At 65.1% G+C, this 115,343-nt stretch carries 100 protein-coding genes and 1 riboswitch (2 of these 101 running past the window's edge); of the genes, 51 read left to right on the forward strand and 49 right to left on the reverse strand.

The features are described 5' to 3' along the window. Positions 1–1,475, reverse strand: partial view of an amidase gene (locus tag G7Y82_RS01960; protein WP_168146307.1) — the 5' portion only. 85 nt of this gene lie to the left of the window's left edge; 1,475 of the gene's 1,560 nt are visible here — the first part of the coding sequence; it begins with the start codon at positions 1,473–1,475; its stop codon lies off the left edge, out of view. A gap of 274 nt (positions 1,476–1,749) precedes the next feature. Between G7Y82_RS01960 and G7Y82_RS01965 the strand changes: the two genes are divergently transcribed. Continuing rightward, the gene (locus G7Y82_RS01965) at positions 1,750–3,744 is read left to right on the forward strand and encodes an alkaline phosphatase D family protein (RefSeq protein WP_168146308.1); all 1,995 of its coding nucleotides are present in this window, start codon (positions 1,750–1,752) and stop codon (positions 3,742–3,744) included. A 47-nt stretch (positions 3,745–3,791) separates the two neighbouring features. Beyond that, positions 3,792–4,550, forward strand: a complete 759-nt coding sequence (locus G7Y82_RS01970; protein ID WP_168146309.1) for a polysaccharide lyase family 7 protein — start codon at positions 3,792–3,794, stop codon at positions 4,548–4,550. A 225-nt stretch (positions 4,551–4,775) separates the two neighbouring features. On the opposite strand, the gene G7Y82_RS01975 is transcribed toward G7Y82_RS01970, so the two are convergent. From G7Y82_RS01975 to G7Y82_RS01990, 4 genes are all read right to left on the reverse strand, one after another. Then, positions 4,776–6,392, reverse strand: coding sequence for a POT-type proton-dependent oligopeptide transporter (locus G7Y82_RS01975; RefSeq protein ID WP_168146310.1), 1,617 nt, complete (start codon positions 6,390–6,392; stop codon positions 4,776–4,778). 37 nt (positions 6,393–6,429) lie between these two features. Continuing rightward, complete coding sequence (locus G7Y82_RS01980; protein ID WP_168146311.1) at positions 6,430–6,693, reverse strand: DUF167 domain-containing protein; 264 nt, start codon at positions 6,691–6,693, stop codon at positions 6,430–6,432. Further along, positions 6,693–8,153 carry a M20 family peptidase gene (locus G7Y82_RS01985; protein ID WP_168146312.1) on the reverse strand — a complete coding sequence of 487 codons (1,461 nt, stop codon included), beginning with the start codon at positions 8,151–8,153 and terminating at the stop codon, positions 6,693–6,695. The genes G7Y82_RS01980 and G7Y82_RS01985 overlap by 1 nt, the downstream gene beginning before the upstream one ends. An 87-nt stretch (positions 8,154–8,240) precedes the next feature. Further along, positions 8,241–8,555, reverse strand: coding sequence for a hypothetical protein (locus tag G7Y82_RS01990; RefSeq protein WP_168146313.1), 315 nt, complete (start codon positions 8,553–8,555; stop codon positions 8,241–8,243). A 246-nt stretch (positions 8,556–8,801) separates the two neighbouring features. Here G7Y82_RS01990 and G7Y82_RS01995 point away from each other — a divergent pair, with 246 nt between their 5' ends. After that, positions 8,802–9,284 carry an FKBP-type peptidyl-prolyl cis-trans isomerase gene (locus G7Y82_RS01995; RefSeq protein WP_168146314.1) on the forward strand — a complete coding sequence of 161 codons (483 nt, stop codon included), beginning with the start codon at positions 8,802–8,804 and terminating at the stop codon, positions 9,282–9,284. A 93-nt stretch (positions 9,285–9,377) separates the two neighbouring features. Here G7Y82_RS01995 and G7Y82_RS02000 read toward each other — a convergent pair whose 3' ends face one another. Together G7Y82_RS02000 and metH are read right to left on the reverse strand one after the other, a co-directional pair. Next, on the reverse strand, positions 9,378–10,049 hold the full coding sequence (locus G7Y82_RS02000; protein ID WP_168146315.1) for a hypothetical protein: 672 nt from the start codon (positions 10,047–10,049) through the stop codon (positions 9,378–9,380). A 176-nt stretch (positions 10,050–10,225) separates the two neighbouring features. Beyond that, positions 10,226–14,002, reverse strand: a complete 3,777-nt coding sequence (metH, locus tag G7Y82_RS02005; RefSeq protein ID WP_168146316.1) for a methionine synthase — start codon at positions 14,000–14,002, stop codon at positions 10,226–10,228. Between the two features lie 335 nt (positions 14,003–14,337). Between metH and G7Y82_RS02010 the strand changes: the two genes are divergently transcribed. From G7Y82_RS02010 to G7Y82_RS02030, 5 genes are all read left to right on the forward strand, one after another. Beyond that, positions 14,338–15,513, forward strand: coding sequence for an alkane 1-monooxygenase (locus G7Y82_RS02010; RefSeq protein WP_168146317.1), 1,176 nt, complete (start codon positions 14,338–14,340; stop codon positions 15,511–15,513). A 95-nt stretch (positions 15,514–15,608) separates the two neighbouring features. Continuing rightward, positions 15,609–15,782: a rubredoxin gene (locus tag G7Y82_RS02015; protein ID WP_168146318.1), complete on the forward strand. Its 174-nt coding sequence runs from the start codon at positions 15,609–15,611 to the stop codon at positions 15,780–15,782. Between the two features lie 9 nt (positions 15,783–15,791). Beyond that, positions 15,792–16,103 (forward strand): pyrimidine/purine nucleoside phosphorylase, encoded by a 312-nt coding sequence (gene ppnP / locus G7Y82_RS02020; RefSeq protein ID WP_168146319.1) that lies wholly within the window; start codon positions 15,792–15,794, stop codon positions 16,101–16,103. 27 nt (positions 16,104–16,130) lie between these two features. After that, positions 16,131–17,465: a chloride channel protein gene (locus G7Y82_RS02025; protein ID WP_168146320.1), complete on the forward strand. Its 1,335-nt coding sequence runs from the start codon at positions 16,131–16,133 to the stop codon at positions 17,463–17,465. A 91-nt stretch (positions 17,466–17,556) separates the two neighbouring features. Then, positions 17,557–17,916: a BON domain-containing protein gene (locus G7Y82_RS02030; RefSeq protein ID WP_168146321.1), complete on the forward strand. Its 360-nt coding sequence runs from the start codon at positions 17,557–17,559 to the stop codon at positions 17,914–17,916. A gap of 162 nt (positions 17,917–18,078) precedes the next feature. Here the strand turns inward: G7Y82_RS02030 and G7Y82_RS02035 are convergent, their stop codons facing one another. Further along, positions 18,079–21,123: a PKD domain-containing protein gene (locus G7Y82_RS02035; RefSeq protein ID WP_168146322.1), complete on the reverse strand. Its 3,045-nt coding sequence runs from the start codon at positions 21,121–21,123 to the stop codon at positions 18,079–18,081. Positions 21,124–21,516: 393 nt separating this feature from the next. Between G7Y82_RS02035 and G7Y82_RS02040 the strand changes: the two genes are divergently transcribed. After that, complete coding sequence (locus tag G7Y82_RS02040; RefSeq protein ID WP_168146323.1) at positions 21,517–22,284, forward strand: SDR family oxidoreductase; 768 nt, start codon at positions 21,517–21,519, stop codon at positions 22,282–22,284. Positions 22,285–22,341: 57 nt separating this feature from the next. Here G7Y82_RS02040 and G7Y82_RS02045 read toward each other — a convergent pair whose 3' ends face one another. Beyond that, positions 22,342–24,138 carry a DUF885 domain-containing protein gene (locus tag G7Y82_RS02045; protein WP_168146324.1) on the reverse strand — a complete coding sequence of 599 codons (1,797 nt, stop codon included), beginning with the start codon at positions 24,136–24,138 and terminating at the stop codon, positions 22,342–22,344. 285 nt (positions 24,139–24,423) lie between these two features. Here G7Y82_RS02045 and G7Y82_RS02050 point away from each other — a divergent pair, with 285 nt between their 5' ends. Beyond that, a complete protein-coding gene (locus tag G7Y82_RS02050; RefSeq protein WP_168146325.1) occupies positions 24,424–26,403 on the forward strand; it encodes a potassium transporter Kup in 1,980 nt (659 codons plus the stop codon). Here G7Y82_RS02050 and G7Y82_RS02055 read toward each other — a convergent pair. Beyond that, positions 26,400–26,939: a TetR/AcrR family transcriptional regulator gene (locus G7Y82_RS02055; protein ID WP_168146326.1), complete on the reverse strand. Its 540-nt coding sequence runs from the start codon at positions 26,937–26,939 to the stop codon at positions 26,400–26,402. The genes G7Y82_RS02050 and G7Y82_RS02055 overlap by 4 nt on opposite strands. A gap of 140 nt (positions 26,940–27,079) precedes the next feature. Between G7Y82_RS02055 and G7Y82_RS02060 the strand changes: the two genes are divergently transcribed. Then, a complete protein-coding gene (locus tag G7Y82_RS02060) occupies positions 27,080–28,243 on the forward strand; it encodes an MFS transporter (RefSeq protein ID WP_168146327.1) in 1,164 nt (387 codons plus the stop codon). 257 nt (positions 28,244–28,500) lie between these two features. On the opposite strand, the gene G7Y82_RS02065 is transcribed toward G7Y82_RS02060, so the two are convergent. After that, positions 28,501–29,250 (reverse strand): ribonucleoside-diphosphate reductase, encoded by a 750-nt coding sequence (locus G7Y82_RS02065; RefSeq protein ID WP_168146328.1) that lies wholly within the window; start codon positions 29,248–29,250, stop codon positions 28,501–28,503. A 95-nt stretch (positions 29,251–29,345) separates the two neighbouring features. Beyond that, complete coding sequence (locus G7Y82_RS02070) at positions 29,346–31,418, reverse strand: adenosylcobalamin-dependent ribonucleoside-diphosphate reductase (protein ID WP_366515592.1); 2,073 nt, start codon at positions 31,416–31,418, stop codon at positions 29,346–29,348. Between the two features lie 428 nt (positions 31,419–31,846). Between G7Y82_RS02070 and G7Y82_RS02075 the strand changes: the two genes are divergently transcribed. The 6 genes from G7Y82_RS02075 to G7Y82_RS02100 all read left to right on the forward strand — a co-directional run bounded on the left by G7Y82_RS02075 (position 31,847) and on the right by G7Y82_RS02100 (position 37,066). After that, on the forward strand, positions 31,847–32,974 hold the full coding sequence (locus G7Y82_RS02075) for an NAD(P) transhydrogenase subunit alpha (RefSeq protein WP_168146329.1): 1,128 nt from the start codon (positions 31,847–31,849) through the stop codon (positions 32,972–32,974). A gap of 14 nt (positions 32,975–32,988) precedes the next feature. Next, entirely contained in the window at positions 32,989–33,300 is a 312-nt protein-coding gene (locus tag G7Y82_RS02080; protein WP_206370226.1) for an NAD(P) transhydrogenase subunit alpha part 2, read from the forward strand. An 11-nt stretch (positions 33,301–33,311) separates the two neighbouring features. Further along, the gene (locus tag G7Y82_RS02085; protein WP_168146330.1) at positions 33,312–34,730 is read left to right on the forward strand and encodes an NAD(P)(+) transhydrogenase (Re/Si-specific) subunit beta; all 1,419 of its coding nucleotides are present in this window, start codon (positions 33,312–33,314) and stop codon (positions 34,728–34,730) included. Positions 34,731–34,881: 151 nt separating this feature from the next. Further along, positions 34,882–35,895, forward strand: a complete 1,014-nt coding sequence (locus G7Y82_RS02090) for a GlxA family transcriptional regulator (protein ID WP_168146331.1) — start codon at positions 34,882–34,884, stop codon at positions 35,893–35,895. Then, positions 35,895–36,500, forward strand: coding sequence for a cytochrome P460 family protein (locus G7Y82_RS02095; RefSeq protein WP_206370228.1), 606 nt, complete (start codon positions 35,895–35,897; stop codon positions 36,498–36,500). The genes G7Y82_RS02090 and G7Y82_RS02095 overlap by 1 nt, the downstream gene beginning before the upstream one ends. A 77-nt stretch (positions 36,501–36,577) precedes the next feature. Further along, positions 36,578–37,066: a GFA family protein gene (locus G7Y82_RS02100; RefSeq protein WP_168146332.1), complete on the forward strand. Its 489-nt coding sequence runs from the start codon at positions 36,578–36,580 to the stop codon at positions 37,064–37,066. Here G7Y82_RS02100 and G7Y82_RS02105 read toward each other — a convergent pair. Next, positions 37,057–38,904, reverse strand: coding sequence for a DUF7840 domain-containing protein (locus tag G7Y82_RS02105; RefSeq protein ID WP_168146333.1), 1,848 nt, complete (start codon positions 38,902–38,904; stop codon positions 37,057–37,059). The genes G7Y82_RS02100 and G7Y82_RS02105 overlap by 10 nt on opposite strands. Before the next feature lie 106 nt (positions 38,905–39,010). Beyond that, positions 39,011–39,490: a DUF3015 domain-containing protein gene (locus tag G7Y82_RS02110; RefSeq protein ID WP_366515593.1), complete on the reverse strand. Its 480-nt coding sequence runs from the start codon at positions 39,488–39,490 to the stop codon at positions 39,011–39,013. Positions 39,491–39,743: 253 nt separating this feature from the next. Here G7Y82_RS02110 and G7Y82_RS02115 point away from each other — a divergent pair, with 253 nt between their 5' ends. The 4 genes from G7Y82_RS02115 to G7Y82_RS02130 are packed head-to-tail and all read left to right on the forward strand — an operon-like array spanning position 39,744 to position 44,907. Then, the gene (locus G7Y82_RS02115; protein ID WP_168146334.1) at positions 39,744–40,271 is read left to right on the forward strand and encodes a MarR family winged helix-turn-helix transcriptional regulator; all 528 of its coding nucleotides are present in this window, start codon (positions 39,744–39,746) and stop codon (positions 40,269–40,271) included. Further along, positions 40,211–41,995 (forward strand): N-acetylglutaminylglutamine amidotransferase, encoded by a 1,785-nt coding sequence (locus tag G7Y82_RS02120; RefSeq protein ID WP_168146335.1) that lies wholly within the window; start codon positions 40,211–40,213, stop codon positions 41,993–41,995. The genes G7Y82_RS02115 and G7Y82_RS02120 overlap by 61 nt, the downstream gene beginning before the upstream one ends. A gap of 10 nt (positions 41,996–42,005) precedes the next feature. Then, entirely contained in the window at positions 42,006–43,748 is a 1,743-nt protein-coding gene (gene ngg / locus G7Y82_RS02125; RefSeq protein WP_168146336.1) for an N-acetylglutaminylglutamine synthetase, read from the forward strand. Continuing rightward, positions 43,729–44,907: an osmoprotectant NAGGN system M42 family peptidase gene (locus G7Y82_RS02130; protein ID WP_168146570.1), complete on the forward strand. Its 1,179-nt coding sequence runs from the start codon at positions 43,729–43,731 to the stop codon at positions 44,905–44,907. Before ngg ends, G7Y82_RS02130 begins: the two co-directional genes overlap by 20 nt. 42 nt (positions 44,908–44,949) lie before the next feature. Here G7Y82_RS02130 and gtfA read toward each other — a convergent pair whose 3' ends face one another. Next, positions 44,950–46,392 (reverse strand): sucrose phosphorylase, encoded by a 1,443-nt coding sequence (gene gtfA, locus G7Y82_RS02135; protein ID WP_168146337.1) that lies wholly within the window; start codon positions 46,390–46,392, stop codon positions 44,950–44,952. Between the two features lie 143 nt (positions 46,393–46,535). Between gtfA and G7Y82_RS02140 the strand changes: the two genes are divergently transcribed. The 3 genes from G7Y82_RS02140 (at position 46,536) to G7Y82_RS02150 (ending at position 48,739) form a co-directional block, all read left to right on the forward strand. Continuing rightward, a complete protein-coding gene (locus G7Y82_RS02140) occupies positions 46,536–47,294 on the forward strand; it encodes a queuosine precursor transporter (RefSeq protein WP_168146338.1) in 759 nt (252 codons plus the stop codon). Then, on the forward strand, positions 47,291–48,100 hold the full coding sequence (locus G7Y82_RS02145; protein ID WP_168146339.1) for a helix-turn-helix transcriptional regulator: 810 nt from the start codon (positions 47,291–47,293) through the stop codon (positions 48,098–48,100). The genes G7Y82_RS02140 and G7Y82_RS02145 overlap by 4 nt, the downstream gene beginning before the upstream one ends. A 90-nt stretch (positions 48,101–48,190) precedes the next feature. After that, on the forward strand, positions 48,191–48,739 hold the full coding sequence (locus G7Y82_RS02150) for a YbhB/YbcL family Raf kinase inhibitor-like protein (RefSeq protein WP_168146340.1): 549 nt from the start codon (positions 48,191–48,193) through the stop codon (positions 48,737–48,739). Positions 48,740–48,760: 21 nt separating this feature from the next. On the opposite strand, the gene G7Y82_RS02155 is transcribed toward G7Y82_RS02150, so the two are convergent. Beyond that, positions 48,761–49,990 (reverse strand): MFS transporter, encoded by a 1,230-nt coding sequence (locus G7Y82_RS02155; protein ID WP_366515594.1) that lies wholly within the window; start codon positions 49,988–49,990, stop codon positions 48,761–48,763. Between the two features lie 322 nt (positions 49,991–50,312). Here G7Y82_RS02155 and G7Y82_RS02160 point away from each other — a divergent pair, with 322 nt between their 5' ends. After that, positions 50,313–52,478: a primosomal protein N' gene (locus G7Y82_RS02160; RefSeq protein ID WP_168146341.1), complete on the forward strand. Its 2,166-nt coding sequence runs from the start codon at positions 50,313–50,315 to the stop codon at positions 52,476–52,478. 38 nt (positions 52,479–52,516) lie between these two features. Here the strand turns inward: G7Y82_RS02160 and G7Y82_RS02165 are convergent, their stop codons facing one another. Next, on the reverse strand, positions 52,517–53,092 hold the full coding sequence (locus G7Y82_RS02165; RefSeq protein ID WP_168146342.1) for a TMEM165/GDT1 family protein: 576 nt from the start codon (positions 53,090–53,092) through the stop codon (positions 52,517–52,519). A gap of 95 nt (positions 53,093–53,187) precedes the next feature. After that, positions 53,188–53,287: riboswitch (yybP-ykoY riboswitch) on the reverse strand. A gap of 133 nt (positions 53,288–53,420) precedes the next feature. Between G7Y82_RS02165 and argS the strand changes: the two genes are divergently transcribed. Both argS and G7Y82_RS02175 read left to right on the forward strand, forming a co-directional pair. Next, positions 53,421–55,196 carry an arginine--tRNA ligase gene (argS, locus tag G7Y82_RS02170; RefSeq protein ID WP_168146343.1) on the forward strand — a complete coding sequence of 592 codons (1,776 nt, stop codon included), beginning with the start codon at positions 53,421–53,423 and terminating at the stop codon, positions 55,194–55,196. 72 nt (positions 55,197–55,268) lie between these two features. Then, positions 55,269–55,934, forward strand: coding sequence for an SPOR domain-containing protein (locus tag G7Y82_RS02175; protein ID WP_168146344.1), 666 nt, complete (start codon positions 55,269–55,271; stop codon positions 55,932–55,934). 64 nt (positions 55,935–55,998) lie between these two features. Here the strand turns inward: G7Y82_RS02175 and G7Y82_RS02180 are convergent, their stop codons facing one another. From G7Y82_RS02180 to uvrD, 4 genes are all read right to left on the reverse strand, one after another. Continuing rightward, entirely contained in the window at positions 55,999–56,220 is a 222-nt protein-coding gene (locus G7Y82_RS02180) for a hypothetical protein (protein ID WP_168146345.1), read from the reverse strand. A 91-nt stretch (positions 56,221–56,311) separates the two neighbouring features. Then, positions 56,312–57,109, reverse strand: coding sequence for a M90 family metallopeptidase (locus G7Y82_RS02185; protein ID WP_168146346.1), 798 nt, complete (start codon positions 57,107–57,109; stop codon positions 56,312–56,314). A 16-nt stretch (positions 57,110–57,125) separates the two neighbouring features. Further along, positions 57,126–57,275 (reverse strand): hypothetical protein, encoded by a 150-nt coding sequence (locus G7Y82_RS02190; RefSeq protein ID WP_168146347.1) that lies wholly within the window; start codon positions 57,273–57,275, stop codon positions 57,126–57,128. Between the two features lie 15 nt (positions 57,276–57,290). Beyond that, positions 57,291–59,606 carry a DNA helicase II gene (gene uvrD, locus G7Y82_RS02195; RefSeq protein ID WP_168146348.1) on the reverse strand — a complete coding sequence of 772 codons (2,316 nt, stop codon included), beginning with the start codon at positions 59,604–59,606 and terminating at the stop codon, positions 57,291–57,293. Between the two features lie 107 nt (positions 59,607–59,713). On the opposite strand from uvrD, the gene G7Y82_RS02200 reads away from it, so the two are divergent. Continuing rightward, a complete protein-coding gene (locus tag G7Y82_RS02200) occupies positions 59,714–60,340 on the forward strand; it encodes a YjbF family lipoprotein (RefSeq protein ID WP_168146349.1) in 627 nt (208 codons plus the stop codon). A gap of 81 nt (positions 60,341–60,421) precedes the next feature. Here G7Y82_RS02200 and G7Y82_RS02205 read toward each other — a convergent pair whose 3' ends face one another. Next, the gene (locus tag G7Y82_RS02205) at positions 60,422–60,682 is read right to left on the reverse strand and encodes a hypothetical protein (RefSeq protein ID WP_168146350.1); all 261 of its coding nucleotides are present in this window, start codon (positions 60,680–60,682) and stop codon (positions 60,422–60,424) included. A 297-nt stretch (positions 60,683–60,979) separates the two neighbouring features. Here G7Y82_RS02205 and G7Y82_RS02210 point away from each other — a divergent pair, with 297 nt between their 5' ends. Next, positions 60,980–63,193, forward strand: coding sequence for a YjbH domain-containing protein (locus G7Y82_RS02210; RefSeq protein WP_168146351.1), 2,214 nt, complete (start codon positions 60,980–60,982; stop codon positions 63,191–63,193). 52 nt (positions 63,194–63,245) lie between these two features. On the opposite strand, the gene G7Y82_RS02215 is transcribed toward G7Y82_RS02210, so the two are convergent. From G7Y82_RS02215 to G7Y82_RS02225, 3 genes are all read right to left on the reverse strand, one after another. Further along, positions 63,246–65,171, reverse strand: a complete 1,926-nt coding sequence (locus tag G7Y82_RS02215; protein ID WP_168146352.1) for a M61 family metallopeptidase — start codon at positions 65,169–65,171, stop codon at positions 63,246–63,248. Positions 65,172–65,243: 72 nt separating this feature from the next. Further along, a complete protein-coding gene (locus tag G7Y82_RS02220) occupies positions 65,244–65,981 on the reverse strand; it encodes a TerC family protein (RefSeq protein ID WP_168146353.1) in 738 nt (245 codons plus the stop codon). A gap of 98 nt (positions 65,982–66,079) precedes the next feature. Further along, entirely contained in the window at positions 66,080–66,835 is a 756-nt protein-coding gene (locus tag G7Y82_RS02225) for a Bax inhibitor-1/YccA family protein (protein WP_168146354.1), read from the reverse strand. 167 nt (positions 66,836–67,002) lie between these two features. Here G7Y82_RS02225 and G7Y82_RS02230 point away from each other — a divergent pair, with 167 nt between their 5' ends. Beyond that, on the forward strand, positions 67,003–68,142 hold the full coding sequence (locus tag G7Y82_RS02230) for a glycosyltransferase family protein (protein WP_168146355.1): 1,140 nt from the start codon (positions 67,003–67,005) through the stop codon (positions 68,140–68,142). 21 nt (positions 68,143–68,163) lie between these two features. On the opposite strand, the gene G7Y82_RS02235 is transcribed toward G7Y82_RS02230, so the two are convergent. Further along, the gene (locus G7Y82_RS02235) at positions 68,164–68,862 is read right to left on the reverse strand and encodes a type 1 glutamine amidotransferase (protein WP_168146356.1); all 699 of its coding nucleotides are present in this window, start codon (positions 68,860–68,862) and stop codon (positions 68,164–68,166) included. 10 nt (positions 68,863–68,872) lie between these two features. After that, complete coding sequence (gene msrB, locus G7Y82_RS02240) at positions 68,873–69,268, reverse strand: peptide-methionine (R)-S-oxide reductase MsrB (RefSeq protein WP_168146357.1); 396 nt, start codon at positions 69,266–69,268, stop codon at positions 68,873–68,875. Positions 69,269–69,458: 190 nt separating this feature from the next. Here msrB and G7Y82_RS02245 point away from each other — a divergent pair, with 190 nt between their 5' ends. Further along, complete coding sequence (locus G7Y82_RS02245) at positions 69,459–70,103, forward strand: lysoplasmalogenase (RefSeq protein ID WP_168146358.1); 645 nt, start codon at positions 69,459–69,461, stop codon at positions 70,101–70,103. Positions 70,104–70,107: 4 nt separating this feature from the next. Here the strand turns inward: G7Y82_RS02245 and G7Y82_RS02250 are convergent, their stop codons facing one another. Further along, entirely contained in the window at positions 70,108–70,617 is a 510-nt protein-coding gene (locus G7Y82_RS02250; RefSeq protein ID WP_168146359.1) for a GAF domain-containing protein, read from the reverse strand. A gap of 125 nt (positions 70,618–70,742) precedes the next feature. Here G7Y82_RS02250 and G7Y82_RS02255 point away from each other — a divergent pair, with 125 nt between their 5' ends. From G7Y82_RS02255 to G7Y82_RS02270, 4 genes are all read left to right on the forward strand, one after another. Next, on the forward strand, positions 70,743–72,797 hold the full coding sequence (locus tag G7Y82_RS02255; protein WP_168146360.1) for a M13 family metallopeptidase: 2,055 nt from the start codon (positions 70,743–70,745) through the stop codon (positions 72,795–72,797). 194 nt (positions 72,798–72,991) lie between these two features. Further along, positions 72,992–74,314: a hemolysin family protein gene (locus G7Y82_RS02260; RefSeq protein WP_168146361.1), complete on the forward strand. Its 1,323-nt coding sequence runs from the start codon at positions 72,992–72,994 to the stop codon at positions 74,312–74,314. A gap of 78 nt (positions 74,315–74,392) precedes the next feature. Further along, positions 74,393–74,776, forward strand: coding sequence for an MliC family protein (locus G7Y82_RS02265; protein WP_206370233.1), 384 nt, complete (start codon positions 74,393–74,395; stop codon positions 74,774–74,776). A gap of 112 nt (positions 74,777–74,888) precedes the next feature. Continuing rightward, complete coding sequence (locus G7Y82_RS02270; protein ID WP_168146362.1) at positions 74,889–75,218, forward strand: hypothetical protein; 330 nt, start codon at positions 74,889–74,891, stop codon at positions 75,216–75,218. Between the two features lie 89 nt (positions 75,219–75,307). Here G7Y82_RS02270 and G7Y82_RS02275 read toward each other — a convergent pair whose 3' ends face one another. The 5 genes from G7Y82_RS02275 to G7Y82_RS02295 all read right to left on the reverse strand — a co-directional run bounded on the left by G7Y82_RS02275 (position 75,308) and on the right by G7Y82_RS02295 (position 77,961). Beyond that, entirely contained in the window at positions 75,308–75,643 is a 336-nt protein-coding gene (locus G7Y82_RS02275) for an MGMT family protein (RefSeq protein WP_168146363.1), read from the reverse strand. A 56-nt stretch (positions 75,644–75,699) separates the two neighbouring features. Next, the gene (locus tag G7Y82_RS02280; protein ID WP_168146364.1) at positions 75,700–76,050 is read right to left on the reverse strand and encodes a hypothetical protein; all 351 of its coding nucleotides are present in this window, start codon (positions 76,048–76,050) and stop codon (positions 75,700–75,702) included. A 116-nt stretch (positions 76,051–76,166) separates the two neighbouring features. After that, positions 76,167–77,063 (reverse strand): PhzF family phenazine biosynthesis protein, encoded by an 897-nt coding sequence (locus G7Y82_RS02285; RefSeq protein WP_168146365.1) that lies wholly within the window; start codon positions 77,061–77,063, stop codon positions 76,167–76,169. A 35-nt stretch (positions 77,064–77,098) separates the two neighbouring features. Beyond that, entirely contained in the window at positions 77,099–77,665 is a 567-nt protein-coding gene (locus G7Y82_RS02290) for a DNA-deoxyinosine glycosylase (protein WP_168146366.1), read from the reverse strand. Continuing rightward, positions 77,662–77,961 carry a hypothetical protein gene (locus tag G7Y82_RS02295; protein WP_168146367.1) on the reverse strand — a complete coding sequence of 100 codons (300 nt, stop codon included), beginning with the start codon at positions 77,959–77,961 and terminating at the stop codon, positions 77,662–77,664. Before G7Y82_RS02295 ends, G7Y82_RS02290 begins: the two co-directional genes overlap by 4 nt. A gap of 139 nt (positions 77,962–78,100) precedes the next feature. Between G7Y82_RS02295 and G7Y82_RS02300 the strand changes: the two genes are divergently transcribed. Then, the gene (locus G7Y82_RS02300) at positions 78,101–79,984 is read left to right on the forward strand and encodes a M1 family metallopeptidase (protein ID WP_168146368.1); all 1,884 of its coding nucleotides are present in this window, start codon (positions 78,101–78,103) and stop codon (positions 79,982–79,984) included. A gap of 77 nt (positions 79,985–80,061) precedes the next feature. Here the strand turns inward: G7Y82_RS02300 and G7Y82_RS02305 are convergent, their stop codons facing one another. From G7Y82_RS02305 to aceE, 5 genes are all read right to left on the reverse strand, one after another. Then, on the reverse strand, positions 80,062–80,997 hold the full coding sequence (locus G7Y82_RS02305; RefSeq protein ID WP_168146369.1) for an EamA family transporter: 936 nt from the start codon (positions 80,995–80,997) through the stop codon (positions 80,062–80,064). Between the two features lie 112 nt (positions 80,998–81,109). Then, positions 81,110–81,703: a TIGR04211 family SH3 domain-containing protein gene (locus G7Y82_RS02310; RefSeq protein ID WP_168146370.1), complete on the reverse strand. Its 594-nt coding sequence runs from the start codon at positions 81,701–81,703 to the stop codon at positions 81,110–81,112. Positions 81,704–81,759: 56 nt separating this feature from the next. Next, positions 81,760–82,203: an acyl-CoA thioesterase gene (locus G7Y82_RS02315; protein ID WP_168146371.1), complete on the reverse strand. Its 444-nt coding sequence runs from the start codon at positions 82,201–82,203 to the stop codon at positions 81,760–81,762. Positions 82,204–82,352: 149 nt separating this feature from the next. Then, on the reverse strand, positions 82,353–84,350 hold the full coding sequence (gene aceF / locus G7Y82_RS02320) for a dihydrolipoyllysine-residue acetyltransferase (RefSeq protein WP_168146372.1): 1,998 nt from the start codon (positions 84,348–84,350) through the stop codon (positions 82,353–82,355). Positions 84,351–84,363: 13 nt separating this feature from the next. Then, positions 84,364–87,036 (reverse strand): pyruvate dehydrogenase (acetyl-transferring), homodimeric type, encoded by a 2,673-nt coding sequence (aceE, locus tag G7Y82_RS02325; RefSeq protein WP_168146373.1) that lies wholly within the window; start codon positions 87,034–87,036, stop codon positions 84,364–84,366. Positions 87,037–87,153: 117 nt separating this feature from the next. Here aceE and G7Y82_RS02330 point away from each other — a divergent pair, with 117 nt between their 5' ends. The 3 genes from G7Y82_RS02330 (at position 87,154) to G7Y82_RS02340 (ending at position 90,879) form a co-directional block, all read left to right on the forward strand. Beyond that, positions 87,154–88,071, forward strand: a complete 918-nt coding sequence (locus G7Y82_RS02330; protein WP_168146374.1) for a LysR family transcriptional regulator — start codon at positions 87,154–87,156, stop codon at positions 88,069–88,071. A 30-nt stretch (positions 88,072–88,101) separates the two neighbouring features. After that, entirely contained in the window at positions 88,102–90,258 is a 2,157-nt protein-coding gene (locus tag G7Y82_RS02335; RefSeq protein ID WP_168146375.1) for an acetyl-CoA hydrolase/transferase C-terminal domain-containing protein, read from the forward strand. A 66-nt stretch (positions 90,259–90,324) separates the two neighbouring features. After that, entirely contained in the window at positions 90,325–90,879 is a 555-nt protein-coding gene (locus G7Y82_RS02340) for a hypothetical protein (RefSeq protein ID WP_168146376.1), read from the forward strand. Between the two features lie 22 nt (positions 90,880–90,901). On the opposite strand, the gene G7Y82_RS02345 is transcribed toward G7Y82_RS02340, so the two are convergent. The 9 genes from G7Y82_RS02345 to rpmH all read right to left on the reverse strand — a co-directional run bounded on the left by G7Y82_RS02345 (position 90,902) and on the right by rpmH (position 97,927). After that, entirely contained in the window at positions 90,902–91,432 is a 531-nt protein-coding gene (locus tag G7Y82_RS02345) for an NUDIX domain-containing protein (protein WP_168146377.1), read from the reverse strand. A gap of 67 nt (positions 91,433–91,499) precedes the next feature. Then, on the reverse strand, positions 91,500–92,987 hold the full coding sequence (locus G7Y82_RS02350; RefSeq protein ID WP_168146378.1) for a capsule assembly Wzi family protein: 1,488 nt from the start codon (positions 92,985–92,987) through the stop codon (positions 91,500–91,502). A 104-nt stretch (positions 92,988–93,091) separates the two neighbouring features. Then, complete coding sequence (locus tag G7Y82_RS02355) at positions 93,092–93,541, reverse strand: YiiD C-terminal domain-containing protein (protein WP_168146379.1); 450 nt, start codon at positions 93,539–93,541, stop codon at positions 93,092–93,094. 65 nt (positions 93,542–93,606) lie between these two features. After that, positions 93,607–93,975 (reverse strand): Rap1a family protein, encoded by a 369-nt coding sequence (locus G7Y82_RS02360; protein WP_168146380.1) that lies wholly within the window; start codon positions 93,973–93,975, stop codon positions 93,607–93,609. 107 nt (positions 93,976–94,082) lie between these two features. Then, positions 94,083–95,423 carry a tRNA uridine-5-carboxymethylaminomethyl(34) synthesis GTPase MnmE gene (mnmE, locus tag G7Y82_RS02365; protein WP_168146381.1) on the reverse strand — a complete coding sequence of 447 codons (1,341 nt, stop codon included), beginning with the start codon at positions 95,421–95,423 and terminating at the stop codon, positions 94,083–94,085. A gap of 46 nt (positions 95,424–95,469) precedes the next feature. Then, entirely contained in the window at positions 95,470–97,146 is a 1,677-nt protein-coding gene (gene yidC / locus G7Y82_RS02370) for a membrane protein insertase YidC (protein ID WP_168146382.1), read from the reverse strand. 4 nt (positions 97,147–97,150) lie between these two features. Beyond that, positions 97,151–97,450, reverse strand: a complete 300-nt coding sequence (yidD, locus tag G7Y82_RS02375) for a membrane protein insertion efficiency factor YidD (RefSeq protein ID WP_168146383.1) — start codon at positions 97,448–97,450, stop codon at positions 97,151–97,153. Beyond that, positions 97,372–97,776, reverse strand: a complete 405-nt coding sequence (rnpA, locus tag G7Y82_RS02380; protein WP_168146384.1) for a ribonuclease P protein component — start codon at positions 97,774–97,776, stop codon at positions 97,372–97,374. Before rnpA ends, yidD begins: the two co-directional genes overlap by 79 nt. Before the next feature lie 13 nt (positions 97,777–97,789). Beyond that, the gene (gene rpmH, locus G7Y82_RS02385) at positions 97,790–97,927 is read right to left on the reverse strand and encodes a 50S ribosomal protein L34 (protein WP_168146385.1); all 138 of its coding nucleotides are present in this window, start codon (positions 97,925–97,927) and stop codon (positions 97,790–97,792) included. Positions 97,928–98,127: 200 nt separating this feature from the next. Here rpmH and dnaA point away from each other — a divergent pair, with 200 nt between their 5' ends. The 4 genes from dnaA (at position 98,128) to gyrB (ending at position 104,448) form a co-directional block, all read left to right on the forward strand. Then, complete coding sequence (dnaA, locus tag G7Y82_RS02390; RefSeq protein ID WP_168146386.1) at positions 98,128–99,474, forward strand: chromosomal replication initiator protein DnaA; 1,347 nt, start codon at positions 98,128–98,130, stop codon at positions 99,472–99,474. A gap of 157 nt (positions 99,475–99,631) precedes the next feature. Then, on the forward strand, positions 99,632–100,813 hold the full coding sequence (gene dnaN / locus G7Y82_RS02395; RefSeq protein ID WP_240954009.1) for a DNA polymerase III subunit beta: 1,182 nt from the start codon (positions 99,632–99,634) through the stop codon (positions 100,811–100,813). 9 nt (positions 100,814–100,822) lie between these two features. Beyond that, positions 100,823–101,884: a DNA replication/repair protein RecF gene (recF, locus tag G7Y82_RS02400; RefSeq protein WP_168146387.1), complete on the forward strand. Its 1,062-nt coding sequence runs from the start codon at positions 100,823–100,825 to the stop codon at positions 101,882–101,884. Between the two features lie 92 nt (positions 101,885–101,976). After that, a complete protein-coding gene (gyrB, locus tag G7Y82_RS02405) occupies positions 101,977–104,448 on the forward strand; it encodes a DNA topoisomerase (ATP-hydrolyzing) subunit B (protein WP_168146388.1) in 2,472 nt (823 codons plus the stop codon). A gap of 62 nt (positions 104,449–104,510) precedes the next feature. On the opposite strand, the gene G7Y82_RS02410 is transcribed toward gyrB, so the two are convergent. Both G7Y82_RS02410 and G7Y82_RS02415 read right to left on the reverse strand, forming a co-directional pair. Then, the gene (locus G7Y82_RS02410; RefSeq protein ID WP_168146389.1) at positions 104,511–105,101 is read right to left on the reverse strand and encodes a hypothetical protein; all 591 of its coding nucleotides are present in this window, start codon (positions 105,099–105,101) and stop codon (positions 104,511–104,513) included. A gap of 10 nt (positions 105,102–105,111) precedes the next feature. Then, positions 105,112–107,547, reverse strand: coding sequence for a penicillin-binding protein 1A (locus G7Y82_RS02415; protein WP_168146390.1), 2,436 nt, complete (start codon positions 107,545–107,547; stop codon positions 105,112–105,114). A 184-nt stretch (positions 107,548–107,731) separates the two neighbouring features. On the opposite strand from G7Y82_RS02415, the gene G7Y82_RS02420 reads away from it, so the two are divergent. The 8 genes from G7Y82_RS02420 to G7Y82_RS02455 form a co-directional block, all read left to right on the forward strand. After that, a complete protein-coding gene (locus tag G7Y82_RS02420) occupies positions 107,732–108,820 on the forward strand; it encodes a pilus assembly protein PilM (protein ID WP_168146391.1) in 1,089 nt (362 codons plus the stop codon). Next, positions 108,817–109,401, forward strand: coding sequence for a PilN domain-containing protein (locus G7Y82_RS02425; protein ID WP_168146392.1), 585 nt, complete (start codon positions 108,817–108,819; stop codon positions 109,399–109,401). Before G7Y82_RS02420 ends, G7Y82_RS02425 begins: the two co-directional genes overlap by 4 nt. Next, complete coding sequence (locus G7Y82_RS02430) at positions 109,398–110,060, forward strand: type IV pilus inner membrane component PilO (protein WP_168146393.1); 663 nt, start codon at positions 109,398–109,400, stop codon at positions 110,058–110,060. The genes G7Y82_RS02425 and G7Y82_RS02430 overlap by 4 nt, the downstream gene beginning before the upstream one ends. Then, positions 110,057–110,566, forward strand: coding sequence for a pilus assembly protein PilP (locus G7Y82_RS02435; protein WP_168146394.1), 510 nt, complete (start codon positions 110,057–110,059; stop codon positions 110,564–110,566). Before G7Y82_RS02430 ends, G7Y82_RS02435 begins: the two co-directional genes overlap by 4 nt. Before the next feature lie 19 nt (positions 110,567–110,585). Next, entirely contained in the window at positions 110,586–112,670 is a 2,085-nt protein-coding gene (locus G7Y82_RS02440; RefSeq protein WP_168146395.1) for a type IV pilus secretin PilQ, read from the forward strand. Positions 112,671–112,734: 64 nt separating this feature from the next. Next, positions 112,735–113,226: a shikimate kinase AroK gene (gene aroK, locus G7Y82_RS02445; protein WP_277346227.1), complete on the forward strand. Its 492-nt coding sequence runs from the start codon at positions 112,735–112,737 to the stop codon at positions 113,224–113,226. A gap of 60 nt (positions 113,227–113,286) precedes the next feature. Beyond that, the gene (gene aroB / locus G7Y82_RS02450; RefSeq protein WP_168146397.1) at positions 113,287–114,378 is read left to right on the forward strand and encodes a 3-dehydroquinate synthase; all 1,092 of its coding nucleotides are present in this window, start codon (positions 113,287–113,289) and stop codon (positions 114,376–114,378) included. A gap of 2 nt (positions 114,379–114,380) precedes the next feature. Beyond that, a protein-coding gene (locus tag G7Y82_RS02455) for a deoxyguanosinetriphosphate triphosphohydrolase (protein WP_168146398.1) crosses the window boundary here: on the forward strand, positions 114,381–115,343 show its 5' portion. Its footprint extends 192 nt past the window's final position; 963 of the gene's 1,155 nt are visible here — the first part of the coding sequence; its start codon is at positions 114,381–114,383; the stop codon falls past the right edge of the window.

A 115,343-nucleotide genomic window follows, 5' to 3' on the forward strand; every position in this document is an offset into this window, starting at 1 on the left:
GTGCCGACCAGCGAGAAGCCAACCGGCAGACCGGACACCAAGCCCATCGGCACGGTGATGTGCGGATAGCCGGCAACGGCCGGACGCTGCGAGACGCCAGCGCCGACGAAGTGATCGCCGAGCACGGGGTCGATCGGCCAGGCCGGCGCCATGGTCGGCGCGATCAGCGCCGCGAGGTGGTGTTGCTGCAGGAGCGCGTCGATGCCGTCACGACCGGCGGCGCGTTTGGCGCGGCGCCTGGCGTCGAGGTAGGCCTTGTCCGTCAGCGGCCCGCGCGCTTCAGAGGCGATGAAGGTTTCCTGGCCGAACAGCGCCAGCTCGCGCGCCGCGTGCGCGTTGTCGAAGGCAATCAGCGCGGCCAGCGTCTTCGGCCCGCCGTTGCGCGTCGCCAGATAGCGACGGATGCCGTCCTTGAACTCGTATTGCAGCACCGTCGTTTCGTCGTCGCCGAGCGTCGGCGCCGCCGGCATGTCGACGTCGACCAGCACCGCACCGGCGGCACGCAAGCGCGCCAGCGTCGTGTCGAACAGGCGATTGACGCTGCGCAGATCGCCGGTCTGGTTGCGCACCACGCCCAGACGCACGCCGCGCAGATCGGCGGCGCCCGTGTTCAGTTGTGCCGGCAATGACGCCGGCAGCGGCTTGGTCGCCGCATCGTAGGGGTCGGCACCGGCCATCGCCTGCAGCAGCAGCGCCGCATCGGCGACGTCGTGCGCCATCGCGCCGGCGGTGTCCTGGCTGGTGCTGATCGGCACGATGCCGCTGCGGCTGACGAGGCCCAGCGTCGGCTTGATGCCGACGATGCCGTTGACGCTGCTCGGGCAGACGACCGAGCCGTCGGTCTCGGTGCCGACCGCAACGACGGCAAAGCCGGCCGCCACCGCGACGCCGGAACCGGCACTGGACCCGCAGGGGCTGCGCGTCGGTGCATAGGCGTTGCGCGTCTGCCCGCCACGCGCGCTCCAGCCGCTGATCGGATGCTTGCCGCGGAAATTGGCCCACTCGCTGAGATTGGTCTTGCCGAGAATCACCGCGCCGGCGGCACGCAAGCGCGAGACCAGCGTCGCATCGGCGCGCGGACGACTGTCGACCAGAGCCAGCGACCCGGCCGTGGTGTGCATCGCGTCGGCGGTGTCGATGTTGTCCTTGATCAACACCGGAATGCCGTAGAGCAGGCCGTGCGGTGCTTGTGCGTCGAGCTTGCGCGCGATCGTCAGTGCATCGGGATTGAGTTCGATGACGGCATTGAGCTCCGGCCCCTTGCGGTCATAGCGGGCGATGCGGTCGAGGAAGTATTGCGTCAGTTGCTCCGACGTCAGCGTGTGGCGGTCCATCGCCGCATGCAGTTCGGCGATCGTCCAGGTTTCGTAGGCCGGTGTGGCAGCAGGTTTGGCGCTGCCTGTGCTCGGCGCACAAACAAATACGAGGGCCGGCAACAAGACCAACAGCAGGCGGGCGAATCTGGCGACGGACATCTCAGCTCCCTTCGAAATGCCGGCCCATTCTGGCACGTCATGTCGGCAGGGCCGTCGCGATGCGTCATCGCCGTGACACAGGCACCCGCTAGGGTGCGCGGCCGTCGGCGCTGTGCAGGGCTGCGCCGATCCTCCCCCAAAAGCCTGTCGTCGCGGCTGATCATCGTCACCGATGGTGAGCCGCGTGCGATCTTGCTCTGCGAATTTCCTATTCGGGATCGGCGGCCGTCGACTTTAGGATCGGCAACGTCGACCTGTCATTGGCGAGGGGACCATGGCACCACCGATCGATCGTCGCGATTTTCTCAAGAGCGCCGCCGCGCTCGGCACGCTACCGCTGAGCCTCGGGCTCGCCGCCTGTGGCGGCAGCAGTCCGGATGGCGGCGGCGCGCCGTCCGGTGACGATGGCAGTGGCAGTGACGGCGACAGCGGCGCCGGCAACCTCGTCGAAACCGCCGACTTCGACTATCCGCTGGTACTGCCGTTGCCGTTCGCGCACGGCGTGGCCAGCGGCGATCCGCTGAAGGATCGCGTCATCATCTGGACGCGTATCACCGAGACGACGCCGTCGGCGAGTGCGGTCCCGGTGCGCTGGGACGTGTCGGCGACGCCCGACTTCTTGAGCGTGCTCCAGTCCGGCACGCAGACAACCAGCGCCGCGCGCGACTGGACGGTCAAGGTCGATGTCGTCGGCCTTGAGCCGGCGACGACCTACTACTACCGCTTCCACGCCTTCGGCCTGACGTCCATCGTCGGCCGCACACGCACCGCGCCGGACACGGCGGTCGATTCGATCCGCTTCGCGGTGCTGTCGTGTTCGAGCTACTGGTCGAGTTACTGGAGTGGCCTCGGTCTGATCGCCGACCGCAACGACCTCGATCTGGTCGTGCACTGCGGCGACTACGTCTACGACTTCGTCGACGAAGACGAAGCCGTCCGCGCGCGCAAGGACGAGAAGGACACGACGCTGCCGGATTATCGTGACTGGCTGAACATCGACGAGCTGCGGCGCCGCTACGCGCTGTGGCGCTCCGACCCGAACAACCTGCGCGCGCACCAGCAGCATCCGTGGTTCATCGTCTGGGACAACCACGATATCGACGAGGATTTCGGCAACGAACTGCCGACCACCGTCGACGGGCCGAGCACGACGACGCTGGAACAGACCACGCAGGTGTTCTGGGAGTGGACGCCGTCGCGGCCGGTGAAGGCCGACGGCTCCGGCGACTTCGTGCTCGTCGACGACGGCTCGTACCCCGAGGCGCCCGACACAAAGCTGGTCTGGCGGCGTCTGCCGTACGGGCCGATGCTCGACGTGTTCGGCGTCGATACGCAGATCGGCCTGCCGGGCCACGGCCTGACGATGGATGCCTCGCACCTGACGTCGGGCAACAGCCTGATGGGCCGCACCCAGTTCGAGTGGCTGACGTCGGCGATGCGCGACTCGGCGCAGGCCGGCGTCACCTGGCGCTTCGTCAACAACCAGACCTGGCTGGCGCCCTGCGACATTCCAGACATCGTCGACGGCCTGCCGTCGCTGCCGAAGATCGGCATCAGCCGCTGGACCGACTATCCCGAGGAGCGCGCCGCGCTGATGCAATACCTGCGCGGCGACAACGACGCCGGCTATCGCGTGCGCAACAACATCGTCGTATCCGGCGATGCGCACGGCAATTTCGGCTCCGACTTGATCGAAGACACCCACCTGATCAGCGACTACGTCTCGGCTGCACCGATTCCGAATCTGCGCCAGGGCTCGACGACGGCCAACTTCCCGGCCGGCTTCGGCCGTGCCGGCACCGCCAACGTCGGCCCGCTGAACCTGCGCGCGACGTCGGTCGGTGTCGAGTTCGCGCCGACGTCGATGGGCCGCGGCGGCGGCGACGAGCTGCTCGCCAATGCGCTGCAGCTCGAACCGGGCTCGGCGGCGACCATCGAAGGCACACGCCTGCTCGAAACGGCGCTGATCACGACCAACAAGAACATCCAGTTCATCGAGTGGGTCGATCACGGCTACGGCATCGTCGACCTGACAGCCGAGCGCGCCGTCTTCGAATACTGGTGGCAGGACAAGCTGACGCCGGACTCGCCCGACGTGCTCGGTCGGCAGATGATCGCCTGGGCAGCCGAGGACACGAGCGGCCTCGTCGCACACTTCCAGGATCAGCTCGACGACGTCACCGCGCATGGCATGGCGGTGACGGCGACTAGCGGCAGCCGCAGCGCCGAGCCGGCGCCGCTCGACAGCACCCAGTTGCAGCCACGCTGAGGCGATCGCGTAAGCTGACAAGCCTTGCCGCCGACCTGCACGCCCCCATGCAACGCCTGCCGCATCATCTGCTGCTCGCCGCCTCGCTCGCACTGACGTCGACCGTCACGCATGCCGCATCGTCGACGATCGCACTTTCACATTGGAAGCTGACCCTGCCGGTCGACGGCCAGGGCCGCAAACGTGGCGATGCGGCGGAAATCCCGCCGCAGGCCCTCAGCGGCGGCTATCAATCGATCTGGTTCCACCCGACACGGGACGGCAGTCTGCTGTTCTGGGCACCGGTCGACGGCGCGACGACGAGCGGCTCCGATTACCCGCGCTCGGAGCTGCGCGAATTGCTCGACCCGAACGACGACGACGTCAACTGGCACGTCGGCGGCTACGCACGCATGACCGCGAACTGCGAGGTGCTCGGCGTGCCGTCCTCGACCGGCAAGATCGTGATTGGTCAGATTCATGCCTTCGACGGGCCGCCGCTGGTCAAGCTGCGTTATCTCTACAAGCGCGACGAACGACGCGGCCGCCTGGATGCACTGGTGCATCTGACGCCGGACGGCGATTCGACCTCGTATCCGCTGGCCACCGATCTGCCGCTGAAACAGGCCTTCGACTACCGCATCGAAGTCAGCGGCGGCGCGCTGATCATGCAGGCCGGTGACGGTGCCGCTGTGCGCCTGCCGATCGACGCGAGCTGGAACGACTACGGCTTCTACTTCAAGGCCGGCGTCTACGTGCAGGCCAATGGCCGCAGCGCGCTCGACGGCGGGCGCGTGGAATTCCACGCCCTGCAGCTTGCACATTGAGCACGCATGACGGCCAAGGCCCCTGACCCGTCGGTTTCACAGATGACGCAGAGGGAAAAGCGCAAGGCCTGCAGGCTTCGCCAACGTCGACCGATTAAATCGACGCATGCGCTTTCTATCCAGGTTTCGGTCGCGGCTTGCGCCGCTCCTACAACAGCAAAGGTCAGCCTGTAGGAGCGGCGCAAGCCGCGACCGAAGCGCCGAGAAAGACGCTGAACCGCGAGTTCAATGCTCCTCGGCCGCGACTTCGTTGCCGCCGGCTTCGGCGGCGCGAACAAAGGTCTTTTCGCGATAGAAGATCGCGACGAAGATGAACAGCAGCGCGCCACCGGCCATCACTGCGGTGAAGAACAGGAAGTACATCGGCCCGACCAGCGCGTAAGTCGAAACCTGCGACGCGGCAGCATCGAACTGGCCTTCGCTGACCAGCGGCTGGCGGTGGATCGGGTCCATCAGGCGCACGCGGTGCGTGGCCTTGTCGATCTCGGCGACCATGAAGGTGCCGGCCAGCGGCTGGGTCTTGCCGTCGACGGAGACGGTGACACCGGTCTTGCCGCTGAAGTCGATCTTCTGGCCGACCACCATGTCGTCGGCGCCGGCCACGCTCACCCAGGTCTGCGCACCAGTTTCGACCGCACTGGCTTGCAGCGGCTCGACCATCACGTCGTTGACGATGGCGGTGAACAGGTTGCCGACGCTGGTCGACAGCAGGAACAGCGCCATGATGAAGCTCTTCATGCGCAGCGGCGCCTGCTTGTAGCTGAACTCCAGCGCGGTGATCGACACCAGCACCTCGGAGGCGGTGAGGATGGCGTAGGCGAGGATCTGCCACCAGATGCTGACGACGTGGCCGGCCTGGATGCGCGATTCGATCCAGGCGATGACAACGAACGACGACGCGCAGACGAACAGACCGGCGGCGATCTTGCGCAGCGGCGTGACCTTGGTGAAACGCGCGACGAACGGATAAACGCCGAAGCTGAACACCGGCACCAGCAGCAGGATGAAGATCGCATTGACCGACTGGATCTGCGCCGGCAGCACGTCGAACGAGAACAGGCCGAGCACGTTGATGTGCTTGTCCATCAGGTCGGACTGCGCCTGCAGCACCCAGGTCTGGCCGTTGGACTGTTCCCACAGCGACCAGAAGAACGCGACGAACAGATAAATCAGCAGCAGGCGCAGGATGATCGACAGACCTTCCTTCGAAAACACGTCCTTGAGCCAGGCCTTGCCGGCCGGCGGCACCACGGCGAAGCGCTTGCGGCCCAGCCAGAAGACGACCGTCGCCAGCGCCATCATCGCCGCCGGCAGGCCGAACGCGAACTTCGGACCGTAGTTGGGCAGCAGCCACGGGCAGGCGATGATCGAAATCAGCGAGCCGGCGTTGATCGACAGGTAGAACCACGAAAACGCGCGTTCGATCATGTGCTGGTTCGACGCCGTGAACTGGTCACCGACATTGGTCGACACGCAGGGCTTGATGCCGCCGGTGCCGAACGCGGTCATGCCCAGGCCGATGGCAATGCCGAGTGGCGAGCTGTTCAAGGCCAGCGTCGCGCAGCCAGCGACGTAGACGCACGAGAAGATCATGATCGTGCGGAACTTGCCGAGGAACACGTCGGAGACGATGGCGCCGACCAACGGGAAGAAATATGCGGCGGACTTGAACAGCGACTGCCAACTGGTCGCCTGCGCATCACCGAAGTGCAGGAAGTTGACGAGGTAGACCGACAGGATCGCGTTGATGCCGTAATAGCAGAAGCGCTCGGCGAACTCGTTGGCGACGATATACGGGATACCGGCCGGCATGCGGTCGGTGCGCGAGGACGATGGGTTCATGAAATCTCGGGTCGTCAGCTAATAATTCAGCGAAAGTCTAGGCAAGGTGGGCGGACAACCGCCTGAGTATTTCTCCGTCGGCGAGGCCGACGATCTCGAACTGCTTGCGGCTGTCGGTCTCGCCGCGCCGCAGCACAACGGCCGATTTCGGCACGTCCAGCACTTCGGCCAGCAAGGCCTGTACCGCCGCGTTGGCGCGGCCGCGCTCGGGGGCGGCCGTCACCGCCAGCTTCAGCGCCTCGCCGTGCCAGCCGAGCACGGCGTTGCGCGAGGCCTTGGGACTGACCTTGACCGCCAGCATCAGCCGCTGGTGGCGTTGCGCAGGAACTGCCGGTAGAAACGCACCACATTGGCGAACTGCGCCACCGCGATGCGCTCGTCGACGCCGTGGATGCGTTCCAGATCCTCGGCTTCGAGTTGGCCGGGCAGGAAGTTGTAGCGGGCACCGATCACGTCCTGGTAGTGGCGCAGGTCGGTGGCGCCGACCACCAAGCCGGGCGTGACAACAGCCTGCGGCGCGGTCTGCTCGATGCTGCGCTTGATCACCGCATAGCCGGGTCCGCGGGTATCGCCGGACGGCGAGGCCTCGTCGGCAAACTCCGCCTCGCTCTTGACCTCGACACCCGGGTCGTCGATGACGTCGACGATGTGCTGGCGCAAGGCGGCGATACTGTCGCCGGGCAGCAGGCGGAAATTGACGACGGCGCTGGCCTCACCGGGCAACACATTGTCCTTGACGCCGGCGTTGAACAGGGTCGGCGCCGTGGTCGTGCGGATCAACGCATTGGTGACCGGCGCCTTGGCGAATTCGCGCAGCAGCAACGGGCCGAACAGCCAGCGGTTGGCCACCGCCAGACGCTCGCCGAACGGCAGCTCCGGGGCGATGCTGTCGAGCATGCCGGCCACTTCCGGCGTGAATCGCGCTGGCATCTGATGCGCTTCGAGACGCGCGACGGCGCGCGCCAGCTGGCCGATCGCGGTCTGCGGCGGCGGCATCGAGGAATGTCCGCCGGCACCTTTCACGCGCAGGTCGAACGACACATAGCCCTTCTCGGCCGTCATGATCGACGCCACCGGCACGTCGACGCCGGCGATCACGCCGTGTGTGACGGCGCCGCCCTCGTCGAGTCCGTACAGCGCGTGGATGCCGCGCTGCTTGAGCAGGGCGGCAATCTTCACCGCGCCTTCGAGCCCGCCGATTTCCTCGTCGAAGCCGTAGGCGAAATAGACCGTGCGGCGCGGTTGATAGCCTTGCGCGAGCAGCGCTTCGACGGCTTCGAACTGACCGATCAGGCTGCCCTTGTCGTCGAGCGTGCCACGCCCCCAGATATAGCCGTCGGCAATGTCGCCGGAAAACGGCGCGTGGTGCCAGCGTGACAGCGCCGCCTGCTCGACCGGCACCACATCCTGATGCGCCAGCAGCAACACCGGCGGCAGCTTCGGATCGCTGCCGTCCCAGCGGTAGAGCAGACCGTGCTTGCCGACCGTCTCGTGTGCGAGCGTTGCATCGACCCGCGGGTACTGCGTCTTCAGTAGTGCGGCGAGATCGTCGAAGGCCTGGTCGTTCGGGTCCGCATCGGTCGGCGACACCGTGGCAATGCGCACCGCCGCGGCCAGATGCGCCGCCATCGCGTCCGCGTCGACCTCGATCGACACCGGCGCCGCGCGCGGCACGGCGTGGCCGACGCCCACAACCCGAACGCCCAACACCACGGCCAGCCCCAACGCGAGCACCAGCATGCCCAGCCCCAATTTACGCATCACAGCCCCCAGAACGGTTATGCCGCAAGCATACCGTTCATCGACCGCGGTGCCCGCCGCCGAAGCGGCAGGCGGGCGCTCCGTACGCTAGGCCAGCATCCCGCCAATCAAGGCGCCGACCACCAGCCCGCCGACCTGTACGCTGGCCAGCGTCAATCCGCCCATGGCGGCGACCAGCCCGATGACCGGCAAGGCTGTGAAGAGCCCGGCCAGATAGAACAACAGCAGACCGATCATGATGCCCGGCAGCAGCATGGCGATCGTGGCCTGGCTGAAGCCACTGGCGACACGCCCGCCGACGATGCCGGCGATCAAGGTGCCCAGGCCCGGAACCCAGCTCAGCAGAATGCTGAGCATGAGCATGACCGACATGCCGGCGGCAATGTCGTCGCGATATCCCACTCGTCCCATCCCAACCCCCGAATCGTGCGGGCCCGGTGTTCCGGGCTTCCTGCTCCGTCGTCCTGTCTACGGCGCCGCCCCCGCGACGCACGTTCCAACACCCCGATTCTCGACCAGATTGGCACCCCCGGCAATCCGAATCTGCCTACACGGGCACCAGGCTTGCAAGGTGGCGCCCGCCGCGCCTGCGGCCCGGGGAGCGTCTGTTACCATGAGACGCTCATTTCGCAGCCCCCGGCTTTTTTCATGGAAATCGCAGATCAACGCGTCGTCTCGATGCATTACACGCTCACCAACGACAAGGGCGAGGTGATCGACAGCTCCCAGGGCAATGAGCCGCTGGCCTATCTGCACGGTGCCGGCAACATCATCCCCGGCCTCGAGAAGGCGCTCGCCGGCAAGCAGGCTGGCGACAAGCTGACGGTCAAGATCGCCCCCGCCGATGGCTACGGCGAGCGCAACGACGCCCTGATCCAGCAGGTGCCGCGCCGCGCGTTCCAGGGCGTTGACGACATCAAGCCCGGCATGCGCTTCAACGCGCAGGGTCCGCAGGGACCGGTGCAGGTCACGGTGACCCGCGTCGCCGGCGACATGGTGACGATCGACGGCAATCATCCGCTGGCCGGCGAAGCGCTGAACTTCGATGTCGAAGTGACCGAAGTGCGCGCCGCCTCGGCCGAGGAAATGCAGCACGGTCACGTGCACGGCCCGGGTGGCCACCACCACTAAGCGCTCGCGCTGGCGTCACTGAACGCAGGACGGCCACGGTTTCCACCGTGGCCGTTTCTTCAATGCGTGCCAGGAAAACCCGGGCCGGGGCGCTCAGTGCACCGCCGCCTCGGCAAACTGCTGGTCCCAGTTGTCGCGCTGCTTGATCAGGCGCAGGTCCTGCCACATCACGAACGGCCGTGTGCGCAATGCCTGGCCGACTTGGCTGACCGCCAGATCGAGGCTGCTGGCGATGCGCAACGGCCCGTTGACGTATTCGCTGCGGCCGCTCTGCTCGCGATGCAGCTGCGTCCAGATTGCGCGGAATTTCTCGCGGTAGGCGTCGACATCTTCGTCGTCGGGCTCGAATTCGGCCTGATAGAGACGGTCGTTGAAGAACTGCAGTTCCAGCGTGCCCTTCTGATCGAGATGGCGGTAGTCGACTGTCGTCAGAATATCCATGTCGCTCGGCGGCACGCCTTGCGGCACTGGCTCGTCATGGCGGACCAGCTTGGGCTCGTAACCGGCCTGTTGCAGATGCGCTTCGACCTGATCGAGATGCGCATAGCTGCGGAACGGGCCAAAGAACGTCAGCCGCCGCGCTTCGGGCACCGACTCGGTGTAGGCCTTGACGACCTCTTCGACGCTGGCGACTTCCTCGACTTCGCCGTCGGCACCGGTGACCGTGATCGCCTTGGGCTTGGGCGCCCGCGGCCACAGCCAGCCAATCAGCGCGGCGAGCGCCAGCATCGCAACGAAGATCGCAATGCGCGATCGGCGGCGCATGGGCGGCGGCAATGCGTTTGGCGTCCCCCGAGATTCACTCATGCTGGCCCCCGCAGCATGCACTTACGATGTTCGGCATTCCCGCCCCTCGACGTCAGAACGGGCCGAGCATAGCAAGCCTGAAGCGGCGATCACGTCAGGGAAAACGGATGCCGATCGTAGCGGGCCGCCCGGCGTCAGTCTTCGGGTTCGTAGCCGAGGTTGGGGGCCAGCCATTTCTCCGCCTGCGCGAGCGTCCAGTCCTTGCGCCGAGCATAGTCGGCGACCTGCTCCTGGTTGATGCGGCCGGCGACGAAGTACTGCGCCTGCGGGTGCGAAAAATACCAGCCGGAAACAGCCGCGCCGGGCCACATCGCCATCGACTCGGTCAGCGTAATGCCGGTGTTGCGCTCGGCGTCGAGCAGCTGCCACAGCGTCTGCTTCTCGGTGTGCTCGGGGCAGGCCGGATAACCCGGTGCAGGCCGAATGCCGACATAGGACTCGTCGATCAGCGCCTTGTTGTCGAGGCGCTCATCGGCGGCATAGCCCCAGAATTCCTTGCGCACGCGCTCGTGGAGGCGCTCGGCGAATGCCTCGGCCAGACGGTCGGCCAGCGCTTCGAGCAGGATCGCACTGTAGTCGTCGTTGGCGCGGCGGAAGGCTTCGACGCGCTCGCTGGCGCCGAGGCCGGTGGTCACCGCAAAGCCGCCGACGTAGTCGTGCAGGCCGGTCGCAGCCGGCGCCACGTAGTCGGCCAGGCAGCGGTGCGGCACGCCGGGGCGATGTTCGCTCTGCTGGCGAATGTGGTGCAGGCGCGTGACCTCGTGCGTGTAGGTCTCGTCGCTGTAGACGGCGATGTCGTCATCGCCGACCTGGCGCGCCGGGAACAGACCGATGACGCCGTTGGCGCGCAACCACTTCTCGTCGATGATGCGGTCGAGCATCTGCTGCGCGTCTTCCCACAGCTTGCGCGCGGCCTCGGACGTCGCCGGGTTGTTGAGCAGGTCGGGGAAACGCCCCTTCAGTTCCCAGGCGATGAAGAACGGCTGCCAGTCGATGTACTCGCGCAGTTCGGCCAACGAGTAGTCGTGCAGGGTCTTCACGAACTGCGTCGCCATGTGATGGTGATGGTCGCAGGCGTCACCTTCGCAGACGTCGCGCGCCTGCTGCAACAGCATGCGCGGCCGCGGCGGGCGATAGCCGGACCAGTCGATCGGCGTGCGGTTATCGCGCGCCGCGGCCAGGCTGACGAACTTCTCCTGGCGGTCCTTGTTGGCGTGACGCTCGCGAATCTGGTCGTAGTCGGCCTTGGTATCGGCGAGCAGCTTGGGCTTGAGCTCGGCCGACAGCAGGCTGGCGGCGATCGGCACCGAGCGCGAGGCATCCTTCACCCAGATCACCGGCCCGTGGTAGGCCGGGTCGACCTTGACCGCGGTGTGCGCGCGCGAGGTCGTGGCGCCGCCGATCAACAGCGGGATGTCGAAGCCCTGACGCTGCATTTCCTTGGCCAGCGTCACCATCTCGTCGAGTGACGGCGTGATCAGGCCGGACAGGCCGATGATGTCGGCCTGGTGCTCGCGCGCAGCGTCGAGAATCTTCTGCGGCGGCACCATCACGCCGAGATCGAAGACCTCGTAGTTGTTGCACTGCAGGACCACGCCGACGATGTTCTTGCCGATGTCGTGCACGTCGCCCTTGACCGTCGCCATGACGATGCGGCCGTTCGATTTCTGCACTTCGTCCGGGTCTTTTTCCGCCTCGATAAAGGGGATCAGATAGGCGACCGCTTTCTTCATCACGCGCGCCGATTTGACCACCTGCGGCAGGAACATCTTGCCGGCGCCGAACAGATCGCCGACCACGTTCATGCCGTCCATCAGCGGCCCTTCGATGACCTCGATCGGTCGCTTGCCGTCGGCAGCGAGCTGCGCGCGCAACGCTTCGACGTCGGCTTCGACAAACGCGTCGATGCCCTTGACCAGCGCATGCGTGATGCGCTCGCGCAGCGGCATTTCGCGCCAGCCGTCGCTTTCCGCCTCCCGCCTCCCGCCTCCCGCCTCACGGAACCGCTCGGCGATTTCGAGCAGGCGCTCGGTGCCGTCGGCGCGGCGGTTGAGCACCACATCCTCGATGCGCTCGCGCAGCTCGGCGTCGATGTCCTCGTAGACCGGCAGCACGCCGGCATTGACGATGCCCATGTCCATGCCGGCGCGGATCGCGTGGTAGAGGAACACCGAGTGGATGGCCTCACGCACGAAGTTGTTGCCGCGGAACGAGAACGAGACGTTCGACACGCCACCGGAGACCTTGGCGTGCGGCAGGTTCTGCTTGATCCAGCGCGTCGCCTCGATGAAGTCGACGCCGTAGTTGTTGTGCGCCTCGATGCCGGTCGCCACGGCAAAGATGTTCGGGTCGAAGATGATGTCCTCGGCCGGAAAGCCGACCTGCTCGGTCAGCACCTTGTACGCACGCGCGCAAATTTCCTGGCGCCGCGCCAACGTATCAGCCTGGCCCTGTTCGTCGAAGGCCATCACCACCGCCGCGGCGCCGTACTGCATGCAGCGCCTGGCGTGCTCGATGAACGGCGCTTCACCTTCCTTCATCGAGATCGAGTTGACGATGGGCTTGCCCTGCACGCACTTGAGGCCGGCTTCGATGACCTCCCACTTCGACGAGTCGATCATGATCGGCACGCGCGAGATATCCGGCTCCGAGGCGATCAGGTTGAGGAAGGTGCGCATCGCCTCGACGCCGTCGAGCATGCCCTCGTCCATGTTGACGTCGATGATCTGCGCGCCGGCTTCGACCTGCTGACGCGCGATCGCCAGCGCTTCGGCGTAGTCGCCGGCCTTGATCAGGTTGCGGAACTTGGCCGAGCCGGTGACGTTGGTGCGCTCGCCGACGTTGCAGAAGTTGATCGCGCGCGTCAGGTTCAGCGGCTCGAGGCCCGCAAGACGCGCGATCGGTTCAGCCGGCGGCGGCGTACGCGGCGTGACGCCGGACACGGCGCCGGCGATCGCGGCGATGTGCGGCGGCGTCGTACCGCAGCAACCGCCGACGATGTTGACGAGGCCGGCTTGGGCGAATTCGCCGACGATGGCCGCCGTGTCTTCCGGGCGCTCGTCGTATTCGCCAAACGCGTTCGGCAGTCCGGCATTCGGATAGCAAGAAATGAAGGTATCGGCGAGACCGGACAGCTCGGCGATGTACGGCCGCATGTCCTTGCCGCCGAGCGCACAGTTGAAGCCGATCGCCAGCGGCTGCGCGTGACGCAGCGAGTTCCAGAACGCCTCGGTGACCTGACCGGACAGCGTGCGCCCGGACGCATCGGTGATGGTGCCGGAGATGACGATCGGCCAGCGCCGACCGCGCTCGTCGAACAGCTGCTGGCAGGCGAAGATCGCCGCCTTGGCGTTGAGCGTGTCGAAGATGGTCTCGATCAGCAGCAGATCGACACCGCCGTCGGCCAGGCCGCGCGCCTGTTCCAGATACGCGGCGACCAGCTCGTCGTAACTGACATTGCGCTTGCCGGGATCGTTGACGTCCGGCGAGATACTGGCGGTGCGGTTGGTCGGGCCCAGCGCACCGGCGACGAAGCGCGGCCGCTCCGGCGTCGTCGCCGCGTCGGCAGCCTGCCGCGCCAGCGTCGCCGCCGCCACATTCATTTCATAGCTCAGCGCCTCCATGCCGTAGTCGGCCATCGAGATGCGCTGCGCATTGAAGGTATTGGTCTCGATGATGTCGGCGCCGGCCGCGAGGTACTTGCCGTGAATCTCGCGAATGATGTCCGGCTGCGTCAGCACCAGCAGGTCGTTATTGCCCTTGAGATCGCTGGTCCAGTCGGCGAAGCGCTCACCGCGGTAGTGCGTCTCCTCGAGCTTGTAGCCCTGGATCATCGTGCCCATCGCACCATCGAGCACGAGGATGCGGCGGCGCAGTTCGGCGGCGAGACGGGCGGCGGAGTCGGCGGACATGGTCGGCGGCGGCGGGGAAAAGCGGGCGCAAAGTATATCTGCATATGCGGATTGACGGATTTTTGCCGTTCATCCGTTCGTCGCTGCCTCACGTCCCCCATTCGACCCGCGGCTGTCGGGGCAACGCTACCTTGTGCTCGTCGGCCAGCTTACCCAAGCGCACCGATTCCCCCAACTCGGAATCCCCAACCTTCCGGGTTTCTGAGGACCAGAGTTCTCTGGTCCTATTTTTTTGCCCGTTTGACCGTTCGTCGGTTGCCCGCTTGCGTTTAATTAAACGGTCGGATAATTTCATTGCACAATGTCATCCAGAACCGGATGCGGAGGAGAGTGCGATGAATACGACGGTCATGGCGCCGGCATGGCGCGACAACAAGCGATATCTGTGGCCGCTCGGAGGCCTGATCATGCTGCTGGTGCCGATCGCCGGCGTGATCTACGGCGCCACCGGCTGGGGCTGGGCCTGGTGGCTGGGCCCCATCGTCGTCTACGGCCTGATCCCGCTCGCCGATCTGCTGATCGGCACCGACACCAACAACCCGCCGGAAGAGCGCGTGCCGTCGCTGGAACAGGAGCGCTACTACCGCTGGGCCGTCTACTTCGCGGTCGCCTGTGAATACGTGTCGGTGATCTGGGGCGCGTGGATGGCGGCCGACGGCCACCTGCCGTGGTACGACGTGCTCGGTCTGGCGCTGACCATCGCGATGGTCACCGGCGTGTCGATCAATACCGGCCACGAGCTCGGCCACAAGACCGACAAGCTCGAACAATGGCTGGCGAAGATCGCACTGGCGCCGACCGCCTACGGCCACTTCTTCGTTGAACACAATCGCGGCCACCATGTGCGCGTGGCGACGCCGGAAGATCCAGCCAGCTCGCGTTTCGGCGAGAGCTTCTGGGCGTTCCTGCCGCGAACCATGATCGGCAGCCTGAAGTCGTCCTGGGAGATCGAGGCCGCCCGCCTGCGCCGCAATGGCAAGCCGGTCTGGTCCATCCACAACAACAACCTCAATGCCTGGGCGATGACGGTGGTGCTGTTCGGCGGCCTGGCGCTGTGGCTGGGCTGGCAGGTGCTGCCGTTCCTGCTGCTGCAGGCCTTCGTCGGTGCGTCGCTACTGGAAGTGGTCAACTATCTCGAGCACTACGGCCTGTGCCGCGAGAAGCGCGCCGACGGCAAGTACGAGCGCTGCCAGCCGCGCCATTCGTGGAACAGCAACCACATCGTCACCAATGTGTTCCTGTACCAACTGCAACGGCACTCGGACCATCACGCCAATCCGACGCGGTCTTATCAGTCGTTGCGCCACTTCGACGAAGCCCCGCAGCTGCCGACCGGCTACGCCGGCATGATCCTGCTCGCCTACATGACGCCGCTGTGGTTTAAAATCATGAATCCCCGGGTCGTCGCGCATTACGGCGGCGACATGAGCCGGGCCAATATCAAACCGTCGATCCGCAAGTCGGTGATCGAACGGTATGCGCCGCAGCGTCGCGGCGAGGCTGCGCAATAGCGCGCACTCCGGGCAAAACCCATCATCGATGGCGGCGCATCGGCTAAGATGCGCCGCTTTTTTTATTTGCGAACCGTTTGAGCAAGCGAGGATTTATGCCGTTCAAAAAATGGCGCTGCGTGATTTGCGACTGGGTCTACGACGAAGAACAGGGCGCCCCGGACGACGGCATTGCGCCCGGCACGCGCTGGGAAGATGTCCCGGCCGACTGGAGCTGCCCGGATTGCGGCGCTTCGAAGGCCGACTTCGACATGGTCGAGGCGGACTAAGACGCGCACATGTCCCAGTTCGATCAGGTTTCCGTCGTCAAGAAAGGCAACGTCTATTTCGACGGCAAGTGCGTCAGCCACACCGTGCTGATGGCCGATGGCACGCGCAAATCGCTTGGCGTGATCCTGCCGTCGACGCTGAACTTCGGCACCGGCGCGCCGGAGATGATGGAACTGCTGGAAGGCCGTTGCCGCGTACGCCTGAAAGGCGCCGATCACTGGACCGAATACCGGGGCGGCGAATCGTTCTCCGCACCCGGCGACTCATCGTTCGACATTGAAACGCTCGAAACCCTGCATTACGTCTGCCACTTCGGTTGATCGCCGGCCGGCAATGGAACCGCGGCCATGAATAAAGCGTGGCTGGCGGAACTGTCGGCAAAAATCCGGCTGCGGCGCTTCCAGATCGGGCGCCTGTGGCTGCGCTGGCGCCCGCGCGTCCGCTGGTGGACGGCGGCCGGCGGCATCGGCCTGGTTGCGGCGCTGTTCGCGCGCGGCGCCGAATGGGCCTACAGCCACGTCATCGCCTGGACCAGCGCGCTGCCGGAAATCTCCCTGCTGCTGGCGCCGGTCGGCATTACCGCCATCGTCTGGCTGACCCGCCGCTATGTGCCGATGGCCGCCGGCAGCGGCATTCCGCAGGTGCTGGTGGTGCTGCATCACGCCGACGACAAGATGCGCGAGCGCATGCTGGCACTGCACGTCGGCCTGCTCAAGCCGCTGCTGACCATCGTCGGCCTGATGTGCGGAGCATCGGTCGGCCGCGAGGGGCCGACCGTACAGATTGGCGCGGCGATCGCCAATTTCGTCGGCCGCCGCCATTCGGCACGCGTACAGCGCGCGCTGATCCTGTCCGGCGGCGCGGCCGGTATTGCCGCGGCGTTCAACACGCCGATCGCCGGCATTCTGTTCGCAATCGAGGAACTGTCGTCCAGCCTCGAGGAAAAATCGAGCGGCACGCTGTTGCTGCTGGTCATCATTGCCGCTGCAGCGGCAATCGCCGTGCTCGGTGACCGCGTCTATCTCGGCATCGTCGACACCAATCTCGAACACTTCACGCAGTGGCGTGCGGTGATCATCTGCGGCCTGGCCGGGGGTCTGGCCGGGGGTCTGTTCAGCCGCACGCTGCACGCCGGCACACGCACCGCGGCGTTCTATCTGCGCTCGCGCGGCGGCCTGCGCTGGCCGCTGGTCTGCGGCGTGCTGGTCGCGCTGATCGGCATCATCAGCCACGGCACGACCTACGGCAGCGGCTATGCCGAAACGCGCGCATTGCTCGATGACCATGACGCGATGACGATGTGGTTCCCGCTGCTGAAAGCGGGCGCCACGTGGCTGTCGTACGTCAGCGGCATTCCCGGCGGCATCTTCTCGCCGTCGCTGGCGATTGGTGCCGGCCTGGGCGCCGACATCGCGCATTTCATCGATTTCGCACCGGCCACCGCGGTGATCCTGCTGACGATGGGCGCCTACTTCGCCGGCGCCACGCAGGCACCGCTGACCGCGGCGGTGATCGTCGCCGAAATGACGCTCGGCCAGAAGATGATCCTGCCGCTGATGGGCGCCGCGCTGATCGGCGGTGGTACGGCGCGCCTGGTCTGGCGCGACTCGCTGTACCGTGCGCTGATGCGCGATCTGCTGCCGCCGCCGGCACCGGTGACAACGCCCGAAACCCCGCGCTGAGGCGCCGGGCGGCGCATCCGCAACGCGACGCCGTTCGTATCCAGTCTTACCCCTCATGCACGTCATTCGGCGTGCCACCCGGAGTAAGGCAATGAAATCGACTCAATACAAGCACCTGGCCCTCGGTGCCGGCATCGCCGGCGCCATGTTCATGGGCACTGCGGCGGCGGCGATGCCGGCCGCGCAAGCCGAAGTGATGGTCCATCCCGGCACCGTTTACACGCATCCCGCGCACGTCAGTGACGCAGACCTGGCGATCACCCGCCAATTGGTCAGCGTGCTCGCCCATGACCACCGTATCGGCATGGAAAACATCGGGGTCCGCACCGTCAACGGCGTCGTCCACCTGAGCGGCCGCGTCAGCCAACCGACGGCCATCTACCGCGCGGTGGAACTGGCGCGTCAGATCGTCGGGGTCCGCGCCGTCGACGATCACGGCCTCGACACCTGATCGGCTGAACGCCGCACACGCCGCCGAGGACGGTGCAAATAAAAAGGGTCGCCGAGCAACGGCGACCCTTACCCCCACGCCTACCGTCCCCCGACGGCAGCTCCCCCCATCACCGACCCGACCGCTCCCCCGATCGGGTCGGCGCCCCAATCCCGCGGCCGATCAGTTCGTGCGGCGACGACGGCGGAGCAGCGCGACGCCGAGCAGCGGCAGCAACTGCGCCCAGCTCAGCGCGCCGGCGTTACCGCCGTTGACACTGCTGCCGGTGCCGGCCGTGTCGCTGCCACCGTCGGCGCCGCTGCCACCGCCGGTGCCCGTGCCGCTGTCGCCGAGCACCTCGGCCTTGGCGGCGACCTTGGACGTGGTGCCGGCGCTGTCGGTCACCGTCAGCGACGGCTGATAGGTGCCCGGCGTGGTGTAGACATGCGTGACCACGGAGCGGCTGCCGCTGATCGGCGTCGATCCGTCGCCGAAGTCGAAGGTGTAGGTCGTGATGGACTCACCGTCAGCCGGCGTCGAGCGCGAGCCGTCCAGCGTCACCGTCAGCGGCGCCGGACCACGCGCGTTGTCGAGCACCAGCTGCGCGATCGCATGGTCGGAGCCGGTCACGGTCACGGTGGTGGTCGGCTGCATCTCGATCGGCGCCGAGACCGCCGAAGCGCCGCCATCGTCGGTGACGATGACATAGGCCTCGAAGCTGCCGGCCGCCTCGTAGGTGTACGACACCGTGGCCGCCGACTGCGCTGCCGATTGCGCGCCGTCGCCGTAGACGAAGGTGTAGCGGCACGCGCCGCTGCAGCCGCTGCTGGCGCCAGCGTCGAAGGTCACCGTCAGCGGAATGTCGCCGGTGGTGCGATCGACCGATAGCTGTGCGTCGATCGTGCCGGGCTCACCGCTGCCATCGGCGGTGACGCTGATGGTGCGCTGCGCGCTGTCGCTGCCGCCACGACCGTCGCTGACGCCGAGCGTCACCGTGTAGCTGCCGACGCTGTCGTAGACGTGTGACGCCGTAGCGCTGCTACCGCTGGTCGTGGTGCCGTCGCCGAAGTCGAAGACGTACTGCAGTGCGTCACCGTCGGGATCGGCCGACGCGCTCGCATCGAAGCTCGCCGCCGCACCGACCGCAATGCTGGCCGGGCCGTCGATGGCCGCCGACGGCGCACGATTGACCGAGGTTTCGCAGGCGTCGCCGATGCCGTTGTCGTCGGCGTCGCCCTGGCCCGGGTTGGCCACGTTCGGGCAGTTGTCGAGACCGTCGACGATGCCGTCGCCATCCGTGTCGGTCGGCTCGCCGCCCTCATCGTTGGCAGCCGGCGTACCGACGCTGTTGGCGCAGAACATGAACGGATCTTGGTCCGGCACCGTGCCGGTCTGATCGCCGCCGAACAGGTCCGGCAGGAACGGCGCGATTTGATCCCAGTACAGCTTGCGCTCTTCGATGATGAGCGTCTGGAAATCGCAGTACCCGGTGTCCTTGTCGTTGACGTTGAGCGCCAACTCGAGATGCGACAAGGCCTTTTCGACGACCGCCTTGCTGTCGGTCGCGGTCAGATCGCCCCAGCCAATCTGCAGCCACGGCGCCAGCGCGTTGATCGGCAGGCCGCCGAGGTCGAAAACGCCAGCGACCGGATCGTACTCGTCGGCACCCGGAATCCACGCGGCCTGTTCCAGCGCGCGGCGCAGGAACCAGTTGGTGATGTGATAACCCTTGCCGACCACCATCGTCGGCACGCCGTCGACCGTCTGCACGCCGCCCTGATGGCCGACCAAGCGGCGCGCCTTGAGCAACACCGCCGACGCGACGCCGGCCGAACGCGGCGTCGAGAAGCTGGTACCGGCGACACCGGTGTCGATCTCGGATTCGCAGTCCATGCAGTACGGAATGTCCTGCGTGAAGTCGGACACGAAGTCAGGGAACACGCCGGAGATCAGCGTGTCGCCTTCCGACGAGCCTTCTTCGATACCGCCGACACCGATGCTCCACCACGGGCCGGCACCGGCACGCAGCGGCGTCAGGCCCGGCGCGTTGCCGCCGGAGCTGAAGTGCAGCTTGCCCTGCTCGACAACGCCCTTGTAGGTGTCGTGAAACGCGCGCGTTTCCGGTAGCGGGAAGCCGGTGTACGGAATCGACACGCCGTAGCTGGTGGTGACGATGTCGACTTCCGGATTGAGGAACGCGGCGTCGTGGGCATCGTCGTTGCCGAGATTGCCTTCCGTTTCGAGGAAGAACAGCACGGCCTCGGGATTGGCGTTGATGACCGACGACGATGTGCCGACACCGTGCGAGCTTTTGGCGATATCCGGCACCAACGGCGCCAGGCCTTCGCCCGCGTAGGACGCGGCGATGATGTTGGTACCGACGAAGTGATACCGCTCGCCCGGCTGCACGCGGTCCCAGAACGCCTGGTCGGCAGCAATGTCGGCGGCGATGTCGCCGGTGCGCGTCAGCTTGACGACGTTCTCCGGCTTCACGCCGAACGCCGCCAGCACCTCCTTGGTCACCGCCGACGGATAACGATCGCCGTACAGCGGACCGCCGTGGTAGTAGTTGTCGTGATACGGGTTGATGCCGGAGTCGATGTCAGCCACGACCACCCGCGGCGCCCCCGGCGCCGACGGTACGTCGTCGTACGGATCGCCGCTGTCGCCACCGGTATCGCTGGTGCCGCCGGTCGTACCGCCGCCCGTATCACCGCCGGGCACCAGCAATTCGATCGTGCCGGTATAGCTGTTGAGGTAGGCGCTGACCGGCACCACGTGCACTTCGAGGCTGCCGGCCGCGGGCACCAGGTCGATGGTCTCGACGCCATTGCTGGTCGTACTCGAGCCGACCACCGAACCGCTGCTATCGACGACATACAGATCATAGTCGTCGGTCGTGTATTCCCAGTTGAGCTTGATGCGCAGCAGTACGTCCGGGTGGCTGGTCGCATAGTCCGCCGGCAGATCGACCGTCAGCGTGTAGCTGTCGCACTCGATCGTCGAGGTCGGGCACGGATCGTTGCCGGTCACGCCGAGCGGATTGAACGCCACCGTGGTCGTCCCCGAAAACGTCTGCAGCGTCTCGTCGGTCGACACCGTGCCGGATGCTGGCGTCGTCGCACTGGCCAGCGCCTGGCCGGCGCCGAGCAACAAGGCTGCGCCCAACACATGGCGCAAACCGCCCGTACGGCAGGCACGAAGGCCCGTCGCCTTGAAGATGAGCATTTTTGTCCCCCTGAGACAAAACATGGGAAGCGACAAAAGCGCTTCCAAATTTCACGATTTCGACGATCCCCCGAGGTCCGCCGACCGTGCATTCACTTTAGACATGAACGGATTTCGGGCGTTACGGGGCGAACCCCCAGCGCTTTGCGGCGATATTTCTTGTTCGGAAATGAGGAGTTTTCCCCACACAAACCGGCTTTCTGACCGAAAAATGACGTCTCAATATCGGCGTGCTTTCGGGTTTCGAAAAAACAGGCCAGAAAGCGGAAAAATAACGTCATTGCACGCTGCGTCCGCACGCCACGAGCGCCGATCCGAGCAGTAGGAAATCTGACCTAAAGGCGCAGCCGGCGAGCCTGCAGCGATGGATGCGTCCCGTTACGCTTCACGGATATGGACGTTTCCAGCTCCCCTTTTGCGCTGCGCGGTCGCGTGGCGCTGGTGACCGGCGCCAGCCGCGGCCTCGGCTTCGAGATGGCCAAAGGTCTCGCGCATGCCGGCGCCACCGTGCTCGTCCACGGCCGCGACCCGACGACCCTGGCGGCCGTGGTCGACGCGATCCGCGACGGCGGCGGCCAGGCTCACGCGCTGAGCTTCGATCTCGGCGATGGCGCGGCGATGGCGACAGCGATCGACGCCGCCGTACGGCAGTTCGAACGTATCGACATCCTCGTCAACAACGCCGGCACCCGCGATCGCCGCAGCCTCGCCGAACTCGACCGCGCCGCGGTCGCGCGCCTGTTGGAGATCGACTTGTTAGCCCCGTTCCAGCTCGCCCGGCATGTCGCGGCGCAGATGCCGGCCGGCGGCCGCATCATCAATATCTCGTCAATCGCCGGCCAGATCTCGCGCGCCGCCGACCCGGCCTACGGCACCGCCAAGGGCGGCCTCGAAGCGATGACGCGGGCGATGGCCGCCGAACTCGGCGCACGCGCGATCACCGTCAACGCCGTGGCGCCGGGCTTTTTCGCGACCGATGCCAACGGCCCGCTGGTCGACGATCCCGAGATCGGCGCCTGGCTCGCACAGCGCACGTCGCTGGGCCGCTGGGGGCAACCCGAGGAAATCGCCGGCGCCGTGGTGTTTCTCGCCTCGCCGGCAGCATCCTTCATCACCGGCCACACCCTGGTCGTCGACGGCGGCCACATTACGCATTTCTGAGTGCACGAAATGAAAAGCCCCGCTCGCGGCGGGGCTTTTTCGATACTGCGATGGCGCCTATTCGGCGAACAGTGCGCCGTCGTCCTGGTCGCCCAGCATCTGCTCGCGCACCAAGGGAATCGGCGGCCCGCCGTAAGACAGGAACTGGTCGTGGAACGCGCGCCAGGCGTCGCGACCGCCGCGTGACGCGGTCCAGTCGGCGCGCAGCTTCATGATCATCAGCTTGCCCATCGTGTAGTTCAGATAGGCCGGATCGTAGGTGCCGCGCGCCGCCTGCTGGCGCGCGTTGCCGGGATCCTGGAAGGCCTGTTCGCGGAACAGGGTCTCGCAAGTCTGCACGCTCATGCCCTGCGTGTGCATGCCGATCGCGCACAGGAAGCGCACATCGCGCAGCAGCGCATTGCTGAGCTGGCCGACGTGGGTCTCCGGATCGCCGTTACCGAGCCCCGCGTCCCACATCATCTGCTCGGCGTAGTGCGCCCAGCCCTCGGCGAAGGCATAGCCGACGAACAACTGTCCGAACTGGAACGGCGAGCGGTTCGAATGCAGGAACTGCAGAAAATGCCCCGGCCAGACTTCATGCACGGACGTGAACAACAGATCGGCCTTGCCGGGGATGTACGCTTCCTGATCGGCCTTCGACCAGCTCGGATCGGGCGGAGCGATGTAGTAGGTCGACGGCATCCCCTTGTCGAACGGTCCCGGCACGTCGATATACGCCGAGTTGGCGCTGTTGTACGGCGGCGCCTCATGCACCAGCGCGCGCTCGTCGCTGGGAATCGTCACGATCTGATGGTCGGCGACGAACTGCCGCAGCATCACCAACTGCTTGCGCGCCTCCTCGACCGGGCCGTCCTTGGGCTTGTCGTGGTTCATCTTCAGCACGCAGTCGTGCAGCGTCTTGCCCGGCGCGTACTGCGCGCAGGCCTGCTTCAGCGCGTCGAGATTGCGCTGCAGATCGGCGCGGCCGATCTTCTCCAGCTCCGGCAGCGGCGTGTCGACGCGTTCGGTGGCGTAGAGCATTTTCGCGAAGCGATCCGGCCCCAGCGCGAAGTCGTCGTTGGCGGACGCCTGCAGGGTCTTCATCCAGTCGGCGAGTCCCTGCATCGCATCAGCGGCCTGCGCGATCGACGCCGCCAGCGCCACCTGCAGGTCCGGATCCTTGATGTCGGCGAAGATCGCCGGCACGTCCTTGCGATAGAAGTCGGCATAGCCAGCGAACGCGGCGATGCCGTATTGCACGAAGGTCTTCGGCATCGGCGTCTGTAGATTGGCGCGAATTTCCGCGGCCGCCGCCGGCACTGCACGCGCATAGGCGATAAAGGCCTTCATCCGCGCTTCCAGCGGCGCGTACGGGCGCGACAGATAGACGCTGGGGTCGAGCGAGCCGGTGTAGAACGCCGGATTGTGGAACGGCTGCGCGGCGTCCTGGAGCCAGAACAGATCGCCGTCGATACGCGCCAGCAGATACTCGCGCTCGAAGCGCTGCTGCGGCGTCAGCATCGCATCGGTATAGGCCTGCGCTTGTTTGCGCTGCTGTTGCAGCCACTCGACCTGCTGCTGCAAGCCGGCCGCACTCCAATCCGGCAGATGGCCATCGAACTCGTGACGACCCTGGCTGACGGCAAACGTCGGATTGGCGACGAAATACGCCTCCTCATATTGCTTCAGATGATCCGCCCACGGCGGCAGATTCGTCACGGGCACGCTCGGTGCCGCCGCTGGCGTCGAGGCCGGCGCGGACGCGACGCTCTCGGTGGCAGGCTTGCTCGCGCAAGCGGCGACACCGAACAACAGCGCAGCCACGGCAACAGCGCCGAGCGCGCGGGAAGCGGGCTGGGGGATCAAAAGCATGGGTCTCTCTGCAAAAAGCGGTGCGGGCATCCTAAGCAAAACGCCCGCAGCGACCAATGCGGAAAGTCCTCAGCGCTACCGCGAGCCATGGCGAGATGGTCGGCGCAACGACGACGCTACGCCGATCGGCACCGCACACGATCAAAACGACAGGACGTCCACGTTCCCGACGGTTTCATGCTTTCATGCGCACCTGATTTTGAGCGGGATCGCGATCCATGCACCCGGCGCTGAGCCGTGCTGAGATTGCCCCCGTTTGTAAACACAACGAGCCAATATCGAGACATGGACTCCATCCGTCCCGAACCGACGACGCCCGAACGCGGCGCCACCGTCGTTCACGACGCCGGCACGCAGGCCGTCCCGACCAGCGCCACCAGCCGCTCGAATCTGCACAAATCCGGCATGGCCGCGTTGACGCTGGCGGCGCTCGGCGTCGTCTACGGCGACATCGGCACCAGCCCGCTGTACACATTCAAGGAAGTGTTCGGTCCGCTGACCGGCATTCCGCTGACCACCGCGAATATCGTCGGCGCGGTGTCGGTGATCTTCTGGGCGTTGCTGCTGGTGGTGACGCTGAAATACGTACTGCTGATCCTGCGCGCCGACCACAACGGCGAGGGCGGCATTCTGGCGCTGGCGTCGCTGGCGTCCCGCACCGCGGCCGGCCGACCGAAGCTGCGCGGTATGTTGTTGCTGATCGGCGTCGCCGGCGCAACGCTGTTCTACGGCGACGGCGTCATCACGCCCGCGATCTCCGTGGTTGGCGCGATGGAAGGCCTTGAAGTCGTCGCGCCCGCCGCGTCGCCGTTCATCGTCGAAATCTCGCTGGCGATTCTGATCGGTCTGTTCATGATTCAGCGTCATGGCACCGGCAAGGTCGGCCGCGCGTTCGGGCCGATTATCCTGTTGTGGTTCGCCACGCTCGCCGTCGCCGGCATCGCCCACATCGTCCAGCAGCCGCAGATTCTCGCCGCGCTCAATCCGCTGCACGCCTGGCAGTTCCTCACCTCGCGCGGCTGGCACTTGTTCGTGGTGATGGGCGCGATCGTGCTGGCGCTGACCGGCGCCGAAGCGCTATACGCCGACCTCGGCCACTTTGGCCGCAAACCGATACAGCTGGCGTGGGCGTCGGTCGTCCTGCCGGGGCTGGCGCTGAACTACATGGGTCAGGGCGCGCTGCTGCTCGGCAACCCCGAAGCGGTGGACAATCCGTTCTTCCGCATGTTTCCGACACTGCTTGCCTATCCAGTGCTGTTGCTGGCAACGCTGGCGGCGATCATCGCCTCACAAGCCGTCATCACCGGCGCCTACTCGATGACCAAGCAGGCCATCCAGCTTGGCTTCTTTCCGCGCATGGCGGTGCGCTACACCTCGGTACGCGAAGCCGGGCAGATCTACATGCCGGGCGTCAACTTCACGCTGATGGTCGGCGTCATCGTCGTCGTCACCGGTTTCGGCAGTTCGTCGGCACTGGCCGGCGCCTACGGCATCGCCGTGACGCTGACGATGATGATCACCTCGTTCCTGGCGTTCTTCGTCATGTCGAAGCGCTGGAAGCTCGGCGCGATTCCGAGCGCGGCGATCACCACGTTCTTCCTCGCACTCGACGTGCTGATGGTCGGCGGCTGCATTCTCAAGCTGCCTGACGGCGGCTGGCTGCCGTTGGTGCTCGGCGGCGCGCTGTTCGTGCTGATGAGCACCTGGCACCGTGGCCGCGAGCTGATCCTGGCCAACGCACCGGATCAGGATCGCTCGCTGAAGGCCTTCATTCTCGAACTGGCAGCCAAGGACTATCCGCGCGTCGACGGCACCGCGATCTACCTCGTCGCCACGCCCAACCGCGTGCCGCAGGCGCTGGCCAGCAATCTGCGCCACAACAAGGTACTGCACGAACGCAACATCGTCCTGCACCTGCAGTTCGTCGAGGAACCGTGGATCGGCATGTCACAGCGCACGACGCTGGAACCGCTCGGCAACAACTTCTGGCGCATTACCCTGAAGTTCGGCTTCATGAACGTACCGGACGTGCCGAAGGCCCTGCAGCTGTGCAACAAGCAGCAAGGCCTGCGCCTCGACGAAAAGCTGGAGGACACGACGTTTTTCCTCAGTCAGCTGCATGCGGTGCCGACGCCAGGGCAGGGCATGGCGCTATGGCGCGAGCGGCTGTTCGTGGCCATGAGCGCGCGCGCCGGCAACGCAGCGGCGTATTTCTGCCTGCCGGACAATGCAGTCGTGCGGCTCGGCACACGGGTTCCTATCTAACGTTGCAGCGTTTCCGGCTCGGCGCGCAGGCCCGCGCAGAGCAGCCTCAACAGTCGCTCGATAAAGACATCGTCGAGCGGCTGGCCGAGCAGCAGGCGGTACCAGAAGGCGCCGTGAAACATTGTCGTCGCGGTTTCGATGTCGGCCTCGGCTGGCAGCTCACCGGACGCAACCGCGCGACGCAGGATGGCCTTCACGATCTCGGCGCGGCGCAGTGCGAAGCGGGTGCGGAAGGTTTCGAGAAACGCCGCGTCGCGCTGGGCCGACGCGATCAGGCTGCGGATCGCGCCACCGTCGCGTCGCAGATTGCGGAACAGGTGCTGCAGGAAGCGCCGCAATTCCTCTTCGAACGGCTGATCGCCGACCGCCTCGTCCTGCATCACGCTTTGCAGGAAGGCATCGAGCACCAGCTCGGCCTTGCCGGGCCAGCGGCGATAAAGCGTCTGCCGTGCAACGCCGGCCGTGTCGGCAATCATCTGCGTGCTGACCGCTTCGTACCCGTGCTCGATGACGAGCGAGCGAGCCGCGTCCAGCAACGCCGGCGCGGCGCCGGCGTCTCGAGGCCGACCGGGTGACCGATTCGAGGCTGGCTGCTTGGGCATCGCCATATTATGGCATCGCCGTCTCTTATATATAGTAGACTGCTGTACCTTTATTAATTCGCGCCATCACGTCGATGCCCGCCACACCGCGCCTGCGCCCGCTCGGTTCACTCACGCTACTGTGCACCGCGACCCTGACGATCATGGTCGGATGCGTCGTCGTGCCGGGGCTGCCGATCATCGCGGCGGCGCTGGGCGTTCCGCGGGCATCGGGCTGGCTGGTGACGTTGCCGGCGCTGGGCGTCGTCATCGCCGGACCGCTGGTTGGCCCGTTGATTCGTCGCGTCGGCGCACGCCAGGCACTGTTGTCGGGTCTGATCCTGTACGGCTTGCTCGGCGCCGGCGGCGCGTGGCTGCGAGTGCCCGGCGTGCTGTTCGCAGATCGCGTGTTACTCGGCGGCGCGACCGCCATCGTCATGTCGTCCGGTACGTCGCTGATCGCAACCTTCTATGAAGGCCCGGCGCGTCTGGCGATGATCGCGCGCCAAGGCATGGCGATCGAGCTCGGCGGCGTGGTGTTCCTCGGACTGGCCGGCATGCTCGCGTCCTGGCATTGGCAGGCACCGTTCGCGATCTACCTGCTCGCCTGGCTGATCGCGGCGCTGGCCGCGCTGAGCCTGCCGCGACTGCCGGCAAGGTTCGCCACTGCGGCGGCACCATTATCCGCGCATGAAGACGCAGGCCACGGCGGCCTGCTTCCGGTCTATCTCGCGGCGCTGATGTCGATGGTGTTGTTCTTCACCGCCGTGATCATGCTGCCCGGACGACTTGGGCAGATCGGTCTGGACGCCGCACGGATCGGCTACTTTTTGTCGTTCGTCTCGCTGGTCGCGGTGGCCGTTGCGTCGACGCTTCCGCGCATCGTCCGCCGCTGCAGCGAGCCGGGCACGCTGGCGCTGGCCTTCGCGTTTTATGCCGTCGCGCACCTGATCTTCGCCACCGCTACCGCCACGTCACTGATGATCGCCGGCGGTATGCTGCTCGGCGCCGGCTTCGGTTGTTCAGTGCCGCTGGTCAATCACATGACCGTTGAGCGTAGCCGGACGGCGCGCCGCGATCACAATCTCGCCTATCTGGCCTCGATGTTGTTTCTCGGTCAGTTCCTGTCGTCGTTTCTCGATCTGCAGCCCGGCGGCGCAATCGCGGCGTTCCGCGCTGCCGCCGTCGTGGCCATCGGGCTTGGCATCGGCTTCGCCGGACTGCACCGGCGCGACAGTCTCGGTAAGGCGTCAGCCTGACGCGGCAGCGGCCGGACTCCCGGCGGCACGCGCTTGCTTCACGACCCGCAACACCTCATCTGCGGGCAATCCGAGCACCAGCAGCACGAGCTCGGCGAGACGTTCGCCCGTCGGCACCGACATCGGCGACGCGCTCGTCAATACACACCGCAAGCTGGAAAAGCAGTAAGCCGCCGAGCCACATGGGCGTCGGGGCTGAACTCAGCGCGCGGCAGATTCCATTGGCTAAACGTGCTCGACGTCGGGGGCTCGCACACTCATCCGCACTTGGACCAGCCGCAGTCCAGGCAGGTCGGACAGCCGTCCTTCATCGCCATCTCACCGCGGCACTGCGGGCAACGCTCGGCGAGCATGCCGGGCAGCGCCATAAACGGAGCTTCGACATCCGCAACGGGGTGCGCCTCACTCGGCGCTGACGCCGGCAGTTGCTGGCGCCGTTCGTAATTGGCGATCAGCGTATCGAGCGGCAGCGCTTCGCCGCGCTCATCGAGAAAGCCGCGCCGCTGCAGCTCCTGCTCGATCGCCCAGGCGATCGCCGCCACTTCCGAATCGTGCACCATGCCCTTGCCGCTGCGGCTGCGGCCGTACCAGACCGGACCCCGATCCCACGACACCTTGCGCAGGTCGGCCAGCGCCTTGACCAGAAAGCCGCCGCGCGCCGCCAGCGACAGCGTGCGCATCGTCGCCGACACCCATTGATGCTCGGCGGCGGTCTGGCCGGCCGGAATGAAGAATTCCAGCGGCCGCTCGATGCAGATGCGCTCGCCATGGCGGCGCCCGCAGACGGTGCCGAAGCCGATGACGAAATAGATCGTCTTGCTGCCGGTCGACGAGGTCAGATTGATCTTGGTCGTCGTCGACTCCCAACTGCCTTCTTCGCGGCGGTCAATGCGCAGCGTCAGCGGGTCGACGTCAGACGGCGCATCGTTGGCCGGCGACGCCGGCGCGACCGACCAGCCGACGATCTTCGCGTCGATCTTGACCGCCTTGGCGTCGTCGTCAGACATGGGCTCAGGTGCGCATCGCGCGCCGGCAACGGTGCGCGTGCCTCGATACACCGGGCCTACGGCCCGGCACTCGGCATGAACGGGTGGCGAATGGCTCAAAGCTTTCCATAGAAGCCCTCCTTGAGCGCATCGTAGAGATTGGCGGCGCTGTAGCGGCCGCCTTCGTACTCGACGGTCTCGTCGCCGCGCAGCTGCAGCACGCGACCGTCGTCGAGGCGAAATTCGTAGAGCGTCGCCGCCAGATCGCGGTCCTGCACGAGCACACCCTGATGGACCTTGGGGTTGAAGCGGAAGGTCGTGCAGCCCTTGAGGCCGCGCTCGACGGCGTAGAGGTAGACGTTCTTGAAATCGTCGAAGGCGATGTCGGTCGGCACATTGATCGTCTTCGAAATCGACGAGTCGACCCAGGCCTGGGCCGCCGCCTGCACATCGATATGCGCGCGCGGCGCGATGTCGCCGGCACCGATGAACAAGGGCGGCAGGGCGTCGGGATCGACGTCCTCGCCGGTCTCGGCGCGATACGCCAGCAACTCGTACGACTCCATGCGCACCGCGCGCTTGGCCTTCTCGCCGGGCACGATCATGTTGCGCACATAGCTGTGCGCGAACGACGGTTCGATGCCGTTGCTGGCGTTGTTGCCGACCGACGCCGCCATCGTGCCGGTCGGCGCGATCGACGTCGCGTGCGTATAGCGCGCACCGGTCTCGGCCAGCGCGTCGACCAGCGCGGCGTCGAGCGTGGCGATGCGTTGCAGGTGCCGCGAGTAGCGCGCGTGCAACACACTCGCCGGCAGCCGGTCGCCGGCCTTGTGGCCGTGTTCTGCGAGCACCGGACTCTGCAGCAGATGCCGCGGTGTCAGCGCTACGGTTTCCGTCAGTGCCGGCGCCGGGCCCTTTTCCTGCGCGAGTTCGAGCGCGGCGCGCCAGTTCTCCAGCGCCAGACGCTGCGTCACCGTCGCCGTGAAGGCGATCGACGGCGCGTCGCCGTAACGCTGGCCGAGCATCGTCAAGGCCGAGCCAAGTCCGAAATAGCCCATGCCGTGACGCCGCTTGCGCTCGATCTCGCGCACTTGCTGCGACAGCGGCAGGCCGTGCAGCTCACAAACGTTGTCGAGCATGCGCGCAAACACCCGCACCGCCTTGGCATAGGCGTCGAAATCGAAATGCGCATGCGCCGTGAACGCGCGGCGCACGAAGCTCGCCAGATTGATCGAGCCGAGCAGACAGGCCCCGTACGGCGGCAGCGGCTGTTCGCCGCAGGGATTGGTCGAACGAATTTCCTCGCTGAACCACAACGGGTTCATGCGATTGCATTCGTCGATGAGGATGAAGCCCGGGTCCGAATAGTCGTAGGTCGAGCGCATCACCAGATCCCACAGCGCGCGGGCGCGGACCTGGCGATAGATGCGGCAGCAGGTTTCGCCGCGTTCGTTGAGCAGATGGTTCTCGTCGCGTACCGGCCAGACGCGCCACAGGCACTCGGCAGGTTCCGGCTCGTGGCGCAGCCGCGGAAATACCAGCGGCCAGTCGGCATCGGCGCGCACCGCGTCGATGAAGGCGTCGGTGATCAACACCGACAGGTTGAATGCCCGCAGCCGGCCAGCCTCGCGCTTGGCGGTGATGAAGTCCTCGATGTCCGGATGGCTGATGTCGAGGCAGCCCATCTGCGCGCCGCGACGGCCGCCGGCACTGGAGACGGTGCGGCAGATCGCGTCGAACACGTCCATGAACGGCAGCGGCCCGGAGGTCGTCGCGCCGGCACCGGACACGTAGGCACCGGACGGGCGCAGCGTGGTGAAGTCGTAACCGATGCCGCAGCCGGCCTTGAGCGTCAGCGCCGCCTCGCTGGCGGCGGCCATGATGCCGTCCATCGAGTCGGCGATCGGCCGCGAGACGGTGCAGTTGATCGTCGACACGTTCGGTTTGAGATGGCCGGCACCGACGTTGGCCATGATGCGGCCGCCGGGCGCGGCATGCTGCAGCGTCCGATAGAACGTCTCTTCCCAACGCTGCGGCTGTGCTTCGACGGCGGCGAGCGCGCGGGCGATGCGCCGGCGCATGCCATCGAGATCCTCGCCGGGCAGGAAGTATTTAGCCTGTGCGATGGTCAGTGATGCCGCCTGCAACGGCAGCTCCGGCCACGCGTCGGGCGCTTCGCCTGCGTCCACGTTTCGACCTCCGAGCTTCGATCCTGCGCCTAAGCCGTGCCGCCGTCCAGCACGCGTGGCGACGCCCCGGAACGCCTGACATGCACGCCAGCCGTGTCGACCGTCAGCCATCGGCCATCAGCGGTCGCGACGCTTATATTGACCCGAGCCATGGCGTCGCATGATCCCCAGGGCCGCTGCAAGCGGCTGATTTCACGGGCCGATCTAACGAGCACAGTGGCCGCGGCAGCAGGCGAAGCCGGCTGTCGGATCAGTGTTTTGACGGATGGCTCAAGATATAAATCGAAATTCATGATTGGGTGTTATTACCTAGATCATCGGCTAGACTTGCGCCCGCCCGAACCGCTGGAGGCCCACACAAGAAGGGGTCGCGCGGGCCTCGTCACACCCTTATCTTTATTCGCTTTAGCGTTCTGGGAGCATCAGACATGCCGGTCAAAATCGCCGTGCTGAAGGAGACTCGCGCGAACGAACGCCGTGTTGCGCTCGTCCCCGCCGTCGCCGACAAACTCACCAAGCTGGGCTGCGAGATTCATATGCAGACCGGTGCCGGTGCCGCGAGCCGTATTCCGGATTCGGCGTACAAGAACGTCACGTTCGCCGCCAACCCCCAGGGGCTGGTCAGCGACGCCGACATCGTCGTCAGCGTACAGCCGCCGAGCATGGACGTGGCCGATGCGATGAAGGACGGCAGCGTCCTGATTTCGTTCGTCTACCCGCACAAGGAAGTCGAGCTGACCAAGCTGCTGCGCGACAAGAAGATCACGACCTTCGCGATGGAGCTGGTGCCGCGCATCTCGCGCGCACAGGCGATGGACGCGCTGTCGAGCCAGGCGGCGCTGTCCGGCTACTACGCGGCGCTGCTCGGCTCGACCAACCTTGCGCGCATCCTGCCGATGATGACGACCGCGGTCGGCTCGATCCGCCCGGCCAAGTGCCTGGTCATGGGCCTCGGCGTCGCCGGTCTGCAGGCCTTGGCGACGGCACGCCGTCTCGGCGCGATGACCGAAGGCTATGACGTGCGTCCGGAAACCAAGGAGCAGGCTGAGTCGCTGGGCGCCAAGTTCGTCGACACCGGTGTCGATGCGCGCGGCGAAGGCGGCTATGCACGCGAGCTGACGGCCGAGGAAAAGGACAAGATCGCGCAGGTCGTGACCAAGCACATCCAGCAGGCCGACCTGATCATCACCACGGCCGCGATTCCGGGCCGGCCGTCGCCGAAGCTGATCAGCAAGGCGCAGGTCGACGGCATGAAGAACGGCGCGGTGATCGTCGATCTGGCCGCCGAAGGTGGCGGCAACTGCGAGTACACCAAGCCGGGCGAGACCATCCAGGTCGGCCAGGTCACCATCGTCGCACCGCTGAACGTGCCGAGCCTGCTCGCCGAGCATGCGTCGGAGCTGTATGCGAAGAATCAGCTCAACCTGATCGAGCTGTTCGTCAAGGACGGCGTGATCGCGCTCGACTGGGAAGACGAGGTCATCGCCAAGACCGCGCTGACGCACGGCGGCGACATCCGTAACGAAGCGGCGAAGAAGGCCGTCGAGTCCGCGTAAGAGGGAGATCGAACATGGAATACACCACCACCGTGCTGACGGGCTTCGTCGCCCTCTACATCTTCATGCTCGCCGCGTTCACCGGCTTCGAGATCATCGGCCGCGTGCCGGCGATTCTGCATACGCCGCTGATGTCCGGCTCCAACTTCATTCACGGCATCGTCGTGGTCGGGGCGCTGTGGGCGCTGCTCAATGCATCGAGCACGCTGCAGCAGGTCGTCGGTTTCGTCGGCGTGCTGCTCGGCGCCGGCAACGCGGCCGGCGGCTATGTCGTCACCGAACGCATGCTCGAGATGTTCAAGCCTTCCGACAAGAAGAAGGGTTAAGGGGAGCGATCATGAATTCAGCCCTGATCATCGACGCGGCGTATTTTCTTGCCGCGTTCCTGTTCATCTTCGGCCTCAAGCGCATGTCGAGCCCGATCACGGCGCCGACCGGCATCCGCTGGGCCGGCCTCGGCATGGTCGTCGCCGTGCTCGCGAGCTTCCTCTACACGCTCGACGTGGAACCGGATGCGCGCCCGCACCTGACCACCAACGTGACGCTGGCGATCATCGCCCTGGTGCTCGGCTTCGGCTGGGCCTGGTGGTCCGGCAAGAAGGTCGCGATGACCGCGATGCCGCAGATGGTCGCGCTCTACAACGGCATGGGCGGCGGCGCCGCGGCGGCAATCGCCGCGATCGAGCTGTTTGGCCACAAGTCGCACGTCGGCGTCGGCCTGGCGCTGGCGGTGCTCGGCGGCCTGATCGGTTCGATCTCGTTGTCCGGCTCCCTGATCGCCTGGGGCAAGCTCGATGGCCGCATCAACAAGACGCTGCGCCTGACCGGCCTGCAGGCCATCAACGGCACGCTGCTGCTGGTGCTGGTCGCGCTCGGCGCCTACGTGGTCTATATGCACGGCGCGGTGCCAGCCGGCATTCTCGCGCTGTTCTTCGCGCTGGCGCTGTTCTACGGCGTGATGATGACGATGCCGATCGGCGGCGCCGACATGCCGGTGGTGATCTCGCTGTACAACGCGTTCACCGGTCTGGCGGTCGGCTTCGAAGGCTATGTGCTGAACAACCCGGCGCTGATGATCGCCGGCATGGTGGTCGGCTCGGCCGGCACGCTGCTGACGCTGCTGATGGCCAAGGCGATGAACCGCTCGGTGTCGAACGTGCTGTTCAGCAACTTCGGCGCTGCGGGCGGTGAGGGCGACAGCGAGATCGAAGGCAGCATGAAACCGGCCGACGCCGGCGATGCCGCGATCAACATGCGCTACGCGAGCAAGGTCATCATCGCGCCGGGCTACGGTCTGGCGGTCGCGCAGGCGCAGCACAAGCTCTACGAGTTCGTGAAGCTGCTGCAGGCCAACGACGTCGACGTCAAGTTCGCCATCCATCCGGTCGCCGGCCGCATGCCGGGCCATATGAACGTGCTGCTCGCCGAAGCCGGCGTGCCTTACGACATCATCTTCGACATGGAAGACATCAACGCCGAGTTCAAGGAAGCGGACGTGGCCGTCGTCATCGGCGCCAACGACACCGTCAACCCGGCGGCGCGCACCAACAAGTCGAGCCCGATCTACGGCATGCCGATTCTCAATGTCGACCAGGCCAAGCAGGTCTACGTCGTCAAGCGCGGCCAGGGCAAGGGCTACTCAGGCGTCGAGAACGAGCTGTTCTTCCGCGACAACTGCAACATGGTCTACGGCGACGCGCAGAAGGTCATGGTCGAAATGATCCAGGCCGTGAAGTCGCTCGAAGGCGGCCACTGAGTCGCTGAGCAAGGCTGTGAACAAAAGGCCGCCTCCAGGCGGCCTTTTGTTTGGGCGCCGACGGTCATCATGTCCGGAATCGTCGGCCCGGCGTCGTCGCCAGCGCCGGCGCCTGCCGTTAGCCTGTGCGCGTCATTGATGTGGGGCAACCATGCTCAAGCGCATTGCGGTACTCGGCTACGACGGCGCCAACGCGCTCGACATCTGCGGGCCGCTCGAGGCCTTCGCGTCGGCAAACACGCTGGCGCCCGAACACGATGCGGCGATCCGCTATGAGCTGATCGTGCTCGCCGACGGCGGGCGGCCGTTCACGACCGAATCCGGGCTGATGATGCAGCCGCACGCCGGACTCGACGACGACATCGCGACGATCGACACCGTCATCGTGCCGGGCGGTGCCGGCCTGCGCGAAGCCGCGGCCAATGCGCGCATTACCGGCTGGCTGCAAACACATGCCGCACAGATCCGCCGCATCGCCTCGGTCTGCACCGGCATCTACGGACTGGCGGCTACCGGCCTGCTCGACGGCCGCCGGGCCGCGACGCACTGGCGCTTCGCCGACGACGTCGCGCGGCGCTTCCCGAAACTGCGCGTCGACGGCGACGCGATCTTCGTTCGCGACGGCCGCTTCTATACCTCGGCCGGCATCACCGCCGGCATTGATCTGACGCTGGCGCTGATCGAAGAAGACGCCGGCGCCCCGCTGGCGCTGGGCGTGGCCCGCGATCTGGTCGTTTACCTGAAACGGCCCGGCGGCCAGGAACAGTTCTCCGAACCGCTGCGCCGGCAGATGCGCGGCGGCGATCCGTTCGACGAGCTGTTGGTGTGGATGGCTGCGCACCTGCAGCAAGACTTGTCGGTCGCCACGCTGGCGGCCCGCGTTTACCTGAGTCCACGCCAGTTCAGCCGGCGCTTCACGACACAACTCGGCAACACACCGGCCGATTACGTCACCGATCTGCGCCTGCGTGAAGCGCGGCGCCTGCTCGACGCCGGCGAACTCGGCATCGACGCCGTCGCGCAGACCGTCGGCTTTCGCAGCGCCGACGTCTTCCGCCGTGCGTTCGACCGTCGCTTCGGCCTCGCGCCGCAAGCCTATCGACGGCGCTTTCCGGCAACCGCCCGGCATGACGCCGACCCCTGTTCCTCACCGAGTCTGAACTGATGCTTCGCTTCCTCTTCGCCACCAGCATGCTCGCGCTATCGAGCAGCGCGGCAACGGCCGCGCCAGCCTCCGATACGACCGCGGCACCGCAGGCGCCGTCATACACCGGCGATGGCCGTCTGCAGCTGCCGGCCGACTATCGGCAATGGGTGTTTCTGACATCCGGCCTCGACATGAGTTACCGCGAAGACGGCGGGGCACCGGATCACTCGATGTTCGATAACGTGTTCGTCGATCCTGAGGCTTACCGAACATTCGTACAGACCGGTCACTGGCCGGACCGCACGGCGCTGGTGATGGAAGTACGCGGCGCGCAGACCAAGGGCTCGATCAATCGCCGCGGCTCATTCCAGAGCGGCGCGCCGATGGGCTACGAGGTCCATGTGCGCGACGACGCGCACGGCGGCTGGGCGTTCTACAGCTTCAACGGCGATCGCGCGCCGGCGCAGAAGATTCCGACCGATCGCGCGTGCTATACCTGCCACCAGGCGCACGGCGCCGTCGACACGACCTTCGTGCAGTTCTATCCGACCTTGCTGCCGATTGCCGAAGCGCGGAAGACGCTCAGCCCCGCCTTCCGCGCCGAGTCCGGCGCCGCGCACTGAGCAATCCGGCGGAATCCGCGTGCCGTCGGTCACGGATTCTGCTGAGATGCGGCCTGTCGTCCCGACGGAGCCGGACCATGCCGAATCGCAGCGATGCATCGCCCATCACCGGCGGCTGCCAATGCGGCGCCGTGCGCTACGCGGTGCACGCGACGCAGCTCGAACGCACACATTACTGCCATTGCCGCATGTGCCAGCGCGCGCTCGGCAATCTGTTCGCGGCGCTGGCCGGCACGCGCAAGACGCAGTTTGAATGGACCGGCGCGCAGACACCGCGCGTCTACGCCTCGTCGTCGGTCGCCACGCGCGGCTTTTGCCCGCAGTGCGGCACACCGCTGAGCTTCGCGTACGCCGAATCGGAGTGGATCTACGTCACGGTCGGCAGTCTCGATACGCCGGCCAACGCGGTGCCAGAACGTCATTTCGGCATCGAAAGTCAGTTGCCGTGGCTGCATCTCGACGATGCGCTACCCAAGGAGGCAACCGGCGACACGGACCTGTTGCGCACCATGAAGGTTTATCAGCACCCGCAGGTGCCGAACGGGCTGGCCGCGACTCAGAAGTAGTGCTGCACACTCAGGTCGGCGCGCAGGCGATCGCTGCCGCCCCAGCGCTCGTAGCGAAGCTCGCTGCGCAGCGCCAGATCGCGTGACAACGACCATTGTTGGCCGAAGCGCAGCATCGTTCGCGAGCCGCCGGCGTCGCCGATGGCCTGCAGGCGTTCGGCTTCCGCCTGTACTTGCCAACCCGCCAGTGGATTCGCCAGCACCCCGATCAACGGACCTGCGCCCAATCCCCAGCCGCGCGGCAGATCCGCATTGACATCGGCACGTGTCTGCAGGAACGCGTAGCCGACCAGTGCGTCGAAACGTCCGAAGCTCAAACCTGGGCCACCCTCCAGCACGCCGCCGAATGCCCCCCCGTCGAGCCGCGACGGCTCGCCGGCAAGGCGAACACGCCACGAAATCGGACGGAACAACGGGGTCCGCGGACTGACCGAGACGATGTCGATCAGATTCTCCGTCGCCGGGTGCAGATGACCGTCACGCAGATCGAGGCGGGCCGCAATATCGAGAAAGCTGATCTGCTGGCCCGGGCCATAGCCGGCCGGTGCATCGAGCAGGTCGTGATAGGCCGGCCGCCAACCCAGACTCAAGGCTCGCGTGTCACTGCCGAACGCGGCGCCGAGCGCAAGCCGCTGCGTATCGTGTGCCTGCAGTGGATCGTCGGTCGGCGGCGGGGTCGGCGCGAAACCAGCGTCGGTCGCCAGCGCTGCGCGCGCACGCAGCAATTGCTGCGAACGCGGCAGCGCCGCCTCGCGACTGCGCTCGCCGGACAAGAATCCGTAGTAGAGCAGGTCGTTGGCATGCGTCAGCGTACGCGCCTGCGCGTCGCGCGGCATCGCCATCAGCGCGGGATCATCGGCCGCGCGGCGGCCATCGGCCAGCGCCAGTGCCACGTGCCGCTCATTCGCGTCCAGCTGTGCGGCTTGATCGACGAGCTGCGTGGCCAGCGAGGGCCGAAAATGCGGCGCGCCCAGAAACGGCGACAGCGTGCGTAGCGTGTCGGTCGGAATCGCGCGCCAATCGTAGCGGTGCCCCCACTGCAGCTGCGGGCGCGCCACGCGCAGCAGCGTCAACAATTCGTACGAGCAGTTGCGCGTGAAAAAGTAGTAGCGAAATTCAGCGCCGCGCAGCTCCCAAAGGTGCAGCAGCAGCATGTGCTTTTCATCGTCGCTGAGTGCCAGCGGGTATTCCCAGAGATCGCGGCTTTCAAGGCGCGCGTACTCTTTCACTTTCTCGTAGTAGGGCAGCACGCTGAACTGGCCGCGATAGCCGCCCGTCAGGCCGCGAACCGCGAAGACCAGGCCGTTATGCTCCGTCGTCGCCGCCGCATAGTTGACGGCGTAAGCCAGCAGTGGCGTGCCCGCCTGCGTCTCGTCACCATCGAGACGCAGCAGCGTGTGCCCGAACATCGACGCCGGACTGTTCAGGTAGGCGGACGGAAAAACCACCCAGACCGCGTGCGGCGCCAGCGCTGCCATCCACTGCGCGCGACGTCCACAGGCCTGTTGCGGCAGGCGTCGCGCATCGAAGTGCAGTTGCTGCGACAGCCAGCGATAGCGCGCGCCGAAGATGCATTGCGCCGATTCGCCACGCGGGGCCCGAGGAGACGGATCGAAGAACGCGGCCAGCGTCGCATCCAGTTCGGCCTGCGGGTCATGTCGGCCGGTCGGCGCAACGAAAAACCAGTCGCTGATGATGCTGCTGCGCGTATCGCCCAGCCCCGCATCGTCGTGCAGCAGGTCACGCCATTCGGGGCGCGCAGCGAGCCCCATGCGCTGCGCATCGTGCTGCAGCTCGATCAGATAGTCATTGCCAGCCGCAGGCGCGGCGCGGACCACGCACAGCAGCCCGATCGCGAACAGCGCCGCGGCCTTTCGTGCTGCAGACGCGGGCGCCCAAACGCGAACGGCCCCTTGCGGGGCCGCCCTGGCGCTACTGGGTACTTCAGCCAACGTAATGCGACAGGCGCGCGTCCTTGGCCATGGCCGTATCGAGCGCGGCCAGCACATCGCCGGTGGTCGCATCGGGCTTGGCGAACAGCTGCGAATACTCGCGCTGCGTGAGCGCGTAGAACGCCGGACGGTCGGCCGGCGTGATCTTGTAGAGCGACGCAAGCGTCGTCAGCGTCTCGCCGTGCCCGGCCGCGACTTCGGCGGCGAGCTGATCGACGTTCGCGCTCGCGAACATCGAGCGACGGGCCTCGGCGGTGACGACACCATCGCTGCTGCAACCCAGCGTGCCGCTGGTGATGCCGAAGGTCTGATTGCCGAACGTGCCGTTGGTCGTCGCACCGAGCACTTTGAAAATCATGCCGTCCTTGCCCTGCATGATCTGCGTGCCAAGACCACAACCGATGTCATTGTCCGCAAGCGCAACACCGAACGGCGATGCGCAGAGCACCACCGCAACGAGCAGTTTTTTCACTATTGATCCCCTGTTCCGGATTGAATGCCGCGGCCTTGATGACCGGCGGCCCGACGACGCTAGCTCAAAGTTGCGCGCTCCGCCACTGCCGCACCGCCCGAAGCCGGGCGTCAGTGTGCGCTAAGTCTCAACAGGCCATGCTGCACGCTGGATGCGGGGTGCCGTAACCCGCTATCAGGATCGGAAATCCCGGGGGCGGTGGCCGAACGTGGCGCTTTCAGGCATAATATTTTGACGTCAAAGCATTTCAACCATGACAGACACCGTCCTGCCATTGCTGAGTGCCCTGCGACGCATTTCGCAGTCGTTGGACTCGTACTCAAAACTGATCGAAGCCCGCGCCGGCATGAGCTTGCCGCAGCGGCTGCTGCTCGAAGCGCTGCTGCAATCGGCGACGCCGGTCAGCGCCGGCGATCTCGCGCGCAAGCTGAGCCTGACGCAGGGCACGGTGACGATCATCCTCGACCGCTTGGTCACGCGTGGCCTGGTCGAACGCCGCCGCGCGGCCGACGACCGCCGCCGCGTGCTGGTCTCGCTGACCGCCGAGGGCCTGCGGCGCGCGCAACAGGCGCCGCCGCTGATGGCAGACACTTTCCTTAAATCTTTCAACCGACTGAGCGATTCGGAGCGGAACTTGCTGCTCGCTTCGGTGACGCAGCTTGCGGCACTGATGCGTGCCGACGACGCCCCGATCGCCTCTCAGGACCACAAGGAGGTCGCATGTGTGGCTTCGCCGGTGAGCGCCGATTCGATGGACAGCTCGCCGATATCTCAGCAGTAGCGCGAATGACCGATGCCCAGGCCCGTCGCGGACCCGACGGCGCCGGGCTGTTCCAGATCGGACCGCTGGCAGTCGGCCAGCGGCGCCTGAAGATCATGGATCTGTCCGAGCACGCGCAGCAGCCCATGGTCGACAACGAACTGGGGCTGGGCATCGTCTTCAACGGCGCCGTCTACAACCACCCGGAGCTGCGCGCCGAACTGCAGGCGCGCGGCTATCGCTTCTGGTCGGAAGGCGACACCGAAGTATTGATCAAGGCTTATCACTGCTGGGGTCTGGATTTCGTCCAGCACTTGCAGGGCATGTTCGCGTTCGCAATCTGGGAACGCGACAGCGGTCGCATCGTGCTTGGCCGCGACCGGCTCGGCATCAAGCCGCTGTACTGGTCGCGCCGGGGGCCGCGCCTGCGCTTTGCCTCGACGCTGCCGGCGCTGCTCAAGGGCGGCGATGTCGACACCGACATCGACCCAGTGGCGCTGCATCACTACCTGCATTTCCATGCCGTGGTGCCGGCGCCGTTCACGATCCTCAAGGGCGTACGCAAACTGGCGCCGGGTCATCTGATGATCGTCGAGCCGGATGGCGCGACGCGCGAGCAATCCTACTGGACGCTGCGCTTCGATCGCGATGCGGCCGACGAGTCACGCAGCTTCGAAGACTGGCGCGACGAGACCCTGGCCGCGCTGCGCCTGGCGGTGAAGCGGCGCCTGGTGTCGGACGAACCGGTCGGCGCACTGCTGTCCGGCGGCGTCGATTCGAGCCTGATCGTCGGCCTGATGAGCGAGGCCGGCTCGAACCTGCGCACGTACTCGATCGGCTTCGAGGACGTCGGCAAGGAGGAAGGCAACGAGTTCCGCTACTCGGACATCGTCGCCCAGCACTTCGGCACCGAGCACGAACAGATCTTCATCGACAGCCGCACGCTGCTGCCGCGCCTGCCCGAAGCGCTGGCGGCGATGAGCGAGCCAATGGTCTCGCACGACTGCGTGGCGTTCTATCTGTTGTCGGAAGCGGTGTCGAAGCGCAGCAAGGTCGTGCAGTCCGGCCAGGGTGCCGACGAGGTGTTCGGCGGCTATCACTGGTACCCGCCGATGATGGATACGCAGGACGCGTTCGCGGCCTATACACAGGCGTTCTGCGACCGCGATCAGGCCGAGTACGCGCGTGTCGTCGGTCCGCGTTTCGTCGGCGACGATCACGCGCGCGACTACGTGCGAGCGCACTTCGCGCAGTCCGGCGCGCCGCAGCCGCTCGACAAGGCGCTGCGCCTCGATTCGACGGTGATGCTGGTCGACGATCCGGTCAAGCGCGTCGACAACATGACCATGGCCTGGGGCCTGGAAGCGCGCGTACCGTTCCTCGACCACGAGTTGGTCGAACTCGCGGCGCGCATGCCAGGCCGTCACAAGGTCGCCCCGGAGCATCCGGAATATGGCGGCAAGTACGTGCTCAAGGAAGCCGCGCGACAGGTCATTCCGGCCGCCGTCATCGACCGCCCCAAGGGTTATTTCCCGGTGCCGGCGCTGAAGTATCTGCAGGGCGATTTTCTCGGCTATGCGCGTGGCCTGCTCGAAGCGCCGGCGGCGCGCGAGCGCGGGCTGTTCCGCGACGATTATCTGCAGACGCTGTACGCCGCGCCCGACGCGCACATCACGCCGCTCCGCGGCTCCAAGCTCTGGCAGTTGGCCGCACTCGAAGGCTGGCTGCAGGCCCACGGCATTTGAGGGGGATGCAATGAGCCAGGCTGAAGATCCGCGCCGCGAGACGGCGCCGGACGACGCGATCACCGAACCGAACCGCGACGACGTCGAACTCGAATGCGGCTGGGGCAAGCTGATCATCGCCAGCACCTTCCGCGATCCGCAGCGCGTCGCCGAGGCGGTCTGCGCCGAACGCGCCGGCGCGCGCAACATAGCGTTCTACGTGCGCGATCCGCACGTGGTCCTGGCACAGGCGCCGCATCGCTTGTTCCTCGATCCGTCGCACACCTTCCGGCTCAACCTCGCGAACTTCACGCCGCCGGAGATCGACTGCGCCGGCTATCGCGTGCGGTCGCTCGAAAGTCTGGAAGACGCCGAGGCGATCAACCGCATTTACCTGGCGCGCAACATGGTGCCGGCCGATCCGGGCTTTCTGTGGACGCAGCGCCACTCGCCGAACATCAGCTATCTGGTCGTCGAGGATGTCGCGACCGGCGCGGTGATCGGCACCGTCACCGGTGTCGATCACCAGCAGGCGTTCGGCGATCCGGAGCGCGGCTCCAGCCTCTGGTGTCTGGCGGTCGCACCGGAAGCGACGCTGCCCGGCATCGGCCAGGCGCTGGTCGTGGCGCTCGCGACAATGTTCCGCGAGCGCGGCCGCGCGTACATGGACCTGTCGGTGATGCACGACAACGAACAGGCCATCAGCCTCTACGAAAAGCTCGGCTTCGAGCGCGTCGCCGAGTTCGCGATCAAACGCAAGAACGCGATCAACGAGCGCCTGTTCACCACGTCTGCCGACAACGACAACGAGCTCAACGTCTATGCGCGCATCATCGTCAACGAAGCGCGACGCCGCGGCATCGACGTCGAACTGCTCGACGCGCCGGCCGGCTATTTCCGCCTGACGCTGGGCGGCCGCTCGGTGACCTGCCGCGAATCCCTCACCGAACTGACCAGCGCGATCGCCATGTCCCGCTGCCAGGACAAGCGCGTCACCAGCCGCCTGCTGCGCGAGAACGGACTCGACGTGCCGGAGCAGCGCGAAGCCGATGGCTCCGATGCCGACGCGGCGTTTCTCAAGCGCCACGGTGCGGTCGTCGTCAAGCCGGCCGACGGTGAACAGGGCCAGGGCATCAGCGTCGATCTGCGCGACGTCGACGAGATGCGCGACGCCATTCAGCGCGCCAAACAGTTCGATGAAACGGTGCTGATCGAGCGCTACTGCCCGGGTCAGGATTTGCGCATCGTCGTCATCGGCTACAAGGTCGTCGCCGCCGCGCTGCGCAAGCCGCCGGTGATCAGCGGCGACGGCCAGCACCGCGTGCGCGATCTGATCGTCAAGCTGTCGCGGCGTCGCGCCGCGGCGACCGGCGGTGAATCGACGATCCCGATGGACGCCGAAACCGAGCGCTGCGTGAAGCTGGCCGGCTACGCGATGGATGCAGTGTTGCCGGAAGGCGAGCAGATCGCCGTGCGCAAGACCGCCAATCTGCACACCGGTGGTACGCTGCACGACGTGACGCACGTGCTGCATCCGCGCCTCTGCGCCGCCGCCATCGAAGCGGCCAAGGTGCTCGAGATTCCGGTCACCGGCCTGGATTTCCTGGTGCCGTCACCGGCCAAGCCCGACTACGTCATCGTCGAGGCCAACGAACGCCCGGGTCTCGCCAATCACGAGCCGCAACCCACCGCCGAACGGTTTCTCGACTTCCTGTTCCCGTTCAGCACCAGCCGAGAGATGCCCCGTGCAGAAACTGCGCAAGCTGAACATTGATCAGGAATACCTGAAGAAGACCCTGCTGGAGCTGCTGGCGATTCCGAGCCCGGTGGGCCTCACCGACGAGGTCGTGCACTACACTTGCGGCCGTCTCGACGCGCTTGGTGTGCCTTACGAACTGACGCGCCGCGGCGCGATCCGCGCGACGATCCGCGGCGAGACCGACCGACCGGCCTGCGCCGTCGTCGCGCATCTCGACACGCTGGGCGCGACCGTGCGCCAGCTCAAGCCCAATGGCCGCCTGATGATGCTGCCGCTCGGCACCTGGTCGGCGCGCTTCGCCGAAGGTGCGCGCGTCACCGTATTCACCGACAAGGGCGCCTACCGCGGCACCATCCTGCCGCTGAAGGCCTCCGGCCACGCGTTCAACGACGCCGTCGATACCCAGCCCAGCGGCTGGGAATACATTGAGCTGCGCCTCGACGAGCAGTCCGAGCGCCCGGCCGACCTGCGCCGGCTCGGCGTCAACATCGGCGACTTCATCGCCATCGACCCGCAGCCGGAGATCCTCGCCAACGGCTATATCTCGTCGCGCCACCTCGACGACAAGGCCGGCGTCGCCGCGCTGTTGGCGGCGATCAAGGCGCTCGTCGAATCCGACATCACACTGCCGGTGCATTTCCATCCGATGTTCACCGTCACCGAGGAAGTCGGGTTCGGCGCATCGGCGATTCTCAACGAACGCATCAGCGAGATGGTCGGCATCGACATCGCGATTCCCGCCGAAGGCCAGAACTCGCGCGAGCACGGCGTGACGATCGCCATCTGCGATTCGTCCGGCCCGTTCGACTACCACCTGACGCGCGAGCTGATCGCGGTCTGCCAGCTGTTCGGCATCCCGCACCAGCGCGACGTGTTCCCGTACTACTTCTCCGATTCGGCGGCGGCGCTGCGCGCCGGCTTCGACATCCGCCACGCGCTGATCGGCTTCGGCGCCGACTCGTCGCACGGCTACGAACGGACGCACATCTCGGCGCTGGTGGCGATCGCCGAGCTGTTGGCGCTGTACGCGCAGAACGGCCCGGTGATCGCCCGCGACCGACGCGCGCTCGGCCCGCTCGAAGGCTTCCCGCACCAATGGAAGCCGGAGGACATCGAACCGATTGAGCCGCTGCCGATGCTCAGCGAGATCCTGCGCGGCGAAGAAGAGCCCTAAGCCGACAACATTTCGAGCTCGCCGCTGCCGATGGCGGCGAGCTCAAAGCCGCTGCGTCAGCCAGCGGCCCGACTTCTGATCGAGATAGCGCATCGTCGCCTTCTTGAAGATCAGATCGACGAACAGCTCGCAGGTATGCGTGCCGTCACGCCAGCACATCGCCACGCTGCTGTCGTTCGAATACTGCAGGTGGAAAACACCGTCGAAGGCCGGATAGCTGCCGCGGAATTCCATCAACTTGAACAGGCGCCGCACCACCGGCTGCTTGACCGCCTCGGCGACTTCTTCCTTCGTGTAGTAGTGGCGATTGATGTCGCGCAGCTCGCCGGTCGCTTCCATCAGCTCGTGGTCGTTCTGTCCGGCGAGCAGGCCGACGTAGTAGATCTGCGGAATGCCGGGCGCGAAGAACTGGATCGCGCGCGCACAGATGTAGGCATCGTCGTTGCGCTTGAGCGCGTCGTAGTACGTGCACGTCAGCTGGTAGATCGCGCCGACACTGTGCACATTGGCCGCCGAGCGGCGCAGGATGGGGTCGCCACTGCGCTGCGAAACGTTGTGGATCAGCGCCTGGATTTCGTTGTGCGGCAACACCCCTTCGACATCCGGAATGCAGATGCCGTCGTGCGTGTCGAGCACGCTGATCTGGTTGCGCGGGCACATGCGTAACCAGTTCTTCAGGTGCACGCTGTTGGCATCGAGCAGCGAATACAGCAGCAACGGCGCCATCGCAAAGCCGTACGGGTGCATGCCGTGCAGCGCCACCGCGTACTGATAGCTTGAATGGTCGTGAACCTCCGGCAGCGTCTCCGCGCCGTTTTCGCGAGCGACGTTGTCGACCCACTTGAGGATGTCGTAGACATCCGGCTCGACGAGAAAGCAGCTGGTACCGATCTTCTTGGTCGTGTAGCCGAAGGCATCGAGGCGGAACAGCTTGACGCCGCGCGCGGTGAGGAACTTGATGTAGTCCTCCATCAGCGCATAGGTTTTCGGCGAGTTGTAGTTCAGGTCGATCTGCTTTTCGGTGAACGTGCACCAGACGCGGCCGCGTGTGCCGTCACCGAAGGTGATCTCGCGAAACGGCTCCTTTTCCTTGCGGATATGGATCTTCGCCAGATCGTCCGGCGTGATGTCGCCGAGCTGATCGACATGCACGAACAGATCGGCGTGCTCGGACGCGTAGCCGTGCTTGAGGAAATCCTTGAACTCCTCGGACTCGTCCGACAGATGGTTGATCATCAGATCCATCGTCAGATCGAACTTCGACGAGATGCGCTCGACGTCCTTCCAGTCGCCGTACTTCGGATCGATTTCCTTGTGCGTCAGCGGCGAAAACCCGCCGTCGGCATTCGACGGATACGGCGGCAGGATGTGCACGCCACCGAGCCGGCCTTGTCCGTAGGTGTCGAGGAATTCGTGCAGGTCGGCAAGATTGTTGCCGATGCGGTCGGGATAGGCGATCAGCTGGACCTCGTTGCGCAGGGTCATTGCAGTTCCGGTGCGTGAATTTCATTGCCGCGCGTGCGGCACGTTATGCTGCCGTGGCAGCGACGAAACTCCGGTACAGACGACGGGTCCATGGTGGACCCGCGCGCCCCTTCTCGATGTTGCACATGTTCGGCGAGCCTCCGATGAATGACAACCAGGCGGTACCGGCGTCGGCGCCGGTCGCTTTTCGTTACTACGACTTCCTGCTGGGCGGCATGGTCGCCGTGCTGCTGTGCTCGAACCTGATCGGGCCCGGCAAGGTCTGCTCGATCGACCTGCCGTGGTTCGGCGCCGTCGATTTCGGTGCCGGCAACCTGTTCTTCCCGATCAGCTACATCTTCGGCGACGTGCTGACCGAGGTGTATGGCTACGCACGCGCGCGGCGCGCAATCTGGGCCGGCTTTGGCGCGATGATCTTCGCCACGGTGATGGCCGCCATCGTCGTCGGCATGCAACCCAGCGCCGATGAACCCTGGAACAAGACCTTGCAGCCGGCGCTGGAAGTCGTGTTCGGCAACACCTGGCGCATCGTCGCCGCCAGTATGCTCGCCTACTGGGCCGGCGATTTCGTCAACTCTTTCGTCATGGCGAAGATGAAGCTGCTGACCAAGGGCCGCCACCTGTGGACGCGCACCATCGGCTCGACGATCTGCGGCCAGGGTGTCGACTCGATGCTGTTCTATCCGGTCGCCTTCGCCGGCCTCTGGACCACGCATTCGTTGATCGCCGTGATCATTTTCAACTTCTCGATGAAGGTCGGCGTCGAGGTCGTGCTGACGCCGCTGACCTACTTCGTCGTCAATCGCCTGAAGCGCGCCGAGGGCGTCGACACTTACGACACCGACACGCATTTCACACCGTTTTCGCTGCGTGATGAGGGCGACGTTCGCCACCGCGGATGAATCACGAGGCACCGCGACTAACATCAGCCGTACGCGATGGCCTCGGCGGCTATCTGCAGATCAGCGCACGCGGCCGTCACCTGCTGCGCAGCCTGCGCTTTGCGAGTCCGGCACTGATTCACGTACAGCACGGCGAGAAGCGCCTGCGCCATGCCGGCCAGCACGCATCGTTCGCAAGCGGCACCTGGTTTGCGGTGCCAGCCGGCATGCAACTCGACGTCGAGAACGTCCCCACCACCGATTCGACGCCATATCGCGCACTGTGCATCGAGTTCGCGCCGACGCTGCTGCGCCCTCAAGCCGATGCGCGCCTCGCACTGCGTCCCTGGTATCCACTGCACGCCGATGCGGCGCTGACCCAGGCCGTCGAGCATCTGCGCGACGGCCTGGCCGAACCGTCGTTACCGGACCGGGTCCTGCAACACCGATTCGCCGAGGTCTGGCTGGCGCTGACCGAGCAAGGCTTCAGCGCCGGCATCCCCCGCCAACCGACCGCCGCAGAGCGCGTCCGCGAGCTGCTGATGCACAGCCCGAGCACGCACTGGCGCAGCCGCATCGTCGCGACCGGCCTCGCGATCAGTGAAGCGACCCTACGCCGACGGCTGGCCGCCGAGGGCACCAGTCTGCGGCAGATCGCCATCGATCTGCGGCTCGGCGCAGCGCTTGCGCAGTTGCAGAGCACGTCGCGACCGATCCAGCGCATTGCCGACGATGCCGGCTACCAATCGGCGTCGCGCTTCACCGCGGCGTTCCGGCGCCGCTACGGGCTGACGCCGTCGGCGATCCGGGGCAACGACGCTCGCTGAGCGAATCGGCACAGCATCTGCTCGCTTTTGGCGTCGTCAAAGCCGCCGTCGCCATCGAGACTGGCGGCTCGACATCACCGGAGAGCACCGATGCACCGCGCGACCTTGTTCTTTGCCGTGTGCTGCGCCGCTGCCGCCTCGAGCGCACATGCGGACGGCTTGACCCTGAGCAGTCCAACCCTGCACGACGGCGGCATGCTGCCGATCACACAGGTCTACGACGGTTTCGGTTGCCATGGCGGCAACCGGTCACCCGCGCTGCGTTGGACGGCCGGCCCGCAGGGCACAAAGGCCTATGCGTTGACCGTTTACGATCCGGACGCACCGACCGGCAGCGGCTGGTGGCATTGGGTGGTGATCGATTTGCCGGCGCCGGTCCGCGAGCTCCCCGCCGGGGCCGGGATCGCCGATACGCATCTACCAGCCGGCGCCCGCATGCTGCGCAACGACTTCGGCACCGCGGCGTTCGGCGGGGCCTGCCCGCCGGCCGGCGATCCGGCACATCGCTACCAGTTCACCCTCTACGCGCTGGACGCCGCGCTGTCCCTGCCGGCCGACGCGAGCCCGGCATTGGCCGGCTTCATGATCCATGCCCATACACTGACATCGGCACGGCTTACGGTTCGCTACGGCCGCTGATCTCCACACCGAGGGGCGCACCTAAGCACGCCGGGCACTGCGCTGCGCAAGCAGGCCGGCGAGCACGAACATCACCGCGGCGCTCGCCGCCAGCGACGCATGGATACCGATCTGCGCGCCGAACACGCCGACGGTGATGCCGCTGAACGTGCGCATGCCCATCGCAAACATGTTGTAGACGCCGATCGCCCGGCCGCGCATCTCGGCCGGCGCATCGAGCTGCACCAGGGTCTGCGCCATGGCGTTGAACGACAGCTCGACGAAGCCGGCGACGAACAGCAGCGGCAAGGCCAGCGCATACGAACCGATCAGCGCAAAGCCGCCGATCGCCAACGCCCAGATCATCGCCAGCAGACAGGCGGTGCGCGGACGCGGCGACAGCAGCCCCCGGCTTTCGAGCACGAACCCGGCGAGCAGGGCCCCGGCCGCGTCGGCAGCGAGCAGCGCGCTGTACGAAAAATCGACATGGGTGCGTCCGAGATCGTGCGCGAAACCGGGCATCTGCGCCTGATAGGCATTGCCGATGCACAGCGACGCCGCTCCGGCCAGCAGCGTCATCAGCAGAATGACCCGGTGCTCGGCGATTTCGCCGATTGCACGGGCGACATCCCCGACGCTGCGCACGGCCCGCTGCGCCACGGCCGCGCCGGCGGCGCGGAACTTCGGCCCGTACGGGGCCGTCGCCAGCCAGATGATGAACGGCAGATAGAGCAGGGCGTTGACCAGAATGCCGACCTTCGGCCCCAACGCCAGCAGCAGCATCCCGCCGACCGCCGGGCCACAGAGAATGCCGAGCTGGCGGGCGGTGGCATTGAGCCGCACGGCACTTTGCAGGTGCTCGCGGCCGACGATGTCATGCAACAGCACCTGCGACGGCGGCCCCCAGATCACGCCGGCACAGCCATGAATCACCAGCAGCAAGCAGGCGTGCCAGATCTGCAGGCGATCGGTCATGAACAACACGCCCCAGGCCGTCGACACGCCCATGAACAACAGCATGCCGAGCTGGATCATGCGCCGCGGATCAAGCCGATCGGCCAGCACCCCGGATGGCACCGAAAACAGCAGGAACGGCAGCCAGTGTGAAATGACGGCGAAGCCGCCCAGGGCCGGGGAGTGGAATTTCTGGAAAATGACCCAGTAACTGATGACGTGCTCGACGCTGTCACCCATCATCGCGAGAGCGGAGAGCACGAAATACTGGCGATAGCCGCGGTGGCGCAGCGCGGCAAACGAGATGTGAGACGACACGGGAACGGGCGACGCGGGTGGGCGCGTATTTTATGCAGGCTGGGGCTGCGCGCACGGATGAAAATTAGTCTGTGGCTATCATGAATGCTTTCCGGCGTCGACGCTTTGATGGATGAGAATTCCTTATTCACAAGCCGGGGCAACCAAAAAGCGTTGTCACAATCAAGAGACGCTTCATTCACATTCTGTTCATGCCTTCACAAGCAACTGTTTTTTAATAAAATTTAAACGCTACTTAAGTCATGTGCGGGCCCCTTCACGCCCTCAGTCATCCGCAAGGGGCATGGCCATCCCGCAGACATTCACATAGTTATCCACAGACTTGCCCGAATTCCTCGTTACCGTCGCCGTGCCTGTGCCGCTGTATCGCGGCTTCGATTACCTGCTGCCGGCCGCGCTCACCGACGGGGCCCGACCCGGAGTCCGGGTGCGGGTACCGTTCGGGCGCCGGCACCTGTGCGGCGTCATTGTTCGCGCGCCCTTCGAGCGCAGCGACCCGGTGCAGGACTACCGCCCGCTCGATGCCATCATTGACGACGAGCCGCTGCTCGGCACGGAACTGCTGACGCTCTGCGAATGGGCTGCCGAGTACTACCGCCACCCGCTCGGCGAGGTGGTTGCCGCCGCACTGCCTGGCGGCCTCAAACACGGCGATGCGGCCGAACGGCGGCGGCGCGAGCAATGGATGCTGACCGCGGCCGGGCACGACGCCTTGGCTGCGCTGCCGTCGCGCCATCGGGCGCAGCGCAGCGCACTCGAGGCGCTGGCGGCGGGGCCGCGCGACAGTGGCGAGTGGAATATCCCGGCAGCCGTGCGCAGCCGTTTGCTCGAACGCGGCTGGATCGAAAGCCGCATCGTCGAAGCAGCCAGCGGCGCGCCACTGGCCGGCGCGCCGACGCTGACCGCAGCGCAGCGCACGGCGCTGGACGCGCTCGAAGCCGGCGATGACGGCTTTCGCGTCAGCCTGCTCGAAGGCGTCACCGGCAGCGGCAAGACCGAACTCTATTTACGCCGCCTCGAAGCGACGCTGGCGGCCGGCCGACAGGCGCTGGTGCTGGTGCCGGAAATCAGCCTGACCCCGCAGCTCGCGCAGCGCCTGCGCGAACGGCTCGGCGACGGCGTGCGCAGCTTTCATTCCGGCATGACCGATACCGAGCGCGAGCAGACCTGGCTGGCGGCGCGCGATGGCTCGGCAGCGGTGATCGTCGGCACGCGCTCGGCGATCTTCGTGCCGTTCGCGCGGCTCGGCCTGATCGTCGTCGACGAGGAACACGATCCGTCGTACAAGCAGCAAGACGGCTTCCGCTATTCGGCGCGCGACCTGGCGGTGGTGCGCGCCCAGCGGTTCGGCGCCGAGCTGATCCTCGGCAGCGCGACGCCATCGCTGGAAAGCCTCTACAACGCGCGCGCCGGCCGCTATCGCCACGTGCGCCTGACGCAGCGCGTGCTGAGCCAGGCGCCACCGGAGATTCGCCTCATCGACATGCGCGGCCAGCCGCTTGCGCACGGCCTGTCGGCGCCGCTGCTCCAGGCGCTGGACCGCTGCATCGAAGCCGGCGATCAGGCGTTGCTGTTCATCAATCGCCGCGGCTATGCGCCGATCCTGCTCTGTCACGCCTGCGGCTGGCGCGCCGCCTGCACCCACTGCGACGCGCGCCTGACGCTGCATCGCGGCCGCCAGCGACTGATCTGCCATCACTGCGGCAATCAGCAGCCGGTGCCGCGCAGTTGCCCGTCCTGCGGTGCCGGCGAGTTGATGCCGCTGGGCCACGGCACCGAGCGCATCGAACAAGCGCTGGCCAATCGCTATCCGCGGCAGCGCATCGAACGTCTCGATTCGGACCGGCTCGGCCGCCGCCACGAACTCGAGCGCCTGCTCGACGACGTGCGGGCACGGCAGGTCGACGTGCTGGTCGGCACGCAGATTCTGGCCAAGGGCCACGACTTTCCGAATCTGTCGCTGGTCGGCATCGTGTCCGCCGATCAGGCGCTGTACGGCGCCGACTTTCGCGCGATCGAACGCATGGGCCAGTTGGTTACGCAGGTCGCCGGTCGTGCCGGCCGCGCCGGACAGCGCGGCGAGGTGCTGCTGCAAACGCATGAGCCGGATCATCCCTTGCTGAAGCTGCTCGTCGAACGCGGCTATGACGCGCTCAGCGAAGCCTTGCTCGCCGAGCGCCGCGACACACAGCTGCCGCCGTATGCCTATCTGGCGCTGCTGCGCGCCGAGGCGCGCGAACCGGCGCAGCCGCTGCCGTTCCTCCGTGCGGCACGCGAACTGCTGCTGCCGATGCCGGGCATCCAGGTCATGGAACCGATCCCGTCCGGCATGGAGCGTCGCGCCGGTTTCATCCGCGCGCAGCTGCTGATTCAGGCCGAGCGGCGCAGCACGCTGCAGCGCGCGCTGGCGGCAACCGTACCGCGCCTCGCCGAGCTGGCGCGCGGCGTGCGCTGGTCCATCGACGTCGACCCGGCCGACCTGTTCTGACGCGGCGGCCGGATCGACGATGCCCGCTCGGCGCCGACTCAGGCGCCCAGCGAATGGCGGAAGATCACGGTCGTCACGCCAAGTGCGATGAACAGTGTCGCGGCCGTGATACGGATCGCTTTCATCGGCAGTTTGGCGGCCAGCGCCATACCGATGAACACGACCGGCACATCGGCCAGCAGCATGCCAGTCGTGGTGCCGGCGACCACCGCCGGCAGCGAATCGAAGCGCGCCGCGAGCAGCGTGGTGACGATTTGCGTCTTGTCGCCCATCTCGGCGAGGAAAAACGCGACGACCGTGACCAGGAAGGCGCCGCCGTTACCACGCGGCTTGGCCTCGTCTTCATCGAGCTTGTCGGGCACCAGGGTCCAGAGGCCGACCGCGATGAACGACGCCGCAACCAACCACGGCAGATAGCCCGCCGGAATCACCGCGCGCAGCCAGCCGCCGACCAGACCGGCCAGCGCGTGATTGAACAGCGTCGCGACGAAGATACCGGCGATCACCGCCGCCGGCTTGCGAAACCGTGTCGCCAGCACCAGTGCCAGCAACATCGTCTTGTCGCCGATTTCGCCGAGCAGCACGGCGCCGGTCGAGACCAGAAAAGCTTCCATATTGAATATTCCAAGGGCCGGGCGCTGGACGAAACCGGGCATGCGCAACTCGCCCGGCGGCCGTCGCGCTTGCCCTGGTCTCGCCACACGGCCACGGCACGAAGGCCCTCGCTGCTGAACGCGCCACGGTCGCAAGCGACCAAGTCTGTTGACGCGTTCTCCCGCCTTGCGCGGGACGGCTACTCCCCAAAACGGCGTCGAGCTTAGCCGAAAATGCGGGCGCCGCGATAGCACGGTGCGCGCAATCCTTGCCCACGGGCCTTACAATCCGCGGCCCGGCGCCGGGTTTATCGCGCCGCCATCCCTTGATCGCCATCGTCGCTTCGCCATGAAAACGCATTTGCAGGACCTGCTCACCGCCGCCCTCGACCAGCTATTGGCCGGGACCGAGGTGACGCGACCGGCGATTGGCATCGACGCAACCAAGGACGCCAAGTTCGGCGACTTCCAGACCAATCTGGCGCTGCAACTGGCCAAGCCGCTCGGCAAACCGCCGCGCGCGGTCGCCGAGGCACTGGTCAAGGCGCTGCCGGCATCGAGCCATGTCGCCAAGGTCGAGATCGCCGGCCCCGGTTTCATCAATTTCTTCCTGCAGCAGGCGGCGTTCCAGACCATCGTCGCCGACGTGCTAGCACAGGGCGATCGCTACGGCCGCGACGACTCCGGCACGCAGGGCCGCATCATGGTCGAGTTCGTCTCGGCCAATCCGACCGGGCCGATGCACGTCGGCCACGGCCGCGGCGCCGCGTACGGCGACTCGATCGCCAAGCTGCTGGCGGCGACTGGCTGGACGGTCTGGCGCGAGTACTACATCAACGACGCCGGCCGCCAGGTCGACGTCCTGGCGGTCAGCGTCTGGCTGCGCTACCTGCAGGCCTGCGGCGAAACCCTGGACGTGCCACGCCGCGGCTACCCCGGTGAATACATCAAGAAGACCGCCGCGGCTGTGCGTGAAGCGCACGGTGACGCCTTCCTGCGTCCGGCCGCCGAGGTGCTGGCCGGCCTGCCGCCCGACGCCGTCGCTGCCGACGGCGCCAGCGATGCCGAGAAAGACGCCGCCAAGATCCAGCAGGAGCGCTATCTCGACGCGCTGATTGAACGCGCCAAATCGTTGCTTGGCGACGGCTATGCGGCGATCCAGCACACGGCGCTGAACGATCAGCTCGGCGTCATCAAGAAGACGCTGGCCGACTTCAACGTCGGCTTCGATCAGTGGAGCTCGGAAAAGGCGTTGGTCGATTCCGGCTTCGTGCAGAAGGCCTTGAAGCGCCTCGCCGACAAGGGCCTGACCTACGAACAGGACGGCGCGCTGTGGATGCGCACCGAAGCCTTCGGCGACGAAAAGGACCGCGTGCTGGTCAAGGCCGACGGCGCCGCCACCTATTTCTGCAACGACCTGGCCTACCACGTCGACAAGCTCGACCGGAACTGGCCGGTGCTGATGGACGTCTGGGGCGCCGATCATCACGGCTACATCGCGCGCGTGCGCGCCGCGATCGAGGCGCTGACCGAACGCAAGGACGCGCTGAACGTGCAGCTGATCCAGTTCGTGACGCTGTCGTCGGGCCGTATGGGCAAGCGCAGCGGCAACTTCGTGACCTTGCAGGATCTGATCGACGAGGCCGGCACCGACGCCACGCGCTTCTTCTACCTGACGCGTTCGCACGACCAGCACCTCGAGTTCGACATCGATCTCGCACGCTCGCAGTCCAACGACAATCCGGTCTACTACGTGCAGTACGCGCACGCGCGCATCTGCCGCGTGTTCGAGCAGCTCGCCGAAAAGGGCGGCCGCTGGAACACAGCCGACGCGACGGCGGCGCTGCACCGCCTCGACACCGAGCACGAGAAGGCGCTGCTGACGCTGATGGGCCGCTATCCGGAAATGCTGCGCAAGGCGGCCGGCGCCTACACGCCGCATACCGTGGTGTTCTATCTCAAGGACCTGGCTGAAGCACTGCACAGCTATTACAACGTGCACCGCTTCCTGGTCGACGACGACGTCGAACTGCAGAACGCGCGCCTGGCACTGGTTGCCGCGACCGGTCAGGTACTGCGCAATGGCCTGGCGATCCTCGGCGTCTCGGCGCCGGAGAAGATGTGACGCCTTCGACACGACCCGCCGGTGGCATGACACACTGCCGGCGGCAACGACGCCTCTCAACGCCGAACAACGATGTCTCGTGATTACGCCCCGCGCAGTGGTGGCCAGCGCCGCCACACGCGCAGCAATAGCAGCAGCAAGCGCCGCAGTGGCGGCGGAATCCCCGGCTGGATCTGGATGGTGGCCGGCCTGGCCATCGGTCTGGCGGTTGCCGCGATCGTCTACATCAACCGCCCGACGACCGCGCCCATTCCGTCGCAGGCGCGCGATGACGACTCCCGTGCCGCCGCGGCGCCCACGCCGTCCGGCAAGTCCAGCAGCGCACAGCCCGACCAACCGACCAAGCTGAAGCTGCCGCCGAAGGAAAAGGAGCGCTTCAGCTTCTACGAGTTGCTGAAGAATCAGGAAGTGGTGCTGCCGAACGAAGCGGCAAAGTCGACCAAGCCACCGGATACGCCGCCGCCACCGAACCCGAAGACCCCGGCACCGGCCGACGCACCGGATGGCAGCTACATCATTCAGGTCGCGTCCTATCGCTCGCAGAACGAAGCCGAAAAACAGAAAGCGAGCCTGGCATTGATGGGCGTCGAATCCCGCATCGAAAGCGTGACCATCGATGGCAAGGACACCTATTACCGCGTGCGCATCGGCCCGGACAGCAACTGGACGCGGGTGCAGAAAACGATGGCGCGGCTCGAGTCGAACGGCATTCAGGCGCTGCTCGTGAAGGTCAACTAGCCGCGATTCATCGCGCAGCAAAAAGGGGCGTGCGAGTGATCGCACGCCCCTTTTTCGCGAACCCTCAGCTCTTGCGCGACGGCACCACCAGCAACACGATGCCGAGCACGACAGCCGCACCGCCCAGCCAGGTCGGCACCGCAACATGCTGCTTTTCCTTCACGGCCAGATGCAGGTCGCCGATGTTGGCGTCATGCGTCTCCTTGGTGTACGAGAACTGCTTGTACGCCAACCCGGCCGCGCCCAGCACGATCAGCACGATGCCGATGATCTTCGTGACTCCCATTGATCACTCCTTGATATAGGCGAGATGCCTGTTCGTTTGTCCCGAGTCTAGTCTGTCGCGCCGGACAGAACCCGGCCTGAACGGCGCAGACTCATGCCGCGGGCAGCCACTGCGGAGGGTGCGTCGCCGGATCGAGCCGGTAGTAGTCCGACAGGAGTGCGTACAGCTCGGCGTGATGTCGGCGCAGTTCGACGGGCCGTTGGAAGAACGCTTCGCTGACGACACCGAAAAACTCCCCGGGACTTTCGGCGCCATACGGATCGAGCACCGGCGGTCGGCGATGCCGGCGCAGGCGCTCATATTCGCGCTGCATGACCGCCGACCAGCGCGTGTAGTCCGCCATTGCCGGCGCGCCGTCGCTCCACGGCTGCTCGTCGTCGAGCTGATGCGCCAGCTCGTGAATTGCCACGTTGACGGCGTCACCGGCCAGCGCCGCTTCGACATCTTCCCAGGACAGCACGATGCGATCGCCCTGCCAGGACTCGCCGATCTGCTCGACCGGCTCATCGTCGACCAGCCCGAATTCGTCCGGCTCGTCGTGGCGCACGAGAAACGCCGCCGGATACAGCAGCACGCTGCGCACCGCCGGAAAGTTCGTCGCCTCATCGCGCAGCGACAGCAAGGCGGCAAATCCGGCGACGGTCACGCGCATCTGGTCGCTGACGACCAGGCCGTTGCAGCCGACAAAGCGCTTGTCTCGCAGAAAGGCCTCGGCCCGCTGCTCGTAACGCGCTTGCAGCGTGTCCGGCACACAGCACGCCTGCGGCAGCGCACGCACCATGGCGCGCCACGCCTCCGGCAATGGCGGCGGGCGCGGGGAGCGCACGCAACGCGCCCAGGCGATCGCGCCGATCAACACCAAAGCGGCTGCCACCCAGACTGCCGTCATGGCGCGCGGCTGCGCTTCAATACCCGTCCGGCCCGTCGTTGTCGTAGGGCTGCGGCGGTGGCAGCTTCTCGCCCTTGCGGCGACGGAACGTCGAGATCAGATACAGCGTCGCGAACGGCGCCGCGATGATCGCGACGATGAACAGCACCACAAGCGCGACTTCCATCGGACGCTCCGGGCTCTACAGCGCCTGCAGATTGGCAAAGCTGAGCATCAACCACTTGGTGCCACTGCCCTTGAAGCGCACTTCGATACGCGTGCGTTCGCCGTCACCATCGAAGGACAGTATCGTTCCTTCGCCGAACTTTTCATGGCGCACCGCCTGACCGAGACGCAGACCGTTCGGCCCTTGTCCGCCACCCGCGGCGCGGGCGCTGATCTGTGGTCGCGTCAGCGGCGCCTCGTCGCGCGAGCCGTAGCGACCGCGGCGCTCGCCGAACTCGCCGTAACCGCCGCCACTGCCGCTGAATCCGGCCGAAGCCTCGCGGCCGTAGGCGCGAGAGGCGAACGCCGGCCGCGTGATCTGCGCGCGCGGTCGCGTCTCGACGATCAGGTCCGACGGAATTTCCTTGAGGAACATCGACGGCGCATGCATCTGCTCGACGCCGTGCAGGCGCCGCATTTCGGCGTAGCTCATGTACAGATGACGCCGCGCACGCGTGATGCCGACGTAGCACAGGCGCCGCTCTTCCTCGAGGTTGCCTTCGTCGGTCGAGCGCGCATGCGGGAACAGGCCGTTCTCCATGCCGACCATGAACACCACCGGGAACTCCAGCCCCTTCGCGGCATGCAGCGTCATCAGCTGGATGCAGTCCTCGCCGGGCCCGGCCTGCTGCTCGCCGGCTTCGAGTGCGGCATGCGTCAGAAACGCGGTCAGCGGATCTTCCGGCGGCGTTTCCCCCTCTTCAGGGGGGGCGGCCTGCACGCGCGGCTCGAATGCGCGCGTGGCGCTGATCAGCTCGTCGAGGTTTTCGAGCCGCGCCTCGGCCTGCTCGCCCTTTTCCTTGCGATACAGCTCACGCAGGCCGGTGCGTTCGATGACGCGCTCGGTCGCGCGCGACAGCGCCACCGCCTTGGTCTCGGCGGCCAGCGATTCGATCAGGCCGGTGAACTGCTGCAAAGCCGCGGCGGTGCGGCCCAGCGGGCCGCCGCCCTGCATCGCCGCCGTCCACAGCGAGACGCTGTTCTCGCGGGCGATGACGCGTAGTTTTTCGACGCTGGTGGCGCCGATACCGCGCGGCGGCGTGTTGACGGCGCGCTCGAAGCTGACGTCGTCATGCCGGTTGTGCAGCAGGCGCAGATAGGCCAGCGCATCCTTGATTTCCTGGCGCTCGAAGAAGCGCAGGCCACCGTAGATGCGGTACGGCAAGCGCGCGCGAATCAGCGTTTCTTCGAGCACGCGCGATTGCGCGCCCATCCGGTAGAGCACCGCGATGTCGGCATGCGCGCAGCGACCGTCGAGGTGCTCCTTGATGCGGTTGACGACGAATTCGGCCTCGTCGTACTCGTTGAACGCGGCGTAGAGCTGGATCGGCTCGCCGTCGTTGCCGTCGGTCCACAACTCCTTGCCGAGGCGGCCGAGATTGCGGGAAATCAGGCCATTGGCGGCGGCGAGGATGGTGCCGGTCGAGCGATAGTTCTGCTCGAGGCGGATGGTCTCGCAACCGGGGAAGTCGCGCGCCAGCTTGAGCATGTTGTCGACGCGCGCGCCACGCCAGGAGTAGATCGACTGATCGTCGTCGCCGACCGCGAACAGCAGGCCGGTGGGTCCGGCCAGCACGCGCAGCCAGTCGTACTGCAGCTTGTTGGTGTCCTGGAACTCGTCGACGAGGATGTGCCGGAAACGCGCCCGGTAGTGGCGCTGGATATCCGGGTTGTCGCGCGTCAGCTCGTAGGCGCGCAGCAGCAGTTCGGCGAAGTCGACGACGCCCTGACGGTCGCACTGCGCCTGGTAGGCGCTGTAGATGCGCACGAACTGGCGCTGCGTGTAATCGCCTTCGTCGTCGAGATCCTGCGGCCGCCGCGCCTGCTCCTTTTGTGCACCGATCCAGCCGGCGACGGTCTTCGCCGGCCATTGGTCGTCGGGCAGTTCGAGATTGCGGATGATGCGCTTGACCAGCCGTACCTGATCGTCGGCATCGAGAATCTGGAAGTTCTGCGGCAGGCCGGCTTCCTTGTAGTGCATGCGCAGCATGCGGTGCGCAATGCCGTGGAAAGTGCCGACCCACATCGCGCGGATCGGCACGTCAACCAGCTGCTCGATGCGCGAGCGCATTTCGGCGGCGGCCTTGTTGGTGAACGTGACCGCAAGAATCGACATCGGCGAGACGCCTTCGGCGGCGATCAGCCACGCCACGCGGTGCGTCAGCACACGGGTCTTGCCGGAACCGGCACCGGCCAGCACCAGTCGATGCTCGGGCGGCGCGGTCACCGCCTCGCGCTGTGCAGGATTGAGGGCGGAAACCAACGGCGTAAGATCGGGGGCATCGACAAGCATGCGACATTGTAGCCGCTACGCCCCGACTCCCTTAGTATGCGCACGATGGGGACCGACACCGACGCCACGTGAACCGCCGAATCTTTCTCGCCAGCCTCGCAGGCCTTGTGAGCACCGGCTGTTCCCCGGACTCCGGCGTCTCGCTGGCGATCCAGACGATACGCGGCGGCTACGAGCGCCGTGACCGCTATCCACTGACGAAGGCCGACATCGAGCGCATTCCGTACTCGACACTGGGCTTCTGGGTGGGCCGAGGCATGCGCATCATCGTTGTCATGAAGACGCTGACGCCGCCCTACACGGCAGTCTGGGAATCGACCGACCGTGCGCACCTGACGACACAGAACGGTGTGATCACCCAAACGTCCGGAATGCCGACGGACTTGATCGGCTACGAATTTCCCGAATTGCCGGTGATGACGCTGGACGCGCTATCGGCAATCGCGAAGCGACCGCTGTCCGGGACGATCAGAACGTCCGAGCGCACGAACGCGGTATCCGCGATCGAATCGACCTTCACGCTCGGCGCAGCGGAGCGAATCACCATCCTCGACGACGACTACGACGTCATTCCGGTCCGCGAACAACTCAAGGTGCCCAGCCGCCATTGGCAGGCCGAGAACCGCTACTGGATCCGGGAATCGGACGATTTGATCATCAAGGGCCAGCGCGCCTTCGCTCCACAGTTTCCAGCCATGAACTGGGAGCGCTTTCCAAACCCGAAGAAGAGCTGAGCGGGCGCGCGTCACGCACTAGACAGCCACTGCAAACAAAAAGGGCCGCTGAATGCGGCCCTTTTCGCGAGGACGAACCGTTCAGTTCGTCGACGTCGCCGTGGTGCCGGTCGACGGCGTGGTGTCCGGCGACGTGGTCGTCGCGGTGTTGTCGCCGAGATTATCGTCGTTAGCGACGATCGCCGTCACGCCACCCACGATGGCGGTGGTCGTCGTGGCGACGACAGCCTGCATGGTCCCGGAGCCCGAACCACCGCCGCCAGTCGAACCGGTGTCATCAGCGAAGGCCGGGGCCGCGGCGAAAACCGATGCTGCAACCACGAAAGCAGCGATGCGAATCATGTTCATGCTCCTGCGGCCGGTGGCCGATCCAATGGCGAAATAAGACAGTCGGCTAAAGTCTAACCAGACTCCGTACCCAGAGGCAAATCACATGCCACCGATAGGGGGTGGTGACCGCCGCGACAAGCCCGCCGAAGCTCCTGTACGATTCTGCCACGGGGCATTCTCGCGTGCGCCTCTCCAGGTTCGTATGACTCGATTCTTGCGCGCCATCCGATACCGCCGACGGCACTCAACTATTCAAAAGATCAGGGGTTCATGAAAAGCCGGTCGTCCCGTTTGCGCCTCGCAAGCACGATGAGCTGGGTCCTCGGCCTCGCCTTGCCATTTCAGGCTGGAGCGGCGGACTACAGCACTTACAACGATTACGCCGACGTCGGCCTGCTGCAGACGCCGACCGCGCGTGTCGCCGATGCCGGCGAGTTCGGTGTTGGCCTTGGCGTCGTCGACCCCTACCGGCAGTTCCAGCTATCTCTACAGCTGTTCAACCGGCTCGAGACATCGTTTCACTACAGCGAAGTCACCGACGTGCTGTACGGGCCAGAAAGCTTCAGTGGCCATCAGTCTTATAAAGACCGCTCTTTTGACGTCAAATACCTACTCGCGCACGAAGGCAGCTGGACACCGTCGCTTGCGGTCGGCGTCATGGACCTTGGCGGCACGGGCATTTATTCGAGTGAGTACTTCGTCGCCAACAAGCAACTCGGCGACTTCGATTTCAGCCTCGGCCTCGGCTGGGGACGATTGGGCGCGCGCGGCGGCATCAAAAACCCGTTTCGGGCGATCTCCAGCCACTTCGATGACCGCGATCTGATCAGCGAATCGGGTAGTACCGGAGCGAAGCGCCTCTTCACCGGTCAGGAAATCGGCGTGTTCGGCGGTGTGCGCTGGCAAACCCCGATTCAGTCGCTGTCGGTCATTGCCGAACTCGACGGCAACGACTTCAAGCATGAGGCGCGCGGCAACGAGCAAAAAGTCGATTCTCCAGTCAACTTCGGCATCGCCTGGCGACCGAACCCGTACATCGACGCGCACCTTGGCTATGAGCGCGGCAACACCATCGCGGCGCGCATCACCCTGCGCACCAATTTCAATCGCGACCTTGGCCCGCCGAAGTTCCTCGACAAACCGATGCCGCGCGCGGTCGAGGCCCAGCCTGTATCCGCGCCGCACGATGAAGTCGACCGTCAGGCCTCTGACGCCAGCGCCTCACCATCGTCGGACATCACAACCTCCGGCGGCATGCCCTTGCCGCGCGACGGTGCGGTCTGGGATGCCGCCCGAGCCGGCTGCCATGAGCAAGGCAACGACCTTGAGGCCACGCTGCGCAAGGCGCTGGCCTCGCAAGGCGTTGCGCTACAAGGCCTTGGCTGCGCGAACGATGGCACGACGCTGATCGTCTGGTTCACACAGGGACGGTACCGCTCGGAGGCCGACGGCCTCGGCCGCATCGCACGCGTGCTGGCACAGCAGGCCCCCGCACATTTCACGGCGTTCCGCCTCAGCGAAATCTTCCTCGGCTTCGAGACCTATCGCGTCACAGTGCCGCGTCTGGCCGCCGAGCAGCTGCTGACTGACCAAGCGTCGCCGCAAGATGTGCAAGACCAGATTCAGGTCGATGCACCTCACCTCGACTGGAACTGGGAGGATTGTTGCAACACCGGTCGCTACCCAGCGTATTCGTGGTTCAGCGCACCGGCACTGCGCCAGCACGTCGGCGGCCCGGATGGTTTTTACTTCTATCAAATCTGGTGGAAGCTCGGCGGCACCATTGCGCTCAATCCACACTGGAACGTCTCTGGTCAGGTTGGCGCCAACATCTACAACAACTTCGACGGGCTCAAACAACCGTCGAACAGCGTGCTGCCGCATGTGCGTAGCGACATCGTCAAATACCTCGATCAAGGCAAGAACAATCTCGTTCGTCTCGAAACGAACTATTTCTTCCCGGTGGCTGATTCGCTGTACGGCCGCGTATCGGCCGGCCTGTTCGAGGAAATGTACGGCGGTGTCACCGGCGAACTGCTCTACCGTCCGTTCCAATCGCCGTGGGCGGTCAGTGCGCGCGTCGCACACTTGTGGCAGCGTGACTACGATCAGCGCTTCGATTTCCTCGACTATGAGGTCACGACCGGCTTCATTACCGGCTACTACGAATACCGGCCGGCACGAATGTTGTTCCAGCTCAGTTACGGCCGCTATCTCGCCAAGGACTGGGGCGCGACACTCAACATCGGCAAGACCTTCCGCAGTGGCGTGACGGTCGGCGCGTTCGCGACCAAGACCAATGTCTCGTCGGCCGACTTCGGCGAAGGCTCGTTCGACAAGGGCATCTACATCGCGATTCCGCTCGACTTCTTCGTCGCCAAATCGACGCGCCGCTACCTGCCGCTGGTGTTCCGCCCGTTGACGCGCGACGGCGGACAAATGGCGCGTGACGGACAGTCGCTTTACGGCGCAACAACGACCTTGCCGGAATTCTCGGCCAACGATCCTTACATCCTGCATTGACGAAAAAGGGGCGGCCCGACGCCGGGCCGCCCCTCGTCTACCGCAGTAGCCGTCAGCGCGGGGCGAGGATGGCGTCGAGGCGCGCGTCGCTGCCCTTGATGCGCTCGAGATGCGGGTAGCGCAGCCCGCCGTGGTAGTCGAGCTTGACCGTGCGGTAGCGCTTGTCGTCCTTGAGCAGCAGCTCGATCGGGCCCGCGCCCGGCTTCGCCGCCAGCCTGACCGCTTCCTTCAAGCCGTCCGCGTCATATTCGAAGCCGTTGACGGCGATGATCTGCATGCCGACCGCCAGCCCCGCCTTGAACGCCGGGCCGTCCCAGAGCACTTCGGTCAGCTTGCCGCCCTTGCCGACCGACAATCCGAGCGAGAACGCCAGATCGGTGCTCTTGCGCACCTTTTCGGCCTGGGCCGTGAATGCCGACGGCTTGTCGGTGTAGACGAGCTTGTAGCCGCCGCGTTCCAGACCGGCCAGCGGCGCGCCCGGACCATGACCGTCGAGGCGCTCGTGCAGGAAGCTCGCCCAGTCGTAGGGCATGACCTGATTCAGCGCGGCCACCACATCGTCGAAGCGATAGGTCGACGTCACATAGCTGCCGTTGTCGATGCCGAAGAAGGTCTTGGCGAAGTTGTCGAGCGATTTCTTGCCGTGCGTCTTTTCGCGAATCAGGGTGTCGGCATCGAGCCAGATCAACTGGCCTTCGGAGTAGTAGTCCTCGCTGCGCTGCCAACTACGCCACGGAATCGGCCGGCGATGGGCGATGATCGGATCATTGGTCGTGTCCTTCAGCGCCCGCCATTCACGGCCGATGCGGTGGTCATAAGTCGCCGCGACATTGGCGATCGCATCGAGCGTCTGCTGCTTGCTCATCAGACCCGAGCGCGCTGCCAGCACATAGCCCCAGTACTGGGTCTGGCCTTCGTAGACCCACAGCAGCGAGTCGCGCATCGGCACGTCGAAGTTCGGCGTCCACAGATCGGCGCCGCGGCGGAACTTGCCGTTCCACGAGTGCGTGTACTCGTGCGCGAGCAGATCGCGGCCGACGAAGCTCTTGTCCCATTCGGTGAAGTAGTTCGGGCGCACGCTGTTCTCGCTCGAACGGTGGTGTTCGAGACCAATGCCGCCCAGCTCCTCGGTCACCGCGACCAGGAAGTCGTAATGGTCGTAATGATGGGCGCCGAAAAGCTTATACGCCTGCTGCACGAGTTGGCGATGCGCCTTGATCTCGTCCGGCGTGATGTCGAGGTATTCCGGGCGATCGGCCACCACGTCCATGTGCACCGGCACCTTGGCCCCCGGATCGAGATCGACACGCTGGAACCAGCGACCGGCGAACATCGGCGAATCGACCAGGGTATTGAACGGCACGGTTTTGAACGTCGTCGTCGCGCCGTCCTGCGCGGCGGTTTCGAGTGCGGTGCCGAACCGCCATTGATCCGGCAGCGTCACGCTCGCGCTGAACGGAATACGGCGCGTGTAGTAGCCGGCCGGATACAGGGCGACCGCGTTCCATTGCAGATTCAGCATCGCCGGCGTCATCACGATGCGGCCCTGATCGCTGGTGGTCGGCGACACGAATTCGAACGACAGGTCGAGCTGGCTGACGCCTTCAGGCACGTCGATATGGAAGGCGTAGACGTCAACCGGGTCGCGCGTCCATTGCAGCGTCTTGCCGCCGGCCTTGATCTCCAGCCCGGCGAGGCTGTCGATGCGACCGCTGGGGCTGTGATTACCGGGCAGCCAGGCCGGATACAGCAAGGTCATCGGGCCTGAAGCCGCGACCGGAACCGTTTCCTGGACGCGGAAGATATGGCGCGACAGATCGGTGGCGTCGACCGCCAGCGTGATCGTGCCGGGGTACGGGATGTCCTGCGGCGCGGCGATGCCGGGCGGCATCGGCTCGGGGCTGGGATTGGAATTCTGCGCATGGGCAACGCCACCGAACGCACAGCACAGCGCGGCGGCGATAAGGGTCTTTTTCACGTCGGGCACATCGGTCTGGGAGGGGAGACGCGACCGTATGCAGCGACCCCGCCGCTGTCTAGGGTGTTTTCCCTATGCCGCCGCAGCGCGGTCGCGGCGGCTGCGCATGCGGATGTTGACCAGCTCGACCAGGGTCGAGAACGCCATCGCGAAATAGATATAGCCCTTGGGCACATGAAAGCCCATGCCTTCACCGATCAGTGCCATGCCGATCAGCACCAGGAACGACAGCGCCAGTACCTTGATCGTCGGGTGGCGCTCGACGAAGCGCGCAACGGGGCCGGCGAAGAACATCATCACGCCGATCGCGATGACGATCGCGGCGATCATCACCGGCACGCGATTGGTCATACCCACCGCCGTGATCACCGAGTCGAGCGAGAACACGATGTCGAGGATCATGATCTGCACGATGATCGCGGCAAAGCTGACCTTCGCGACCTTGCCGATCAAATGCTCGGGCGCCTGTTCCTCATCGCCTTCGACCGACTCGTGAATTTCCAGCGCGCTCTTGCCGAGTAGAAACAGTCCGCCGCCGATCAGGATGATGTCGCGCCCGGACACCGGCCAATCACCGAGGTGGAACAGCGGCGCGGTCAGCTTCGCCAGCCACGCCAGCGACAGCAGCAACAGGATGCGTGTGATGCAGGCACCGGCCAGCCCGACGATGCGCGCACGGCCACGCTGCGCTTCCGGTAACTTGTTGGCCATGATCGACAGAAAGATGATGTTGTCGATGCCGAGCACGATTTCCAGTGCGGCCAACGTGAACAGCGCAACCCAGAGTTCGGGTTCCAGCAGAGCGTGCATACGAAGAAAAGTGGGGTCGACAGGCAATAGAAAGCCGCAGCCGACGGCGCACCCGCATCACGCGAGGCAAGCGCGCCGTCAGCTGCGGTCGATGCAAATCAGCGGCGGGCCTTGGCGAGCAGACGCAGCAGTTCGAGATACAGCCAGACCAGCGTCACCATCAAGCTGAAAGCGCCGTACCACTCCATCACCTTGGGCGCGCCGGCGGCGACACCGCGCTCGATCGCATCGAAATCCAGCGTCAGATTCAGCGCTGCGAGACCAACGACCAGCAGGCTGAAGCCGATACCCATCGCGCCACCTTCATGGATGAAGGGAATATCGATGCTGGTAAACGCCCGCAGGCCCATATCGACGAGATAGAGCAGGGCAATGCCGCCGGTCGCGGCGACCACGCCCATACGAAACTTGTCGGTCACTTGAATGATCCGCGAGCGGTACAGGAACAGCATCACCGCCAGCACACCAATCGTCAGCCCGACCGCCTGCAGCACGATGCCCTGGAAGCGCAGCTCGAAGAACGCGGAGATGCCGCCGAGCGCGAAGCCTTCCGCCATCGCGTAGAGCGGCGCCGTGATGCCCGACCAATTGGCCTTGAACACGGTCACCATCGCCAGGCCAAAACCGACCAGCAGGCCGCCCCAGATGAACGGCGAGACTGCCGACATCGCTGCCTGCGGGCCGGACGCCGCCAGCACGTCGTTGAAACGCGTCCAGGTCCAGCCGGCCGCGATCAGCAACAGCACAAACAAAATGCCGGTCTTGCCGATCATGCCGTTCATCGTCATCCGCTCGCCTTCGACCACACCACCTTCGAAGGTCTTGTCACGCAGCACGGGGTTGTTGGATCGCATTGTCAGTCTCCGCAAAAAGCTCAAATCTTCCGTCACATCGTACCGCAGCGCCGTTGGCGCGTTGCGCGGCGGTCGCCGCTGTCATCCATTTGTCGCGTATCGGTCATCGCGTCATCACGCTGCCGCCTTACTGTGCAGGCGTCGAAAAAGGGGAAAGTGAACGACCGATGCGAATCGCCTACGGAGTCATGGGATACGGCCGCGGCCACGCGATGCGGACGATGGCCGTGCTGCCGGCACTGAGCCGCGAGCACGAGATCACCGTCTTCGCCGGCGGTGATGCCTATGAGGTGCTGGCGCCCCGCTTTCCGACCGTGAAGATTCCGACGATCGGCTACCAGTACAGCCGCGCCGGTACCCACTCCTTGCCGCTGACGCTGGCGCGCAACACCGCACCGGTCGCCGACCTGCTGTTCGGTGGCCGTGGCACGCAGCAGCTCGGCGACGCGATGCGCGAACGCGGCATCGAGCTGGTGATCTCCGATTCCGAAGCGTGGACACATCGCGTCGCGCAGCGGCTCGGCCTGCCGCGCATCAGCTTCGACCACGTCGGCATCATCGCCTACTGCAAGCCGCATTTCCCGCCGGACCTGTGGGCGCTGGGCATGCGCGACGGCTGGGGCTATCGGCAGCTGATGGGCGTGCCCGAGCGCATCCTGATTTCCAGCTTCTACGCCGCCGAACCGGCCTATCCGCAGGTGCGCCTGGTCGGGCCGATGCTGCGCGACGAAGTCCGCGCCGCGCAGTCGCGCGAAGGCGATTATCTGCTCGCCTACTTCAACAAGGGCATGCATCAGTATCTGCCGCACATCGACCGCGCGCTGCGCCTGCTCGACTGCAAGGTGCGGGTCTACGGGACCGGCCGCGTCGGCCACGACGAGAATCTCGAATTCTGCGCGCCGAGCGTCGACGGCTTCGTCCAGGACTTCGCCGGCTGCCGCGCCGTGCTGTCGACGGCCGGCAATCAGCTGATCGGCGAAGCCCTGCATTTCGGCAAGCCGATCCTGGCGCTGCCGGAACCGGCCTTCGAACAGCGCCTCAACGCCGACATCATCGACCGCATGGGCGTCGGCCAGCGCGGCGATCTGATGACGCTGACGCCGAGCGACATCGATCGCTTTCTCGGCCATTACGATCGCTTTCGCGTCAACCTCGCCTGGCACGCCGCACAGCCGCAGGCTGGCGACGGCCGCGAGCAGGCCGTGACCTGGCTGCAGGAAGACATCGCCGCATTGCGCCCGCATCGTCAGGCCAAGCGCCGCCGCCGCGCCGACACGCGTCCGGCACCGCTCGGCGCGCCGGCCTGATCCGGCCGATCCCGAGGCAGCCTAAGCCGTCAGCCAGTTGGCCAGCAGGCGCAGCATCAGGCGATTGTTATCGGCAAATGCATCGAGTTCAGCGAGCACGCGTTCGGGCGACTGCACGTAGCGGCCCGGTTGCGGCCGCTCGTGCCCGAACCAGCGCTGCGCATCCGCCGCCGTGACTTCGAGATGAAACTGGATGCCGACCACCGCCGCGCCGCTGTCGGTGCGCAGCGCATAGGCCTGATGCGCACAAGCCTGGCTCGACATCAGGATCGGCGCGCCGGCGGGCGGGGCGAACATGTCGCCATGCCAGTGAAACGCCGTGAACCGCTGCGAAAATCCGGCAAAGAACGGTGAGGCTTGTCCGCTTGCATTCAGGTTCAGCTCGAACCAGCCGATTTCAACATGCTCCGCGGGTGTGACCGGCGCGCCGAGCGCCCGCGCGATCAGCTGCGCGCCAAGGCAGATGCCGAGCACGCGCCGACCGGCGGCGATCGCCTCGGCAATGAACGCCTGCTCGGCCGCCAGCCACGGATGCTGCGCACGCTCGTCGACGTTCATCGGCCCGCCCATCACGATCAAGGCGTCGAACGCCTCGATCGACGGCAGCGACTCGCCAGCGTAGAGCCTCGTGCAGCTCACGTCGTGGCCGGCGCTGGCTAGCGCCGGGGCAATACAGCCCAGGGTTTCGAAACCGACGTGCTGTAGCCAGTGCACGCGCACGAGCGAGACTTCAGCCGCGCTCGTGCAGCTTCAGCGACGCGGAGTTGATGCAGTAGCGCAGACCGGTCGGCTTCGGCCCGTCCGGGAAGACGTGGCCCAGATGGGCTTCGCAGCGCGCGCACAGCACCTCGACGCGGCGCATGCCATAGCTATTGTCCTCACGCGACTCGACATTGCCGTTGACGGCCGGATCGAAAAAGCTCGGCCAGCCGGTGCCGGACTCGAACTTGGTCTGTGCGTCGAATAGCGGCAGATCGCAACACACACAGTGATAGATGCCGTCGCGATGATCGTCCCACAGCGCGCCGGTGAACGCGCACTCGGTACCGCCGTGTCGCGTCACCTGATACTGCTCAGGGGTCAGCAGGGCTTTCCATTCGGCATCGGTCTTCTGAATCTTTTCCATGTCATTGGCCTTTCATCGAGCATCGTCATTATGCGGCGGTCCGACCCAAGCGGACGCATCACCCCTGTGCCTCCAGGGACGCGCGTTAACCCGGCCTCGCGCCGGGTTTTTTATTACGCTAACGGTCGCCGCCGATCCAGCGTGAACGGCGTGCCGCGAACGAACGGGCACAAACGGGGGATGCTCACACATGCCGACCATCTTGATCGGGGCGATCGTGTTGAGCGCGCTCGCCGCCATCGTTGCCGATTGGAATGAGGGCAGACCGCCGATCTTCAAGCTGCTCAAGCCGCTGACGACGATCCTGATCGGCATCCTGGCGCTGACCGCACCGGACAGCCTCTATCGCAATGTGGTGCTGCTGGCCCTGCTGCTGTCGCTGGTCGGCGATGTCGCGCTGATGTACGAATCGAATCCAGCGTTTCTGACCGGACTCGGCAGTTTTCTGCTCGCGCATCTGGTCTTCATGCTGGCATTTCTGCACGGCGTCGCGCAGTGGACGCCGCCGTTGTGGGCCGCGATCTTCCTGCTCTACGGCGTGGTGCTCGGCGTCATCCTCGTCAGCCGCGCCGAGCCGGCATTGCGAATGCCGGTGGTCATTTACGCGCTGGTATTGACCGGCATGGCCATCACCGCCTTGCTGCGTTGGCAGGGCCTCGGCGGCGGCACCGGCGCTTATGCGCTGCTCGGCGCCACGCTGTTCGTCCTGTCCGATTCAGCGCTCGGCATCCGCAAGTTCGTCGGCCGTTACCGTGGCGCGCAAGGCCTGATCCTGTCGACCTACTGGGGCGGCATTGCCTGCATCGCCTGGTCGGCGCAGGGCGTCGCCGGCTGAAACCTCAACCCAGCGACTCGACCCAGATCCGCGCCAGCGCCTCGAGCCCGGCGCGGTCGTCGGCGTCGAAACGGCCGTGCACCGGGCTGTCGAGGTCGAGCACGCCGAGCAGTTCGTCGCCGCGCACGAGCGGCACGACGATTTCGGCGTTCGATGCGGCATCGCAGGCAATGTGGCCGGGAAACGCGTGCACGTCGGCGATCACCTGTGTCTGCCGTGTCACCGCCGCCGTCCCGCAAACACCCTTGCCGAGCGCGATGCGCACGCAGGCCGGCTTGCCCTGGAATGGCCCGACCACCAGTTCCTGACCGACACCATCGGCGGCCGGTGCGCTGAAATAAAAGCCTGCCCAGTTCAGATCCGGCAACAACATCCAGATCAGCGCCGACAGATTCGCGGCGTTGGCGACACGGTCCCGCTCGCCGTGCAGCAGCGCACGCGCCTGCTCGGCGACTTCGGCATAGAACGCCGGTTTATCGGCGTGATCGACGGGATGGGTACGAACTTCGAACATGGACGAATTATCGACGATAGGCGGCGCGAATCGCGCCTTCGGCCTCCATCTGGGGGAAATCCCCGGGGTACTCAAGCGCCGGGGCCGTTAAAGTTGCCGGCTCGTTCCAACGACGGAGTTTTCCGATGCGTGCATTGATGCTCGGCGCGATCGCCCTCGCGCTGGGAAGCGCGGGTCTCAGCGCCTGCAGCAAGTCCCCCAAGGCCCCGGCCGCCGAATCCCAGAAGGCGCTGGGTTCCGGCATCGACACCGCCAACTTCGACGACAGCGTGCGCGCGCAGGACGATTTCTATCGTCACGTCGACGGCACCTGGCTGGCCAAGACCAAGATTCCGGCCGACAAATCCAACTACGGCGCGTTCACCAAGTTGCAGGACGACGCGCAACAGCATCTGCACGAGATCATCGAGGCGGCCAACGCCCAGCAGGACAAGAAGGACGGCTCCGACGAACAGAAGGTCGGCGACCTGTTCGCCTCGTTCATGGACGAGAAGAAGGCCGACGAGTTGGGCATCAAGCCGATCGCGCCGGAACTCGAGCGCATCGCCCAGCTCAAGAGCAAGACCGAGCTGCCGGCGCTGGTCGCCCAGCTCGACAAGATGGGCGTCGGTGCGTTCGGCGGTTACATCGAGCCCGACGCCAAGGATTCGAGCCGTTACATCGCCTACATCGAGCAGGGCGGCACGCTGCTGCCGGATCGCGACTACTACCTCGACAGCGGCGACAAGTTCGAGAGCGTGCGCAAGGCCTATGTTGCGCACATCGAAAAGATGCTGACGCTGGCCAAGCTGCCGGATCCGGCGAAGAACGCCGCGGCGATCATGGCGCTTGAAACAGCGCTGGCGAAAGCGCAGTGGACCAAGGTCGAATCGCGCGATGCCGACAAGACTTACAACTTCTATGCGCTCGGCGATTTGAAGAAGCTGACGCCGGACTTCAACTGGCAGACCTATGTCGACGGCATGGGCATGCAGAAGACGCCGGGCCTGGTGATCGGCGAGCCGAGCTTCTTCAGCGCCTGGGACAAGATCCTCAGCGACACGCCGCTGCCGGTGCTGAAGGTCTATCTGCAGTGGCATCTGCTGTCGCACTACGCACCGTACCTGTCGAGCGACTTCGTCAATGAAGACTTCGCGTTCTTCGGCACCACGCTCAACGGTATCGAGCAGAACACGCCGCGCTGGAAGCGCGGCGTCGATCTCGAGGAAAAGGCGCTGGGTGAGATGATCGGCAAGCTTTACGTCGCCAAGTACTTCCCGCCGGAAGCCAAGGCGCGCATGGAAAAGCTCGTGCAGAATCTGCTGGCCGCGTACAAGGAAAGCATCCAGTCGCTGGACTGGATGACCGACGCCACCAAGCAGAAGGCACTGGCCAAGCTCGCCGCGTTCGACCCGAAGATCGGCTACCCGAAGAAGTGGAAGGACTACTCGGCGCTGGTCGTCAAGCCGGATGATCTGGTCGGCAACGTCATGCGTTCGGCGGCCGTCGAAACGGCGCGCGAAACGGCCAAGCTCGGCCAGCCGATCGATCGCGACGAGTGGGGCATGACGCCGCAGACCGTCAACGCCTACTACAACCCGCTGAAGAACGAGATCGTGTTCCCGGCGGCGATCCTGCAGCCGCCGTTCTTCGACATGAATGCCGACGACGCAGTGAATTACGGCGGCATCGGCGCGGTGATCGGCCACGAGATCGGTCACGGCTTCGACGACCAGGGCTCGAAGTTCGGCCCCGACGGCAACCTGAAGAACTGGTGGACCGACGAGGACCGCAAGAACTTCGAGACGCGTACCAAGGCGCTGATCGCCCAGTACGACGGCTACGAGGCGCTGCCGGGGCAGCACGTCAACGGTGCGCTGACGATCGGCGAGAACATCGGCGACCTCGGTGGCCTGTCGATCGCCTACAAGGCCTACCACATGTCGCTGCAGGGCAAGGACGGTCCGGTCATCGACGGCTTCACCGCCGACCAGCGCTTCTTCATCGGCTGGGCGCAGGTCTGGCGCCGCAAGTACACCGAAGCCAACCTGCTCAACCGCCTGAAGACCGACCCGCACTCGCCATCGGAATTCCGTTGCAACGGCGTGGTCGTCAACGTACCGGCGTTCTACACCGCGTTCGACGTCAAGCCGGGCGACAAGATGTATCTGCCGCCGGAAAAGCGCGTCAGCATCTGGTAAGACGCGTCTTGCGGCATTTCATCGGGCCCCGGCGCATGCCGGGGCCTTTTTTGTGGCAGACGGCGCTCAACGGGCGCCACCCGCGTCGCACCAGCGCGCGCATTTGCGCAACCGCGGTCGCCGTCCCGATAATCGCACCGTCTCCATTACCTCGCGGTCGCGTCGCCATCCTCGGCGGTGCAGGCTGCCCCTGAATGAACGATCTTGCGCTGACGCTCGTCGCGGTTCTGCTGGTCCTCATCAACGGCTTCTTCGTCGCCGCCGAATTCGCCATCGTCAAACTGCGGCTGACCCGCGCCGAAGAGCTGGCGGAAACCGGCGGCTTCGTCGGCCGCACGCTCTACAACGTCCGGCACCGCCTCGACGCCTATCTGTCGGCGTGCCAGCTCGGCATCACGCTGGCTTCGCTGGGTCTGGGCTGGGTCGGCGAACCGGCGTTCTCGCGGCTGATCGCCCCGCTGCTGCAGTCGTTCGGCATCGATTCGGACGAACTGATCCACCATATTTCGGTGGTCGCGGCATTTGTGGTGATTTCGTTCCTGCACATCGTGGTCGGCGAACTGGCGCCGAAGTCGATCGCGATCCGCAAGGCCGAAGGCGTGTCGATGGCGGCGGCGATGCCGCTGTTCCTGTTCTACTGGCTGATGTATCCGTTCATCTTCGTGCTCAACGGCAGCGCCAATCTGGTGCTGCGCACGATCCGCGTGCAAATCGCCAACGAAGGCGATGAACCGCATTCGGCCGATGAGATCAAGAAGCTGCTGGTCGCCAGCCACCGCCACGGCGAGCTGGGCCGGGCGCAGGCTGAAGCCCTGTCGCACCAGCTCGAACTGCCGGAGCTGACGGCCGGCGACCTGATGCGGCCGGCCTTCGACCTGGTCTCGCTCGACATCCGCGATGACATCAAGACCAACCTGGCGTTGATCGCCCAGCACCGCTATTCGCGCTACGCGGTGCGCGACGGCGATCAGGACGATCGCTACATCGGCCTGCTGCACGTGCGCGACCTGCTCGCCGCCGAGCTCGACAGCCAGCCGCTGACCAGCCTTGAACCGCTGCTGCGCGAAGTGCCGATGATTCGCCGCGACGAACCGGCACAGGCCCTGTTCCGCCGCTTCCGCCGCGGCCTGCCGCATCTGGCGCTGGTCACCGACGAACTCGACACCGTGACCGGCTTCATCACCCAGGAACACATCCTCGAAGCGATCTTCGGCAGCATGCAGGACGAGTTTCATCGCGAGAAGGAACACTGGGAGCAGACCGGCGAGCACACCTACGAGGGCCCGGGCTGGCTGCCGATCTACACACTCGAACGCGAGATCGATCGCGACATCGAATCCGACCATGCCGACACCATCGGCGGTCTGGTCATGCAGACCCTGGACCGCCTGCCACAGGCCGGCGACCGCGTCGAAGTCGACCGCTTGCGTATCGACGTCCTTGAGGTCCAGGGCCCACGCATCGAACATCTGCGCGTCACCGTCCTGCAAGCCCCGGACCACGATCCGCGCGACTGAATCAGCGGCCGGTCGGCGGCCATTCATCTACATCGACTAGGGTGAGACGCCCCGAGCCCCCGCCCGGAGACCACCTCGATGTACAAAATGTCCTTCGCCCTGCTACTGGTCGCCACCCTGGTGACGGCGGTCAGCTGCAAGCCGAAAAGCGCCGATATCAATACCCAGGCCGCGGCGGCGAGCCCGGCGCCTGCCGCACGCACGGCGCCACCGTCGTCGACTGCCGCCTATCACTGCGACGGCCTTGATCTGACCGCCACTTATGATGCCGATCAGGTCACCATCGACATGCCCGGCCGTGAATACACGCTGCCGCACGTGGTCTCGGCCGATGGGGCCAAGTACCACAACGACAAGGGCACGTTCTGGAGCAAGGGCGACCATGCGATCGTCGAGATCGACGGCAAGCCGTACACGAACTGCCGCCAGCGCACCGCCGCCGACGCACCGCCCGGCCCCTGAGGCGACGCAGCCCTTACAGCTGCGCACGCGCTGAAACATCTGGCGACGCCTCGTCGCGAAATCGTGCCGCGTGCCAGGGTCCAATGAGCATCCTTCACACCGGGAGTCTCCATTGGCCCTAGATGTCCGCCGTCGTCACCTGCGCCTGTCCCTCGCCAGTCTGGCGCTGGGATGCAGTTTTGCCACCTCGGCTGCGCTCGCGCAGTCGTCGAACGGCGGCCCGCCCAGCGGCGGCCAGCCGCCGCAACCGCCGGCCGAGGCTTACACCGCCTGCGCCGGCCGTTCCGCCGGTGACATGGTCAGCTTCACGGTGCACGGCCATACGATGGAAGGCACCTGCGAAAAGCTGGGCGACCGGCTGGCGCTGCGGCCGTCGAAGCGACCGCCAGATGGCCGACCGCAGCTGCCCAATGACAGCAGCGGTAGCGACAACAGCAACTGAACCGCGAAACCCGCCGCGCAGGCCGGGTCTTCGTTGCCGCGGCGCTTCGGCGTCGCGCGGCGTCGGCCTGGCCTGGCCGCTCGCGGGAATCAGTCGAGGAGCGGTGACGCGCTGCGCGGCCGCCAGCGATAGCGTTCGAAATCGACCTTGCCGCGCACGAACACCACACCTTCGGCTTCGAGCTGCTGGCGCGCACGGCGATAGCCTTCGCTATCCGGCTCGAACGACAGCTTGCCCTGCGCGTTGATCACGCGATACCACGGCAGCGTCATGCCATCCGGCACTACGCGTAGCGCCTGCGCGGTTCGCCGCGGCTGCTTCGGAAAGCCCGCCTCGGCGGCGACCTGGCCGTAGGTCGCGACGCGACCGGCCGGAATCCGGGCGATCACCGCCCAGATGCGTTCGTTGATTTCCTGGCTTTTCACGGACGATCAGAATCCTGGAATGCGCGTGCAGGATACGCGCGATACGACGACGTCCGTCAGGCGGCGACCGGCAGCTCGTCCGTGGCCGCCTGCTGGCTCCATTCGAGCTTCCAGCCCTCGCGCTCCCAGCGGGCGATCCAGGCCTGCGCCAGCGCTTCGGCATAGCTTTGACCGAATTGCATGCGCAAGCGGCGCTGCTCGGTCCAGCGCATCCAGCGCTCGTCGGCGCCTTCGCAAACGCGTAGCCAGTGCTGACCGTCGGCCGTGCGGCTGACAATCACCGCGCGGGCGCCGTGATCCTGCCGCAGCGGCAGCAGCAGGGCGTTGAACAAAAGGCTCTCGCTACGCTCGATGCGCGCGCTGAATTCGTCGTGAGAGCCGTAGGCGGGAAGGATTTGCGTGTTCATGTCTCGGTTTTCGGCCTGGGGCCGGGACTTCTGAGACGGTGAACGTCGGCTGCGCTTGTAGGACAACGGCGTGACTGTTGTCGGCAAATCGGCCGTGCGCTGCGCGGCGCAGGGCGTCAGCCGGTACCGAGCAAGCCGTCCGACATCAGCACGCTGCAACCGCCGACACGCACCGCCGTGACCTGGCCGCCGGTGCGGTCGACGCTGATCTGGATGCGGCTCGGCCGGCCCATTTCGAGGCCCTGCAGAATCGTCCATTCGAGACGCCCGTCGTCGTCAGCCTCGCTGCCGAGCGCGCCGGCCAGCGCCGCCGCCGCCGAACCCGTCGCCGGATCTTCGACCATGCCGAGCGCTGGCGCGAACATGCGCGCGCGCAGTTCGCCCTCGTAGCCGCGCGCGTAAACATAGAGCTGCTGCGCCCAGGCCGTGCCGAGCAGGCGCCGTGCTGCGATCACATCGAAGTCGATGGCCGCCAGCAGCTCCGGCGAGCGCAGCGGTACCAGCAGGAACGGCAGGCCACACGATGCGTTGCGCGGCACTTCGCCGGCACTGCCGAGATCGCCCGCTTCCAGCCCCAAGACCGCGGCCAACGCCGTCACGTCATCGAACGCCGGTCCGTATTCTGGCAGCACCGCCGTCGTCAGCTCGGCGTAGCTGGCCTCGCCCGGCGTGTGCTGCAGGCGGATCGGCACCAAACCGACGCCTTCCTCGATCGCGAAAGTTGCCGGCTCCCCCTTCGGCGCCAAACCCAGTTCGGACAACAGGCAGGCCGTGCCAATGGTGGGATGGCCGGCAAACGGCAGCTCGGCGGTCGGGGTGAAGATGCGAATGCGGTGCAGGGCGTCGCTGCGCGTCGGCGTCAGCACGAACACCGTTTCCGACAAATTGAATTCGCGCGCGATGCGCTGCATCTGCGCGGTGCCGAGCGCGTCGCCGCCGAAAACGACGGCCAGCGGATTACCGCCGTAGGCCTGATCCGTGAAGACATCTAGCGTGTGGAAGCGCAGCGCCATGGTTGCTCCTCGTGAACTGACGGCCGGCCATTGTCCTATGAACGCCTGAACGGAAGCGAACGGCCGTCCAGTGCATCACGCCATTGCGCCAGCTTGGCGTCACGCGGCTGCCCGGCGTTGGCCGGACTGGTTGATGGCAGTGCACGAATCTCGATGCCGTCGAACAGCGTTGGCGACGCTCGCTGCACATGGCGCCGGAACGTTTCGGCGGCCTTCCCGCCGTTCAGACAGACCCGCGCCAGGGCCGGGTGCCGCGCGCGGAACGTCGCAAAATCATTGACGATCTCGCTGCTGCGCACGATGTGGCCATCGAGGCTGCCGGGCCGCTCGCAGGCCGCGAGCACGTCCCACAGCGCGATGCCGTGCGCGCGCAGCGCCGCCAGTCGCCGCGAATACGGCAAGGCCGGATCGAAACCCAGAATATCGGCCATGAACGGCCAGAACAGATTGCGTGGATGCGCGTAGTACTGCTGCGCCTGCAGTGACGCGACGCCCGGCATCGAGCCAAGCACCAGGATGCGCGCGTCAGCCGCGGCGACGACAGCAAAGCTGCGGCAGCGCGGCTGCGTTACCGCCGCTGTCGCGGCACGCGAAACGGTCACTGGAAGCGCCCACCGACGATGCGGCCCTGCGCGTCGAGCTTGGCGAAATAGCGGCTGAGATTGAGGCGCAACTCGCGCGTCGACATCTCGCCGGGCAGCACCAGCTTCACGTCCGGATAGGTCGCATGAAACTGCGCCGGCGTCGGCTTGCCGGCGATGAAGTGGTCGAAAGCGCCGAGATCGGTGACCGGACCGTTGTGTGGCGCCGGCGCGATCGCCGCGTCGTGGTGACAGGCACTCAGTGCCGCGGCGGCGGCGATCAAGCCGGCGCGGAGGCCGGCAAGCGGGCGGGACATGCGACCAAACCTCCATCGATCGGGCGCGGCAGCATGCCGCGGTCATTGCCTTTCGGACAATGCCGACCCCGGGAAATTCCCGGCGCGCATCAGGCCGGTGGCAGCTAAGATCGCCGCTCTCCCGTGATAGCCGCCGCTCATGTTCCGTTCCCGTTTTCCGTCGCTGCTGGCCCTGGCCGGCAGCCTGTTGCTCTCGCCCATGGGGTACGCGATGTCGTCGATCGAACCCGCTGCCCAGCGTAGCGATCCGCACTCCTATGCGAACGTCGAGGACTTCCGCACCCGTGACGTCGCGCTCGATCTGCAGGTCGATTTTCCGGATCGCGTGCTGCGCGGTACCGCAACCCTGACGCTGGATCGCCTCAAGCCGGCCGCCGACACCCTGATTCTCGACACCCGCGATCTCGACATCGCCAGCGTCGAAGCCGGGCACGGCGATACGTTCAAGGCCACGACCTTCAAGCTCGCGCCGCGCGACCCGGTGCTCGGCAGTGCGCTGCTGATCGCCATGCCCGAGAGCGCCGACCGCGTGCGCATCCGCTACGCGACCGAACCGCAGGCGTCCGGACTGCAGTGGCTGACGCCGATGCAGACCGCCGGCAAGAAGCACCCGTTCCTGTTCAGCCAGTCCGAGTCCATCCACGCGCGCAGCTGGATTCCGCTGCAGGACACGCCGCAGGTGCGGCAGACCTATAGCGCACACATCACCACGCCCAAGGGCCTGCGCGCAGTGATGAGCGCCGACAACGACCCCAAGGCGCCGGCCAACGGTGACTATCGGTTCAAGATGCCGCAGCGCATCCCGTCGTATCTGATCGCGCTGGCGGTTGGCGATCTCGACTTTCGCGCCACCGGCCCGCGCACCGGCGTCTATGCCGATCCAACTGTGGTCGCCGCCGCCGCGCACGAGTTCGAGGACACCGAGCAAATGCTCGAAACCTGCGAGCGCCTGTACGGGCCGTACCGCTGGGGCCGCTACGACCTGCTGATCCTGCCGCCGAGCTTTCCGTTCGGCGGCATGGAGAATCCGCGCCTGACCTTCGCCTCGCCGACCGTGATCGCCGGCGACAAATCGCTGGTGTCGCTGGTCGCGCACGAGATGGCGCACTCGTGGTCCGGCAACCTGGTGACCAACGCCACCTGGTCCGACATCTGGCTCAACGAAGGCTTCACCGATCACGCCACCTTCCGCGTCGTCGAGGAGGTCTACGGCAAGGACGCCGCGCAGCAGGAACGCGTGCTGTCGGCCGAAAACCTCAAGGATGCGCTGGCCGCCGACGGCCGCGACGACGACAAGACCCTGCAGCCGGACCTGGTCGGCCGCGATCCGGACGATGGCCTGTCCGACGTGCCGTACGCGCGCGGCGCGCTGTTCCTCGCCTATCTCGACGCCAAGTTCGGCCGACCGACGATGGACGCGTTCCTCAACGGCTGGTTCAACGATCACGCCTTCCAGAGCGTGCGCACCGCGACCTTCGTGCGCTATCTGCACGATCACCTGCTGGTCAAACATCCGGGCGTCGTCAGCGACGCTGAAGTCCATGCCTGGATCTACGATCCCAAGCTGCCGGCCGACGCGGTCTGGCCGAGCTCGGACGCATTCGCGCATGTCGATACCCAGCGCCAGGCCTGGCTGTCGGGCAGCCGCAAGGCGAACGCCCTCGACACCCAGGGCTGGACCACGCATCAGTGGCAGTACTTTCTGCGGACGCTGCCGGCGCTGAGCACGGCGCAGATCGCCGAACTCGATCAGGCCTTCGGCCTGTCGAAGACCCATAACCAGATCATCGCCGGTGCCTGGTGGAAGCTGACCACCGCCAATCACTACGCACCGGCCGCGGCCGGCACCGAGCAATATCTCGGCGAGGTCGGCCGCATGCTGCTGATCGAACCGATCTACGAGGAAATGGTGAAGACCGCGGACGGGCGCCAGCGTGCGCAGGCGATCTTCGCCGAGTGGAAGGACCGGTATCACCCGATTGCCCAGGACGCGATCGCCAAGATCGTCAACGGCAAGACCTGAGGTCTGTGGACGCAAAAGGCCCGCCGCTGCGCTGCAGTGGCGGGCCTTTCTCGTTCAGCCGGTCCAGCCGGCGGCGTTCATTCGGCGACGCTCTTGTTCTCGGCCACGGCCAGGGTCTGCGCCTGCGGCGGGCCGGGTCGACGCACCAGCCACGGATGCAGCAAGACGCTGGCGAGAATGACCGCGACGCCGACATAGAACAGCGCGCTGAGTTCGCGCTGCTCGCCGAGCAGCAGCACCGCCAGCACGATCGCGTAGACCGGCTCGAGATTGACCGCGAGCTGTGAAGCGAAGGCGCTGAGCTGGCGCATCGCGATCAGCGACAAGGTGAACGGCAGCAGCGTGCAACCGAAGGCCAGCACCAGCAACAACAGCAGATTGTGCGTGCCCGGCCACGCGAACAGCCCCGGCGCATCGGGCGCGTGCGGGCGCAGCAGCGCGAACAGGGTCAGGAACAAGGCGCCGCTGCCGAGCTCGATCGCCGTCACCAGCAGCGGGTCACCGCGATCAATGTAGCGCTTGTTCAGCGCGCCGAACAGCGCGACCAGCGCCGCCGAGCTGACGCCGACCGCGAGGCCCAGGCGCATGTCATGCGGAATGCCGCCGACCACCAGCGCCACGCCCGGCACGACGATCACGCCGAGCAGCAGCTCGCGCCAGTCCAGCGCGCGACCAGCGATCCACGGTTCGAACAGCGACACGAACACCGGCGCCAGCGCGATGCAGGTCACCGCCACCGATGCGTTGGCGAGCTTGATCGCGCCGTAGAACGTCAGCCAGTGCAGCGCGACCAGTACGCCGATGCCGGCGTAGACCGCCAGCATGCGCCGCGGCAGCGCGCGCGCCGCGCGCCAGACGCGCGGCACACACAGCAGCATCAGCGTCACCAGCAGCATGCGCCACCAGACCAGCGCATCGGCCGGCAGCGTGATCAGCTTGCCGAGGATCGCGGTAAAGCCCCACAGCACGACGCAGCCATGGATTTGTAGCTGGGCTTTGAGGGTCGGCGACATGGCACGGCAAGACGGGCGAGGGCGCGCAGCTTGCCGCAGCGCCGCGCACGAGAAAAGGGGGCGAATCGCGGTGCCGGCCCGTCCGTCGCGACGGACCGGATCGGCCGGCGTCTTAGAAGTCGCCGTAGCGACGGCGGCGGCGGCCCTGCAGCAACGCCGGCAGAATCAGGCCGATCAGCAGACCCACGCCGAGCACGGCGGCGCCGGTGATCAGCGTCGCGCGTCGCGCGCGTTCCTGATCGTAGCGGGCCTGCGCGGCATCGAGCGACTGCTCCTTGGCCTTGATCTGCGACTTCAGCTGCTCGTTTTCCTGCGACAGCTCCAGCGCCGGACGTGCCTTCTGCAACTCGGCCTTGGCGGTGTCGAGTTGATCCTGCAGGGTCTTGATCTTGCTGTTGGCGTCATCGAGCTCGGACTTCAGCTGCTGCGCGCGATCATGCGCCGCCGGCTGCGACGACAGGTAACGGGTCGGCACCCAACCTTCGGTGCCGTCGCTGGTCTTGATCTGCGCGTAGCTCTGCTCGCCCAGCGACTGCAGCACGCTAACCTTGTCGCCGCTGTGCAGGATGCCGAGCAGCTGGCCGTCATTGCTGGGCTTGTCACGCAGCGAGACCGACATGTCGTCGGTGATGTATTGCGCACCGCTTTGTGCGTAAACGACCGAAGTGAAGAACGCGAGGCAGAACAACAGAGGCAGACGATTCATGGCGCGGAGTCTAACAACCCCAGCCGCGAGCGAATACCTTGCAAATTAACCGAAGATCAGCGCCGTTGCGCGCGTCTTGCACGCCCCGCCTCGAATCGGCGGATTTCGTCGGCGGTCTGCGGCTGCAACGGCGGCACCGTTTGCGGCTGATGCTGCTCGTTGACGGCAACCATCGTGAAAAAGCAGCTATTGGCGTGCCGCACGACATCCTTGCGAATGTTTTCGGCGACGACCTTGATGCCGATTTCCATCGACGTGCGGCCGGTGTAATTGACGCTGGCGAGGAAGGTCACCAGCTCGCCGACGTAGATCGGCTGCAGAAAGGTCACGCGATCGACCGACAGCGTCACGACGTAGCTACCGGCATAACGGCTGGCGCAGGCGTAAGCGACCTGATCGAGCAACTTGAGGATATGCCCACCGTGCACATTGCCGGAGAAATTGACCATGTCCGGCGTCATCAGCACGGTCATCGTCAATTGATGCTTGGGCAGATCCATGTGCGTTTCCTGGCGGGCTGACGGACGGCGAAAAGCTTTGGAACCACAGATTGCACAGATTTACACAGATAAGACGAAACAGGCGATGTGCCGCTCAACGCCTGACAAATCTGTGCAATCTGTGAAATCTGTGGTTTCGCCTTGTGCCGTTACAGCGTCAGACGGCGCAGGTCCGACAGCAGCTTGCCGAGCAGGACGATGAAGCGCGCCGCGTAGGCGCCGTCGATGACGCGGTGGTCGTACGACAGCGACAGCGGGCACATCAGGCGCGGCACGAACTGCTTGCCGTCCCAGACCGGCTTCATCTGGCTCTTCGACACGCCGAGGATGCCGACTTCCGGCGCATTGACGATCGGCGTGAAGTGACTGCCGCCGATACCGCCGAGCGACGAGATCGAGAAGCAACCGCCCTTCATCTCATCCGGCTTGAGCTTACCGTCGCGCGCCTTCTTGGCGAGCTCGGCGGTTTCCCTGGCCAGCTCGACGATGCCCTTCTGGTCCGCGTTGCGCACCACCGGCACGACCAGGCCGTTCGGCGTGTCGGCGGCGAAGCCAACGTGCACGTACTTCTTGAGGATGATGTTCTCGCCATCCGGCGCCAGCGAGCTGTTGAACTCCGGATAGGCCTTCAGCGCGACCGCGACCGCCTTGATGATGAACGGCAGCAGCGTCAGCTTGACGCCGGCATCCTCGGTCGCCGCCTTGCGGAAGGCTTCGAGCTCGGTGATGTCGGCATCGTCGGTCTGCGTGACGTGCGGGATGTTCAACCACGCGCGATGCAGATGCGCCGCCGACAGCTTGCGGATACGCGCCAGCGCCTTGGTCTCGATCTCGCCGAACTGCGAGAAGTCGACCGCCGGAATCGGCGGGATGCCCATGCCGCCGCTGGGCGCCGCCGCCGCAGCGGCCGGTGCCGGCTGCGCCAGGCGCTGTTTGACGAAGGCCTGCACGTCCTCGATCAGCACCCGGCCGCGCGCACCGCTGCCCTTGATCTGGAACAGATCGACGCCGAGTTCGCGTGCGAACTTGCGCGTCGCCGGACCGGCATACGGCACCTGCTTGCCGTCGGCCGCCGGCTGCGGCGGTTTCGGCGGCGCGCCGTCGGTGACGGCGGCGGTGATGTTCGGTGCCGGCGGCTGCGGTGCCACCGCAGCGCTCGACGGCGCGGCGCTGGCCGCGGGTGCTGCCGCCGGAGCCGACGCACCGCCGGCACCGACCAGCGTGCAGACCGCGGTGCCCTGCGAAACCTTGTCGCCGACCTTGAGCTTCAGGCCCTTGACGGTACCCGAGGCCGGCGCCGGCACTTCCAGCGTCGATTTGTCGGACTCCAGCACCAGCAGCGTCGCGTCCTTCTCGACCATGTCGCCTTCGCCGACCAGCAGCTCGATGACCGGCACATCGGTGTAGTTGCCGATGTCCGGAATCGTCACCTCGACGTCAGCACCGCCAGCGGCGGCCGGCGCGGGCGCCGGTGCGGGTGTGCTCGCGCTGGCCGCGGCCGCAACGGCAGCCGCCTTCGGCGCTTCGGACGGTACCGGGCTCGCGGCGGGCGCCGCAGTGCCGGCAGCACCGCTCAGTACGCAGACCGGCGTGCCCTGCGAGACCTTGTCACCGACCTTGAGCTTCAGGCCCTTGACCGTACCGGCGGCCGGGGCCGGTACTTCCAGCGTCGACTTGTCGGACTCGAGAACCAGCAGGGTCGCGTCCTTTTCGACCGTGTCGCCGTCGCTGACCAGCAGCTCGATGACCGGCACGTCGGTGTAATCGCCGATGTCCGGAATCGTCACCTCGACGTCGCCGCCAGCGGCGGCAACCGGCGCAGGCGCCGCCGGCGTCGGTTCCGGCTTTGCGGCCGGGGCGGCGGCTTCGGCGGCCGACGCGGCAGCGGCCGGCGCCGCAGCTTCCGCGGCGGTGCTTTCGAGTTCGCAGATCGGCGTGCCTTGCGACACCTTGTCGCCGACCTTGATCGTCAGATTGCGGACCGTGCCGCCGGCCGGCGCCGGCACTTCCAGCGTCGATTTGTCCGATTCGAGAACGAGGAGAACCGCCTCGGCTTCGACCTGGTCGCCATTGCTGACGAGCACTTCGATGACGGGCACGTCGGTGTAGTTGCCGATGTCCGGCACCGTGACTTTGATGTTCGACATGTGCGTCTCCCGATCAGACCGTCCACGGCGCGGCGCGATCCGGCTGGATGCCGTAGATCTTGATCGCCTGTGCGACGCGGTCCTGCGGTACCAGCTTCTTCGCCGCCAGCGCCTTCAGCGCGGTGACGACGATCCAGCGCCGGTCGATTTCAAAGAAGTCGCGCAACGCCGGCCGGTTGTCGGAACGCCCGAAACCGTCGGTGCCGAGCACATGATAGTCACCCGGCACGTACGAGCGAATCTGCTCCGGATACGCGCGGATCCAGTCGGTCGACGCGATGATCGGACCCTTGGCACTGCCCAGGCATTCCTCGACATAGCTCTTGCGCGGCTTGTCGTCCGGGTGCAGCAGATTCCAGCGCTCGACTTCGCGACCGTCGCGCGCCAGCTCGGTGAAGCTCGGCGCGCTCCACAGATCGCAGGTGACGTCCCACTCTTCCTTCAGCAACTGCGCGGCAGCCTCGACCTCGCGCAGGATGATGCCGGAACCGATCAGCTGCACATGCGCCTTGCCCGGCTTCTTCTCGCCACGCAGCTTGTACAGGCCCTTGATGATGCCGTCCTCGACGCCTTCCGGCATCGGCGGATGCGTGTGGTTCTCGTTGTAGACCGACAGGTAGTAGTAGTGGTCCTTGTTCTCGACGTACATCTCCTTGAGGCCGTGCTGGATGATCACGGCGAGCTCATAGGCATAAGCCGGATCGTACGAGCGGCAGTTCGGGATCGTCGCACTCATGATGTGCGAGTGGCCGTCCTCATGCTGCAGGCCCTCGCCGTTGATTGTCGTGCGGCCGGCGGTGGCGCCGAGCAGGAAGCCGCGCGCACGTACGTCGCCGGCGGCCCAGCACAGATCGCCGATACGCTGGAAGCCGAACATCGAATAGAAGATGTAGAACGGCAGCAGCGCTTGACCGTGGTTGGCATAGCTGGTCGCGGCAGCGATCCACGACGACATCGAACCGGCCTCGGTGATGCCTTCCTCGAGAATCTGGCCCTTGATGTCTTCGCGGTAGAACGCCAGCTGGTCGGCGTCTTCCGGCTTGTACTTCTGGCCGACGTTCGAATAGATGCCCAGCGAGCGGAACATCGACTCCATGCCGAAGGTACGCGCCTCGTCGGGAATGATCGGCACCACCAGCTTGCCGACGTTCTTGTCGCGGCACAGCGTCTGCAGCATCTGCACGAAGGCCATCGTCGTGCTGATTTCTCGGTCGCCGGTGCCGGCGGTGATGCGCTCGAACGCCTTGAGTTCCGGAATCTGCAGCGCTTCGGTGACCGGCTTGCGCACCGGCAGGTAGCCGCCAAGCTTGGCGCGGCGTTCCTTCAGGTACTGGATTTCCGGCGAGTCTTCGGCCGGCTTGTAGAACGGCGCTTCGGCGATCTTGTCGTCGGAGATCGGAATGCGGAAACGGTCGCGGAACGCGCGCAGCGAATCCTCACCCATCTTCTTCTGCTGATGCGTGATGTTCTGACCTTCGCCGGCCTCGCCCATGCCATAACCCTTGACGGTCTTGGCCAGAATCACGGTCGGCGAGCCGTCGTGCTTGGTTGCCGCAGCGTAGGCCGCGTAGATCTTGTACGGGTCGTGACCGCCGCGGTTGAGACGCGCGATGTCCTCATCGGACATGGTCTCGACCATGCGCAGCAACTCCGGCGATTTGCCGAAGAAGTTCTCGCGCGTGTAGCGGCCGCCCTTGGCCTTGTAGCTCTGGTATTCGCCGTCAACGGTCTCGTTGAACACGCGCAGCAGTTCGCCGCTGCTATCCTGCGCGATCAGCGGATCCCACTGCGAACCCCAGACCAGCTTGATGACGTTCCAGCCGGCGCCGCGGAACGTGCCTTCGAGCTCCTGGATGATCTTGCCGTTGCCGCGCACCGGGCCGTCGAGGCGCTGCAGGTTGCAGTTGATGACGAAGATCAGGTTGTCGAGCTTTTCGCGCGCGGCGATGTCGATCGCACCGAGGCTTTCCGGCTCGTCCATCTCGCCGTCGCCACAGAAGCACCAGACCTTGCGGCCCTTGACCTTGGCGACGCCACGGTTCTCCAGATACTTCATCAGACGTGCCTGGTAGATCGCGTTGATCGGACCCAGGCCCATGCTGACGGTCGGGAACTGCCAGAAGTCCGGCATCAGCCACGGATGCGGATAGCTCGACAGGCCCGGCGACAGCGCCTCCATGCGGAAGCGCTTGAGCTGGTCTTCGGTAATGCGGCCTTCGAGGAAGGCACGCGCGTAAATACCCGGCGTGACGTGACCCTGGATGTAGATCAGGTCGGCGCCGTCCGGGTGATCCGGACCTTTCCAGAAATGGTTGAAGCCGACGTCGTAGAGCGTCGCGCTCGACGCGAAGCTGGCGATGTGACCGCCGATGCCGGAATGCTCGCGGTTGGCATTGATGACCATCGCCATCGCGTTCCAGCGGATGATCGAGCGAATGCGCCACTCCATCTCCTGGTCGCCGTCCGGGCGTTCCTCGAGGTGCGGCGGAATCGTGTTGATATACGCGGTATTCGCCGAGAACGGGATGAACGCTCCGTTGCGGCGGGCGCGCTCGACGAGCCGTTCGAGCAGGTAATGCGCGCGTTCCGGACCTTCGCGCTCGAGCACCGCATCCAGCGCTTCGAGCCATTCGGCGCTTTCTTGCGGATCGACGTCCGTCTTGTTCGGGTTGTTGCTGGATTCCATGAACCACACTCCTCGCGACTTCATTTGTACGGCGAAACGTCCCCGACTGTAGACCGCGGCCATTCCATACGTCCAATATATGAATCAGTGAGTTGCCATTTATTTTAAGTATCGATCATGGAACTTCGACATTTACGCTATTTCGTCGCCGTCGCCGATGAAGGCCATCTGACGCGCGCCGCCTCGCGACTCGGCATCGGCCAGCCGCCGCTGTCGCTGCAGATCCAGCAGCTCGAACGCGAGCTCGGCACGGCGCTGTTCCGGCGCCTGCCGCGCGGCGTCGCGCTGACCGAAGCCGGGCGCGCGTTCGTCGACGATGCACGACGCATCTTGCGCGACGTCGACCAGGCCACCGGGCGCGTACAGCGCGTCGCGCGCGGCGAGCTCGGCCGCATCCGCGTCGGCATGATCAACTCGGCACCCTTCCACCCGCTGATTCCGCAGGTGATTCGTGAATTCCGCCGCCGCTATCCGAACGTCGCGTTCTCTCTGGAGGAACGCACGACACCGGGCCTGGTTACGGCGGTGCGCAACGAGAACGTCGATCTGGCATTCGTGCGGCCCATCCACGGCAGCAGCGAAGGCCTGATCGTCGAGCCGGTGCTCGACGAGGACATGGTCATCGCCCTGCCGGCCGGCCATGCGCTCGCCAAGCGCCGACAGATCCCGATGCTGGCCCTGTCGATCGAACCGTTCGTGCTGTTTTCGCGCGCGGTCGGCGCCGGCCTGCACGACGAGATCGTCGCCGCCTGTCGCGCCGCCGGCTTTTCGCCGCGCGTCGTACAGGAAGCCTCGCAGGTCACGTCGATCGTCAATCTGGTCGCGTCCGGCCTCGGCGTGTCCATCGTGCCGGCGTCGATGCAGCACATGCACACCGAGGGCGTGACATTCCGGCCGATCGCGCGACCGATCCCGAAAGCGCGGCTGAGCATGATCTGGCGCCAGGCTGATGCCAATGCCCCGCAGCTCATCCGTCTGCGCGAGCTGGTGCGCGAGATCGTGCCGTCACCTCGCGCTCAGCGGCGGCGCGCATAATCGGCGGCATCACATTTCAGGGAGATCGTCATGCAGCGATCTGCATCCGTGGTCACCGATGTCGAGCAGGCCGTAGACCGCATCATCGACCGCGTCGGCAAGCGCATCGTGCTCGGAATTCCGCTGGGCCTCGGCAAGCCGGTCGAACTCGTCAACGCATTGTTCCGGCGCGCCCAGCAAGACGCCAGCATGCAGCTGCGTATCCTCACTGCGCTGTCGCTGGCCAAACCAGAACCGAAATCGGCGGTCGAGCGTGCGTTCATGGCACCGTTTATCGAGCGCGTGTTCGGCGGCGTGCCGGAACTCGATTACGTCAAGGCGCAGCGCGACGGTACGCTGCCAGCCAATGTCGAGGTCATCGAGTTCTTTTTCCTGACTGGCGCGATGCTCGACAACGTCGAGGCCCAGCGCCACTACATCAGCAGCAACTACACGCACGCCGCGCGCGATGTCTTCAATCAAGGCTGCAATGTCGTCGCGCAGATGCTGGCCAAGCGCGACGATACGGCAGGGCCGCGTTATTCGATGTCGTGCAATCCGGACACCGGCCCCGAAGTGCTGCGCCTGCTCGAAGCCAGCGGGCGGCCGCACGCCGTCGTCGGCCAGGTCAATACGTCGCTGCCGTGGTTTGGACATGACGCGGAAATTGGCGCCGCGAGTTTCGACGTCATCGTCGATGCGCCGGCATACACGACGCCGTTGTTCTCGACGCCGAAGATGCCGGTCAGCAATGCCGACTACGCGATCGGCCTGCACGCCAGCACGCTGGTCTGCGACAACGGCACCCTGCAGCTCGGCATCGGCAATCTTGGCGACACCATCGTCCACGCGCTCAAGCTGCGCCATCAGGACAACGCCGTTTATCGCAGCGTCATCCGCGATCTCGGTATCGAAGAGACCAGCGGCACGCTGATTCACGACACCGGCGGCCTCGACCCCTTCCGCGACGGCGTCTACGGCGCCACCGAGATGTTTGTCGACGGTTTCTGGCATCTGCTCGACGCCGGCATTCTCAAGCGCCGCGTCTACGATTTCTGGGCGCTACAGCAATTGATCGACGAGCGGCGCTGCGACCCGCAGCAGCTGACACCGGCGGTCCTCGACGAATTCGACGAACTGGGCGTGCGCGTGATCCGCACGCAAGACTTCGAGGTCTTGCAGCACCACGGTTTCTTCAACGACGCGACGCAGTACGACCACGGCTATTTGATCGCCCCGGACGGCACGCGCGTGGTCGCCAACATCGCCGACCCGCATTCGCGCGCCGTCATCGCCGCGCAATGCATGGGCACGCAGCTGCGCCGCGGCATTCTGCTGCACGGCGGCTTTCTGCTCGGCCCGCGCGATTTCTACGAACGCCTGCATCGGCTCAGCGAGCGTGATCGCGACGCGATCTGCATGACCGGCGTCGACAAGATCAATCAGCTCGACCGCAATCCGCGCCTGTATCGCCTGCAGCGCACGCGCGCGCGCTTCATCAACACCGGCATGATGGTGACGCTATCCGGCAACTTCGTTTCCGATGGGCTCGAAGACGGGCGTGTGGTGTCTGGTGTCGGCGGTCAGTACAACTTCGTTGCCCAGGCTCATCAACTGCCAGATGGTCGCTCGATCCTGCTGGTGCGCGCCGCGCGCGAGTCGGGCGGGCACGCGGTCAGCAACGTCTTGTTCAACTACGGGCACACGACGATTCCTCGGCACCTGCGCGACATCGTCGTCACCGAATACGGCATCGCCGACCTGCGCTCGAAGACCGACAACGAGGTCGCCAAAGCCCTGATCTGTATCGCCGACTCGCGCTTCCAGGCGAGCCTGCTGGCGCAGGCGCAACGCAGCGGCAAGATCGAAGCCGGCTGGCAGATTCCGGCGGCTTACGCGCGCAACACGCCGGCCATGCTGGAACGCCGTTTGCAGCCGTACCGCAGCCAGGGCGTGCTGCCGCTGTTTCCGGTCGGTTGCGATTTCGATGCGCTCGAACAGCTGCTGCTGCCGGCGCTCGGTCGCGTGCAAAAGGCCGCGGCGACGACGCCGAAGTGGAAACTGCTGTGGGAGCTGCTGCGCTTCGACGACAAGCGCATTCCGGAAAGTGCGCAACCGGCCTTGCAGCGCCTCGATCTTGCCCCACCGAAAGGCATCGAGAACAAGGTCGCACGCATGCTGGTGGTCAAAGCGCTGCAGGGCGGCTGATCACACGCCGACGAGCGGTGCCGGCGACACGGCGCACTCGGCACGAGTGCTGCTAGTCTTTCATTCATGCTGGCCGACGACGTCTTCGAGGCGCGTACTCTCGGCTTCTCCTTGCGAAAGCCGAGCGCGTGGCGCTTCGTGCCCACGCAATGGTCGCCTTTGGCGCGCTGGAAGAATGCCGCCGGCGAGGCACAGGCCTGGCTGCAACGCACCACCGCACCGTTCTGTTGCGCGATGGGCGAGCATCGCAGCCGACATCACATCGCCCCAACCTTGCAGGTTGTGGCGCGGCCTCTGGCAAGCCCGAACTCCGCGCTGATTTCGACGCTGTTCGAAGCGCAGCTCGAACAGCTGCACCGGACCTATCGCAACTTCGAATTATTGACGGCCACCTCGCACGGCGACGTCTCCGGCTGGCGAGCAACCATGGTCCGCGGCCGCTTCTCGGTTACCGTGCCGGTTGACGGCGTGCCGATCGAAATGTCGGTGCTGACACGCGGCCATGTCGTCTTCGCACCGCAGATTGCGTACAGCATCGGCCTTTCGAGCAGCGCCGATCCCGCGTATTACGACGAGGATGAACTCGCGCGCATCATCGCGTCGGTGACGATCCGCGCCTGAAGTCCGTTTTTGGCGCCTGGTTTCAGCGCTTGTTGCGGAACGGCAGCTGCAGCTCGGTCGGCTGATAGCCCTGGCTCTGCAACCAGTCGCGCAATGCCAGGCCCGTGGCGGCCGGCCAGTACGTGGCCTCGTCGAACGACACATGCTTCCACTCGGCCAGTTCTTCATTGAGCGTGACCTCGCCTTCGGCCGGCACATGAAACGCGATGATCAGCTGGTTCATGCGCTCGAAGGTGTAGTGGCCGATGAAGTGCGCGCCGAGCGGCTTCAGATTCAGTTCCTCGACGACTTCCCGCTGGGCGGCCTCGGCCGGAATCTCGTGGCGTTCGAGAAAGCCGGTAATCAACGCATAGGTGCCGGCCGGCCATGCGACATTGCGCGCCAGCAATAGCTTGCCTTCGTGTTCGACGACCGCAGCGACGACCGGCGTCGGATTGCCCCAGAAAATGAAGCCGCAACCATCGCTCGGACAGACTCGACGCTCATACCCGCCGAGAGATTCGGTCTGCAGGGCCGCGGCACAGCGTGGGCAGAACTGGTAGTCGGCATTCATCTCGATCGGCGGTCGTCCATGGAAGCTGGCGCATGATCGCACGGGATGCCACGCATCGTGCAGGCGTTCAGAACTGCCAGGACAACCCGGCTTCACCGTCCACGTGGCCACCGAGATGATTGGGTAGCGCCTGATTGCGTACACGCATGGCGAGATAGCCGCGCAACGGTCCCCACGGCAGGCTCACCCGCGTATCGATCTCGCTGAAACGCAGCGGCACGGCCGACACCACATTGTGCAAGGCGCGCGGATCGCCGGCCGCCTGAATCTGCGCGAGCTGCGGCGTACTGACCATCGCGCGGTGCACGGCCAGGGTGAGGCGCCAGCCGTCGTGGTGCTGAAACATGAGCTGCATGGTCACCAGCTTCGAATCGCTGTCGAGCGAAAAGCCCAGCGTGCGATCGTGATAGCGAAAGCCGTCGGGATAGCCCGCATTGCCGTACGCAATGCCGTGAAAGCTCTCGCTGAAATCGAAGGCGTTGATCGTCGCCACCGAATCGGCGAACTCGAAGACGACCCGCCAGAGGTCCCCGTTCGCACCGCGCGTGCCGACCAGTGACAAACCGCTGAGATAGCTCGTATAGGCGTGCGTGAACGGACCGGTGTCCTCGTTCATCATCTGGAAATACGGCGAGAACGACAGCGCGCCGATGCGGCCGCGATACTGCAACTCGATCGTCGCTTCCTCGTTGGTGCTGTTTTGACGTCGATCGTCGTTGTAGAGATGAAACGCCGCGTTGACCGGATTGCATTGATGTCCGTGACCGCAGAACTCGACGCTACGCTGCACGGCGATCTCGAGCCCGTGCAGCGGATTGATCGACAGGCGCAGATTGCCGAACGCGGTGTTGTCGTCGAGGCGTTCCTTGTCGTCGAGCAAACCAACAAAGAAGTCGGCCTGCCACGGGCCCAGCCAATGCAGCCAGCGTGTTTCAAAGGCATGCGGGTCGTCACGCTTGATACCCACCTTCGGAAACGGTCGCGCGTTGTTCGACAGAATCAGACTGCTGATCCAGCCCGGACCATTCCATTCATCGATCCAGCCACCGTAGACCAGCGCATTGCCGAAGTGGGTTGTCAGATAGCTGCCGTCGAGCACGACATCTGAGTGGTGCAGATCGCCGTCAGCCCGCAATCCGACGCGCAACTGTCCATCCACCGGACCGGCAATGGCCAACGCCTGTCCCCAGACATCGACGTCTGCACGCGCGGTGGTCTGGAAGCTGCGCACGACCGCCGGATGGCTAGTGCCGCGCACATTCAATTGCGGATCGAGATCGCTGCGCTGTAGCGCCGCGCGCACCCGTGCCGCCGCCTGCTGGATGAACAAGGGCTCGTTCGCCAGGCGCTGTGTGTCGTCGAGTGCGCTGAACTGCCCGGCCGGCAGTGGCCAGCTGGTGACCAACGCATTGATCAGACCGTGCGACGCCAGGAGTTCGACGTCGCTGCGCAGGCCGTTGTCGCCAGCCTCGAGCCACGGCGTGGCGCGTGCCGCGTTCGATAACAGCAGCAGCGCCGCGGTCAGCCACCACCGCGCGAAATGACGACGCGTCACGCATGACGATGCGGTCATGCCGGCCCCAAACGAAATTCCCTGATGGCTCGCACTGTCCCATATCGGGGGCAGCCCTGACCATCAGGACGGGACCAAATGCAGGATCAACGTCGCGCGACGTAGCGCGCTGTGCCGCTCAGGACGTGCTTGTCACCGCTGCGCAGGACGACCGGAACGTCGCACCGCATCCGTCCACGACTGTCGAAACGGGACAACAAGGCCGGCCAGTCATCCGGCAGGCTCGCCTCCGCTTCGAACGCTGCCGCCGCGGGTGCGAGGTAATCGCAATCGTAGTGCTGGATCACCAGCGCCGCATCGCGCCCGGCCTGCGCCAGCGCGCGGTACAGCAGCGTCCAACCGGCGACGATGCCCAGCGTTGCCAGACTGCCGCCAAACACCGTCCCGTGCGGATTGCGATTCGGCGCCAGTGGTGCGTGCACGACCAGACGCCGCTCGTCAACGGATTGCACTTCCAGGGCCATCGCCGCACAGAGCGGAATCTGTTCGTGCAGGAAGCGAGTCAGTGACTCCGGCGTCAGGGGGTGGGCAGACATGGCGGCTCAGCGCGGAAGCGAGGCCGCGACGCTAGCGCCGTCGACCGCACCGCGGCAAGCACGTGTCAGTGCAGGCAGTTCGGTGCCGGCGGATAAACGCGGCGCAGCGTCGCGCGCAATGCGGCCTTGGCGTCGCCACTACGCGTCGCGGTGGAGCCGGACGCGAGGACGGGAATGATGCGGTCGCGCAGCTGGCGCAGGTTCGCGCCCGGCGGCAGGCAGTAGGCCGGCGCTGCCAGCGCCGTCGTTATTGCCGAACCCCCGAGCAGCGAGTTTTGCGCCTGGGCGTCGCGCTCGAGGACGGCATCGAGTTCGCCCATGCAGACCGCACGATCGTAAGTGCTGTGACCACGGCAGTGGCTGAGATAATCGTCAGCCGTCAGCGCCAGGGCCGGCGTCGGCAGAACCGCGAGCAGACAGAGCAGCGCTTTCATGAGACCCCCCGGTCATGATGGCTGTGATGATGATGGCAGCCGACAAACGCCGGCGAATCCGGTTTCCCCCGACGTCCGTGTCGGCACAGCGCGCGTCGTTGCGGTCGCTACTTCCCGATGCAGAAGCTCGCGAAAATGCGTCCGAGCAGATCTTCGCTGCTGAACGCACCCGTGATTTCGCCCAGCGCGTCGAGCGCGCGACGCAGGTCCTCGGCTGCGAGTTCCGGCAGCACACGCTCGTCGAGGCGCTCGGCTGCGGCATCGAGCAGCGCCTGCGCACGGCGTAGGGCGTCGAGGTGGCGGCCGCGCGCTGAGAACAAGCCGGCCTCCCCGACGCGTAGACCGGCGCGCCGATGGATCTCGGCGATCAAGGCATCGATCCCGGCGCCGGTCGCGGCGGAAATCGCCACGGCGTCGTTGCCTGGCAAGCTCGCCGTCGATGATGCCAGATCGGCCTTGTTGTGCACGATCAGGCGCGGCAGCGCAGCTGGCAGCGCGTCGATCAACATGCGGTCCTCGGCACTGATACCACTGCGGGCGTCGACGATGAACAGGGCCAGCTCCGCCTGTTCGAGCGCCAGGCGCGCGCGGCGCATGCCCTCGCGCTCGATGGCGTCGCCGCCATCGCGCAGTCCGGCAGTGTCGACCAGCGTCACCGGCAAGCCGCGCAGATCGAGGTTCTCGCGCAGCACATCGCGCGTGGTGCCGGCGATGTCGGTGACGATGGCGACGTCGGCGCCGGCCAGCCGGTTGAGCAGCGTCGATTTGCCGACGTTGGGCTGGCCGGTCAACGCCACCGTGTAACCGTCGCGCAGGCGCCGGCCCTGTTCGGCCTGGACGAGCAGCTCGGCAAGTGCGGTTCGAGCTTCCGCAACGCGTTCGGCAAGACCGCGGTCGGCCAGCCAGTCGACGTCTTCGTCGGAAAAGTCGAGCGCGCCCTCGACGAACATACGCAGTTCGATCAGACGCTCGGCAGCGGCGTGGACGCGCTTGGAAAATTCGCCATCCAGCGAGCGTTGCGCAGCGCGCGCGGCCTCGGCGGTCGACGCATCGATCAGATCGGCGATCGCTTCTGCCTGAGCCAGGTCGATGCGGCCGTTGAGGAAGGCACGCTCGGAGAATTCACCAGCACGCGCCGGCCGCGCACCGTGCGCACAGGCTTCGGCGACCAACAGCTGCAATGCCTGCGGGCTGCCGTGGCCCTGGAACTCGACGACCGTTTCGCCGGTGAACGACTGCGGGGCGACGAACTGCAGCACCAGGCCGGAATCGAGCGTCGCACCGTTTCGGTCGCGGAAGCGGCGATAGGCTGCGGTGCGCGGCGCCGGCAAGGTGCCGGCGATGCGGGCGGCGATCGCCGCCGCATCAGGTCCGGACAGCCGGACGATGCCGACGCCGCCGCGACCCGCTGCGGTGGCGACGGCGACGATGGTGTCGGTCGCCGTCATTCGCGCACCGTTGAGCGCCCGCGCCGCCGGAGCTGGGCGGGACGCGTCAGCGCTTGGCGGTCGCGGTGGTCGGCGCCGGCGCGAACTTGCGCGTGATGTACCACTGCTGGGCGATGCTGATCATGCCGTTGACGACCCAGTACAGCACCAGACCGGACTGGAAGAAGGTGAAGAACGCCGTCAGGAAGATCGGCATCATCTGCATCATCTTCTGCTGCGTCGGATCCATGGTCTGGTTGCCCGACAGCTTCTGCTGCAGCCACATCGTGGCGCCGTACAACACCGGCAACACGTAGAACGGATCCGGTGCCGACAGGTCCTGCAGCCACAGCATGAACGGCGCCTGGCGCAGTTCGACCGATTCAAGCAACACCCAGTACAGCGAGATGAAGATCGGGAACTGCACGAGCATCGGCCAGCAACCCGCCAGCGGGTTGAAGCCCTCCTTCTTGTAGAGGTCCATCATCGCCTTCTGCAGGCGCTCGCGATCGTCGGCGTAACGTTCGCGCAGGTCCTGGATCTTCGGACCGAAGACCTTCATCTTCGCCATCGAGCGGTACTGCGCTTCCGAAAGCTTGTACAGCGCCAGCTTGACGCTGATCGTCAACAGGATGATCGCGAAGCCCCAGTTGCCGGTCAGCTTGTGGAAGAACTTGAGGACGATGAACAGCGGCTTGGCGATCGGCGTCAGGATGCCGTAGTCCAGCGTCAGGTCGAAGCGCGGCGCGACGTCCTCGATGCGGTCCTGCAGCTTGGGGCCGATGTACAGCTTGGTGTCGAAGGCGTGCGTCTCGCCCGGTGCCAGCTTGATGCCGGCACCCACCATCTGCGCCTTGTAACCACCACCCTCGCGCGGCTTGGCGCTATAGGTCAGCGCTTCCTTCTGATCGGGGATGATCGCGGCAACGAAGTAATGCTGCAGGATGGTGATCCAGCCGCCGGTCTGATGCGTCTCGAACGCATCTTTGTCGAGCTTGTCGAGCGCGGTCTTCTTGAACTTGTAGCTGTCGCTGCCCGGCTCCGACTGCTGATAGAAGCCGACGCCAGTGAACGTGTGCGAAAAACGCGGTTCGCCGTCCGGCTTGTAGTCGGTGCGCACCAGGCGCACGTAAGGGCTGACGGTGCGCTCGGCATCGCCGTTCTTCAGTGTCTGCGACAGTTCGATCTCGTAGCTGTCGCGGTGAAAGTGATAGACCTTCTGCGCCTGCAGGCCGTCGGCACCTTCGTAGGTCAGCGTCACGTCGAGCTGGTCCTGGCCCTGGGCGAGCTGGTACGAGGTCTGTGCGGCGCTGTAGATCGTCTGATCGCTGGTCAGCGGCTGCTGCAGGTCGACCAGTCCACTCTGCAGGACAAACAAACGGCCGTTGCGATCGTCGAGCAGCGACATCGGCTCAGCCTTGTCCTTGGTCGCCGGGTAGTGCTTGAGTTCGAGACGCTTGATCTCGCCGCCCTGCGTCGAGATCTCGGCAACGTAGACGTCGGTGTCGACGGTGATGGTCTGAGCCGTCGCGGTGGCAGCCGGCGCACTGGCATCGGCCGGATTCGGCTTGCCGGTGTCGGCAACCGATGCGGCGGCCGCGGCGGCATTGCCCTGCGGCGCTTGCGCGGTTTCGGCGACCGGAGTTTCCGGCGGTCGGTTGCCGTAATCCTTCTGCCAGGCCTGATAGAGGAAGAACAGCACGACGCCGGTCAGGGCGATCAGGATAAAGCGACGGTTTTCCATCGTTTCAGGTCTGCTGGTGGGGCGTACGGCAGGCACAACGATCGTGCTCGGCCGTCCGAGGTTCGGGGACCGGATCGTAACCGCCCGGGTTGAGAGGATGACAGCGCGTGATGCGGCGAACCGCCAGCCACAGACCACGCAGCGGCCCGTGCGTGCGCAGGGCGTCGATCGCGTAATGCGAACAGCTGGGATAGAAGCGGCAGCGAGGCCCGAGAAGCGGGCTGATCAGGATCTGGTAGCCGCGGATGAGGATGACGGCGCAGCCGACGAGGCAGGTACCGACAAAGCTGCGATGCGGGTCCACAGTCGCTCCAGGCTCTGGCGCCGTTGTGCCGCCGTCAGTTGGGCTATCCCTGGCTTGGCCAGGACCACCAGATCGACGGCCGGAAGACTCCGGTGTTTCAGGCGGAAGATTTCGCGTATCTGTCGCTTGAGCCGATTGCGATCGACCGACAGCGGCAGAGCCTTCTTCGAAATCGCCAGGCCTAGACGCGCGTGGGCGAGCGTATTGGCGGCACCGACTGCCGTCAAACCCCGCTCGTGTATCCGCACCCCACGCCCGAAGACGGCCTTGAACTCCGCCGGCTTGAGCAAGCGGGCGCGCCGTGGAAAGCGCGCCGCTTCGTCCATCGTGGTGCCGGCTTTACGGGCAGAGACGCTTGCGGCCCTTGGCACGGCGACGCGCGATAACGGCGCGGCCACCCTTGGTCGCCATACGGGCACGGAAGCCATGCGTGCGCTTACGACGCAGGACCTTCGGCTGATACGTGCGCTTGGACATGAGTCACCTGAACAGATTGATCGAACACAAAAAGGGCGCGGAGTGTACCGGGTGGCGAATCCGTGTTCAAGCGGCAGATATCGCATAACTTGTGGATAAGCCGGGACCGAAGGCTTTAGACTCTTCGTCCAGGCACCGCCGTGTGCCCATCCGCAGCGCCGGCCGCCGACGCGGCTGCCTAGCTCATCAATCAAAGAATCATGCACGAAGAGGATCTCTGGGCCCAGTGTGTCCGCTGGCTGGAGGGCGAACTGCCCGACCGCGACGTTCATACCTGGATACGCCCTCTGCAGCCGGTCATCATTCGCGACCGGCTTCATCTGCTGGCGCCCAATCGCCTGGTGCTCGACCGGGTCCGCCAGGATTTTCTGGAACTGATACAGCGCAGCTTGCGCGCCAACGGCGGCAGCGCGGTCGGTGAAGTCGAACTGAGCGTCGGCAGTGCCGATATTCGCAGCGTCGCAGCCGAACCCTCGATGCTGGGCACGCTGGATAGCGGTCCCGCCGAGGAAAGCCTGCCGGTGCCAACCGGCAAGCTGAATCCGGACTACCGCTTCGACAATTTCATCGAGGGCAAATCGAACGCCCACGCACGCGCCGCAGCACAGCACGTGGTCGAAACCCCGGGGGGACCGTACAACCCGCTGCTGATCTACGGCAGCTCCGGCCTCGGCAAGACCCATCTGATGCACGCGGTCGGCAACGCCATCATCGGCGAGCGTCCGGCCCGTGCACGCGTTGCCTACGTCGGCGCCGAGCAGTGGATGAATCAGTTCACGTCGGCGATCCGTCACGGCCGCATGGACGAGTTCAAGAACCTGTATCGCTCGGTCGACGCGCTGCTGATCGACGACATTCATTTCTTCGCGCACAAGGAACGAACCCAGGAAGAGTTCTTCCACACCTTCAACGCGCTGATCGACGGCCGCAAGCAGATCGTGCTGACGTCGGATCGCTATCCGAAGGACGTCGACGGCATCGACGAACGTCTGAAGTCGCGTTTCACCTGGGGCCTGGCCGTGGCCGTCGAGCCGCCGGACCTGGAGACTCGCGTCGCGATCCTGCAGTCCAAGGCCGATCAGAATCAGGTCAAGCTGCCGAAAGACGTGGCGATGTTCGTCGCCCAGCGCGTGCGCTCCAACGTCCGTGAACTGGAAGGGGCACTGCTGCGATTGTCGGCCAGCGCGCGACTGCGCGGCGAGGCGATGACCGTGGAGTTCGCACGTGCCACGCTCAAGGACATGCTCGCCGCCTACGAGCGCATGGTGACGATCGACAACATCAAGCGTACGGTCGCGAACTACTACAACATCCGTGTCACCGATCTGAATTCGCCGCGACGGACCCGATCGCTGGCCAGGCCACGCCAGGTCGCGATGGCCCTGGCCAAGGAACTGACGCAGCACAGCCTGCCGGAGATTGGCGAGGCCTTCGGCAAGGACCACACGACGGTCCTGCATGCCTGTCGCAAGGTCGCCGAGCTACGCGAGGCGGAAGTGAAATATCGCGAGGATTATGAAAACCTGCAGCGACAGCTGGGCTTTTAAGAAGTTGTGCGCTGAAGTGGGGTGAGCGTCTGGACAGCGCGCCGAACAAGCTGTGGATAGAATTGATGCAAGGCTTATCCACAACTCGTTCGAGCGGCCTTACAGGGGTTTACGGTAGCGTTTTTTGATTTCAAGTTTTTGATTTTTAATATTTTTTTTGGATTATCAACACGCATGGGACAGGCCTGTTATTGCTGGTCTGAAGTTCTTACGAAAAGACGAAAACAATCGGTCGACTATGAAACTGCAAGTTGGACGTAACGAGTTGTTGTCGGCGCTGTCGGCAGTGATCGGCGTGGTTGAGCGACGGCAGACCTTGCCGGTGCTGTCGAACTTCCTGCTCGATCTGCGCGACGACGAACTGGTCGTGACGGGGACCGATCTGGAAATCGAGCTGGAAGCGCGAGCCCGTGTGCAGAATCTCGCGCCTGGTCGTGCGACGGTACCGGCACGCAAGCTTTTCGATATCTGCCGCGGTCTACCGGAAGGTGCCGAAATCAGTCTCGAAGTCGGCGGCGACAAAGCGCTACTGAAGTCGGGTCGTAGCCGCTATTCGTTGTCGTGCTTGAAGGCCGATGAATTTCCGGCGCTAGGCCGAGTCACGGACGGCCGCGAGTTGAGCATGGCGCAGGCCCAGCTCCGCTCGTTGATCGAACGAACGCAATTCGCGATGGCACAGCAGGACGTGCGCTATTACCTCAACGGCACCTTGCTTGAGGTGGATGCGGGCCGCGTTCGTGCTGTCGCCACCGACGGTCATCGCTTGGCGTTGAGCGAAGCGACGCTGGAGACGGGAATCAGTGAACGGATTCAGGTCATCGTGCCGCGCAAGGCGATCCTGGAATTGCAGCGTCTGCTTGATTCGACTGATGAACCGGCAAAGGTCCGTATCAGCGCCACGCAGATCGAGGTGGACCTCGACGTCGTCAGGCTGACGACCAAACTGATCGATGGCCGTTTCCCGGACTATGAGCGGGTGGTGCCGGAATCGGGCGACAAGAAACTGCAGGCGGATCGCGAGATGGTGAAGCGGGCGTTGGCGCGGACGGCGATTCTGTCGAACGAGAAGTTTCGTGGCGTGCGCCTGACGATTGATGGCAGCAAACTGAGCCTGCAGACGCACAACCCGGAACACGAGGAAGCGGAAGAAGATCTGGAAGTCGGCTATGAAGGCGGCCCGATCGAAATCGGCTTCAACGTTAATTATTTGCTCGATGCACTCGGTGCCTTGAACAGCGAGCAGTTCGTGATGGAACTGAAGAATGCCGATTCGAGCGGCCTGATCCACGCGCTCGACGACGAGTCGAGCAAATACGTCGTCATGCCGATGCGACTGTGAGTCCTGTTCATGCGGATTGTTCAGCTCAAGGCTGAAAATTTCCGCCGCTTCGAACGATTGAGCCTGCCGCTGTCGAGCAGGCTCAATTTGTTTGTGGGGGAGAACGCGGCCGGCAAGACGAGCTTGCTGGAGATGCTGTACTGCCTGAATCGGGCTCGATCGTTTCGCGGCAATGTGATGTCGGAGCTGGCCGGGCCGGCGAGCCGGCAATGGACGGTCTTTGGTGCAAGTGAAGACCACGATGGTTTGCCGCATACCAGCGGCGTGCAGTGGAACGGCGATGCGCTCGATATTCGCGTCGACCGGTCGGCTGTGCGGAGCATGGAGCTGCTCCGCCTGTGCCCGACGCAGATACTGGAACCGGGCATGCACCGTGTGGTTCTGGAAGGGCCGACGTATCGGCGTAGTTTTATCGATTGGGGAGTGTTCCACGTGGAACATTCCTTTCTGCCGACATGGCGTCGATACCGACGAGCCTTGAAGCAGCGCAATCAGCTGTTGAGGACACGGCGGTCTTCCAATGAGGTTGCAGCTTGGGAGCCTGAGCTGGCCGAAAGCGGCGAGGCGCTGCACGCGCTTCGTGTTCGGCATCTGGCTTCTATCGCGACGGCAGTCAACGAACGAATACGCAGCTTCCTCGATGAGGGTGAGTGGACCTTCGATCTCAATCCTGGCTGGAAAGCGGATGTGGCGCTGCGCGAGGCGCTGGCACAGCATCGCGCGCGCGACCAGGAGTTGGGCACGACATCCGCCGGACCGCATCGTGCTGAACTGAAGATCCGGGCCGACGCCCGTAGCGTTCGCAACCGGATCAGCCGCGGGCAGCAGAAGCTGTTGTTGGCGGCGATGCTGCTCGCTCAGTGCGACGAAATCGCCAGATCGAGCGGTCGAGCACCCATCGTATTGATTGACGACTTCACGGCAGAGCTGGCGCCGCGATTCCAGGCGCGCCTCGCTGATGCATTAGCGGGCTACGCTGGTCAGAGCTTTGTTACCGCGTTCGAGCCCGTCCCGTCTCTGGACGCCGTTGCGACGATGTTCCACGTGGAACATGGAAAAGTCCGGCGATGACCCCATCTATACCAATCTTTTCCCCAGCTTTATCCCCGGAGCAAAAGGCTGGCGGATGCTAAAATTAACGCTTCACATTCGAGCATTGATCGATGACTGCGCCAGCCCAGCCTGATTACGACGAATCCAGCATCCAGCAGCTTGAGGGTCTTGAAGCCGTACGCAAGCGCCCCGGCATGTACATTGGCGATACGTCCGACGGCACGGGCCTGCACCACATGGTGTTCGAGGTCGTCGACAACGCGATCGACGAAGCCCTGGCGGGTCATTGCGATGACATCGTCGTCACGATCCACACGGATAACTCGATCTCGGTGACCGATAACGGTCGCGGTATCCCGGTCGGCGTGAAGTTCGACGACAAGCACGAGCCGAAGCGCACCGCGGCGGAAATCGTCATGTGCGTGCTGCACGCAGGCGGCAAGTTCAACCAGAACAGCTACAAGGTTTCCGGTGGCTTGCACGGCGTCGGTGTGTCCTGCGTCAATGCGCTGTCGAAGTGGCTGAAGTTGACGATTCGTCGCGACGGCAAAAAGCACTTCATGGAGTTTCAACGCGGTCACGCGGTCGATCGCGTGATCGACGTGCAGAACGGCGTCGAAGTATCGCCGCTGAAGATCGTCGGCGACACTGACAAGCGCGGCACTGAGGTGCACTATCTGGCCGACGAGGAAATCTTCGGCAAGGTCGACTACAACTACGACATCTTCGCCAAGCGTCTGCGCGAGCTGTCGTTCCTCAACAATGGCGTGCGTATCCGCCTGATCGACGAGCGCAACGGCAAGGAAGAGGATTTCGCGTTTTCCGGTGGTGTGAAGGGCTTCGTCGACTACATCAACAAGGCCAAGACCACGCTGCATCCGAGTGTCTTTCACTCGACCGGTACGTCGACGGTGGCGCTCGGCAGCGGCATCAACGTCGAAGTGTCCGTCGAAGTCGCGATGCAGTGGAACGACAGCTACACCGAGCAGGTGCTGTGCTTCACCAACAACATTCCGCAGGCCGACGGCGGGACACATCTGACGGGTCTGCGCGCGGCGATGACGCGTGTCATCAACAAGTTCATCGAGGAAAACGAGTACGCCAAGAAGGCCAAGGTCGACATCACCGGTGACGACATGCGCGAAGGCCTGGCTTGCGTCTTGTCGGTGAAGATGCCGGATCCGAAGTTTGCGTCGCAGACCAAGATGAAACTGGTGTCGAGCGAGGCACGGCCGGCGGTCGAAGAGGTGGTTGCCGAGAAGCTCGCCGAGTTCCTGCTGGAACGTCCGGCCGAAGCCAAAGTCATCTGCAGCAAGATCGTCGAAGCCGCGACTGCGCGCGAAGCGGCGCGCAAGGCGCGTGAAATGACGCGTCGCAAAGGCGTGATGGACGGTATCGGCCTGCCGGGCAAACTGGCCGACTGCCAGGAAAAGGATCCGTCGAAGTCGGAGCTGTTCCTGGTCGAGGGTGATTCGGCCGGTGGCAGCGCCAAGCAGGGGCGCGACCGTCAGTTTCAGGCGATCCTGCCGCTGAAGGGCAAGATCCTCAATGTCGAGCGCGCCCGCCTGGAGAAGATGCTGTCGTCACAGGAAGTGGCAACGCTGATCACGGCCCTGGGCTGTGGCATCGGCAAGGATGACTTCAAGCCGGAAAAGCTGCGCTATCACCGCATCATCATCATGACGGACGCCGACGTCGACGGTGCGCACATTCGTACGCTGCTGCTGACGTTCTTCTATCGGCACATGTACACGCTGGTCGAGCGTGGCCATGTTTATATCGCGCAGCCGCCGCTGTACAAGCTGAAGAGCGGCAAGCACGAGACCTACGTCAAGGACGATCACGAACTCAACGAGTGGCTGATCGGCACCGCGCTCGACGGCGCGAGCCTGCACGCCGGTGGCACCCAGGTGCCGGACGAAACGCTGGTCGCCCTGAGCCGCGAATATGCATCGGTCGGCGAACTGATCGATCGCCTGGGCCGCCGCTACGAGCATCACGTGTTGAGCGAGCTCGCCAAGCTCTCGCCGTTGCCCGAAGGCGAGGCGGAGCTGGCAGACTGGGCGCAGCGCTACGCCGCGGCGCTCAACGCCGATGGTTTGCGTGGACATTTCGCGGTCGAGGCCCGTCTGGGCAGCGAAGGGCCGCTGGTACAGGTCTCGCGCAATATTCACGGAAATCAGCAAGTATTTGCTTTTAATGCAGATTTCTTTGGCGGATCAGACTACGCACGAATTGCCGCGCTGCGTCGTCGCATCAATGAACTGGGCCGCCAGGGGCTGGACGCCAAGCGCGGCGAGCGCAGCTTCCATGCCGAAAGCTTCGATACGGCTTATGGCTGGTTGTTGTCGGAAGCCCGTCGCGGTCTGCATGTGCAGCGCTACAAGGGTCTCGGCGAGATGAATCCCGAGCAGCTCAGCGAGACCACACTGGAGCCGCAGAATCGCCGCTTGGTCAAGGTCGATATCGAAGACGTGGTGGCCGCCGATCAGATCTTCACGACGCTGATGGGCGAGCACGTGGAACCGCGGCGTGACTTTATCGAGAAGAACGCCTTGCTGGTCGGTAATCTCGACCTTTAGGGCAGAACGCTGAAAGACGCCCGGACGCCGCATCGGCAGCGTCCGGGCGTTTTCGTTGGGGCTCAGTTGCTGGCCAGCGCGATCGCTTCGTCGAGATTCAGTCGTGCGTACGGCAGGCCGGTCATCGGACTGATCGGCGTTCGGCGCAGGTCGTCGGTCATGAAGACGGCAAGGTCGACGCCAACACCATCGGTACTGAAGCGCAGCAAGGGGACCTGTTCTTCGCGGCCACCCGGATATTTGTAGCGGCGCTCGTCAATGTCGAAGTCGATGCCACGATCGAGCAGGAACATGTCGAGCAATTCCGATTGCTCGGCAAACACGTGTAGCTGCAGGTGGTGGGCAACGGTCACCGCACCGCTGACCGCGCCACCGGTCAGGCGCGGCTCGAAAGCCGCCAGACTGCGCATCAATCGCGGCGCAAGCTGACGCATTCGTGCCAGCCTTTGTGTATATGCGGCGCCGCCGAACAGCCGTAGATAATCAATCACCGCAGCGTCGACCTGTCCGTTATCCGGCAGCGACGTATGACGCGATGGCAGGCCGAGCCGATGCAATGCCTTGAGCTTTGCTGCGTGATAGTCGATCAGCGACTCGCTGCAGACGATGCGAGCTGCTTCTTCGGCGATGACGTTGCGCAGTGGTGCCTGCATCGGACGACCGTCAGTAAAGATCCTCGAGGCCGGCCTTGTTCGGATCGTGGCGCGGATCGTTGGTTTCGGGCTCGGGGACGTGATCCTGTTGGACGATATCGAAAACGGCGTCCGGCGAGCCCGGCGGCGCGAGCTTGCCGGTCTTCGGGTCGATACGCACTTCAACCAGGCCCGGCGGCTGCGGCAATCGCGCTTGCGGCACGTCCTTCAAGGCGGCGCGCATGTAGTCGATCCAGATCGGCAGCGCGGCCTTGGCGCCCACTTCGCCGCGGCCCAGCGGCGTTGGTTGGTCATAGCCGACCCAGGCGACGCCGACCTGCGTTTCCTGAAAGCCATTGAACCAGGCGTCCGTCTGGTCGTTGGTGGTGCCGGTCTTGCCGGCCAGATCGCTGCGATGCAGGACGTTGGTGCCGGCACCGGTTCCGCGCGTGGCGACGTCATGCATCATGTCCGAAATCAGCCAATCGACCTGCGGTGACACGGTCCGCGTGGCCACGCCGCCGGTGTCGCTGTCGCCTGCGGTCGCTCCGTCCATGGGCGTCGTCTGCGTGCCTGCCGGAGTGTTGTTCGTTGCAGTCTGTTCGGGCGACGCTACGTTTGCCGCATCGCCGCCTTGTTCGTTCTCGCTGCCGTCATCCGGGCACTCCGGGCAAGCATGCTTGGGGTTCGCGGTGTACAGCGTCTTGCCGTCGCTGTCGCGCACTTCCGCGACGAAATAGGGGTCGACCAGGAAACCGCCGTTGGCAATCGTCGCGAAGCCGCGTGCCATTTCCAGCGGTGTAAACACGGCGCTGCCGAGTGCCATTGTCAGGTCGTTCGGCAAGCGGTCGACCGGCAGGCCGAAGCGCTGGACGTACTGCTTGGTGTAGTCGATGCCGATCGCCTGCAAGAGCCGGATCGAGACCAGATTACGCGAGTGCACGAGCGCCTCGCGCAGGCTCATCGGACCTTTGAGGTCGCCCTCGAAATTCTCCGGTCGCCAGGACGAATCGACCGACGGATCGTCGAAAACCACCGGCGCGTCGAGGAAGATGGATGCCGGCGTGTAGCCGTCGGCAAGACCGGCCGCGTAGAGGAAGGGTTTGAAGCCCGAACCGACCTGGCGGCGTGCCTGCGTCGCACGGTTGAACTTGTTGCTGTAGAAATCGAAACCGCCGACCAGCGCGTCGATCGCGCCATCCTTGGGCGCGAGGCCGACAAAAGCGCCCTGGACGGTCGGAATCTCGGCCAGACGCCAGCGATCGCCGTCGCGGCGAATGCGAATCAGGTCCCCTGGGATCAGCGGCTTCTTGCCGAGACGCGCCCAGGCAAAATCTTTCGGCTCCAGTGTCAGCGCGCCATTGCCGGTCATCACCTTCAGCGCGCTATCGTCCTGCGAGACGACGACCGCCGGCAGCAAACCGGCCACCGGTGCGTGCTCGTCAAGTGCGTCGAGCAGCGCTTCATGGCCGTTGGCACTCAACACGTCCTCGGACAGATGTGCCTCCGGTCCGCGATAACTGTGCCGTTCGTCGTATGCCAGCAGGGCGTCGCGCAGTCCGGCCACGGCGGCGGTCTGCTTCGTCGAGTCGATGGTCGTGACGACCGTCAGGCCGCGGTCGTAAACGTCGTCGCCATAGCGATCGACCGCCCAGGCGCGTGCCATTTCAGCGACGTACTGTGCGTCGACGTCGACCTTGGCCTGATAGGGATGCGTCGTCTCCGGCTCCGCGCGTGCGTGCTCATACTGCGCTTGCGTGATGTAACCGAGGTCACGCATGCGACCGAGCACGTAGTTGCGGCGATCGCGCGCGCGCTGTGGATTGGCGATCGGGTTGTCGCGCGACGGCGCCTTCGGCAGCCCGGCGATGGTCGCGATCTGCGCCAGGCTCAGGTCATGAATGTCCTTGCCGAAATAGACATAGGACGCAGCGCCGACGCCATAAGCGCGTTCGCCGAGAAAGATCTTGTTGAGGTAGAGCTCCAGGATTTCCTTCTTCGTGAGCTCGTGCTCGATCCGCAGGGAGAGCAGTATCTCCTTGAACTTACGGGTAAAAGTTCGCTCGTTCGAGAGAAAAACGTTGCGCGCCAGCTGCATGGTGATGGTGCTGCCACCCTGCGTCTTCTGTCCCGTCAGCGCGAGCTTGACGGCCGCACGCATCAGGCCTTCCCAGTCGACGCCCGGGTGCTCGAAGAAGCGGTCGTCTTCGGCCGCGAGGAAGGCGTGTATCACCTCGGGCGGAATCTGATCGTAGTGCAGCAAGGTCCGGCGCTCGGCGCCGAATTCACCGATCAGCTTGCCATCGCTGGTTGTAACGCGCAGCGGGACCGAAAGCTGGATCTGGCGGATCGTGTCGACTGGCGGCAGATCGGCACTCAAATGCCGGATGCCGATCCAGACCGTTGCCGCGCCGATCAGCGCTAAAACCGCCACACAAAGTGTCGTTATCAATATCCAGCGTTTCATGATTTTTCGCCGCTTCTGCGCGTAGCAGGGGGCCTGTCGAGTTGCAGAATGTTTACTTAAGCTTCAGATAGTTGCCGGAAGAACCTAGCGTTGCGGCGAAAGTTCTTTCCGTTATAGTACGGTTCCGGGCCGGAAAAGTGTTTCGGGCACGCGGGGGAAAGTCAACGCGGCGGTACGAGGCTTTATGGCGATCAAACAATCGCTGTTTGGCGGGGGAGATCAGCATCTGATCGGCCTGGACATCAGTTCCAGCGCGGTGAAACTGCTGGAGTTGTCGCGCAAGGGAGAGCGATTCCACGTCGAGGCATATGCCGTGGAACCGCTGCCGCCGAACGCCGTCTCCGACAAACAGATTACAGAACCACAGCTGGTGGCCGATGCCATCGGCCGTGCGGTCAATCGTGCCGGGACGCGCACGCGTCAGGCCGCCGTGGCCGTTTCGGGCACCGCGGTCATTTCGAAGCTCATTGAAATGCCGTCGTCGCTGAGCGAGGACGAGCTCGAGGAGCAGATCCGCGCCGAGGCCGATCAGTACATTCCGTACCCGATCGACGAAGTGAATGTCGATTTCGAGATCGTCGGCCCGAACGCCAAGAACTCGGAAATGAGTGACGTGCTGCTGGCGGCGTGTCGCAAGGAATTCGTCGATCAGCGCTGCGCGGCGATCGAGTTGGCCGGCCTCAAACCCAAAGTCGTCGATATCGAGACCTACTCGCTCGAGAACGCCAGCGTGTTTCTCGAGCATCAGATGCCCGATGGCGGGCGCGGCAAGACGATCGCGATCGTCGATGTCGGTGGTACCACCAGCACGCTGCTGGTGCTGCATGACGGTCACACGATCTATACGCGTGACCAGAGCTTCGGTGGCCGTCAGCTGACCGAGGACATCATGCGCCACTACGCGATGGGCATTGATGAAGCCGAGCGCGGCAAACGCGATGGCACGCTGCCGGCCGATTACGCCGAGGACGTGCTGCCCGGTTTCATCGCCGACATGGCGATGCAGATCGAGCGCTCGTTGCAGTTCTTCTTCTCGGCGGTCACGCAGTACACGCAAATCGATCAGATCATCCTGGCCGGCGGCTGTGCGCAGATCACCGGCATCGACGCTGCAATCCAGGAGCGCCTGCAGATTCCGACGGTGACGGCGCGGCCGTTCGGGCAGATGAGCGTTGGTTCACGGGCCAAGCCCGCCTTGCTCGCGCGTGATGAGCCATCGTTACTGATCGCCTGTGGCTTGGCATTTCGGGCGTTCGACGAGCCACGGCCATGACCACACGCATCAATCTTCGCGACTGGCGCGCCGAGCGCCGCGAGCAGCGCAAGAAAAAGTTCGCGGCGATGATGGGCTTGGCGGCCTTCGGTGCGGCCGCCGTGGTTGTTGTGTCGATGGTGGTGATGAATGCCGCCGTCGACAACCAGCGCACGCGCAACAGTCGATTGCAGGCCGAAATTCGCGAAATGGATCAAAAGACCAAGGAGATCGAGGATCTCCAGAAGGTCAAGGACAACCTGCTGGCGCGCATGAAGGTCATCGAAGATCTGCAGGCCAATCGCGCGGCGACCGTGCACTTCTTTGACGAGATCGTCAGTACATTGCCGAACGGGGTGAATCTGACGTCTCTGAAGGAACAGGGCAGCAGCGTCACACTCGATGGCATTGCCGACTCCAACGGTCGCATTTCGACGTATATGAAGAATCTTGATGCGTCACCGTGGTTTGCCGATCCGCGGCTGGTCGTCATCAAGAGTAATGACAAGGATCATCAGCGCAAGTCCAGCTTCACGCTGACCGTCAAGGTGCTCAACCGTCCCGACGACAAGCAGTCCGTCGAACAGGAGGACAGCCCATGACACCGCAGGAAGTTCTCAATCAGCTGCAGACGCTGGACGCGAACAATCCGGGCGCCTGGCCGAAGTGGGTTCGCATCGCTGCGGCGATCGGGCTGGCGGCGGCGCTCATTTTCGCCGGCATCTGGGTCATCGTTCGGCCGATCCATGAAGAACTGGTTTCGTCTCGCGGGCAGGAACTGAAGCTGCGTAAGGAATTCGAGGAGAAGCAGAAGAAGGTCGCGGCGCTCGATGCTTATCGCGAGCAACTCGCCGAGATGGAACGCACCTTCGGCGCGATGCTCAAGCAGTTACCGAGCAAGGCCGAAGTGGCCAACCTGCTCAACGACATTTCCCAGACGCGCATTGCCAGCGGTCTTGACGAGGAACTGTTCCAGCCGCAGGGCGAAGTGCCGAAGGAGTTCTACGCGGAAATCCCGAACAAGATCGTCGTCGTTGGTGATTACCACGAGATGGGCAACTTCGTCAGCGGCGTCGCCGCGCTGCCACGCATCGTCACGATCGAAGACGTCGAGATCAAGCCGATCAATGCCAAGGCCGGATCGTCGACGCAGTTACGCATGACGGCGGTTGCGAAGACTTACCGCTACCTTGACGACGACGAGATTGCTGCGCAAAGCCAGAGCAAGAACAAGGGCAAAAAGAAGGGAGGCCGGAAATGAGCATCCGCGCACTCCTGATCTTTGCTCTGGCGCTGGGCGTCACCGCCTGCGGTTCGAATAACTCGGACCTCGATCGCTACATCGCCGAAGTCAAAGCTCGCAAGTCCAAGAACATCGAGCCAATCCCGCAGGTCAAGCCCTATCAGCCGTACAGCTACACGATGGCCGGCAAGCGCGATCCATTCGTACTCGGCGATCCCAACGCCAACTCCGAGCGTAATCCGAACGGTCCGCGCCCGAATCTGCGTCGAAATCGCGAACCGCTTGAGGAATATCCGCTCGATGCGCTGAGCATGATGGGCGTTATCACGACGCCGCAGGCCACCTATGCGCTGGTCAAGGCACCGGACGGTGTCGTGCATCGTGTCGGTCTGCACGAGCATATGGGCCAGAACTATGGCGAAGTCGTCGCCATTGATGAATCCGAAATCAAGCTGCTCGAACTGGTGCCGGACGGTTTCGGCGGCTGGACGCAGCGCAGCGCCAGCCTCGCGCTGAGCCAGTGACGCTTTTCAGGGAGTTGCCATGTTGAAGCTCGCCGCCCCGTGTTTCCGACACCTTGCCGGTCTGCTGCTGATCCTGCTGGCCGGTCGTGCGTACGCACAGGGTCCGAATCATCTGCTGCAGGGTATCGATTTTGTTGCGCAACAAGGCGACAGCATGTTGCTGACGCTGACCGTCTCCGACGGCGTGCCGGAGCCGACGGCGTTCACCATCGACAGCCCGGCACGGCTGTCGATCGACTTGCCGGATACGGCGATCGCCCTCGACGATCCGTACCGCAAGATCGGCATGGGCAACGTCGAGAGCGTCGCCGCCGTGCAGGCGGCTGGCCGGACGCGCATCGTCGTCGAGTTGCGTGAGATGGCGCCGTATCATCTGCGTCGAGAGGGCAACAAGCTCTATGTTGAAATCGACAACCCGGTCGCGGCACCGGCCAGCACGTCAAGTGCATCATTGCCGGCCATCAGCGCCAACAACAGCGCCATCAGCAACATCGATTTCCGACGCGGCGAGCAAGGCCAGGGCCGTATCGTCGTCAGCATGAGCAACCCGCACACCATGGTCGACGTGCGTGACGACGATGATCGTATCGTCGCGGTGTTTCGCAACACCAGCTTGCCGGAAAAACTCGCGCATCGACTCGATGTGATCGACTTTGCGACACCCGTGAAGTACATCGACACCAAACGCGATGGACCTGATACACAGCTGATCGTCACGCCCACGCAAGGTGCAAGCTTCGATCAGGCGGCGTATCAGTCTGGAGGTCTTTATACGATCGAACTGCAGCCGCTGACGCAGGCCAAACTGGAAGAGCGGCAGCGCAACGAACCGCAGTACAAGGGCGAGAAAATCTCGCTGTCGTTCCAGAACATCGATATTCGCGCGCTGCTGCAGATCATCGCCGACGTGGCCGGCACCAACATGGTCATCAGCGATTCGGTCAAGGGCAATATCGCGATGCGTCTGCAGAACGTGCCCTGGGATCAGGCGCTCGACATCATCCTGCGGTCCAAGGGCCTTGGGATGCGTCAGCAGGGCAATGTGATGATGGTCGCGCCGGTCGAGGAGATCGCGGCGCGCGAGAAGGCCGAGCTCGAAGCGGAGAAGCAGAAGACCGAACTGGCGCCGCTGCGCTCGGAAATCATCCAGGTCAATTACGCCAAGGCGTCCGACATCAAGGCACTGCTGGGTTCGGACAAGACCTCGCTGTTGTCGGATCGCGGCCGCGTCACGGTCGACGAGCGTACCAATACGCTGTTGGTGCTCGAAACGCAGGACAAGATCGCCGAGATTCGCAAGCTCGTTGCGCGACTCGACATTCCGGTGCGTCAGGTGCTGATCGAGTCGCGCATCGTCATCGCCAACGAAGACTATGCGCGCGAACTCGGCACCAAGTTCGGCGTCAGCACGATTGGCAGCATCGGCAACACGCAGATCGGCCAGAGCGGCACGGCGACCGGTGCGCGCAACGTGCTCGGCGGGACCACGCCACTGCTCGATGACGCGTACTCCGTGAATCTGCCGACTTCGGATAGTGGTGCCCCCAGTATCGGCTGGACGATCCTCGGCTCTGACTTCCAGGTCGACCTCGAACTGCAGGCGCTGCAGACCGAAGGTCGTGGCGAGGTGATCTCGTCGCCGCGCGTCGTCACCGCCAACGGCAAGCAGGCCACCATCGAGCAAGGCCAGGAAATCCCGTATCAGACGTCGAGCAGTAACAGCGGCACCAACACGCAGTTCAAGAAGGCGGTGCTGTCACTGACGGTGGCGCCGCAGATCACGCCGGACAATCGCGTGATCATGGATCTCAACGTCACGAATGACAGCAAGGGCACGGACGTCAACACCGGTACCGGCGGTACGGCACCGGCGATCGACACGCGCAAGCTCGATACGCAGGTGCTGGTCCGCAGTGGCGATACCGTCGTGCTCGGCGGTGTGTTCCAGCATTCGACGACGGACTCGACGTCGAAGGTACCGTTGCTTGGCGACATCCCGCTGCTCGGCTTCCTGTTCCGCAATAGCGACAAGGAAGACAGCAAGCGAGAGCTGCTGATCTTCGTGACGCCCAAGGTGTTGCAGGAAGGGCTGAAGGTCGACTGATGCACGGAGTCGTGGTCACGGGCTGCCGCGTCTCGACGTGACGGCGGCACTCGACACCTTCTTTCTGATCGGGCCGATGGGCGCCGGCAAGACGACGGTTGGCCGGCGTCTTGCCGAACGCCGGCAGCTGCAATTCGTCGATAGCGATCACGAGATCGAAGCCCGGACTGGCGTCGATATCCCCTACATCTTCGAGCGCGAGGGTGAGGCCGGCTTTCGGCGACGTGAGCAGCAGATGATCGCCGAGCTGACGCAGCGGCGCGGCATCGTGCTCGCAACCGGTGGGGGCGCCGTGCTCGATCCGAGCAACCGCAACGCCCTTGCGGGCAATGGTTACGTGATTTACTTGCACGCGTCGGTCGATCAGCAGCTGGCGCGCACGGCGCGAGCCGACAACCGGCCGTTGCTGAAGGCTGCCGGCGATCGCCGGGAGACGCTCACGCGCCTGTTCGTGCAACGGGACCCGCTGTATCGGGAGATCGCCGATCTGGTGCTGATCACCGATGGCCGGCATGCCAAATCGCTGGTCGCGGAAATCGAGCGGCACGTGCAATAAAGGGTTTTGCCCGTGCATTTGATACGATGCGCGGCGCCTTTTTGCCCGCCCTTCCCTTTCATGGATACGCTAGACGTCGATCTCGGCCAGCGCAGCTACCCGATTCACATCGGCACCGGCTTGCTGTCACGCCCTGAACTGCTGACCAGCATCGGCCGGCGGCCGATGCGTTTGGTGACCGACGCGCACGTTGCCGAACATTATCTGACGCCGGTACGCGAGCTGTTGTCGCTCGATGACGAGCAGATTCTGGTGCTGCCGGCCGGCGAGACGACGAAGTCGATGGCGACAGTCGATCAGGTCATGGACTGGCTGCTGGCCAGTCGCCTGCCGCGTGATGGAATGCTCGTTGCCCTGGGCGGCGGCGTGATCGGCGACCTCGTGGGTTTTTGTGCGGCGATCTATCAGCGCGGCGTCGACTTTGTGCAAATTCCAACGACCTTGCTCGCACAAGTCGATTCGTCGGTGGGCGGTAAGACCGGCGTCAATCATGCTCGCGGCAAGAATATGATCGGCGCGTTTCATCAGCCACGCCTGGTGCTCGCCGACACCGGAACGCTTGCGACCTTGCCGCAGCGTGAAAAGCTCGCCGGGATTGCCGAGGTTATCAAGTACGGCATGCTCGGTGATGCGGCCTTCTTTGCCTGGCTGGAACGCAATATGTCGGCGCTGCTGGCGCTTGACGACGAGGCTGTACGTTACGCCGTCTATCGTAGTTGTGAAATGAAGGCCGAGATCGTCGCGCTCGACGAGCGTGAATCGGTTGACGGCGGTGCCGGCCCGCGCGCGCTGTTGAACCTCGGGCACACGTTTGCGCATGCGGTCGAAACGTATACGCACTACACCGAATGGCTGCATGGAGAGGCCGTCGCGGTTGGCCTGTGCATGGCGGCCGATCTTTCGGCGCGCCTCGGCTGGCTTGCCGGGCGCGACGCTGATCGCTGCATCGCGCTGGTGGCGTCGACCGGTCTGCCGACGAGGCCGCCGCAGGGTATGCGCGTCGACGACTTCCGCACCCTGATGAGCCTCGACAAGAAAGTCGCCAGCGGCAAGCTGCGGTTGATTCTGCTGCGCAGTCTGGGTGATGCCGTCGTCAGTGCCGATTTCGATTCGCAAGCGCTCGACGCGACCTTGCGTCATTTCGGCGCCTGAGCATGAACGTCGTGCTCGCGCCCTACGCAGCCGACGAAGCGCACTCGCGAGGCCGTCGGCACGACGAAGGCGGTTCCGGGCACCGCAGCCAGTATCAGCGTGATCGCGATCGCATCATTCATTCCGCCGCATTCCGCCGGCTCGAGTACAAGACCCAGGTTTTCGTCAATCACGAAGGCGATCTGTTTCGCACGCGGCTGACACATTCGGTCGAAGTGGCGCAAATCGCGCGCACCATTGCGCGCAGCTTGCGCTTGCACGAGGACCTGTGCGAGGCCGTATCTCTGGCGCACGATCTGGGTCACACGCCGTTCGGGCACGCGGGGCAAGACGCGCTGAACGACTGCATGAAGCCCTACGGCGGCTTCGAACACAACGCGCAGTCGCTGCGCGTCGTCGACGAGCTTGAAGACAAGTACGCCGAGTTTCGCGGTCTCAACCTGATGTTCGAAACGCGAGAAGGCATCCTCAAGCATTGTTCGAAGTCGCGCGCCGAGCAGTTGGGTGCGGTTGCCGAGCGTTTCCTGACCAACCGGCAGACGACACTCGAAGCGCAACTTGCCAATCGCGCCGACGAGATCGCCTACAACAATCACGACATCGACGACGGCATTCGTGCGCGCTTGCTGTCGATCGAACAACTGCGCGAAGTGCCGCTGTTCTGCCGCCATCACGACGAAGTCCTGGCGCGTTACGGGACGATCACGCTCAAGCAGCAGCGTCACGAAACCATACGCCGCATCATCAACACGCTGGTGACTGATTTGATCGGGCACTCGCGCAAGATGCTGGTCGATGCCCGCATCGAAACGCTGGAGGATGTGCGCGCACGCGCCATGCCGTTGATCGCCTTCTCGCCGGAACTCAGCGCCGAAAATCAGCGGCTCAAGCGCTTCTTGATGGAGCACCTGTATCGCCATCATCAGGTCTACCGGATGATGATCAAAGCCAAACGGGTCATTCGC

The organism is Solimonas marina (genome assembly GCF_012241385.1).
Classification (GTDB): domain Bacteria; phylum Pseudomonadota; class Gammaproteobacteria; order Nevskiales; family Nevskiaceae; genus Solimonas; species Solimonas marina.

Excerpts from the sequence above, each read along its gene's own strand:
- G7Y82_RS02410 (WP_168146389.1), bottom strand. The coding sequence starts at position 105,101 with ATGCAGGCACCACTGCGCAACGTCATCGCCGAAGAAGCAGCTCGCATC.
- G7Y82_RS02335 (WP_168146375.1), top strand. The coding sequence starts at position 88,102 with ATGCAGCGATCTGCATCCGTGGTCACCGATGTCGAGCAGGCCGTAGAC.
- G7Y82_RS02010 (WP_168146317.1), top strand. The coding sequence starts at position 14,338 with ATGAATACGACGGTCATGGCGCCGGCATGGCGCGACAACAAGCGATAT.
- G7Y82_RS02440 (WP_168146395.1), top strand. The coding sequence starts at position 110,586 with ATGTTGAAGCTCGCCGCCCCGTGTTTCCGACACCTTGCCGGTCTGCTG.
- G7Y82_RS02255 (WP_168146360.1), top strand. The coding sequence starts at position 70,743 with ATGCGTGCATTGATGCTCGGCGCGATCGCCCTCGCGCTGGGAAGCGCG.
- G7Y82_RS02345 (WP_168146377.1), bottom strand. The coding sequence starts at position 91,432 with ATGAATGCCGACTACCAGTTCTGCCCACGCTGTGCCGCGGCCCTGCAG.
- G7Y82_RS02180 (WP_168146345.1), bottom strand. The coding sequence starts at position 56,220 with ATGGGAGTCACGAAGATCATCGGCATCGTGCTGATCGTGCTGGGCGCG.
- G7Y82_RS02045 (WP_168146324.1), bottom strand. The coding sequence starts at position 24,138 with ATGCTTTTGATCCCCCAGCCCGCTTCCCGCGCGCTCGGCGCTGTTGCC.
- G7Y82_RS02285 (WP_168146365.1), bottom strand. The coding sequence starts at position 77,063 with ATGGCGCTGCGCTTCCACACGCTAGATGTCTTCACGGATCAGGCCTAC.
- G7Y82_RS02030 (WP_168146321.1), top strand. The coding sequence starts at position 17,557 with ATGAAATCGACTCAATACAAGCACCTGGCCCTCGGTGCCGGCATCGCC.
- G7Y82_RS02025 (WP_168146320.1), top strand. The coding sequence starts at position 16,131 with ATGAATAAAGCGTGGCTGGCGGAACTGTCGGCAAAAATCCGGCTGCGG.
- G7Y82_RS02245 (WP_168146358.1), top strand. The coding sequence starts at position 69,459 with ATGCCGACCATCTTGATCGGGGCGATCGTGTTGAGCGCGCTCGCCGCC.
- G7Y82_RS02420 (WP_168146391.1), top strand. The coding sequence starts at position 107,732 with ATGGCGATCAAACAATCGCTGTTTGGCGGGGGAGATCAGCATCTGATC.
- gyrB (WP_168146388.1), top strand. The coding sequence starts at position 101,977 with ATGACTGCGCCAGCCCAGCCTGATTACGACGAATCCAGCATCCAGCAG.
- G7Y82_RS02100 (WP_168146332.1), top strand. The coding sequence starts at position 36,578 with ATGCCGAATCGCAGCGATGCATCGCCCATCACCGGCGGCTGCCAATGC.
- G7Y82_RS02115 (WP_168146334.1), top strand. The coding sequence starts at position 39,744 with ATGACAGACACCGTCCTGCCATTGCTGAGTGCCCTGCGACGCATTTCG.
- G7Y82_RS02415 (WP_168146390.1), bottom strand. The coding sequence starts at position 107,547 with ATGAAACGCTGGATATTGATAACGACACTTTGTGTGGCGGTTTTAGCG.
- G7Y82_RS02120 (WP_168146335.1), top strand. The coding sequence starts at position 40,211 with ATGTGTGGCTTCGCCGGTGAGCGCCGATTCGATGGACAGCTCGCCGAT.
- msrB (WP_168146357.1), bottom strand. The coding sequence starts at position 69,268 with ATGGAAAAGATTCAGAAGACCGATGCCGAATGGAAAGCCCTGCTGACC.
- G7Y82_RS02145 (WP_168146339.1), top strand. The coding sequence starts at position 47,291 with ATGAATCACGAGGCACCGCGACTAACATCAGCCGTACGCGATGGCCTC.
- G7Y82_RS02035 (WP_168146322.1), bottom strand. The coding sequence starts at position 21,123 with ATGCTCATCTTCAAGGCGACGGGCCTTCGTGCCTGCCGTACGGGCGGT.
- G7Y82_RS02075 (WP_168146329.1), top strand. The coding sequence starts at position 31,847 with ATGCCGGTCAAAATCGCCGTGCTGAAGGAGACTCGCGCGAACGAACGC.
- aroB (WP_168146397.1), top strand. The coding sequence starts at position 113,287 with ATGGATACGCTAGACGTCGATCTCGGCCAGCGCAGCTACCCGATTCAC.
- G7Y82_RS01985 (WP_168146312.1), bottom strand. The coding sequence starts at position 8,153 with ATGCGTAAATTGGGGCTGGGCATGCTGGTGCTCGCGTTGGGGCTGGCC.
- G7Y82_RS02305 (WP_168146369.1), bottom strand. The coding sequence starts at position 80,997 with ATGTCGCCGACCCTCAAAGCCCAGCTACAAATCCATGGCTGCGTCGTG.
- gtfA (WP_168146337.1), bottom strand. The coding sequence starts at position 46,392 with ATGACCCTGCGCAACGAGGTCCAGCTGATCGCCTATCCCGACCGCATC.
- G7Y82_RS02080 (WP_206370226.1), top strand. The coding sequence starts at position 32,989 with ATGGAATACACCACCACCGTGCTGACGGGCTTCGTCGCCCTCTACATC.
- G7Y82_RS02085 (WP_168146330.1), top strand. The coding sequence starts at position 33,312 with ATGAATTCAGCCCTGATCATCGACGCGGCGTATTTTCTTGCCGCGTTC.
- G7Y82_RS02190 (WP_168146347.1), bottom strand. The coding sequence starts at position 57,275 with ATGGAAGTCGCGCTTGTGGTGCTGTTCATCGTCGCGATCATCGCGGCG.
- G7Y82_RS02205 (WP_168146350.1), bottom strand. The coding sequence starts at position 60,682 with ATGATTCGCATCGCTGCTTTCGTGGTTGCAGCATCGGTTTTCGCCGCG.
- G7Y82_RS02330 (WP_168146374.1), top strand. The coding sequence starts at position 87,154 with ATGGAACTTCGACATTTACGCTATTTCGTCGCCGTCGCCGATGAAGGC.
- ppnP (WP_168146319.1), top strand. The coding sequence starts at position 15,792 with ATGTCCCAGTTCGATCAGGTTTCCGTCGTCAAGAAAGGCAACGTCTAT.
- G7Y82_RS01980 (WP_168146311.1), bottom strand. The coding sequence starts at position 6,693 with ATGCTGGCGGTCAAGGTCAGTCCCAAGGCCTCGCGCAACGCCGTGCTC.
- G7Y82_RS02050 (WP_168146325.1), top strand. The coding sequence starts at position 24,424 with ATGGACTCCATCCGTCCCGAACCGACGACGCCCGAACGCGGCGCCACC.
- G7Y82_RS02435 (WP_168146394.1), top strand. The coding sequence starts at position 110,057 with ATGAGCATCCGCGCACTCCTGATCTTTGCTCTGGCGCTGGGCGTCACC.
- G7Y82_RS02040 (WP_168146323.1), top strand. The coding sequence starts at position 21,517 with ATGGACGTTTCCAGCTCCCCTTTTGCGCTGCGCGGTCGCGTGGCGCTG.
- uvrD (WP_168146348.1), bottom strand. The coding sequence starts at position 59,606 with ATGCTTGTCGATGCCCCCGATCTTACGCCGTTGGTTTCCGCCCTCAAT.
- G7Y82_RS02225 (WP_168146354.1), bottom strand. The coding sequence starts at position 66,835 with ATGCGATCCAACAACCCCGTGCTGCGTGACAAGACCTTCGAAGGTGGT.
- dnaA (WP_168146386.1), top strand. The coding sequence starts at position 98,128 with ATGCACGAAGAGGATCTCTGGGCCCAGTGTGTCCGCTGGCTGGAGGGC.
- G7Y82_RS02140 (WP_168146338.1), top strand. The coding sequence starts at position 46,536 with ATGAATGACAACCAGGCGGTACCGGCGTCGGCGCCGGTCGCTTTTCGT.
- G7Y82_RS02295 (WP_168146367.1), bottom strand. The coding sequence starts at position 77,961 with ATGTCCCGCCCGCTTGCCGGCCTCCGCGCCGGCTTGATCGCCGCCGCC.
- G7Y82_RS02315 (WP_168146371.1), bottom strand. The coding sequence starts at position 82,203 with ATGGATCTGCCCAAGCATCAATTGACGATGACCGTGCTGATGACGCCG.
- G7Y82_RS01995 (WP_168146314.1), top strand. The coding sequence starts at position 8,802 with ATGGAAATCGCAGATCAACGCGTCGTCTCGATGCATTACACGCTCACC.
- rpmH (WP_168146385.1), bottom strand. The coding sequence starts at position 97,927 with ATGTCCAAGCGCACGTATCAGCCGAAGGTCCTGCGTCGTAAGCGCACG.
- mnmE (WP_168146381.1), bottom strand. The coding sequence starts at position 95,423 with ATGACGGCGACCGACACCATCGTCGCCGTCGCCACCGCAGCGGGTCGC.
- aceE (WP_168146373.1), bottom strand. The coding sequence starts at position 87,036 with ATGGAATCCAGCAACAACCCGAACAAGACGGACGTCGATCCGCAAGAA.
- G7Y82_RS02000 (WP_168146315.1), bottom strand. The coding sequence starts at position 10,049 with ATGCGCCGCCGATCGCGCATTGCGATCTTCGTTGCGATGCTGGCGCTC.
- G7Y82_RS01970 (WP_168146309.1), top strand. The coding sequence starts at position 3,792 with ATGCAACGCCTGCCGCATCATCTGCTGCTCGCCGCCTCGCTCGCACTG.
- G7Y82_RS01965 (WP_168146308.1), top strand. The coding sequence starts at position 1,750 with ATGGCACCACCGATCGATCGTCGCGATTTTCTCAAGAGCGCCGCCGCG.
- rnpA (WP_168146384.1), bottom strand. The coding sequence starts at position 97,776 with ATGGACGAAGCGGCGCGCTTTCCACGGCGCGCCCGCTTGCTCAAGCCG.
- G7Y82_RS02430 (WP_168146393.1), top strand. The coding sequence starts at position 109,398 with ATGACACCGCAGGAAGTTCTCAATCAGCTGCAGACGCTGGACGCGAAC.
- aceF (WP_168146372.1), bottom strand. The coding sequence starts at position 84,350 with ATGTCGAACATCAAAGTCACGGTGCCGGACATCGGCAACTACACCGAC.
- G7Y82_RS02090 (WP_168146331.1), top strand. The coding sequence starts at position 34,882 with ATGCTCAAGCGCATTGCGGTACTCGGCTACGACGGCGCCAACGCGCTC.
- G7Y82_RS02210 (WP_168146351.1), top strand. The coding sequence starts at position 60,980 with ATGAGCTGGGTCCTCGGCCTCGCCTTGCCATTTCAGGCTGGAGCGGCG.
- G7Y82_RS02060 (WP_168146327.1), top strand. The coding sequence starts at position 27,080 with ATGCCCGCCACACCGCGCCTGCGCCCGCTCGGTTCACTCACGCTACTG.
- G7Y82_RS02300 (WP_168146368.1), top strand. The coding sequence starts at position 78,101 with ATGTTCCGTTCCCGTTTTCCGTCGCTGCTGGCCCTGGCCGGCAGCCTG.
- G7Y82_RS02015 (WP_168146318.1), top strand. The coding sequence starts at position 15,609 with ATGCCGTTCAAAAAATGGCGCTGCGTGATTTGCGACTGGGTCTACGAC.
- G7Y82_RS02065 (WP_168146328.1), bottom strand. The coding sequence starts at position 29,250 with ATGTCTGACGACGACGCCAAGGCGGTCAAGATCGACGCGAAGATCGTC.
- ngg (WP_168146336.1), top strand. The coding sequence starts at position 42,006 with ATGAGCCAGGCTGAAGATCCGCGCCGCGAGACGGCGCCGGACGACGCG.
- G7Y82_RS02310 (WP_168146370.1), bottom strand. The coding sequence starts at position 81,703 with ATGAATCGTCTGCCTCTGTTGTTCTGCCTCGCGTTCTTCACTTCGGTC.
- G7Y82_RS02260 (WP_168146361.1), top strand. The coding sequence starts at position 72,992 with ATGAACGATCTTGCGCTGACGCTCGTCGCGGTTCTGCTGGTCCTCATC.
- recF (WP_168146387.1), top strand. The coding sequence starts at position 100,823 with ATGCGGATTGTTCAGCTCAAGGCTGAAAATTTCCGCCGCTTCGAACGA.
- yidC (WP_168146382.1), bottom strand. The coding sequence starts at position 97,146 with ATGGAAAACCGTCGCTTTATCCTGATCGCCCTGACCGGCGTCGTGCTG.
- G7Y82_RS02265 (WP_206370233.1), top strand. The coding sequence starts at position 74,393 with ATGTACAAAATGTCCTTCGCCCTGCTACTGGTCGCCACCCTGGTGACG.
- G7Y82_RS02095 (WP_206370228.1), top strand. The coding sequence starts at position 35,895 with ATGCTTCGCTTCCTCTTCGCCACCAGCATGCTCGCGCTATCGAGCAGC.
- G7Y82_RS02250 (WP_168146359.1), bottom strand. The coding sequence starts at position 70,617 with ATGTTCGAAGTTCGTACCCATCCCGTCGATCACGCCGATAAACCGGCG.
- G7Y82_RS02425 (WP_168146392.1), top strand. The coding sequence starts at position 108,817 with ATGACCACACGCATCAATCTTCGCGACTGGCGCGCCGAGCGCCGCGAG.
- G7Y82_RS01975 (WP_168146310.1), bottom strand. The coding sequence starts at position 6,392 with ATGAACCCATCGTCCTCGCGCACCGACCGCATGCCGGCCGGTATCCCG.
- G7Y82_RS02230 (WP_168146355.1), top strand. The coding sequence starts at position 67,003 with ATGCGAATCGCCTACGGAGTCATGGGATACGGCCGCGGCCACGCGATG.
- G7Y82_RS02175 (WP_168146344.1), top strand. The coding sequence starts at position 55,269 with ATGTCTCGTGATTACGCCCCGCGCAGTGGTGGCCAGCGCCGCCACACG.
- metH (WP_168146316.1), bottom strand. The coding sequence starts at position 14,002 with ATGTCCGCCGACTCCGCCGCCCGTCTCGCCGCCGAACTGCGCCGCCGC.
- G7Y82_RS02165 (WP_168146342.1), bottom strand. The coding sequence starts at position 53,092 with ATGGAAGCTTTTCTGGTCTCGACCGGCGCCGTGCTGCTCGGCGAAATC.
- argS (WP_168146343.1), top strand. The coding sequence starts at position 53,421 with ATGAAAACGCATTTGCAGGACCTGCTCACCGCCGCCCTCGACCAGCTA.
- G7Y82_RS02150 (WP_168146340.1), top strand. The coding sequence starts at position 48,191 with ATGCACCGCGCGACCTTGTTCTTTGCCGTGTGCTGCGCCGCTGCCGCC.
- G7Y82_RS02340 (WP_168146376.1), top strand. The coding sequence starts at position 90,325 with ATGCTGGCCGACGACGTCTTCGAGGCGCGTACTCTCGGCTTCTCCTTG.
- G7Y82_RS02360 (WP_168146380.1), bottom strand. The coding sequence starts at position 93,975 with ATGAAAGCGCTGCTCTGTCTGCTCGCGGTTCTGCCGACGCCGGCCCTG.
- G7Y82_RS02280 (WP_168146364.1), bottom strand. The coding sequence starts at position 76,050 with ATGAACACGCAAATCCTTCCCGCCTACGGCTCTCACGACGAATTCAGC.
- G7Y82_RS02185 (WP_168146346.1), bottom strand. The coding sequence starts at position 57,109 with ATGACGGCAGTCTGGGTGGCAGCCGCTTTGGTGTTGATCGGCGCGATC.
- G7Y82_RS02220 (WP_168146353.1), bottom strand. The coding sequence starts at position 65,981 with ATGCACGCTCTGCTGGAACCCGAACTCTGGGTTGCGCTGTTCACGTTG.
- G7Y82_RS02355 (WP_168146379.1), bottom strand. The coding sequence starts at position 93,541 with ATGTCTGCCCACCCCCTGACGCCGGAGTCACTGACTCGCTTCCTGCAC.